Source organism: Mesorhizobium sp. WSM4822, from assembly GCF_055811155.1.
In genome coordinates, this window is the sequence record NZ_JBVVQM010000010.1 from 127,901 (window position 1) to 242,233 (window position 114,333).

102 protein-coding genes and 2 pseudogenes (1 of these 104 running past the window's edge) are annotated in these 114,333 nt (G+C 63.0%); 70 read left to right on the forward strand and 34 right to left on the reverse strand.

Annotation, left to right across the window (positions count from 1 at the left end):
* Positions 1-84: 84 nt before the first annotated feature.
* Genes AC0L3E_RS22750 through AC0L3E_RS22770 form a run of 5 tightly spaced genes read left to right on the forward strand, consistent with a single transcriptional unit; the run spans position 85 to position 4,029 of the window.
* Entirely contained in the window at positions 85-1,152 is a 1,068-nt protein-coding gene (locus AC0L3E_RS22750) for an ABC transporter permease (protein ID WP_473605664.1), read from the forward strand.
* Entirely contained in the window at positions 1,149-2,069 is a 921-nt protein-coding gene (gene nikC, locus AC0L3E_RS22755) for a nickel transporter permease (RefSeq protein ID WP_127397215.1), read from the forward strand. Before AC0L3E_RS22750 ends, nikC begins: the two co-directional genes overlap by 4 nt.
* Positions 2,066-2,899: an ABC transporter ATP-binding protein gene (locus AC0L3E_RS22760; RefSeq protein WP_473605666.1), complete on the forward strand. Its 834-nt coding sequence runs from the start codon at positions 2,066-2,068 to the stop codon at positions 2,897-2,899. The genes nikC and AC0L3E_RS22760 overlap by 4 nt, the downstream gene beginning before the upstream one ends.
* Positions 2,896-3,645 (forward strand): ABC transporter ATP-binding protein, encoded by a 750-nt coding sequence (locus AC0L3E_RS22765; protein ID WP_473605667.1) that lies wholly within the window; start codon positions 2,896-2,898, stop codon positions 3,643-3,645. Before AC0L3E_RS22760 ends, AC0L3E_RS22765 begins: the two co-directional genes overlap by 4 nt.
* Positions 3,646-3,690: 45 nt before the next feature.
* A complete protein-coding gene (locus tag AC0L3E_RS22770; RefSeq protein WP_127267901.1) occupies positions 3,691-4,029 on the forward strand; it encodes a hypothetical protein in 339 nt (112 codons plus the stop codon).
* A gap of 12 nt (positions 4,030-4,041) precedes the next feature.
* Here the strand turns inward: AC0L3E_RS22770 and AC0L3E_RS22775 are convergent, their stop codons facing one another.
* From AC0L3E_RS22775 to AC0L3E_RS22785, 3 genes are read right to left on the reverse strand one after another with little or no spacing between them, the layout of a single operon-like run.
* Positions 4,042-7,137, reverse strand: a complete 3,096-nt coding sequence (locus AC0L3E_RS22775) for an efflux RND transporter permease subunit (RefSeq protein WP_473605668.1) — start codon at positions 7,135-7,137, stop codon at positions 4,042-4,044.
* On the reverse strand, positions 7,134-8,213 hold the full coding sequence (locus tag AC0L3E_RS22780) for an efflux RND transporter periplasmic adaptor subunit (RefSeq protein ID WP_352580090.1): 1,080 nt from the start codon (positions 8,211-8,213) through the stop codon (positions 7,134-7,136). The genes AC0L3E_RS22775 and AC0L3E_RS22780 overlap by 4 nt, the downstream gene beginning before the upstream one ends.
* Positions 8,210-9,349 carry an efflux RND transporter periplasmic adaptor subunit gene (locus tag AC0L3E_RS22785; protein ID WP_128307742.1) on the reverse strand — a complete coding sequence of 380 codons (1,140 nt, stop codon included), beginning with the start codon at positions 9,347-9,349 and terminating at the stop codon, positions 8,210-8,212. Before AC0L3E_RS22785 ends, AC0L3E_RS22780 begins: the two co-directional genes overlap by 4 nt.
* A 248-nt stretch (positions 9,350-9,597) precedes the next feature.
* On the opposite strand from AC0L3E_RS22785, the gene AC0L3E_RS22790 reads away from it, so the two are divergent.
* On the forward strand, positions 9,598-10,875 hold the full coding sequence (locus AC0L3E_RS22790) for a 4-aminobutyrate--2-oxoglutarate transaminase (RefSeq protein ID WP_473605669.1): 1,278 nt from the start codon (positions 9,598-9,600) through the stop codon (positions 10,873-10,875).
* A gap of 118 nt (positions 10,876-10,993) precedes the next feature.
* Here AC0L3E_RS22790 and AC0L3E_RS22795 read toward each other — a convergent pair whose 3' ends face one another.
* Positions 10,994-12,247, reverse strand: a complete 1,254-nt coding sequence (locus tag AC0L3E_RS22795) for an NAD(P)/FAD-dependent oxidoreductase (protein WP_473605670.1) — start codon at positions 12,245-12,247, stop codon at positions 10,994-10,996.
* A gap of 433 nt (positions 12,248-12,680) precedes the next feature.
* On the opposite strand from AC0L3E_RS22795, the gene AC0L3E_RS22800 reads away from it, so the two are divergent.
* The 18 genes from AC0L3E_RS22800 to trmB all read left to right on the forward strand — a co-directional run bounded on the left by AC0L3E_RS22800 (position 12,681) and on the right by trmB (position 29,859).
* Positions 12,681-13,970 carry an imelysin family protein gene (locus tag AC0L3E_RS22800; protein WP_473605672.1) on the forward strand — a complete coding sequence of 430 codons (1,290 nt, stop codon included), beginning with the start codon at positions 12,681-12,683 and terminating at the stop codon, positions 13,968-13,970.
* Between the two features lie 113 nt (positions 13,971-14,083).
* Positions 14,084-14,395: a (2Fe-2S)-binding protein gene (locus AC0L3E_RS22805; RefSeq protein WP_023811421.1), complete on the forward strand. Its 312-nt coding sequence runs from the start codon at positions 14,084-14,086 to the stop codon at positions 14,393-14,395.
* Complete coding sequence (bfr, locus tag AC0L3E_RS22810) at positions 14,361-14,846, forward strand: bacterioferritin (RefSeq protein WP_013527914.1); 486 nt, start codon at positions 14,361-14,363, stop codon at positions 14,844-14,846. The genes AC0L3E_RS22805 and bfr overlap by 35 nt, the downstream gene beginning before the upstream one ends.
* Before the next feature lie 12 nt (positions 14,847-14,858).
* Positions 14,859-16,460 (forward strand): di-heme oxidoreductase family protein, encoded by a 1,602-nt coding sequence (locus AC0L3E_RS22815; protein WP_473605673.1) that lies wholly within the window; start codon positions 14,859-14,861, stop codon positions 16,458-16,460.
* A complete protein-coding gene (locus AC0L3E_RS22820; protein WP_128309470.1) occupies positions 16,460-17,539 on the forward strand; it encodes an imelysin family protein in 1,080 nt (359 codons plus the stop codon). Before AC0L3E_RS22815 ends, AC0L3E_RS22820 begins: the two co-directional genes overlap by 1 nt.
* A 1-nt stretch (position 17,540) precedes the next feature.
* Positions 17,541-18,647: a DUF1513 domain-containing protein gene (locus AC0L3E_RS22825; RefSeq protein WP_127395541.1), complete on the forward strand. Its 1,107-nt coding sequence runs from the start codon at positions 17,541-17,543 to the stop codon at positions 18,645-18,647.
* 95 nt (positions 18,648-18,742) lie between these two features.
* Positions 18,743-19,420, forward strand: coding sequence for a tRNA (adenosine(37)-N6)-threonylcarbamoyltransferase complex dimerization subunit type 1 TsaB (gene tsaB, locus AC0L3E_RS22830; RefSeq protein WP_128306965.1), 678 nt, complete (start codon positions 18,743-18,745; stop codon positions 19,418-19,420).
* Complete coding sequence (gene rimI, locus AC0L3E_RS22835; RefSeq protein WP_128306964.1) at positions 19,421-19,915, forward strand: ribosomal protein S18-alanine N-acetyltransferase; 495 nt, start codon at positions 19,421-19,423, stop codon at positions 19,913-19,915.
* A 21-nt stretch (positions 19,916-19,936) separates the two neighbouring features.
* On the forward strand, positions 19,937-20,737 hold the full coding sequence (gene olsA / locus AC0L3E_RS22840; RefSeq protein WP_127266949.1) for a lyso-ornithine lipid O-acyltransferase: 801 nt from the start codon (positions 19,937-19,939) through the stop codon (positions 20,735-20,737).
* A 74-nt stretch (positions 20,738-20,811) separates the two neighbouring features.
* Entirely contained in the window at positions 20,812-22,221 is a 1,410-nt protein-coding gene (gene miaB / locus AC0L3E_RS22845; protein WP_473605674.1) for a tRNA (N6-isopentenyl adenosine(37)-C2)-methylthiotransferase MiaB, read from the forward strand.
* Between the two features lie 83 nt (positions 22,222-22,304).
* The gene (locus AC0L3E_RS22850) at positions 22,305-23,297 is read left to right on the forward strand and encodes a PhoH family protein (protein ID WP_023758127.1); all 993 of its coding nucleotides are present in this window, start codon (positions 22,305-22,307) and stop codon (positions 23,295-23,297) included.
* A gap of 18 nt (positions 23,298-23,315) precedes the next feature.
* Complete coding sequence (gene ybeY, locus AC0L3E_RS22855) at positions 23,316-23,816, forward strand: rRNA maturation RNase YbeY (RefSeq protein WP_127395544.1); 501 nt, start codon at positions 23,316-23,318, stop codon at positions 23,814-23,816.
* 28 nt (positions 23,817-23,844) lie between these two features.
* A complete protein-coding gene (locus AC0L3E_RS22860) occupies positions 23,845-24,957 on the forward strand; it encodes a hemolysin family protein (protein WP_128306962.1) in 1,113 nt (370 codons plus the stop codon).
* Between the two features lie 16 nt (positions 24,958-24,973).
* Positions 24,974-25,444, forward strand: a complete 471-nt coding sequence (locus tag AC0L3E_RS22865) for a VOC family protein (RefSeq protein WP_473605675.1) — start codon at positions 24,974-24,976, stop codon at positions 25,442-25,444.
* 102 nt (positions 25,445-25,546) lie between these two features.
* Positions 25,547-27,139, forward strand: coding sequence for an apolipoprotein N-acyltransferase (lnt, locus tag AC0L3E_RS22870; RefSeq protein WP_127321193.1), 1,593 nt, complete (start codon positions 25,547-25,549; stop codon positions 27,137-27,139).
* Between the two features lie 140 nt (positions 27,140-27,279).
* Positions 27,280-27,699 (forward strand): helix-turn-helix domain-containing protein, encoded by a 420-nt coding sequence (locus AC0L3E_RS22875; RefSeq protein WP_013527901.1) that lies wholly within the window; start codon positions 27,280-27,282, stop codon positions 27,697-27,699.
* Positions 27,700-27,868: 169 nt separating this feature from the next.
* A complete protein-coding gene (metK, locus tag AC0L3E_RS22880; RefSeq protein ID WP_473605677.1) occupies positions 27,869-29,134 on the forward strand; it encodes a methionine adenosyltransferase in 1,266 nt (421 codons plus the stop codon).
* Positions 29,135-29,157: 23 nt separating this feature from the next.
* Positions 29,158-29,859, forward strand: coding sequence for a tRNA (guanine(46)-N(7))-methyltransferase TrmB (gene trmB / locus AC0L3E_RS22885; protein ID WP_127399232.1), 702 nt, complete (start codon positions 29,158-29,160; stop codon positions 29,857-29,859).
* A 66-nt stretch (positions 29,860-29,925) separates the two neighbouring features.
* On the opposite strand, the gene AC0L3E_RS22890 is transcribed toward trmB, so the two are convergent.
* A complete protein-coding gene (locus AC0L3E_RS22890) occupies positions 29,926-30,093 on the reverse strand; it encodes a hypothetical protein (RefSeq protein WP_013527898.1) in 168 nt (55 codons plus the stop codon).
* Between the two features lie 299 nt (positions 30,094-30,392).
* Between AC0L3E_RS22890 and rimP the strand changes: the two genes are divergently transcribed.
* The 11 genes and pseudogenes from rimP (at position 30,393) to AC0L3E_RS22945 (ending at position 42,655) form a co-directional block, all read left to right on the forward strand.
* A complete protein-coding gene (rimP, locus tag AC0L3E_RS22895; protein ID WP_127270712.1) occupies positions 30,393-31,037 on the forward strand; it encodes a ribosome maturation factor RimP in 645 nt (214 codons plus the stop codon).
* A 49-nt stretch (positions 31,038-31,086) separates the two neighbouring features.
* The gene (gene nusA, locus AC0L3E_RS22900; protein WP_013527896.1) at positions 31,087-32,682 is read left to right on the forward strand and encodes a transcription termination factor NusA; all 1,596 of its coding nucleotides are present in this window, start codon (positions 31,087-31,089) and stop codon (positions 32,680-32,682) included.
* Between the two features lie 38 nt (positions 32,683-32,720).
* A complete protein-coding gene (locus AC0L3E_RS22905) occupies positions 32,721-33,371 on the forward strand; it encodes an RNA-binding protein (protein ID WP_023811407.1) in 651 nt (216 codons plus the stop codon).
* Complete coding sequence (infB, locus tag AC0L3E_RS22910) at positions 33,368-35,938, forward strand: translation initiation factor IF-2 (RefSeq protein ID WP_127294040.1); 2,571 nt, start codon at positions 33,368-33,370, stop codon at positions 35,936-35,938. The genes AC0L3E_RS22905 and infB overlap by 4 nt, the downstream gene beginning before the upstream one ends.
* A 125-nt stretch (positions 35,939-36,063) precedes the next feature.
* A complete protein-coding gene (gene rbfA / locus AC0L3E_RS22915; protein WP_128363877.1) occupies positions 36,064-36,504 on the forward strand; it encodes a 30S ribosome-binding factor RbfA in 441 nt (146 codons plus the stop codon).
* Positions 36,504-37,173, forward strand: a pseudogene (gene truB, locus AC0L3E_RS22920) (tRNA pseudouridine(55) synthase TruB); the annotation flags it as partial. The gene rbfA and the pseudogene truB (AC0L3E_RS22920), both read left to right, overlap by 1 nt.
* Positions 37,174-37,274: 101 nt before the next feature.
* Positions 37,275-37,514, forward strand: a pseudogene (gene truB / locus AC0L3E_RS22925) (tRNA pseudouridine(55) synthase TruB); the annotation flags it as partial.
* 44 nt (positions 37,515-37,558) lie between these two features.
* The gene (gene corA / locus AC0L3E_RS22930; RefSeq protein WP_127270701.1) at positions 37,559-38,653 is read left to right on the forward strand and encodes a magnesium/cobalt transporter CorA; all 1,095 of its coding nucleotides are present in this window, start codon (positions 37,559-37,561) and stop codon (positions 38,651-38,653) included.
* A gap of 140 nt (positions 38,654-38,793) precedes the next feature.
* The gene (gene rpsO, locus AC0L3E_RS22935) at positions 38,794-39,105 is read left to right on the forward strand and encodes a 30S ribosomal protein S15 (RefSeq protein WP_269470859.1); all 312 of its coding nucleotides are present in this window, start codon (positions 38,794-38,796) and stop codon (positions 39,103-39,105) included.
* Positions 39,106-39,381: 276 nt separating this feature from the next.
* Positions 39,382-41,529, forward strand: a complete 2,148-nt coding sequence (gene pnp, locus AC0L3E_RS22940; protein WP_473605678.1) for a polyribonucleotide nucleotidyltransferase — start codon at positions 39,382-39,384, stop codon at positions 41,527-41,529.
* Between the two features lie 106 nt (positions 41,530-41,635).
* Entirely contained in the window at positions 41,636-42,655 is a 1,020-nt protein-coding gene (locus tag AC0L3E_RS22945; protein WP_128306957.1) for a class I SAM-dependent methyltransferase, read from the forward strand.
* Between the two features lie 15 nt (positions 42,656-42,670).
* On the opposite strand, the gene AC0L3E_RS22950 is transcribed toward AC0L3E_RS22945, so the two are convergent.
* From AC0L3E_RS22950 to fabA, 4 genes are all read right to left on the reverse strand, one after another.
* The gene (locus AC0L3E_RS22950) at positions 42,671-44,215 is read right to left on the reverse strand and encodes a putative bifunctional diguanylate cyclase/phosphodiesterase (protein ID WP_128306956.1); all 1,545 of its coding nucleotides are present in this window, start codon (positions 44,213-44,215) and stop codon (positions 42,671-42,673) included.
* A gap of 205 nt (positions 44,216-44,420) precedes the next feature.
* Positions 44,421-45,233 (reverse strand): enoyl-ACP reductase FabI, encoded by an 813-nt coding sequence (fabI, locus tag AC0L3E_RS22955; protein WP_127267921.1) that lies wholly within the window; start codon positions 45,231-45,233, stop codon positions 44,421-44,423.
* Positions 45,234-45,246: 13 nt separating this feature from the next.
* The gene (fabB, locus tag AC0L3E_RS22960; protein ID WP_127267922.1) at positions 45,247-46,467 is read right to left on the reverse strand and encodes a beta-ketoacyl-ACP synthase I; all 1,221 of its coding nucleotides are present in this window, start codon (positions 46,465-46,467) and stop codon (positions 45,247-45,249) included.
* Positions 46,468-46,517: 50 nt separating this feature from the next.
* The gene (gene fabA / locus AC0L3E_RS22965; RefSeq protein ID WP_013527885.1) at positions 46,518-47,033 is read right to left on the reverse strand and encodes a 3-hydroxyacyl-[acyl-carrier-protein] dehydratase FabA; all 516 of its coding nucleotides are present in this window, start codon (positions 47,031-47,033) and stop codon (positions 46,518-46,520) included.
* A 243-nt stretch (positions 47,034-47,276) separates the two neighbouring features.
* On the opposite strand from fabA, the gene irrA reads away from it, so the two are divergent.
* Entirely contained in the window at positions 47,277-47,708 is a 432-nt protein-coding gene (irrA, locus tag AC0L3E_RS22970) for an iron response transcriptional regulator IrrA (protein WP_024503471.1), read from the forward strand.
* A 19-nt stretch (positions 47,709-47,727) separates the two neighbouring features.
* Positions 47,728-47,892: a DUF4260 family protein gene (locus AC0L3E_RS22975; RefSeq protein WP_473605679.1), complete on the forward strand. Its 165-nt coding sequence runs from the start codon at positions 47,728-47,730 to the stop codon at positions 47,890-47,892.
* A 68-nt stretch (positions 47,893-47,960) separates the two neighbouring features.
* On the opposite strand, the gene AC0L3E_RS22980 is transcribed toward AC0L3E_RS22975, so the two are convergent.
* Entirely contained in the window at positions 47,961-48,521 is a 561-nt protein-coding gene (locus AC0L3E_RS22980; protein ID WP_128306955.1) for an SH3 domain-containing protein, read from the reverse strand.
* Positions 48,522-48,740: 219 nt separating this feature from the next.
* Between AC0L3E_RS22980 and AC0L3E_RS22985 the strand changes: the two genes are divergently transcribed.
* Entirely contained in the window at positions 48,741-49,742 is a 1,002-nt protein-coding gene (locus AC0L3E_RS22985) for a 2-hydroxyacid dehydrogenase (protein WP_023811391.1), read from the forward strand.
* A 33-nt stretch (positions 49,743-49,775) separates the two neighbouring features.
* Here AC0L3E_RS22985 and AC0L3E_RS22990 read toward each other — a convergent pair whose 3' ends face one another.
* From AC0L3E_RS22990 to AC0L3E_RS23030, 9 genes are all read right to left on the reverse strand, one after another.
* Complete coding sequence (locus tag AC0L3E_RS22990; protein ID WP_128306953.1) at positions 49,776-50,264, reverse strand: GNAT family N-acetyltransferase; 489 nt, start codon at positions 50,262-50,264, stop codon at positions 49,776-49,778.
* Positions 50,265-50,268: 4 nt separating this feature from the next.
* Positions 50,269-51,024, reverse strand: a complete 756-nt coding sequence (locus tag AC0L3E_RS22995) for a molybdopterin-synthase adenylyltransferase MoeB (protein ID WP_473605680.1) — start codon at positions 51,022-51,024, stop codon at positions 50,269-50,271.
* Between the two features lie 31 nt (positions 51,025-51,055).
* Complete coding sequence (gene recF, locus AC0L3E_RS23000) at positions 51,056-52,201, reverse strand: DNA replication/repair protein RecF (protein ID WP_128306951.1); 1,146 nt, start codon at positions 52,199-52,201, stop codon at positions 51,056-51,058.
* A gap of 205 nt (positions 52,202-52,406) precedes the next feature.
* A complete protein-coding gene (gene dnaN / locus AC0L3E_RS23005; RefSeq protein ID WP_023811387.1) occupies positions 52,407-53,525 on the reverse strand; it encodes a DNA polymerase III subunit beta in 1,119 nt (372 codons plus the stop codon).
* Positions 53,526-53,829: 304 nt separating this feature from the next.
* A complete protein-coding gene (dnaA, locus tag AC0L3E_RS23010) occupies positions 53,830-55,305 on the reverse strand; it encodes a chromosomal replication initiator protein DnaA (protein ID WP_245463546.1) in 1,476 nt (491 codons plus the stop codon).
* Between the two features lie 924 nt (positions 55,306-56,229).
* Positions 56,230-56,496, reverse strand: a complete 267-nt coding sequence (gene rpsT, locus AC0L3E_RS23015) for a 30S ribosomal protein S20 (protein ID WP_013533694.1) — start codon at positions 56,494-56,496, stop codon at positions 56,230-56,232.
* 182 nt (positions 56,497-56,678) lie between these two features.
* Positions 56,679-57,452, reverse strand: coding sequence for an enoyl-CoA hydratase (locus AC0L3E_RS23020; protein WP_128287819.1), 774 nt, complete (start codon positions 57,450-57,452; stop codon positions 56,679-56,681).
* Positions 57,453-57,584: 132 nt separating this feature from the next.
* Positions 57,585-58,475 (reverse strand): bifunctional DNA-formamidopyrimidine glycosylase/DNA-(apurinic or apyrimidinic site) lyase, encoded by an 891-nt coding sequence (gene mutM, locus AC0L3E_RS23025; RefSeq protein WP_127381306.1) that lies wholly within the window; start codon positions 58,473-58,475, stop codon positions 57,585-57,587.
* On the reverse strand, positions 58,468-59,709 hold the full coding sequence (locus AC0L3E_RS23030) for a phosphopentomutase (protein ID WP_292564403.1): 1,242 nt from the start codon (positions 59,707-59,709) through the stop codon (positions 58,468-58,470). The genes mutM and AC0L3E_RS23030 overlap by 8 nt, the downstream gene beginning before the upstream one ends.
* Positions 59,710-59,851: 142 nt before the next feature.
* Here AC0L3E_RS23030 and AC0L3E_RS23035 point away from each other — a divergent pair, with 142 nt between their 5' ends.
* On the forward strand, positions 59,852-60,772 hold the full coding sequence (locus AC0L3E_RS23035) for a phosphate/phosphite/phosphonate ABC transporter substrate-binding protein (protein WP_473605681.1): 921 nt from the start codon (positions 59,852-59,854) through the stop codon (positions 60,770-60,772).
* Positions 60,773-60,808: 36 nt separating this feature from the next.
* Here AC0L3E_RS23035 and AC0L3E_RS23040 read toward each other — a convergent pair whose 3' ends face one another.
* The 3 genes from AC0L3E_RS23040 to AC0L3E_RS23050 form a co-directional block, all read right to left on the reverse strand.
* Complete coding sequence (locus AC0L3E_RS23040) at positions 60,809-61,426, reverse strand: TadE/TadG family type IV pilus assembly protein (protein ID WP_473605717.1); 618 nt, start codon at positions 61,424-61,426, stop codon at positions 60,809-60,811.
* 38 nt (positions 61,427-61,464) lie between these two features.
* Positions 61,465-62,046 (reverse strand): TadE/TadG family type IV pilus assembly protein, encoded by a 582-nt coding sequence (locus tag AC0L3E_RS23045; protein WP_127295250.1) that lies wholly within the window; start codon positions 62,044-62,046, stop codon positions 61,465-61,467.
* 137 nt (positions 62,047-62,183) lie between these two features.
* A complete protein-coding gene (locus AC0L3E_RS23050) occupies positions 62,184-62,606 on the reverse strand; it encodes a pilus assembly protein N-terminal domain-containing protein (RefSeq protein ID WP_013533687.1) in 423 nt (140 codons plus the stop codon).
* Between the two features lie 332 nt (positions 62,607-62,938).
* On the opposite strand from AC0L3E_RS23050, the gene AC0L3E_RS23055 reads away from it, so the two are divergent.
* The 9 genes from AC0L3E_RS23055 to AC0L3E_RS23095 all read left to right on the forward strand — a co-directional run bounded on the left by AC0L3E_RS23055 (position 62,939) and on the right by AC0L3E_RS23095 (position 72,021).
* Positions 62,939-63,121, forward strand: coding sequence for a Flp family type IVb pilin (locus AC0L3E_RS23055; RefSeq protein ID WP_063171181.1), 183 nt, complete (start codon positions 62,939-62,941; stop codon positions 63,119-63,121).
* A 170-nt stretch (positions 63,122-63,291) separates the two neighbouring features.
* Entirely contained in the window at positions 63,292-63,810 is a 519-nt protein-coding gene (locus AC0L3E_RS23060; RefSeq protein ID WP_128306967.1) for an A24 family peptidase, read from the forward strand.
* 218 nt (positions 63,811-64,028) lie between these two features.
* A complete protein-coding gene (gene cpaB, locus AC0L3E_RS23065; protein WP_127295258.1) occupies positions 64,029-64,841 on the forward strand; it encodes a Flp pilus assembly protein CpaB in 813 nt (270 codons plus the stop codon).
* The gene (locus AC0L3E_RS23070; protein ID WP_127807955.1) at positions 64,838-66,358 is read left to right on the forward strand and encodes a type II and III secretion system protein family protein; all 1,521 of its coding nucleotides are present in this window, start codon (positions 64,838-64,840) and stop codon (positions 66,356-66,358) included. Before cpaB ends, AC0L3E_RS23070 begins: the two co-directional genes overlap by 4 nt.
* A 14-nt stretch (positions 66,359-66,372) precedes the next feature.
* Positions 66,373-67,086, forward strand: a complete 714-nt coding sequence (locus tag AC0L3E_RS23075; RefSeq protein WP_127807954.1) for a CpaD family pilus assembly protein — start codon at positions 66,373-66,375, stop codon at positions 67,084-67,086.
* Between the two features lie 38 nt (positions 67,087-67,124).
* Positions 67,125-68,414 carry a CpaE/TadZ family protein gene (locus tag AC0L3E_RS23080; RefSeq protein WP_127327690.1) on the forward strand — a complete coding sequence of 430 codons (1,290 nt, stop codon included), beginning with the start codon at positions 67,125-67,127 and terminating at the stop codon, positions 68,412-68,414.
* A 29-nt stretch (positions 68,415-68,443) separates the two neighbouring features.
* Entirely contained in the window at positions 68,444-69,946 is a 1,503-nt protein-coding gene (locus AC0L3E_RS23085; RefSeq protein WP_127270234.1) for a CpaF family protein, read from the forward strand.
* A gap of 29 nt (positions 69,947-69,975) precedes the next feature.
* Positions 69,976-70,989, forward strand: coding sequence for a type II secretion system F family protein (locus AC0L3E_RS23090; protein ID WP_128306947.1), 1,014 nt, complete (start codon positions 69,976-69,978; stop codon positions 70,987-70,989).
* A 9-nt stretch (positions 70,990-70,998) separates the two neighbouring features.
* Complete coding sequence (locus tag AC0L3E_RS23095; protein ID WP_127270238.1) at positions 70,999-72,021, forward strand: type II secretion system F family protein; 1,023 nt, start codon at positions 70,999-71,001, stop codon at positions 72,019-72,021.
* 84 nt (positions 72,022-72,105) lie between these two features.
* On the opposite strand, the gene AC0L3E_RS23100 is transcribed toward AC0L3E_RS23095, so the two are convergent.
* Entirely contained in the window at positions 72,106-72,927 is an 822-nt protein-coding gene (locus tag AC0L3E_RS23100; RefSeq protein ID WP_127269472.1) for a tetratricopeptide repeat protein, read from the reverse strand.
* Positions 72,928-73,043: 116 nt separating this feature from the next.
* On the opposite strand from AC0L3E_RS23100, the gene AC0L3E_RS23105 reads away from it, so the two are divergent.
* From AC0L3E_RS23105 to pdeM, 5 genes are all read left to right on the forward strand, one after another.
* On the forward strand, positions 73,044-74,408 hold the full coding sequence (locus AC0L3E_RS23105) for a leucyl aminopeptidase family protein (RefSeq protein WP_473605682.1): 1,365 nt from the start codon (positions 73,044-73,046) through the stop codon (positions 74,406-74,408).
* Between the two features lie 73 nt (positions 74,409-74,481).
* On the forward strand, positions 74,482-74,832 hold the full coding sequence (locus AC0L3E_RS23110; protein WP_013533675.1) for a MarR family winged helix-turn-helix transcriptional regulator: 351 nt from the start codon (positions 74,482-74,484) through the stop codon (positions 74,830-74,832).
* Positions 74,833-74,861: 29 nt separating this feature from the next.
* Positions 74,862-75,722, forward strand: a complete 861-nt coding sequence (locus AC0L3E_RS23115; RefSeq protein ID WP_164748718.1) for a C40 family peptidase — start codon at positions 74,862-74,864, stop codon at positions 75,720-75,722.
* A gap of 228 nt (positions 75,723-75,950) precedes the next feature.
* Positions 75,951-78,500: a ligase-associated DNA damage response DEXH box helicase gene (locus AC0L3E_RS23120; RefSeq protein ID WP_473605718.1), complete on the forward strand. Its 2,550-nt coding sequence runs from the start codon at positions 75,951-75,953 to the stop codon at positions 78,498-78,500.
* Complete coding sequence (pdeM, locus tag AC0L3E_RS23125) at positions 78,497-79,213, forward strand: ligase-associated DNA damage response endonuclease PdeM (RefSeq protein WP_127399107.1); 717 nt, start codon at positions 78,497-78,499, stop codon at positions 79,211-79,213. Before AC0L3E_RS23120 ends, pdeM begins: the two co-directional genes overlap by 4 nt.
* 5 nt (positions 79,214-79,218) lie before the next feature.
* Here the strand turns inward: pdeM and AC0L3E_RS23130 are convergent, their stop codons facing one another.
* The 3 genes from AC0L3E_RS23130 to AC0L3E_RS23140 are packed head-to-tail and all read right to left on the reverse strand — an operon-like array spanning position 79,219 to position 83,819.
* A complete protein-coding gene (locus AC0L3E_RS23130; RefSeq protein WP_127320860.1) occupies positions 79,219-80,154 on the reverse strand; it encodes a dimethyl sulfoxide reductase anchor subunit family protein in 936 nt (311 codons plus the stop codon).
* A 3-nt stretch (positions 80,155-80,157) separates the two neighbouring features.
* On the reverse strand, positions 80,158-80,892 hold the full coding sequence (locus AC0L3E_RS23135) for a 4Fe-4S dicluster domain-containing protein (RefSeq protein WP_473605683.1): 735 nt from the start codon (positions 80,890-80,892) through the stop codon (positions 80,158-80,160).
* Complete coding sequence (locus tag AC0L3E_RS23140) at positions 80,889-83,819, reverse strand: molybdopterin oxidoreductase family protein (protein ID WP_473605684.1); 2,931 nt, start codon at positions 83,817-83,819, stop codon at positions 80,889-80,891. The genes AC0L3E_RS23135 and AC0L3E_RS23140 overlap by 4 nt, the downstream gene beginning before the upstream one ends.
* A gap of 278 nt (positions 83,820-84,097) precedes the next feature.
* Between AC0L3E_RS23140 and AC0L3E_RS23145 the strand changes: the two genes are divergently transcribed.
* Positions 84,098-84,988, forward strand: a complete 891-nt coding sequence (locus AC0L3E_RS23145; RefSeq protein WP_128287806.1) for a LysR family transcriptional regulator — start codon at positions 84,098-84,100, stop codon at positions 84,986-84,988.
* A 143-nt stretch (positions 84,989-85,131) separates the two neighbouring features.
* On the opposite strand, the gene AC0L3E_RS23150 is transcribed toward AC0L3E_RS23145, so the two are convergent.
* The 4 genes from AC0L3E_RS23150 to AC0L3E_RS23165 form a co-directional block, all read right to left on the reverse strand.
* Positions 85,132-86,388 (reverse strand): Hsp70 family protein, encoded by a 1,257-nt coding sequence (locus tag AC0L3E_RS23150; protein ID WP_473605685.1) that lies wholly within the window; start codon positions 86,386-86,388, stop codon positions 85,132-85,134.
* 269 nt (positions 86,389-86,657) lie between these two features.
* Entirely contained in the window at positions 86,658-87,449 is a 792-nt protein-coding gene (locus AC0L3E_RS23155; RefSeq protein WP_473605686.1) for a TIGR02186 family protein, read from the reverse strand.
* On the reverse strand, positions 87,449-88,372 hold the full coding sequence (locus tag AC0L3E_RS23160; RefSeq protein ID WP_027039532.1) for a sulfite exporter TauE/SafE family protein: 924 nt from the start codon (positions 88,370-88,372) through the stop codon (positions 87,449-87,451). Before AC0L3E_RS23160 ends, AC0L3E_RS23155 begins: the two co-directional genes overlap by 1 nt.
* A 192-nt stretch (positions 88,373-88,564) precedes the next feature.
* A complete protein-coding gene (locus AC0L3E_RS23165) occupies positions 88,565-92,572 on the reverse strand; it encodes a peptidoglycan-binding protein (protein WP_473605687.1) in 4,008 nt (1,335 codons plus the stop codon).
* A gap of 454 nt (positions 92,573-93,026) precedes the next feature.
* Here AC0L3E_RS23165 and AC0L3E_RS23170 point away from each other — a divergent pair, with 454 nt between their 5' ends.
* The 8 genes from AC0L3E_RS23170 (at position 93,027) to AC0L3E_RS23205 (ending at position 102,615) form a co-directional block, all read left to right on the forward strand.
* Positions 93,027-93,485 carry a MerR family transcriptional regulator gene (locus AC0L3E_RS23170; RefSeq protein ID WP_127270399.1) on the forward strand — a complete coding sequence of 153 codons (459 nt, stop codon included), beginning with the start codon at positions 93,027-93,029 and terminating at the stop codon, positions 93,483-93,485.
* 307 nt (positions 93,486-93,792) lie between these two features.
* On the forward strand, positions 93,793-95,583 hold the full coding sequence (locus AC0L3E_RS23175; RefSeq protein ID WP_127270390.1) for an acyl-CoA dehydrogenase: 1,791 nt from the start codon (positions 93,793-93,795) through the stop codon (positions 95,581-95,583).
* A 121-nt stretch (positions 95,584-95,704) separates the two neighbouring features.
* On the forward strand, positions 95,705-96,874 hold the full coding sequence (locus AC0L3E_RS23180) for an acyl-CoA dehydrogenase family protein (RefSeq protein ID WP_127270389.1): 1,170 nt from the start codon (positions 95,705-95,707) through the stop codon (positions 96,872-96,874).
* Positions 96,875-96,907: 33 nt separating this feature from the next.
* Entirely contained in the window at positions 96,908-98,116 is a 1,209-nt protein-coding gene (locus tag AC0L3E_RS23185) for an acetyl-CoA C-acetyltransferase (protein WP_473605688.1), read from the forward strand.
* Positions 98,117-98,130: 14 nt separating this feature from the next.
* Positions 98,131-100,350: a 3-hydroxyacyl-CoA dehydrogenase NAD-binding domain-containing protein gene (locus tag AC0L3E_RS23190; protein WP_473605689.1), complete on the forward strand. Its 2,220-nt coding sequence runs from the start codon at positions 98,131-98,133 to the stop codon at positions 100,348-100,350.
* Positions 100,351-100,415: 65 nt separating this feature from the next.
* Positions 100,416-100,970, forward strand: coding sequence for a thioesterase family protein (locus AC0L3E_RS23195; RefSeq protein ID WP_473605690.1), 555 nt, complete (start codon positions 100,416-100,418; stop codon positions 100,968-100,970).
* A gap of 115 nt (positions 100,971-101,085) precedes the next feature.
* A complete protein-coding gene (locus AC0L3E_RS23200) occupies positions 101,086-101,754 on the forward strand; it encodes a S24 family peptidase (RefSeq protein WP_127268614.1) in 669 nt (222 codons plus the stop codon).
* Positions 101,755-101,763: 9 nt separating this feature from the next.
* Complete coding sequence (locus AC0L3E_RS23205) at positions 101,764-102,615, forward strand: thermonuclease family protein (protein WP_473605691.1); 852 nt, start codon at positions 101,764-101,766, stop codon at positions 102,613-102,615.
* Here AC0L3E_RS23205 and AC0L3E_RS23210 read toward each other — a convergent pair.
* Positions 102,581-104,227, reverse strand: a complete 1,647-nt coding sequence (locus tag AC0L3E_RS23210; protein WP_128308406.1) for a lysine--tRNA ligase — start codon at positions 104,225-104,227, stop codon at positions 102,581-102,583. The two genes, AC0L3E_RS23205 and AC0L3E_RS23210, sit on opposite strands and share 35 nt — an antisense overlap.
* A 162-nt stretch (positions 104,228-104,389) precedes the next feature.
* Between AC0L3E_RS23210 and AC0L3E_RS23215 the strand changes: the two genes are divergently transcribed.
* Positions 104,390-104,797 carry a tellurite resistance TerB family protein gene (locus AC0L3E_RS23215; RefSeq protein WP_013533653.1) on the forward strand — a complete coding sequence of 136 codons (408 nt, stop codon included), beginning with the start codon at positions 104,390-104,392 and terminating at the stop codon, positions 104,795-104,797.
* Positions 104,798-104,856: 59 nt separating this feature from the next.
* On the opposite strand, the gene AC0L3E_RS23220 is transcribed toward AC0L3E_RS23215, so the two are convergent.
* On the reverse strand, positions 104,857-105,705 hold the full coding sequence (locus AC0L3E_RS23220) for a transporter substrate-binding domain-containing protein (protein ID WP_128308407.1): 849 nt from the start codon (positions 105,703-105,705) through the stop codon (positions 104,857-104,859).
* A gap of 248 nt (positions 105,706-105,953) precedes the next feature.
* Here AC0L3E_RS23220 and AC0L3E_RS23225 point away from each other — a divergent pair, with 248 nt between their 5' ends.
* The 3 genes from AC0L3E_RS23225 to AC0L3E_RS23235 all read left to right on the forward strand — a co-directional run bounded on the left by AC0L3E_RS23225 (position 105,954) and on the right by AC0L3E_RS23235 (position 108,184).
* Complete coding sequence (locus AC0L3E_RS23225) at positions 105,954-106,685, forward strand: helix-turn-helix transcriptional regulator (RefSeq protein ID WP_128308408.1); 732 nt, start codon at positions 105,954-105,956, stop codon at positions 106,683-106,685.
* Between the two features lie 96 nt (positions 106,686-106,781).
* Positions 106,782-107,420, forward strand: a complete 639-nt coding sequence (locus AC0L3E_RS23230; RefSeq protein ID WP_013533650.1) for an acyl-homoserine-lactone synthase — start codon at positions 106,782-106,784, stop codon at positions 107,418-107,420.
* A gap of 14 nt (positions 107,421-107,434) precedes the next feature.
* Complete coding sequence (locus AC0L3E_RS23235; protein ID WP_013533649.1) at positions 107,435-108,184, forward strand: enoyl-CoA hydratase-related protein; 750 nt, start codon at positions 107,435-107,437, stop codon at positions 108,182-108,184.
* 53 nt (positions 108,185-108,237) lie between these two features.
* Here the strand turns inward: AC0L3E_RS23235 and ppk2 are convergent, their stop codons facing one another.
* Positions 108,238-109,146, reverse strand: a complete 909-nt coding sequence (gene ppk2, locus AC0L3E_RS23240; protein ID WP_128308409.1) for a polyphosphate kinase 2 — start codon at positions 109,144-109,146, stop codon at positions 108,238-108,240.
* A 222-nt stretch (positions 109,147-109,368) separates the two neighbouring features.
* Here ppk2 and AC0L3E_RS23245 point away from each other — a divergent pair, with 222 nt between their 5' ends.
* The 3 genes from AC0L3E_RS23245 to AC0L3E_RS23255 all read left to right on the forward strand — a co-directional run bounded on the left by AC0L3E_RS23245 (position 109,369) and on the right by AC0L3E_RS23255 (position 112,573).
* Positions 109,369-110,634 carry an ATP-binding protein gene (locus AC0L3E_RS23245; RefSeq protein ID WP_473605692.1) on the forward strand — a complete coding sequence of 422 codons (1,266 nt, stop codon included), beginning with the start codon at positions 109,369-109,371 and terminating at the stop codon, positions 110,632-110,634.
* A 113-nt stretch (positions 110,635-110,747) separates the two neighbouring features.
* Positions 110,748-111,473, forward strand: a complete 726-nt coding sequence (gene phoU, locus AC0L3E_RS23250; protein WP_127319336.1) for a phosphate signaling complex protein PhoU — start codon at positions 110,748-110,750, stop codon at positions 111,471-111,473.
* 89 nt (positions 111,474-111,562) lie between these two features.
* Complete coding sequence (locus AC0L3E_RS23255; RefSeq protein WP_127327671.1) at positions 111,563-112,573, forward strand: magnesium and cobalt transport protein CorA; 1,011 nt, start codon at positions 111,563-111,565, stop codon at positions 112,571-112,573.
* A 126-nt stretch (positions 112,574-112,699) separates the two neighbouring features.
* On the opposite strand, the gene AC0L3E_RS23260 is transcribed toward AC0L3E_RS23255, so the two are convergent.
* The gene (locus AC0L3E_RS23260; RefSeq protein ID WP_127267146.1) at positions 112,700-113,218 is read right to left on the reverse strand and encodes a GcrA family cell cycle regulator; all 519 of its coding nucleotides are present in this window, start codon (positions 113,216-113,218) and stop codon (positions 112,700-112,702) included.
* Positions 113,219-113,576: 358 nt separating this feature from the next.
* On the opposite strand from AC0L3E_RS23260, the gene AC0L3E_RS23265 reads away from it, so the two are divergent.
* A protein-coding gene (locus AC0L3E_RS23265) for an acetylornithine transaminase (RefSeq protein WP_473605693.1) crosses the window boundary here: on the forward strand, positions 113,577-114,333 show its 5' portion. Its footprint extends 443 nt past the window's final position; the window shows 757 of its 1,200 coding nt (coding positions 1-757); the start codon lies at positions 113,577-113,579; its stop codon lies off the right edge, out of view.

Consider the following 114,333-nt stretch of genomic DNA (forward strand, 5'->3'; position numbering starts at 1 on the left):
AATATTCCCCCGGCGCTCGGCCCTCGCTCCCAAACAATTTTGGGGGGGCGGTTGCAAAATTAATGGGCCCGGCGCACCGGGGTATTGAGCCGGTTTAAAACGCCGGGGGGGGGGGGGGGGGCCCCCCCCCGCGCCGTCGTTATTGCATCATCGCTTGGCCGTTTCCTGGTCATCGCGATCACGACTTATCTTGGTCTGCTCGCGGTCACCTTCTTCATCGGCCGCGTCATTCCGATCGACCCGGTGCTGGCGGTGCTCGGCGACCGGGCGCCGGCCAATGTCGTCGAGCGCACGCGCCGCGAGATGGGCCTCGATCTGCCGTTGATCGAGCAGTTCTACATCTATGTGAAAAATGCCCTGAACGGTAATTTCGGCGTCTCCGTGCTGACCACCAATCCGGTCATGACCGACATTCGCCGGGCGCTTCCGGCAACCACCGAACTGGCGACGCTCGGAACGCTGATCGGGGCGCTGTTCGGCGTGCCGCTCGGCGTGCTGGCGGCGGTCAAGCGCGGCAGTCTCATCGACCAGATCGTGCGCATCATCGGCCTGATCGGCTATTCCGTGCCGATCTTCTGGCTCGGCCTGCTGGCGCTGGTGCTGTTCTATGCCAAGCTGCAATGGGTTGCCTTCCCGGCGCGGCTCGACGTCGTCTACGAGTACACTTTTACGCCGATCACCGGCTTCTATCTCCTCGACTCCGCGATGCAGGGGCAGTGGGACGTGTTTTACGACGCCTTCCGCCACATCATCCTGCCGGCATCGCTGCTCGGCTACTTCTCGCTCGCCTATATCAGCCGCATGACGCGCTCGTTCATGCTCAACGAACTGTCCCAGGAATACATCGTCGCGGCACGCGCCAAGGGCCTGTCGGAAACCCGCATCATCTGGGGCCACGCGCTGCGCAATGCGGCGGTGCCGATGGTGACGGTGATCGCGCTCTCCTATGCCGGGCTGCTCGAAGGCTCGGTGCTCACCGAAACCGTGTTCTCGTGGCCGGGCATCGGCCTCTACATCACCAACTCGCTGCAGAACGCAGACATGAATGCGGTGCTCGGCGGCACCATCGTCATCGGCTCGGTGTTCATCGCCATCAATCTCCTCTCCGACCTGCTGTATCGGGTGCTCGATCCGAGGACGAAGTCCGCATGAGCGTCGAGACCATCCAGAGCCGTCGCGATTGGCTGCTCAGCGAGAGGCCGGCCTCGCGCATGCAGGCAAGGCTCGGTCGCGCCTATGTGGCGTGGCGGCGCTTTTCCGCCAACCGTCTGGCCTTTCTCGGCCTGCTCATCATCGTTGCCCTGCTGGTCGTTGCCGCCCTTGCCGGCGTGCTGGCACCTTATTCTCCGACGTTCGGCGACCTGAAGAACGCGCGCCTGCTGGCGCCGAGCGCCGAGCACTGGTTCGGCACCGATGATCTCGGCCGCGATATCCTGTCGCGCATCCTCTACGGCTCGCGCTGGACCCTTTATGTGGTCATCCTGGTCGCCATCATCGCGGCACCGATCGGCCTTCTGGTCGGCACGGTGGCCGGCTATGCCGGCGGCTGGACCGATGCCATCCTGATGCGCATCACGGACATCTTCCTCGCCTTTCCCAAGCTGATCCTGGCGCTGGCCTTTGTCGCAGCACTTGGCCCCGGCATCGAGAATGCGGTGCTGGCCATCGCCATCACCTCATGGCCGCCCTACGCCCGCATCGCGCGGGCAGAGACGCTGACGGTGCGCAATTCCGACTACATCAAGGCGGTGCAGCTGATGGGCGCCTCGCCCTTCCGCATCGTGCTGCGCCATATCATGCCGCTTTGCATTTCGTCCCTGATCGTCAGGGTGACGCTCGACATGGCCGGCATCATCCTGACCGCCGCCGGGCTCGGTTTCCTCGGCCTCGGCGCGCAACCGCCGCTGCCCGAATGGGGCACGATGATCGCGTCGGGCCGCCGCTTCGTGCTCGACCAGTGGTGGGTGGCCGGTGCGCCGGGCTTCGCCATCCTCATCGTCAGCCTCGGCTTCAACCTGCTCGGCGACGGCCTGCGCGACGCGCTCGATCCCCGTAGTGGTGACCAATGAGCGCGCTTCTCGACGTCGATGATCTGCGCGTCACTTTCCCGACCCGCACCGGGCTGATCGAGGCGGTGCGCGGCGTTTCCTTTTCGCTCGGCCGCGAAAGGCTCGGCATCGTCGGCGAGTCCGGCTCGGGAAAATCGCAGACCGGCCGCGCCATCATGGGCCTGACGCCGCCGCAGGCCCGGATATCGGCCAACAAGCTCGCCTTCGACGGCATCGACCTGCTCAGCGTCTCGCCGCGCGAACGTCGGAAGCTGCGCGGCAAACGCATCGCCATGATCCTGCAGGACCCGAAATATTCGCTCGACCCTGTCATGAGCATCGGCCGCCAGATCGTCGAGACGCTGCGCACCCATGAAAAGGTCGGCAAGGCCGAGGCACGCGACCGCGCATTGGCCATGCTGGAGGCGGTGCAGATCCGTGATCCCTCTCGCGTCTTCAACCTGCATCCGCATGAAGTTTCGGGCGGCATGGGCCAGCGCGCCATGATCGCCATGATGCTGATCGCCGGTCCGGAAATGATGATCGCCGACGAGCCGACCTCGGCGCTCGACGTCACCGTGCAGCTTGATGTGCTCGGCATTCTCGACCGGCTGGTCAGTGAGCGCGGCATGGGGCTGATCTTCATCTCGCACGATCTGCGCCTGGTCTCGTCCTTCTGCGACCGCGTCATCGTCATGTATGCCGGCAAGGTGGTAGAGCAGCTCAAGGCGTCCGAACTCGGCCATGCCCAGCATCCCTACACGCGCGGCTTGCTCAATTGCATGCCCAAGATCGGCGCCGACCGCCACCCGCTGCCGGTGCTCGACCGCAAGCCGGAGTGGGCGGCATGACTTCCGCGATTGCCGTCGACAGGCTGGAAGTGATCTTCGACCGTTTTCGCGCGCTGAAGGGTGTCAGCCTCGACGTGCAGCCGGGCGAATCCTTCGGCCTGGTCGGTGAATCCGGCTCCGGCAAATCGACGCTGCTGCGGGCCATCGCCGGTCTTGCGCCGGTCGCTTCGGGCGGCATCGTCGTCAACGGCAAGACGCTTGGGCCACGCCGCGACAAGGCCTTCTACCGCGAAGTGCAGATGGTCTTCCAGGATCCCTACGGCTCGCTGCACCCACGCCAGACCGTCGACCGTCTGCTGCAGGAGCCGCTTGCCATCCATGGCTTTGCCGACGGCGAAAAGCGCATCCAGCGGGCGCTCGACGAGGTCGGCCTCGGCAACGGTTTTCGGTTCCGCTATTCGCACCAGCTCTCCGGCGGCCAGCGCCAGCGCGTGGCGATTGCGCGTGCACTCATTCTCGAACCGTCGATCCTGCTGCTCGACGAGCCGACCTCGGCGCTCGATGCCTCGGTGCAGGCGGAAGTGCTCAACCTGTTGGAAGAGGTACGCAAGCGGCGCAAGCTGACCTTCCTGATGGTCAGCCACGACCTCGCCATCATCACCCATATGTGCGAACGGCTGATGGTGATGCAAAGCGGCGAGGCTGTGGAGAATCTGGCGGCGGCAGACCTTGTCGAACGCCGCGTAACCAAGGATTATACGCGCAATCTGCTGCGGGCCAGCGACGGGTTTGTGAGAACCGCCTGAATTCGTTTTCTCGTTTGCGTCGAACAACCATCTCGGGGAATTCCTATGGAGGAATGGAAGTTTGCGGATCCGCCCAATCTCGCAGTGTATTCGGACAAGAGCATATTTAAACGTGGCGACTGGATCGCATACGTTGTGCATGAAGATGACGACGACGACAGCTACAACGACGAAGGTGGCACTTGGCAATTCCACAACAGCGAACCCGGACCTGTGGATGACGGCGACATAATGCTGGTCGGCCTGCAAGAGGTGGTGAGGTGGGATCAAACTATCCTGGAGTTGGCCGATTTGCCTAAAGGTTGGCATGCTTGGCGCGCCTCGAAATCATCGCCATGGCGGCGTGCAAAGTCACGTCCCGTACCCTCTAACGACAACGAATGACCCGCCAAAGCCTTAAGTCTGGGCTTGCACCGGTTCGCCGCTCTCCACGGGTGGCTCTTCCTGGGCTTTCGGCTCCTTGATCCTGAACCACGTCACATAAAGCGCCGGCAGGAACAGCAACGTAATCGCCGTGCCGGCAATGATGCCGCCCATCATGGCATAGGCCATCGGCCCCCAGAACACTTCGCGTGCGATCGGGATCAGCGCCAGGCTGGCGGCGGCCGCCGTCAGCGCGATCGGGCGCATCCTGTGTTCCGTCGCTTCGATGACAGCGGCCCAGCGGTCCTTGCCTTCCCGGACGAGATCCTCGATCTGCACGATCAGGATGACCGAGTTGCGGATCAGGATGCCGATCAGCGCCAGCACGCCCAGGATGGCGACGAAGCCGAGCGGTGCTCCGCTCGGCACCAGGGCCGCCACCACGCCGATCAGGCCGAGCGGCGCCACGGCCACCACCAGGAACAGACGCTGAAAACTCTGCAACTGCACCATCAGGATCGTCGCCATGACGAACAGCATCAACGGCACGACGGCGGCGATCGGTCCCTGGCTTTTGGCGCTCTCCTCGACCGAGCCGGCGGTGGGGATCGAATAGCCCGGCGGCAGCTTGGCGGTGAAGGCATCGACCGACGGCTTCAACTCGTTGACGACGGTGGCCGGCAGCACGTCGCCGACCAGTCCGGCGCGCACGGTGATGGTCGGGATGCGGTCGCGTCGCCACACCGTTGGCTGCTCCAGATCGTAGCGGAAGTTGGCGACGGCCGCGAGCGGGATAGCCTCGCCGGTACTGGTCGGCAGCTGCATGTTCTGCAAGGTTTCGATCGAGCCGCGTTCGGACCCACGCGAGCGCGCCACGACATTGATCAGATAGGTGGCGTCGCGCACCTGCGTGATGGTGGCGCCGCCGACCGTACTGTTCAGCGCGCTGGCGATGTCGGAGGAGGTGATACCGAGCTGGCGTGCCTTGTCCTGCAGCACGTCGACCCTCAGCACACGCTGCGGCTCGTTCCAGTCGAAGGTCGGCGCGGCAAGTTTTGGATTGGCGGAGATGACACCGGCGAATTGCTGCGCCAGTTCGCGCACCGTCTGGATGTCGGGACCGCCGACGCGATATTGCACCGGGCGGCCGACCGGCGGTCCGAGTTCGAGCGGCTTGACGAAGGCGTCGGTGCCGACGAACTCCTCGCGCAGCAGTTTTTCAAGCGCCGGCTTGACCCGGTTGCGGGCCGCGATGCTTTTGGTGACGATGACGGTCTGGCCGAAATAGGGGTTGGCCGGCTGCACGTCATAGGCGAGCACGAAACGCACCGCGCCCTGGCCGATATAGGACGAAAAATGGTCGATGTCGGGATTGCCGACCAGCGCCCGCTGCTCGAACCGCTCCATCTGGTCGCGCGTGTCGGCGATCGAGGCATTCTGCGGCAGGTTCCAGTCGACGATCAGCTCCGGCCGGTCCGATGGCGGAAAGAACTGCTGCTGCACCAGCCCGAAGCCGGCGATCGAGCCGGCAAACAAAAGCACGGTGACGATGATGGTCAGCCAGTGATGGCGCACCGAGCCGACAAGCACGCGCCGGAAAAGCGAGGTGAAGCGGCCGGGCTGGTCGTGATGCTTGGTTTTCATCGTCGCCGGCAGGATGGTGACGCCGAGCAGTGGCGCAAACAGCACCGCAACGATCCATGACACCAGCAGCGAAACGGCGATGACCACGAACAGGGTGAAGGTATATTCGCCGGCGGCGCTGTTGTTGAGGCCGATCGGGATGAAGCCGGCGACCGTCACCAGCGTACCGGTCAGCATCGGAAAGGCGGTCGATGTGTAGACATAGGTCGCCGCCTTGCGCAGATTGTCGCCGACCTCCAGCCGCGCCACCATCATCTCGACCGCGATCATCGCGTCGTCGACCAGAAGCCCGAGCGAGATGATCAGCGCCCCCAGGGAAATACGCTGCAGCGAAATGCCGAGATAGGCCATGACCGTGAAGGTGATGGCCAGCACCAGCGGGATCGACAGCGCCACGACGAAGCCGGCGCGCATGCCGAGGCTGATGAACGACACGGCGAGCACGATGGCGACCGCCTCGAACAGCGCGCGCGTAAAGCCCGAGACGGCCTCCTCGACGATGACCGGCTGGTCGGCCACCAGATGCACGCCGACACCGACCGGCAGGTCGGCCAGCACCTTGTCCATCTCCTTGTGCAGCGCCTCGCCGAATTCGAGCAGGTTGGCGTTGGGTTTCATGCCGATGGCGAGCCCGATGGCGTCTTGGCCGTTGAAGCGGAACAGTGCCGTAGGCGGATCGACATAGCCGCGCGTGATCGTCGCCACGTCGCTGAGGCGGAAGAAACGGTCATCGACGCGCAGATTGATGGCGCGCAGGCTGTCCTCGGAGGTGAACTGCCCGCCGACACGCACGCTGATGCGCTCCGGCCCGGACTGGATGACGCCGGACGGCGTGATCGCGTTCTGCGCCTGCAGGCTCGCCACGATCGCTTGCTGGTTGAGGCCGAGGGCGGCGATCTGGCGGGTCGAGAATTCGAGATAGATCGCCTCGTCCTGGGCGCCGACCAGGTCGACCTTGCCGGCGTTGGGCACGGTCAGGATTTTTGTTCTGGCGTCCTCGACATAGTCGCGCAACTGGCGCGGCGTCAGCCCGTCCGATGTGAAGGCGTAGATGTTGCCATAGACGTCGCCGAAGCGGTCGTTGAAGAAGGGTCCCTGCACCCCCTGCGGAAACTGCGCCGCGATGTCGTTGACCATGTTGCGCACCTGAATCCAGTTCGGCACGACATCGCGTGCTTTGGTGGTGTCCTTCAGGTTGACGAAGATGACGGTCTGGCCGGCCGTGGTGACGGACTTGGTGTAGTCGAGGCTGTCGAGTTCCTCGAGTTTCTTCTCGATACGGTCGGTCACCTGCTGCACGGTTTCCCTGACCGAGGCGCCCGGCCAGTTGGCCTGGATGATCATCGTCTTGATGGTGAAATTGGGGTCTTCTTCACGGCCGAGATTGAGGTAGGAGAACACGCCAGCCACGACGAAGACCAGCATGAAATACCAGACCATGGAGCGGTGGTTGAGCGCCCAGTCGGAGAGATTGAAGCCTTTCATGAGGCCCCTCCCTCGGGCACTGTCACCTTCTGGCCTTCGCTCAGGCTGTGGACGCCCGCCGTGACAACACGCATGCCGGCCTCCAGCCCCTCGGCCACCGTGAAGGTGCCGCCATTCTTCGACGCGACCTTTATGTCGCGTGCGTTCACGCTGGATGTCTGCGGGTCGACGATCCACACTTTCGCGGAACCGTTCTTTTCGAACAGCGCCGACATGGGCAGTTCGATCGTCAGTGCCACCTTGGTCTCGCGGGTCGCCGTCACCGTCGAGCCGAGCCGGAAGGCCTGTGGCGGATCCGTGAGCGTCAGCTTGACGCGCCGCGTGCGGGTCGAGCCCTCGGATTGCGGTGCGATCTCGCGCAGCTTGGCCCCGGTCTGGATCGTCGGCAGCGACTGCAGGATCACCTGGAAGGGCGTGCCGGCCTCAAGATCACCGGTCAATTGATCGGGAATGTCGACCACCGCCTCGCGCAGGTCCGAACGCGCCACGGTGACGACGGTCTGGCCGGGCGAGACCGTCTGGCCAACTTCGGCGCCGACCGCGGTGACGACACCGTCGAAATCAGAGAACAGCCTGGCATAGCCGAGTTGTTCCTGCGATTTGGCAAGCGAAGCCTTGGCCCGCTCGACACCTGCCTCCGCAGCTTTGCGCGCCTGCTGCGCGGCATCGAAGACAGCTTGCGTGGCGTTGGCCGAGGCGAGCAACTGGCGCTGCCGTTCCTCGCTGGCGGCGGCGTTGGCGAGCTGCGCCTCGGCATTGGACAGTTCCGCCTTGGCCGCCTGGAGGCCCAACTCCAGTGCGGTCGGATCCAGTGCCGCTATCGTCGTGCCCTTGCTGACGATGTCGCCGACCTGGACGTCGCGCGAGACGACCCGGCCAAGCAGGCGGAAGGCCAGGTCGGCGCTGACCTGCGGTTCGACGGATCCGGCAAAACCGAAGATTTGCGTGGTGCGCGGCTCGATCACCATCGACAGCACCGGTCGGACGATCTCGGGCGGCTTTTCCTCCGACTTGGAGCAGGATGCCAGCGCGCCGAGCATGAGCACGCCGAGCAGGATGCGTGGCGTCCGGCTCATTGGCCCGCTCCCGATATCTCGATCGTCTGTCCAGGGCTGAGCAGCTGTCCTCCAGCGGTGACGACGCTCTGGCCCGCGTCCAGCCCCTTGGCGATCACGACCGTGCCCGAATTGAACGCCAGCACTTCGACTGGCGCCATCGTCACTGACTTGGTCGAGGGATCGACGATCCAGACCGCCGGCTTGCCGCCGCTGGACGTCAGCGCCTGCCAGGGCAGCAGGATCGCCTTCGCCGGCTTGGCGCTTACCGTGCCGATGACGGCTGCCCCAAGCGGCATGCCGGCGGGCGTGTCGGGAATGGCGATTTTGACCCGGATCGAGCCCGAAGCCGGGTCGACCGCAGGCGAGATTTCGCGGACCTTGCCCGTCGCCCTGACCTGCGGATCGGACAACAGCGTGATCGTCACCGCAGGCGATGCCGGTGTCTTGGCGATCAGCGTCTCCTGCACGTTGAACACGGCGTCGCGGTCACCGTCCTCGGCGACGGTGAAGACGGTTTGCGCGGCTTGCACCACTTGGCCGGTTTCGACTTGGCGGGCGGTGATCACGCCGGCGGCGCCGGCCTTGAGCTCGGTGAAGGACAGGTTTTGCTGGGCGTTGGAGAAAGCGCTCTGCGCGGCATCGACGCTGCCTTGTGCCACCTTCAGGGCCTGGTCCGCGGCGTCATAATCGCGCCTGGTGGTAAAACCCTGGGCGAGCAGCGTCTTCTGCCGTTCGAAGGCGGCGGCGGACTGGGTCAATTGCGCCTGCGCCGCGTCGAGATCGGCCTGCGCCGAGCGCAAATCGGATTCCTGCTCCTGCGGATCGATCCGGGCGAGCACCGTGCCTTGATCGACATGCTGGCCGACATCGACAAACCGTTCGGCGACGCGACCGCCGACCCGGAACGACAGATTGTTCAGCGTACGCGCCGCGATCACCCCGGTCAGCGAGGTTCTCGGCGCATAGTCGGCCATCGCCACGGTTTCGGTGCGCACCATGACCGGCAATTTCTTGTCCGCCGCCTCCTGCTTCTGGCAGCCGGTTAGCAGAAGAGCCGCCGTGCAAGCGAAAAGCACCGAGGCGATCGGACAAGAAAACAGGCAGGGGGTTTTGACCGACGGCCGCGAGACGGACGATGTCGCGTTCCTGCTCATGGACTCCCCCAGCCCCGTGGGCGGCTCGCGCGGATCGCGAGACCTCGCGGATATCTGGAGGATAGTCGATCCCCGGGAAAAGGAAACCGGTCTCGTACGTGTATCGGGCAACTGGCTAAGCGCCGGGATCCACCCGTCGCAGGCCCAATCGCCTGCCGGTGGTGCCGACTTGAGGAAAACGTGAAATAAGGTCAGAAGACGTCTCAACGGCATCAAACAGGACGGGCGCCGGCCCGGTGAGGGATACGATGAAGAATTCAGCCATTTCCGAACGCAAGAACCAATCGATTTCCCGCGGCGTCGGCATGACCACGCAGATCTATGCCGACCGGGCTGAAAATTCGGAAATTTGGGATGTCGAGGGGCGTCGCTATATCGATTTCTCGTCGGGCATCGCCGTCGTCAACACCGGGCATCGCCATCCCAGGGTGATCGAGGCGGTCAAGGCACAACTCGACCGCTTCACCCACACCTGCCACCAGGTGGTGCCCTATGAGAGCTATGTGCGCCTGGCCGAACGGCTGAACGGCATGCTGCCCGGCAAGTTCGAGAAGAAGACGATCTTCGTCACCACCGGGGCCGAGGCTGTCGAGAACGCCATCAAGATCGCCCGCAATGCCACCGGCCGTCAGGCGGTCATCGCCTTCGCCGGCGGCTTCCATGGCCGCACCTTCATGGGCATGGCGCTGACCGGCAAGGTCGTGCCCTACAAGGTCGGCTTCGGCGCCATGCCGGGCGACGTCTATCATGCGCCGTTCCCGGTGCCGCTGCACGGTGTCTCGGTCCCCGATTCGCTGGCGGCCCTCGACCGGTTGTTCAAGGCCGATGTCGATCCTGCCCGCGTTGCCGCCATCATCATCGAGCCGGTTCAGGGTGAGGGCGGTTTCTACGACGCGCCGCGTGACTTCCTGGTTGCGCTGCGCAAGCTTTGCGACCAGCACGGCATGCTGCTGATCGCCGACGAAGTGCAGACCGGCTTTGCCCGCACCGGCAAGATGTTTGCGATGGATCACCATGAGGTGGCCGCAGACATCACCACCATGGCCAAGAGCCTGGCCGGCGGTTTTCCCTTGGCCGCGGTCACCGGCCGCGCCGAAATCATGGATGCGCCCGGCCCCGGCGGGCTCGGCGGCACCTATGGCGGCAGCCCGATCGGTGTTGCCGCCGCGCACGCCGTGCTCGACGTGATCGAGGACGAAAACCTGTGCGACCGCGCCAACACGCTGGGCGCAAGGCTGAAGCAGCGGCTGCAGTCGATCCGTGACGACGTGCCCGAGATCGTCGACATCAGAGGCCTCGGCTTCATGAATGCGGTCGAGTTCAACGACGTCAAGAAGGGCCTGCCGTCGGCCGAGATCGCCAATGCGATCCGGTTGAAGGCGCTCGACAAGGGCCTGATCCTGCTGACCTGCGGTGTCTACGGCAACGTCATCCGCTTCCTGGCGCCGATCACCATCCAGGACGAGGTCATGAACGAAGCACTCGACATCCTGGAAAGCTCGATCCGCGAAGTCTGCGCCGCCTGAACTTCTACCCTCCCCTTGTGGGGAGGTCGGGCCGAAGGTCCGGGTGGGGGCTTGGCGCCCACCCCCACCCCGCTGCTTCGCAGCGACCCTCCCCACAAGGGGGAGGGTAAGCGGGGGGCTAGCCCGCAGCCCTTGCAGGCTCATCCTGCTGGAATGCGGCCAGCGCCGCCTTCAGACCGTCAGGTCCCTCAGCAACCAGCTGCGGCGTCGGCGAGAAGCCGGCGCCGAGCATCTTGCGGCCAAGCATGTGGTCGCCGGGACGGTTGACCGATTCGATACCGAGCAGCCGGTCGCCGGCATAGTGGTAGATCGAGAACTTGTTGTCGGGCAGGTCGCCCAGCACGACATGGCTGTCGCCGCCGGCGGTCAGGCCGACCATCTGCAATTTCATGTCGCCGATGTCGGACCAGAACCATGGCACCGCCGAATAGGCGTCGGCATGGCCCGATATCGTGCGCGCGGCAAGCCGCGCCTGGTCGGTGGCATTCTGCACCGATTCCAGCCGCACGTCGCCGCCGGTGAACCAGTGCCGGTAGGAGGCAGCATCGCCAATGGCGAGAATCTCCGGCATCGACGTGCGCATCTGATGATCGACGCGAATGCCGTTGGCGATGCTGAGGCCGGCCGCCTGCGCCAGTTCTAAATTCGGCACGGCACCAACGCCGACGATGAGCATGCGCGCCGGCAGCCTTTCGCCTGATGAGGTGATGGCGGCCGTGACATGACCGTTTTCGCCATCGAGCCTGGCGATCGAGGTGCCGGTGAGGATGCGCACGCCTGTCGCCTCCAGCCGTTGCCGGACGTGGCTCGCCACGACCGGCGCCACGGCGCGGCCGAGCAGCCGGTCCACCGCCTCGACCACTGTCACCGTGCGACCGGCGGCCCTCAACGTGGCTGCGATCTCCAACCCGATGAAACCGCCGCCGAGGATGACGACTTCGTCGCTTTGCGCGCTGAGGTCGCGGATCAGCCGCGCATCGGCCAGCGAGCGCAGCGACAGCACACCGGACAGGTCGGCACCGGGCAGCGGCAGCGTGCGCGGGCGCGAGCCTGTCGCCAGGATCAGGTGGCCAAAGGCCAGCGCACCACCGCCGGCAATATCCAAACTGCGGCGTCCGGCATCGATTCGATCGATCCTGACGCCAGGCCGGTAATCGATGGCGCTGCCGGTGTAAAAGGCCTCGCCGCGCAAGGGTTGCGGCTTGGCCTCTGCATCCTTGATGAAAGTCTTCGACAGCGGCGGTTTGTGATAGGGAAGTTCGTCCTCATCCCCGACGAGGATCACCGGCCCGTCATAGCCGTCTTCGCGCAGACTGGCGGCCGCTTGCACGCCCGCATGACCCGCGCCGACAATGACCACACCGTTCTTCATCGCATTCCAATCCCGCTTCTATCCTAGGATGTCTCGCCAAGTGGCAATTGTCTGGTGCCGCCGCAAGAGAGCTTTTGCGGGTCGCACCCGGAATGGCGGCTGTCAATCGTACAGTTCAGTGGCAAGACCGGTGCAGAAGATGCATAAAGTTGACAGTCGTAGTTTAGAATAATTCTAAACTGTTGTTTCAATTGACTTTTCCTACGGATTGTCATTGACATCCGACGATGTCGCAGCTTTATGGAGGCTCGCGCGTCAGCGCATCCCTTTAATGTCTGGGCCTTGAACCCTTTCGATTGGAGGCATTTTGGTGTCTTTCTTCCGCGAACCGCGCGATGGCGCGGCATCTCTTGCGCCCAATGGCCCACAGATGGCCTGGCGCCGGTTGTTGCGCGCGCCGTTTACAGAATTTCCGAGAAACTGGAGAGTGATTATGACAGCACGATATGGCAGCAGGCTTGCGGCGATCGGCGCCACTGCCCTGCTGACGGTGGCGGTATTCGTGTTGCCGGCAAAGGCGGAAACCGATGCAAAGGCGGTCATCAAGACCTATTCCGACATCGCACTCGCCAAATACGAGGATTCGTTGACCACCGCGCAGGCGCTCGACAAGGCGGTCGACGCGCTGCTCGCCGCGCCATCGGTGGAAACCCTCAACGCTGCCCGTGACGCCTGGAAGGCATCGCGCGTTCCCTACCAGCAGACCGAGGTCTACCGCTTCGGCAACAAGATCGTCGACGACTGGGAAGGCAAGGTGAATTCCTGGCCGCTGGATGAAGGTTTGATCGACTACGTCGCCAAGAGCTACGGCTCCGAATCGGACGCGAACGCGCTCTACACGGCCAATGTGATCGCCAACAAGGAGATCGAGATCAACGGCAAGAAGGTCGATGCATCGAAGCTTTCGCCGGAGTTCCTCTCCGGCACGCTGCAGGGAGCCGGCGGCATCGAGGCCAATGTCGCCACCGGCTACCACGCCATCGAATTCCTGCTCTGGGGCCAGGACCTGCATGGCACCGGCCCGGGTGCCGGCGAGCGCCCCTATACCGACTACGACCTCAAGAACTGCACCGGCGGCAATTGCGATCGCCGCGCCGAGTATCTGAAATCGGCCAGCGACCTTCTGGTTTCGGATATTCAGGAGATGGTCGGCAACTGGAAGGAAGACGGCGCCGCCCGCAAGGCTCTTGTCGATGGTGAGCCGAACACGGCGATCTCGACCATCTTCACCGGCATGGGCTCGCTGTCCTACGGCGAGCTGGCCGGCGAGCGCATGAAGCTCGGCCTGCTGCTGCATGATCCGGAAGAGGAGCACGATTGCTTCTCCGACAACACCTACAATTCGCATCTCTACGACGCCATCGGCATTCGCGCGGCCTATCATGCGAGCTACACGCGTCTCGACGGCACCGTCGTTTCGGGTCCCTCGGTGGCCGATATGGTGAAGGCGGCCGATCCGGCGATCGACAAGGAACTGTCCGACAAACTCGATGTTTCGGTCGCCAAGATGGAGGCGATCAAGGCGCGTGCACTGGCCGGCGAGGCCTATGACCAGCAGATCGCCGAGGGCAACGTTGAAGGCAACGCCACCGTGCAGGCGGCGATCGATGCGCTGATCGATCAGACCAAGTCGATTGAGCGTGCCGTCGGCTCCCTGAAGCTCAGCACCATCGCCTTCGAAGGGTCCGACAGCCTCGACGCGCCGGACAAGGTGTTCAAGTAAGGGCCGAAAGACAGGAGACTGATCCGGAGCCGGACAACCGGCTCTGGAACGGCCTCCGCTAGAAAATCAAGCCACACGGCGCGGGAGACGCCGTCAGCCAGCCGAGCAAGCCAATGCTGATTTGTCATTGCAATATCATCACCGAGAAGGAGATCGAGCAGACGATCGTCGGGCTGCTGGACCAGGATCCCTGGCAGCTGATCGTGCCGGCGAAGATCTATCATGCCATGCAAAAGCGCGGTCGCTGTTGCGGCTGCTTCCCAAATGTGGTGGAAACGATCATTCGGGTCACCGAAAATTACCACGCCCGCTCGGAGGCGAGCGGCGTGGATGTCGTTTCACACCTGGATCGCGTCAGAGGCCTGCGCGTCCAATACGGGAGCAGAATTCATGAAAGGCGATCCGCAGATCATCGAGCGGCTTAACGAGGCTCTTTTTCTGGAGCTTGGGGCCGTCAATCAGTACTGGGTGCATTTCCGTCTGCTTGAGGACTGGGGATACGCCAAGCTGGCAAAGAAGGAGCGGGCGGAATCGATCGAGGAGATGCACCATGCCGACAAGCTCGTCGCCCGTATCATCTTCCTCGAAGGCCATCCGAACCTGCAGTCCGTGGCGCCACTGCGCATCGGGCAGAACGTCAAGGAAGTGCTCGAATCCGATCTTGCCGGCGAATATGACGCACGTACCGCCTACAAGCGGTCGCGCGAAATCTGCAACGACGCCGGCGACTACGTGACGATGAAGCTGTTCGAGGAATTGCTCGCCGACGAGGAGGGTCACATCGACTTTCTCGAGACGCAGCTCGACCTGCTTGCCTCGATCGGCGAGGAAAAATACGGCCAGCTCAACGCCGCATCGGCGGACGAGGCGGAGTAAGGGCATGCGGGAATGCGGCGCCTGCTAGAATTCGTGCGCCGCTCGCGGCGGGCCAATGGCTCGCCGCTCCTTCGCAAGACGCCGGCCGGATTGGCGCGTCGGCGCTATGTCGTGCTCGTGTTGGCGCTTGCCTCTTCGGCGATGGCCGGTGATCTTCAGCCTGCCGGGCTCGCCACCACTCGCACCGACCTCAATGCGAAGGACCAGGCGCGCGTCATCGCCGTCACGAGGCCGACCGCGAATTTTTCCAGGCCAGAGCAGTTCGAACTGATGCAAGGTGGCGCCGGCACGTCCCGGAAGGACGTCAGCCGCGATTCCTTCTCGCAATCCTCGGCCAACATCACCTTCGAGGAAGAGGGCGACTTCAAGCTCGGCAATGCCCTTTTCCGCAAGAACTGGGTCTCGTCGCCATCCTCGACGCAGGCGTCGGACGGGCTCGGCCCGCTGTTCAACGAACGTGCCTGCCAGAACTGCCATCTGAAGGATGGCCGCGGCCGCCCGCCGCAAGGCGACGTCGGCACCACGTCGATGTTCCTGCGGCTGGCCCGTGACGCCAGCAGCGCGGAAGAGAAGGCGGCGCTTGCCGACCACGAGGTGCTCAACTTCCCCGACCCGGTCTACGGCAGGCAATTGCAGGAGCTCGCCGTACCCGGCCTGCCCGGTGAAGGCAGGATGCATGTCGACTACCAAGAACGTAAGGTAGAGCTGACGGACCGCACTGTGATCTCCTTGCGCAAGCCGAGCTATTCGGTTGACGGCCTTGGCTACGGGCCGCTTGACCCACGCACCACGCTGTCGCCGCGCCTGACCCCGCCGATGATCGGCTTGGGCCTGATCGAACAGATCGCGCCGGCTGATATTCTCGCCCACGCCGATCCGGACGACAGGGACCGCGACGGCATTTCCGGCAGGCCGAACATCGTGCGCGATAGCCTGAACGGAAAACTGACGCTTGGCCGTTTCGGCTGGAAGGCACAGACCGCGTCGATCCGCCAGCAGGCGGCGGACGCCTTTGCCGGCGACATCGGCATCTCGACGCCCGAAGAGCCGAAGCATTGGGGCGATTGCACTGCTGCGGAGGCAAAATGCCTCGACATGCCGAACGGCGTGCAGCAGCGTCTTGGCCCGGTCGAGGCGCCGCCGCCGGTGATGGATCTCGTCACCTTCTATTCGCAGAACCTGGCCGTGCCGTCGCGCCGCGACCTCGACCGGCCCGACGTGCTCGCGGGCAAAAAAACATTCTACGAGATCGGCTGCATTGCCTGCCACACGCCGAAATTCGTCACGCGCCGCGATACGCCCAACAAGGCGCAGGCCTTCCAGCTGATCTGGCCCTATTCCGACTTCCTGCTGCACGACATGGGGCCTGATCTGGCCGATGGCCAAGCCGTGGGAGATGCGACGGGCAATGAATGGCGCACGCCGCCGCTGTGGGGCATCGGCCTGACCGGGACGGTCAACGGCAATTCCTTCTTCCTGCATGACGGGCGCGCGCGCAGCCTGACCGAGGCGATCCTGTGGCATGGCGGCGAGGCGCAGAAAGCGCGCGACCGCTTTGCCGCCGCCAGTGCGACTGAGCGTGACGCGCTGCTCAAATTCCTGGAGTCACTGTGATGTTCAAGCGTTCTGCATTGTTTCTCGTTCTTCCGCTGGCCCTGCTGGGCGTTGTCCCTGCGTCTGCGGCGGTCAAAGCCTCCGATATCATCCAGCGCGCGATCGATGGCTTCGTCCGCCCGGCCTATGCCGGCCTGCACGAGCATGCGGAAGCCCTGACCGGATCCATGCGCGAGCTGTGCGTTACGCCCTCGCAAGGAGAACTCGATGCCGCACGCGCCGAATTCTCCGCCACCGTCTATGCCTGGTCGTCAGCCGAAATCATCGGCTTCGGACCGATCAAGGAGAACAACCGGCTGGAGCGCATGCTGTTCTGGCCGGATCGCAAGAGCATCGGCCTGAAACAGGTACAGGCGGCGCTGTCCGACAAGGATCCGACCGCGACCGATCCGGCACAACTGGCCGGCAAGAGCGTTGCCATGCAGGGGCTGGGCGCGCTCGAATTCGTTCTTTACGGCGACGGCGCCGATGCACTTGCCGGCAAGGATGATCCCTACCGCTGCGCATATGGCGCGGCGGTTGCCGGCAACATCGAAGCCATGGCCGGTGAGGTCAGCGCCGCCTGGAACAAGCCGGACGGCTTTGCAGCGCTTTGGGCCAATCCGGGGCCGCAGAACCCACTTTACCGCGACGGCAACGAAGCGGTGACGGAACTGGTCGGCGTCTTCATCAATGAGCTCGAAATGGTGCGCGACGTGCGCCTGAAAGGGTTTTTCGGCGGCAAGCCGGATGCGGACAAGCCGAAACAGGCAATCTACTGGCGCTCGCAAAACACCACCGCGTCACTGGCCGGCAATCTCTCCGGCATCGATACGCTGTTCCAGGCCTCGAAGCTGGGCGATGCCCTGCAGACCGATGCGCGCTGGATGGCCGAATCGATCCACATCCAGCTGGTCAACGGTGTCGCCACCGCCAAGGCGGTCGGCGGTCCAATCGACAAGGCGCTTGCCGATCCGGCGCTGCGTGACAAGCTCGATCATTTCGCGCTGATCACCTCCAGCCTCTCGGCCTTGATCGGCACCAGGTTGACCGCCGAATTCGGACTGACCGCAGGCTTCTCTTCGCTGGATGGGGACTGAATTGAAAACCCCTCTGATAGATCGCCGCGATTTCCTGAGAGCTGCAGGCGTTGGCTTCATGGCGACGATGACGCCCTCGGCCTGGGCAACCACGCTTGTGGCCGACGCCGTCTTCGCCACGGCTTTCGTCAAACGCGACGGCAGCTTTGGCGCTGCCGTCCTGTCCGAGGCCGGCAAGGTCCTGCATGCGATCGACCTGCCCGATCGCGGCCACGATGTCACCTTCGATCCCATATCGAAACGCTCGGTGGTCTTCGCGCGTCAGCCCGGCACCTTCGCCGTGGTTTTCGATCACTCGGGCCGTGACGCGCCGCTGACCATCGCCAGCATCGCCGGCCGGCATTTCTTCGGCCATGGCGTGTTCTCAGTCGACGGTGCGCTGCTCTATGCCACCGAAAACGACTTCGACAACGCCGCCGGCGTCGTCGGCGTCTACGATGCGCGGGCCAAATTCAGCCGTGTCGGCGAATTCCCGACCTATGGCATGGGTCCGCACGAGCTTCTGCTCCTGGGCGATGGCAGGACGATCGCGGTTGCCAATGGCGGCATCGAGACCCATCCGGATTACGGCCGCGCCGAGCTCAACATTGCAACCATGAAGCCGTCCTATGTGCTGATAGACCGCGTCACCGGCGATCTTATCGAGAAGCACGAATTGCCGGCCGCACTGCATCAGCTGTCGATCCGCCACATGGACACCGATCGGTCCGGAAGCGTCTGGTTCGGCTGCCAGTACAGGGGGCCGGGCACCGATCGACCGTTGCTGGTCGGTCGCGCCGCGCGCGGCAAGGAGCTGCAGTTGCTGGACATGCCGCAGGACGTTTTGTCCGGCTTCCGCAACTACATAGGCTCGGTAGCCGCCAATCGGGCTGCCGGAACTGTCGCCGTTTCCTCGCCGGAAGGCAACTCGCTCGTCGTGATCGATGCGGCCAGCGGCCGGGTCGTTGCGAACAGCGCATTGGTCGAGGTCTGCGGCGTGGCGCCCGATGGAACCGGCTTCATGGCCACCACCGGCGCCGGCGAGATCGTCGAGGGCAGCGGTGCGACACGCTCCGAACCGGACTATGTCTGGGACAACCACATGCTACGTATCGAACAGGCCGCATAGGCTACAAGCGAAGCCGCTTAACGAATTATGCACTATCCCCTTGCGGTGGCGGGCCGTGGCGGGCACAGGGAATTGTTTTTCGAACCGGTTGCCTCATGAAATTGCTTGCCATCGACTGTGCCGCCAACCTCTGCGCCGCTTGCGTCTATGACGTGGTGGCGAAGCGGGAGCTTGGCCGTTCGGTGCTCGATCTCGGCAAGGGCCATGCCGAGCAACTGATGGCGGTCATCGCCGAAGCGCTGGAGGCAAGCGCAACCGACTATGCAGGTCTTGGCGCCATCGCCGTCTCTGTCGGCCCGGGTTCCTTCACCGGTCTGCGCGTCGGCGTCTCGACCGCGCGTGGCCTGGCGCTGGCGCTGAAGATACCCGCAATCGGGGTGACGACGCTGGAGGCGCTGGCCGCCGAAGCGTCAGCGGCATTTCCCGGTCGCGCCGTGCTGGCGGCGCTCGATGCCGGCCGTGAAGAGATCCACGCGGCCTTCTACGATGAAATGTCAGTCTTGACTTACGGTCCGGCCGTGGCCACGCTGACTGACGTGGTGGCCATGGCGATGGAAGCGTCTCCGGTGCTTGCCGGCACCGCGGCAGCGCTCATCAGCGCATCGGCCGGGCGCGAATTCGATGTCGGCCCTCGGACAGCCACCGCCGACATTGTCACCTACGCCCGCCTGGCTGCCGCCAAGGGCGCGGGCGAACGGCCGAAACCACTCTATATGCGCGGCGCCGACGCCAAGCCGCAGGCCGGGTTCATTCTTTCAAGGCAAGAAAATTAGATGCGCATACCTTTTCTCCAACCACGCCGCCGGGACTATGCGCTCGAGCCGCTGAGGATCGCCGACAGTCCGGCGGTCTCACTGCTGCATCGCGAGGACTTTGTCCGCCCCTGGACCGATGGCGAATTCGCCGCTCTTCTCGAACAGGACACCGTGTTCGGCTATGCGGCGCGCGAAACCGGACAGGGCTCCAAGCCGCCCGTCGGCTTCGTGCTGGCGAGGCTCGCGGCAGGCGAGGGCGAGATCCTGACCGTCGCGGTGGCGCGATCGCATCGCCGGCAGGGATTGGGCTGGCAGTTGATGGACGCGGTGTTGCGCGAACTGCACGCGCAGCGCGCCGAAGCGCTATTCCTCGAGGTCGACGAGACCAATGTCGCGGCGATCGCGCTTTACCGTCGGCTGGGCTTCCGCGAGGTCGGCAAGCGGCCGAATTACTACAGATCGACCGAACACGGACCGACCGGCGCGCTTGTCATGCGCCGCGATCTTCGCTAGCGAGACGGCCGGGATGGGGCGATGATCAAGAAAATCAGGATTTTCCTGGCGCTGGGCCTCGTTGTCGCCGGTTCGTTGGTCCTCGTGCCGCTACAGATCTTGTCGATGAAGACTGGCTGGTGGCCGGAAACCTTCATCCTCAAGGTCTGGCACAGGCTGATCGTCAGGGCGCTCGGCATGCGCATCCATGTCAAGGGAGCGCTGTCCGACAAGCGCCCGCTGCTGGTTGCGTCCAATCACATCTCCTGGACCGACATCATGGTGCTCGGCTCTTTTGCCGACGTAAAGTTCATCGCCAGGGCGGATATGGAAGGCTGGCCGCTGATCGGCATGCTGTCGAAGCTGCAGCGCACCGTCTTCATCGAGCGCGAGCGCAAGCGTTCGTCGGGCGACCAGGCAAGCGAGATTGCCAGCCGCATGGCCAAGGGCGATGCGATGGTGCTGTTTGCCGAGGGCTCGACCGGCGACGGCAATATGGTCCTGCCGTTCAAGAGCACGCTGTTCGGCGCCGCCTCGATGGCGATTTCCGAAGGCGCGGCGGAACAGGTGTTCATCCAGCCGGTGGCGATCGCCTATACGCGTCTGCACGGCGTGCCGCTCGGCCGCCGGCATCGCCCGCTTGCCGCCTGGATCGGCGATGAGGATTTGATGCCGCATCTCAAGGTTCTGCTGGCGGAGGGCGCGCTCGACGTCGAGGTGCATTTCGGCGAGGCGATCGCCTTTTCCAAGGGTTCGAACCGCAAGGAGACGTCGAAACTGATGGAAAGCCAGGTGCGTGAGATGATGCAGGCGGCGCTTGCCGACCCGCGGCCGAGCCGGTAGCTCCGGCACGCTCTTGCTGGCGCGGGCCGAGAATCGTCTGTTTTTTGTCACGGAAAGGCGTTAGAAGCCGCCTTATGGACTTGAACACGATAGAAAGCGACGACATCGGCACTACGGCTGGACAGCCGGCGGTGCTTCCCGCGGCAGCGAGAAAAGTCTTCATCAAGACCTATGGCTGCCAGATGAATGTCTATGATTCACAGCGTATGGCCGATGCGCTGGCTGCCGACGGCTATTCCGCGACCGATGCCATTGGCGAGGCCGACCTGGTGCTGCTGAACACCTGTCATATCAGGGAGAAGGCGGCTGAAAAGGTCTATTCCGAGCTCGGCCGTATCCGCGATATGAAAGCCGAACGTGCCCTGGCCGGCCGTGAGATGCTGGTCGGCGTCGCCGGCTGCGTGGCGCAGGCCGAAGGCGCCGAGATCATCCGCCGTTCGCCGGCAGTCGACCTGGTCATCGGTCCGCAGACCTATCACCGGCTCCCGGACGTGCTGGCGCGGGTGCGCGGCGGCGAAAAGATCGTCGAGACCGATTACGCCATCGAAGACAAGTTCGAGCACCTGCCGCAGCCCAAGCGGGCCGAGGTCATCAAGCGCGGCGTCACCGCCTTCCTCACCGTGCAGGAAGGCTGCGACAAGTTCTGCACCTTCTGCGTTGTGCCCTATACAAGGGGCTCCGAGGTCTCCCGGCCGGTGGCGCAGATTGTCGCGGAGGCTGAGCGCCTGGCCGAAGCCAGCGTGCGCGAAGTGACGCTGCTCGGCCAGAACGTCAATGCCTGGCATGGCCAGGGCGGGAGCGGTCAGGAGTGGGGGCTTGGCCGCCTGCTGTTCAGGCTGGCCGAAATCCCCGGGCTGGCGCGTTTGCGCTACACCACCAGCCACCCGCGCGACATGGATGACGAACTGATAGCGGCCCATCGCGATCTGCCGGCATTGATGCCCTATCTGCATCTGCCGGTGCAATCCGGCTCCGACCGCATCCTCAAGGCGATGAATCGCCGGCACACGGCGAGGGATTATCTGGCGCTGCTCGACCGTATCCGTACCGCGCGGCCTGACATTGCGCTCTCCGGCGACTTCATCGTCGGCTTTCCCGGCGAGACCGAGGCGGATTTCGAGGCGACCATGGAGCTGGTGCGTCAGGTGAATTACGCCTCGGCCTTTTCGTTCAAATATTCGCCGCGCCCCGGCACGCCGGGCGCCGAAATGTCCGATCACGTGCCGGAAACGGTCAAGGACGAGCGCTTGCAGAGACTGCAGGCTCTGCTTGTGAAGCAGCAGCAGGATTTCGGTTTGAGCCTCGTCGGAAGCACCATCGACACGCTGATCGAGAAGCCCGGCCGTCAGGCCGGCCAGAAGGTTGGCCGCTCGCCTTGGCTGCAGCCGGTTATTGTTGATGAAAAGGCCGGCGAAATCGGTGACATTATCCAGGTGCGAATCACGAAGACGGGCTACAACAGCCTGTTCGCCGAATTGGCCTGAGGGTCTCGGCAGATGAGGAGAGACGGTTGAGCGCAGCAGAGCTGAAGAACCTGCCCCCGGTACCGGCATCTGGGGCTTCTGACATGGCGCACATCGTTCTGACTTTCGACAACAACAAGCTTGCCAGCGCCCTTTATGGTCAGTTCGACGAAAACCTCGCCAGGCTGGAGCAGAAGCTTGGCGTCGACATCCGCTCACGCGGCAACCAGCTGACCATCAAGGGTTCGGCGTCGGCCGCCGAGCAGGCGCGCCGCGCCCTGGACAACCTCTACGGCATTCTCCAGAAAGGCGTCGATATAGGCCAGTCCGACGTCGACGGCGCCGTGCGCATGGCGATCGCCGCCGACGATCAGCTGACCCTGCCGACGCTGGAGCGCAAGGGCAAGGTTTCCGCCGCCCAGATCGCCACCCGCAAGAAGACGATCTATGCCCGTTCACTCAACCAGGACGCCTATATGCGGGCGCTGGAACGGTCGGAACTGGTGTTCGGCATCGGCCCGGCCGGCACCGGCAAGACCTATCTGGCGGTGGCCCATGCGGCGATGCTGCTCGAGCGCGGCATGGTCGAGCGCATCATTCTCTCGCGGCCTGCGGTCGAGGCCGGCGAACGGCTGGGCTTCCTGCCCGGCGACATGAAGGAGAAGGTCGATCCCTATCTGCGGCCGCTCTATGACGCGCTCTACGACATGATGCCCGCCGACAAGGTCGAGCGCGCCATTGCCGCCGAAGTGATCGAGATCGCGCCGCTCGCCTTCATGCGCGGCCGCACGCTGGCGCATGCCGCCGTCATCCTCGACGAGGCGCAGAACACCACGCCGATGCAGATGAAGATGTTCCTGACGCGTCTGGGCGAAAATTCGCGCATGATCGTCACCGGCGATCCGACCCAGATCGACCTTCCTTCGAACACCAAATCGGGACTGGTCGAAGCCTTGCGGGTGCTGGACGGCGTGGCGGGCGCGGTCACCGTGCGCTTCAACGACGGCGATGTGGTCCGCCATCCGCTGGTGGCGGAAATCGTCAGGGCCTACGACCGGGACGCCAAGCTGGCGCGCGGCCTCGGCGCCGAGAATTGATGTTGACGATGCGGCTTCATGCCTGAGGACATAACATCCGGCGACGGGAATGTTCCCGTCGACATCGACATATCGGTTGAGGCGGGCAACTGGCCCGACGAGGCAAGCCTGACGCGGCTGGTCGATCGCGCCGTCAAGGCGGCTTTTGCCGAAACCGGCGTGGCGGGCCGTTCCGAACTCAGCCTCGTTTTTACCGACGACGCCCATATCCGGACGCTCAACGCCGGCTGGCGAGGCAAGGACAAACCGACCAACGTTTTGTCTTTCCCGGCTTTTCCGTTTGTGCAAGGCGGACCGTTGCCGCCGATGCTGGGCGACATCGTGCTCGCCGCCGAGACGGTCGCGCGTGAAGCGGCACTGGAAGACAAGCCTGTCGAGAACCATATCACCCATCTCGTCATCCACGGCCTGCTGCATTTGCTGGGTTACGATCACGAGACCGACACTGAAGCCGAGGCGATGGAAGCCGTCGAACGCGCGGCGCTTGCAAGGCTTGCCATTCCCGACCCCTACGCGTAACTACATCTGATCAATTGACCGGACGACGATGAACGACAAACCAGAAACTGCCGCCCGCCCCGACGCCGGCAGTGCGACCAAGGCTTCCGACACGTCGGAAGAGGGATCAAGTCCGAGTACCGTTACCTCTGGTGCTAACAGTACCTCTGCTGTTGCCGGTGCTGGCAGCGCTGCCAGCGAGACGTTGCCTGCCGGTCCCTCCCTGTTCGACCGCGTTCTGGGCCTCTTTCGGCAACGAAACGGAACCAGCCTGCGTGAGGAAATTGCCGGCGCGCTTGCCGAGACGACGAGCGATGCCGGCGCCTTCTCGCCCGGCGAACGCGCCATGCTCAACAACATCCTGCGGCTGCGCGAAGTGCGCGTCGAGGACGTCATGGTACCGCGCGCCGACATTCAGGGGGTCGAAATCACGACGACGCTCGGCGATCTCCTGGGCACTTTCGAACAATCCGGCCATTCCCGCATGCCGGTCTATTCCGAGACGCTCGATGATCCGCGCGGCATGGTCCATATCCGTGACGTGCTGGCCCACATCACCAAGATCGCGCGCGTCAAGAAGGGCCGCACGACCAGGAAAACCCCCGCTGCCACGGTTCTCGATCTTGCCCAGGTCGACCTCGCACGCACCATTGGCGACCTCAATCTGATCCGCCCGGTGCTGTTCGTGCCGCCGTCGATGCTTGCCTCCGACCTGATGGGCCGCATGCAGACGACGCGCACCCAGATGGCGCTGGTCATCGACGAATATGGCGGCACCGACGGCCTCGCCTCGCTGGAAGACATCGTCGAGATGGTGGTCGGCGACATCGAGGACGAGCATGACGACGACGAGCCGATGATCACCCAAAGCGGCGACGGCGTGTTCATCGTCGACGGCAAGGCCGAGATCGACGACGTCGCCAAGATGATCGGCGGGGATTTCGCCGCCGGTGAACATGGCGAATATGTCGACACGATCGGCGGCATGATCTTCAACACGCTTGGCCGTGTTCCGGCCCGCGGCGAGGTGGTGCAGGCCATACCCGGCTTCGAATTCCACGTCCTCGATGCCGATCCGCGCCGCGTCAAGCGCGTGCGCATCGTGCAGAGCCAGAAGGGTGAGCGCCGCCGGCGCGCCACCGCGCGCACCGAACAGGCGTGAGCGTCACGCTCGCCCGATGACTGTCGACGACCCGTTCAAGCATCCAAGTCTGGGGTCCGGTGTCTTCTACAAGGACCCTCGTGCCGCGCTGGACTGGCTTGAAGCAGCATTTGGCTTCGAGCGCAGCATGGTGGTCAGCGATGCCGAGGGAAAACTCGTCCATGCAGAGATGCGATTCGGCGACAGCTACATCATCGTCGATTCCGAATGGAGCGATTATGTCGCCAGCCCGGCTTCGGTCTCGGGCAGGAACATGCAGTCGATCTATGTCAGGCTGAAGGGCGGCCTGGATGCGCATTGCGAGCAGGCGCGGGCGACCGACGCTGAGATAATCCAGGAGCCGGCGGATCAGTTCTACGGCGAGCGCCAGTATCGTGCCCGCGACCCCGAGGGCCATGTCTGGACCTTCACGCAGACCATCCGTTCGGTTCCGCGCGAGGAGGCCGAGCGGCTGGGGGGCGTTCAAATCGAGGGTTGGCACCGGTAGGGCAGGGCCGGAGCTGTGCATCTCAGCCAGCCATCCGCCCGTTTGGAGCGCGGAGCGCAGCCTGTTAAATCTTGTGTCCTGATTCGCGACTCGGAAGTATGCATGGAGCGCCTCACCGGCCGGATAATTCTGCTTTGGGGTTGGCGGCGTGCGCTCGTGGCGTTTCTCGCGGGCGCTTTTGCCGTGCTTGGGCAGGCGCCTTACGATTTCTTCGCCGCCTGTTTCGTCTCGTTTCCGCTGCTGGTCTGGCTGCTCGACGGCGCCACCGGCGAAGCTTCCGGCAGCCTGTTCCGGCGTCTGCGGCCGGCTTTTGCCGTCGGTTGGTGGTTCGGTTTCGGCTATTTCCTCGCCGGCCTCTGGTGGATCGGCTCGGCGCTGCTGGTCGAGGCCGACAGTTTTGCCTGGGCGCTCCCCTTCGCCGTGGTCGGCATTCCTTTCATGCTCGCCTTTTTCTACGGCTTTGCTGCAATCGTAGCCCGGCTGCTGTGGAGCAACGACATTGGCCGCATCGCCGCCCTTGCCTTCGGCTTCGGGCTGGCGGAATGGCTGCGCGATTTCCTGTTCACCGGTTTTCCCTGGAATGCCGTCGGCTACGCGGCCATGCCCGTGCCGCTGCTGATGCAGAGCGTCTCGGTGACGGGCATGATCGGCATGAACGCGCTCGCCGTGTTCGTCTTCGCACTGCCGGCACTGCTGGCGGCACGTCGGCACCTGCGCCTCGGCGCGGCACTGTTTGTCATGCTCGCCGCCGCCCATGTCGGCTTCGGCTATGTCAGGCTTGGCGCTCCCGAACCGCCAGCTTCACGCAGCCTGGATGTCCGCATCGTTCAGCCGGCCGTGGACCTGTCGGAAAAATGGGATGCCTCGGTGCGCGACCGCATCTTCGCGGTCCTGATGGGGCTCTCGGCCAAGGCGCCGGACCCAGGCCATCAAAAGCCGCAGCTGATCCTGTGGCCCGAAACCTCGGTGCCTTTCCTCTTCACCGAGCGTCCGGACGCATTGACGGCGCTGGGAGACATGCTCGGATCCGGCCAGATGCTGATTGCCGGCGTCGTTCGCGAGGAAGGCGGTTCGGCCGCGAATGCCGACAGCCGTTACTACAACTCCGTGGTGGCGATCGACGACAAGGGTGAAATCGCTGACGCCGTCGACAAGGTTCACCTGGTGCCGTTCGGCGAATACCTGCCTTTCGCCGATCTGCTCCAGCGTTTCGGCATCGAGCAACTGGTTGCCGGGCCGATGAGTTTCGCGGCCGGCAATGAGCGGCACGCCATCACGCTGCCCGATGGCATCCGTGCGCTGCCATTTATCTGTTATGAGGTGATCTTTCCCGATCTTGTGGCAGTTGACGCTGCGTCAGCGCAGCTTATTGTGAACGTTACCAACGATGCGTGGTTCGGCGACACGCCGGGTCCGTATCAGCATTTCAGGCAGGCCCAGATCCGCGCGGTGGAAAATGGATTGCCATTGGTACGTGCTGCCAACAACGGCATCTCGGCCGTCGTCGATCCGCGTGGGCGCATCGTCGATGCGCTTGCGATCGACGCACGCGGCGCCATCGATGCCCACATACCGATTTCCGGACAGGCGCTCATATCTCCCGGCCAACGGCGCATTAACGGAATGCTGATCATGTTGCTGTTTGCCGTTGGGGCAGCGCTGTTGAACGTAAGGCAAAGGCTACGGGTGAATTGACAGCCAACACATTAGAAACTCATACTGTAAGTGCCTGAAAATTTCTCGAAGCCGGTGGATCGTTCTGTTGGGGCAGTTGCCTCCGGCTTTGTTTGGGCAAGAAAAAATAGAGAAAGCCGAAAAAATTCGGCGAGGAAAAAATGACAGAAGACAACAAGAAGAAACCGAATCCGATCGACATCCATGTTGGCAGTCGCATCCGGCTTCGCCGCAACATGCTGGGAATGAGCCAGGAAAAGCTGGGAGAAAACCTCGGCATCACATTTCAACAGATTCAGAAATATGAAAAGGGCACCAACCGCGTCGGCGCCAGCCGATTGCAGGCGATAGCGTCCATACTCGGCGTGCCGGTCGCCTTCTTTTTCGAGGATGCGCCCGGCCAGGAGCCCGTGGCGGGCCGTGGATTTGCCGAGGACGCGTCGATGGCTTTCGCTGTCGAGTTCTGCGGCAGCCCTGAAGGCCTTCAGCTCAACCGGGCCTTTGTCAAGATCGCTGATGCCAAGGTGCGCCGCAGGATTATAGACCTGGTCAAGTCCCTCTCCGCCGACGATCCCGACTGATCCTCAATCACGCCAGCACCGGCGGCGTCTTGCCGCTGGTGGCACAAGATAACTGCATCGACATTCATGCCAGAGCCGAAGCACCGCTTGACGAGCGGCGCTTCGCCCCGCTAACACGTGGCGCGCCAAAATCGGCAGCCTGCCGATCGTTTTTCAAGAGGGGACACCCGTGACGCGGCAGAACTACTTCTTTACCTCGGAATCCGTTGCCGAGGGCCATCCCGACAAAGTCTGTGATCGGATTTCCGACGAGATCGTCGATCTGGTGTATCGCGAAGCCAAGAAGACCGGCATGGACCCGTGGAAAGTCCGTGTCGCCTGCGAGACGCTGGCCACCACCAACCGTGTCGTCATCGCCGGCGAAGTGCGTGTTCCCGACACGCTGCTCAAGAGGGACAAGGCGGGCAATATTCTCAAGGATGCCGCTGGGCATTCGGTCGTCAATCCGGCCAAGTTCAAGTCGGTCGCCCGCAAGGCGATCCGCGAAATCGGCTACGAGCAGGCCGGCTTTCACTGGAAAACCGCGAAGATCGAGGTTCTGCTGCACGGCCAGTCGCCTGACATCGGCCAGGGCGTCGACAATGCCTCCGACCGTCAGGGCGAAGAGGGTGCCGGCGACCAGGGCATCATGTTCGGTTACGCCTGCCGCGAGACGCCGGATCTGATGCCGGCGCCGATCTACTACAGCCACAAGATCCTCGAACTGCTGGCTGCCGCCCGTCACGAAGGCAGCGGTGAAGCCGGCAAGCTCGGCCCGGACGCCAAGAGCCAGGTCACCGTTCGCTATGTCGACGGCAAGGCCGCCGAGGCGACGCAGATCGTGCTGTCCACGCAGCATCTCGATGCGAGCTGGGATTCGAAGAAGGTCCGCAAGGTCGTCGAACCCTATATCCGGGAAGCGCTGGGCGAGCTGAAGATCGCCGACAACTGCATGTGGTACATCAATCCGACCGGCAAGTTCGTCATCGGCGGGCCGGACGGCGATGCCGGGCTGACCGGCCGCAAGATCATCGTCGACACCTATGGTGGTGCCGCACCCCATGGAGGCGGTGCCTTCTCCGGCAAGGACACCACCAAGGTGGATCGCTCGGCGGCCTATGCGGCGCGCTACCTGGCCAAGAACGTCGTGGCGGCGAAGCTCGCCGACCGCTGCACCATCCAGCTTTCCTACGCCATCGGCGTTGCTCAGCCGCTGTCGGTCTATGTCGACTTGCACGGTACCGGCAAGGTCGACGAGGCAAAGCTCGAGGACGCGCTGCGCACGGTGATGGATCTGTCGCCGTCGGGCATCCGCCGTCACCTCGATCTCAACAAACCGATCTACGCCAAGACGTCGTCCTACGGCCATTTCGGCCGCAAGGCCGGCCGTGATGGGTCTTTCTCCTGGGAAAAGACCGATCTCGCCAAGGCGCTCAAGGACGCGGTCGCCGCCTGACAGCGGCGCCGCAAAGTCCCACCATGGATCCGAAGGACAGACCAAGCCGCGCGACCGAAGCCTTTTTCGGTCGCCGGCGCGGCAAAACCATGCGTCCGCAGCAGGCGGCCGCACTGGAAAGCGGCTTTGGCACATATCGGCTCGATCTGACGGCTGAACCGCCGGCTGATCTGCACGCTCTGTTTGAGACGGATGTCCGCGCGGTTCGCCTTGAGATTGGCTTCGGCGGTGGCGAGCATCTCCTGCATCGTGCGATCGAGGCGCCTTCGATCGGCTTTATCGGCGTCGAGCCCTTCGTCAACGGCATGGCCAAGATGATGATGGCGGTGCGCGAGAAACCACTCGCCAATCTGCGGGTCTATGACGACGACGCCACAAGGCTGCTCGACTGGCTGCCGCAAGCCTCGCTCGACGGCATCGATCTGCTCTATCCCGACCCTTGGCCGAAGAAGAAACACTGGAAGCGGCGCTTCGTCAGCCCGGTCAATCTCGAGCGGTTCGCGCGTGTGCTGAAGCCTGGTTCAAAATTCCGCTTCGCGTCCGACATCGACACCTATGTCAACTGGACCCTGCTGCATTGCCGCGCGCATGGCGCGTTCGCATGGCAGGCTTGCGAGGCGGCGGACTGGCACCTTTCCTATGAAGGTTGGCCGGGCACCCGTTATGAGGCCAAGGCCATTCGCGAGGGACGGCGGCCGGCCTATCTGACCTTCATTCGGAAATAGGCTCGCGGTCTTAGAGCAATTCCAGGAAAAGTGTGAAACGGTTTTCCGTCCGGAATTGCGTCAAAGCTAGAAGCGGCGGCCGATGCGATCGAAGGCGGCAGGCTCGACGCCGAGATTGCGCAGGTCGTCGGCGCGCGGCCTGCGACCGGCTTCCACGGCCCGTGAAGCGGCCACGGCGCTGCCGAATACGGTGAAGAAGTCGCCTATTGCAGAAAATATCTTGCGATTGCTCATGATCATGTCCTTTCGCGCACGTATGGCGCACGGCCACATTTGTGCAGCGCAACATAAATAGGCGCGTTTCAGCGCCGATCCCATGGGTGTCGCCGCATAGGCGCCATGCGCCCCATGCAACGCTGGCGTGGGCCGCCTCGATGGCGGCGTTGCCCGACCAGCACAGCGGGCTTGAAACACAGGCCGTCATCGTCTATATCAGCCTCAAATTCTTGGTCGGTATGACGAAGAGTGGGTCCACCCGGTCCCGCTCTTTTTTATTACCTGCCGATAACTTGGTAGAGAACGACAGGGCTTCAATGACTGCAACGGCAAGCGAGGGCGACGATCGCATCATCCGCGAAAGCGGCATCGATGCGCGCATCGCGCTGATCGTCCAGCCGGTTCTGCGCGGCATCGGCTTCCGCCTCGTGCGGGTGCATCTGTCGGGCCAGAACGGGCTGACGCTGCAGATCATGGCCGAACGCGAGGACGGCACCATGACCGTCGAGGATTGCGAAGAGGTCAGCCGCGCGGTGTCGCCGGCGCTCGACGTCGATGATCCGATCGAAAAGGCCTATCACCTCGAAGTCTCGTCGCCCGGCATCGACCGGCCACTGGTCCGTAAATCGGATTTCACGACCTGGACGGGTCATCTGGTGAAGATGGAAACATCGATGGTCGTCGCCGACCGCAAGCGCTTCAAGGGCAAGATCGCCGAAGCCGGCGAAGACGATGTGCTGATCGAGCGCGACAAGGCAGCCTATGGCGAGGAGCCGACGGTGCGTGTCCCCTACGATGCGATTGCCGACGTGCGCCTGATCCTGACCGACGATCTCATCCGCGATGCCCTGTCGAAGGACAACAGGGCGCGCAAGGAAGCCAAGAAGCGCCGCGGCGAACCGGACGACGACGAGTCGGGTGCGGAAGCGGACGCCACGGAAGACCACGAACAGGAACTATGATTGAGCTGCCGGGCGCAAAGGCCCGGCAAACAAGCTCCGGAGAAAAACGATGGTTGTAAGCGCCAACAGACTTGAATTGCTGCAGATCGCCGACGCGGTCGCGCGTGAAAAGTCGATCGACAAGTCGATCGTCATCGCCGCCATGGCCGATGCGATCCAGAAGGCGGCGCGCTCGCGTTACGGTCAGGAGACCAACATCCGCGCCGACATCAACCCGAACACCGGTGAGATGAAGCTGCAGCGGCTGATGGAAGTGGTCGAGAAGGTCGATGACTACGCCACGCAGATCGCCATTTCCTCGGCTCGCGAGCGCAATCCCGACGCCCAGCTCGGCGACTTCATCGCCGAACAGCTGCCGCCCATGGATTTCGGCCGCATCGCTGCCCAGTCGGCCAAGCAGGTCATCGTGCAGAAGGTCCGCGAGGCCGAACGCGACCGCCAGTATGACGAGTACAAGGACCGCATCGGCGAGATCGTCAACGGTACCGTCAAGCGCGTCGAATACGGCAACGTCATCGTCGATCTCGGCCGCGGCGAAGCGATCATCCGTCGCGATGAGCTGATCCCGCGTGAAAACTACAAATATGGCGACCGCGTCCGCGCCTATGTCTACGATGTGCGCCGCGAGCAGCGCGGCCCGCAGATCTTCCTGTCGCGTACCCATCCGCAGTTCATGGCCAAGCTGTTCACCATGGAAGTGCCGGAAATCTATGACGGCATCATCGAGATCAAATCGGTCGCCCGCGACCCAGGTTCGCGCGCCAAAATCGCCGTTATCTCGCGCGACAGCTCGATCGATCCGGTCGGCGCCTGCGTCGGCATGCGCGGTAGCCGCGTCCAGGCCGTCGTCGGCGAATTGCAGGGCGAGAAGATCGACATCATTCCGTGGTCGCCTTCGGCGGCGTCCTTTATCGTCAACGCGCTGCAGCCGGCGGAAGTCGCCAAGGTCGTGCTCGACGAGGATGCCGAGCGCATCGAAGTCGTGGTTCCCGACGACCAGCTGTCGCTGGCCATCGGCCGCCGCGGCCAGAACGTGCGTCTGGCTTCGCAGCTGACCGGTTGGGATATCGACATCCTCACCGAGGCCGAAGAATCCGAGCGTCGCCAGAAGGAATTCGTAGAGCGTTCGTCGCTGTTCATGGAAGCCCTCGACGTCGACGAGATGGTCGGCCAGGTGCTGGCCTCCGAAGGCTTCACCAGCGTCGAGGAAGTCGCGTATGTCGATTCCGGCGAGATCGCCTCGATCGACGGTTTCGACGAGGACACCGCTTCGGAAATCCAGACCCGCGCCCGCGAATATCTGGAGAAGATCGAGGCCGAGCACGATGACAAGCGCAAGGCGCTCGGTGTTTCGGACGAGTTGCGCGAAATCCCCGGCGTCACCACCGCCATGATGGTGACGCTTGGCGAGGACGGCGTGAAGACGATCGAGGATTTCGCCGGCTATGCCGCCGACGACCTGACCGGCTGGAAGGAACGCAAGGACGGCGAGACAAAGGTCTATCCGGGCGTGCTGGCCAATCATGGCGTGACCCGCGCGGACGCCGAACAGATGGTTCTGGCCGCCCGCCTCAAGGCCGGCTGGATCACCGAAGACGAGCTTGCAGCCGAAGAAGTCTCGGCTGACGAAGCCGTTGGTGCGTGAGGTGAAACCGCATCGCACCGAACCCGCCCCTGGACGAGATGAACGATCGCACCTGCATCGTTACGCGCAAACAAGCCGAACCGGATGACCTGATCCGGTTCGTCGTCGGCCCGGATTCGGCCGTCGTTCCCGACATCAAGAGAAATCTGCCCGGCCGCGGTTGCTGGGTGAGCGCCGACCGCCTACATATCGACAAGGCTGCGGCGAAGAACCTCTTTGCCCGCGCCTTCAAGGCACAGGTGGTCGTGCCGCCCGATCTTGGCGGCATGATCGACGGGCTGCTTTCCAGGCACGCTCTGGGCATGCTTGGTCTTGCCCGTAAGGCAGGCGCAATTTCGCTTGGTGCTACCAAGGTCGAAAGTGCTGTTCGCGGCGGATTGGCGCTTTTCGTGCTCCACGCGACCGAGGCGTCCGATGACGGCGTGCGCAAGATCAGCCAGGCGCGACGGGCGACAGTCCATCTCGGCGGGCCCGCCATCCTTGCCTACAAACTTTTCTCCGAGGCCGAGTTGAGCTTGGCATTGGGGGGTACAAATGTGATACATGCTGCCGTTCTCGCGGGAGACGCGGGCAGGGCGGTCCAGAAGCGCATGGTTGCGCTCGACCGGTATCGGGGCGGTTCCCCGGACGATCTGGCAATGCTTGCGGCTGTTGCTGACGAAGATGATGCCGCAGAGGATATGGAATGAGCGATACGAAATCGGGTGACGACAATACGCTGAGTGTGACGCCGAAGAAGACCTTGACGCTGAAGCGCCCCGGTATGGAACAGGGCACTGTGCGCCAGAACTTCTCGCACGGCCGCACCAAGCAGGTCGTCGTCGAAACCAAGAAGCGCAAGTTCTCGATGCCCGGCGACAAGCCGGAGCCTGTTGCCGCCCCCGTCTTCACACCGAAGCCGGCGGTCGTGGCCGCACCCGTCGTCGTGCCGGAAGCACCGAAGGCGCCACCACCGCCGCCGGCCCCGGTCGAACGCAGCGGCATGGTGCTGAACGAACTGTCGCGCAGTGAAATGGAAGCGCGCCGCAGGGCGCTCGAGGGCTCGAAGGTTCGCGAGGTCGAGGACCGCCAGCGCGCCGCCGAGGATGCCAAGCGTCGCGCTGAGGACGAAGAGCGCCGCAAGCGCGAACGCGATGAATCCGCACGCCGCCAGGCCGAGGAAGAGGCGCGGTTGCAGACCGAGGCCGAATCCCGCCGTCGGGCTGAGGAAGAGGCCCGTCGACGCGCGCCATTGGCTGCCGAACTGGCAACGGTCGATGACGAGGAAGTGGCCAAGCCGAAGCGTGTTGGTGCCGGCGCACCGGTGCGCCGTCCGGTCACGCCCGAAGTGGCGCGTCCGGCCAAGCCGACCAAGGCCGAGGAAGACCGCCGCCGCGGCAAGCTGACGCTGAATTCAGCATTGTCCGACGAAGACGCGCGAGCCCGTTCGCTGTCGTCGATGCGTCGCCGCCAGGAAAAATTCAAGCGCGCGATGCACAATGAGCCGCGCGAGAAAGTCATGCGCGAAGTGATCCTGCCAGAGACCATCACCATCCAGGAACTGGCGCAACGCATGTCCGAGCGCGCGGTCGACCTGGTCAAGTTCTTCATGAAGCAGGGCCAGATCCTGAAGCCGGGCGACGTCATCGACGCCGACACGGCCGAGCTGGTTGCTACCGAATTCGGCCACACGGTCCGCCGCGTCGCCGAGTCCGACATCGAGGAAGGCCTGTTCAACATCGCCGACAATGCCGAGGATCTGGTTTCGCGTCCGCCGGTCGTGACGATCATGGGTCACGTCGATCATGGCAAGACCTCGCTGCTCGACGCGATCCGCAACGCCAATGTCGTCTCCGGCGAAGCCGGCGGCATCACCCAGCATATCGGCGCCTACCAGGTCGAGAAGAACGGTCACAAGATCACCTTCATCGACACGCCCGGCCACGCCGCCTTCACGGCGATGCGTGCTCGTGGCGCCCAGGCGACCGACATTGCCATCCTGGTGGTTGCCGCCGACGACAGCGTCATGCCGCAGACGATCGAATCGATCAGCCATGCCAAGGCGGCCGGCGTTCCGATCATCGTAGCGATCAACAAGATCGACAAGCATGATGCCGATCCGCAGAAAGTGCGCTCCGAACTGCTGCGCCACGAGGTTTTCGTCGAATCCATGGGCGGTGAAGTTCTGGACGTCGAAGTGTCGGCGACCAAGGGCACCAACCTCGACAAGCTGCTCGAGGCGATCCTGCTGCAGGCCGAAATTCTCGACCTGAAGGCCAATCCGGATCGTACCGCCGAAGGCGTCGTCATTGAAGCCCAGCTCGACAAGGGCCGTGGCCCCGTCGCCACCGTGCTGGTGCAGACCGGCACGCTGATGCCGGGCGACATCCTCGTTGCCGGCAACGAATGGGGCCGGGTGCGTGCGCTGGTCAACGATCGTGGTGTGCAGATCAAGGAAGCGCCGCCGGCGATGCCGGTGGAAGTGCTTGGCTTGCAGGGCACACCGCAGGCCGGCGACCGCTTCGCCGTGGTCAACAACGAGGCCCGTGCCCGCGAGATCACCGAATACCGCCAGCGGCTGGCGCGTGAGAAGGCGGTTGCCAAGCATGCCGGCCAGCGCGGTTCGCTCGAGCAGATGATGTCGCAATTGCAGACAAGCGGGCTGAAGGAATTTCCGCTGGTCATCAAGGGCGACGTGCAGGGCTCGATCGAGGCGATCAACGCCGCACTCGACAAACTCGGCACCGACGAAGTGCGTGCGCGCATCGTCCATGCCGGCGCCGGCGCCATCACCGAAAGCGACGTGTCGCTGGCGGAGACTTCGGGTGCCGCGATCATCGGCTTCAACGTCCGCGCCAACGTCCAGGCGCGTGCCGCCGCAGCGGCGGCTGGCATCGAGATCCGCTACTACTCGATCATCTACAACCTCGTGGATGACGTGAAGGCGGCTCTGTCGGGCCTGCTGTCGCCGGAGCGTCGCGAGACCTTCATCGGCAACGCGCAGATCCTCGAGATCTTCGACATCACCAAGGTCGGCAAGATCGCCGGCTGCCGTGTCACCGAAGGCAAGGTCGAGCGTGGCGCGGGTGTGCGCCTGATCCGTGACAACGTCGTCATCCACGAAGGGACGCTGAAGACCCTGAAGCGCTTCAAGGACGAAGTTTCGGAAGTCCCCGGCGGCCAGGAGTGCGGCATGGCCTTCCAGAACTACGAAGACATGCGCGTCGGCGACGTCATCGAGTGCTTCCGCGTCGAGATGGTGACCCGGACACTCTGAGTTCGAGTGACTTGTCCATACCGGGCGGTGGCCGAAAGGCCGCCGCCCGAGGTCTATTGAGAACGACCCATATGAGACATGCGGCACGGTCCCATCCCGCGCCTCACGCTTCAGGATAGAGAAAAATGCCCCGTCCAACCACATCCAGCCCATCCCAGCGCATGCTGCGCGTCGCCGAACAGGTGCGCCATGCGCTGTCCGAAACCCTGCAGCGCGGCGAGATCATCGATCCGCTGATCGAGAACACCGTGGTGTCGGTCTCGGAAGTGCGCATGTCGCCCGATTTGAAGGTCGCTACCGCTTTCGTTTCGCCACTCGGCGCCAAGGATACCGATGCGGTGGTCGAGGCGCTGAACAAGCATGCGAAATTCATCCGTGGCCGTGTCTCCGGCGCGCTGCGGCAGATGAAATTCATGCCGGAGTTTCGCTTCAAGCTCGACACCTCCTTCGACAATTTCGCCAGGATCAACGACCTCTTGAAATCGCCGGAAGTGGCGCGCGATCTGGATCCTGAGGACCAGCAAAACGCGCACCAGGACAAAGACGACAACAAGGACACCGAATAGTGGCGCGCCGCGGCAAGAAGAAGGGCCGGCCGATCTCGGGCTGGCTGATCCTGGACAAGCCGGTCGGCATGGGCTCGACCGAAGCCGTCTCCAAGATCAAATGGCTGTTCCAGGCCGAAAAGGCCGGCCATGCCGGCACGCTCGACCCGCTGGCGTCCGGCATGCTGCCGATCGCGCTTGGCGAGGCCACCAAGACCGTTCCCTACGTGCAGGACGGCGCCAAGATCTATCGCTTCACCGTCGCATGGGGGCAGGAGCGCTCCACCGATGACCTCGAAGGTCCGGTGACGAAGGAGTCCGATCTGCGTCCGTCGGAAGCCGAGGTGCTCGCCCTGCTGCCGAAATACACCGGCGTCATCATGCAGACGCCGCCGCAATTCTCGGCCATCAAGATCGCCGGCGAGCGCGCCTATGATCTGGCCCGCGACGGTGCGACGGTCGACATACCCGCGCGAGAGATCGAGATCGGCCGTCTGGACGTTGTCGAGCATGGCGCCGACCACACTGTTTTCGAGGTCGAATGCGGCAAGGGCACCTATGTGCGCTCGCTGGCCCGCGACATGGGCCGCGACATGGGCTGTTTCGGCCATATCAGCGAATTGCGCCGGGTCGAGGTCGAACCGTTCACCTCGGAGGACTTCGTTACCATCGCCGAGTTGGAAGCTGCCCGTTTCGGCGTGGTGGAGGGAAACGCGGACGCGACTGATATCGCCGACGCTACGGTAGCCGCCGACACGGCAGAGGCTGCCGACAAGGTGGAAGTGCCAATCGACTTCGATGCCATCGATGCGCTCCTGGTCGACACATCGGCTGCCCTCGATTGCCTGCCGCAGATCGCCATCAGCGACGATGCGGCGACCAAGATCCGCCTTGGCAACCCAGTCATCATCCGCGGCCGCGATGCACCGGTGGAAGCCGAGGAAGCCTGCGCCACGGCGCGCGGCAAGCTGGTCGCCATCGGTGCCATCGAGCAAGGCATGTTCAAGCCCAAGCGGGTCTTTGCCGGGTGACGGCTCTCGTCTAACTTCAGTTCGACTTTACGCTCGAGGGGCACATGGCAAAGGCCGAAGCGGTGAACAAACGGGCGCCGGTGAAAACGCGCCGGCCGCCGGTCGGTGCGTCGCCTGGCACGCTGATCGCCGACCCCTCGGCGCGTCGCAGCGAACTCAGGCTGACGCTGATCTCGCCCGAAAAATTCAAGACCATCGAAAATGCCAGCATCGACGACCTCAACACCCATTGCGACAAATGGCCGGTCCTCTGGCTCGACTGCACCGGCCTCGCCAACATCCCGCTGATCGAGGAGATCGGCCGCATTTTCAGCCTGCATCCGCTGGCGCTGGAGGACGTCGTCAACACCGGCCAGCGGCCGAAGGTCGACTTCTTCGAGGACCATGCCTTCGTCGTCGTCAGGATGATCGACGACGTCACCTCGCATCGCTATGAGCAGATCGCCGTCTTCTTCGGCAGCAACTTCGTCGTCACCTTCCAGGAGCGGGAAGGCGATCCGTTCGATCCGGTGCGCAAGCGCATCGAAAGTTCGGCGCCCAACCGGCTGCGCGCCCGCGGCGCCGATTACCTCGCCTATGCGCTGATCGATGCCATCGTCGACAGCTACTTTCCGCCGATCGAGGCCGCCGGCGATACGGTCGACAGCATCGAGGACGAGATGCTGCATTCGCCGCACAAGCATCAGATGCGGCAGCTGCATGAATTGCGGCGCGACGCCAACGTGCTGAAAGGCGTGCTTTGGCCAATGCGCGATGCGCTGGCGACGCTGATTCGCAACGACGTGCCCTACGTGAAGGCCGAGACCAAGATCTTCCTCAACGACACGCTCGACCATGCGCTGCGGCTGATCGAACTGGTCGAAACCCAGCGCGACATGCTGACCGGCCTGATCGAGATGCACCTGTCGCTGAGCCAGGCGCGCACCAACGACGTCATCAGCTATCTCACCATCGTATCGGTCATCTTCATGCCGCTCACCTTCCTGGTCGGCATCTGGGGCATGAATTTCGACCCGGAGTCTTCGCCCTGGAACATGCCGGAACTGAAGGCCTATTATGGCTATCCCTTGTCGCTGCTGTTCATGGCGCTTGTCGCGTTCGGGCTGATCGCCTTCTTCAAATGGAAGAAATGGCTTTGACAAGGATAAACCTGCCATTTTGGGCCTGAAAAGCCGGCTGGTGAATTGGGCTGGTGTTTTCCGGGGAATTGCACTATATGCGCCGCAGCATAGCGCTGTGACGCTTTGCTTGCACCGGCCCCTGCTGGACGACATCCCGGCTGAGGGCGACCCGTTTCCTCAAACAGATAAGGAAAAACACGATGTCGATTACTGCCGAGCGCAAACAGGAATTGATGGGTGAATTCGCAACCGCCAAGGGCGATACCGGGTCTCCGGAAGTCCAGGTGGCCATCCTTTCCGAGCGCATCAAGAACCTGACCGACCATTTCAAGGACCACAAGAAGGATAACCATTCCCGCCGTGGTCTGCTTGCTCTCGTCTCTCAGCGCCGCAGCCTGCTTGATTATCTCAAGCGCAAGGACGACGCGCGCTACCAGACGTTGATCGAGAAGCTCGGTCTGCGCCGTTGACGAATTGACCGGCGGGCTTTCGAAGGAGAGCCCGCCGGTCGCGCATTCTGCCAGTCGCATCGACTGGCCAGACCCGGTTTCGATCGTGCAGAGGGCACTCGAAACCGCCCATGGACGGTCATGGGGCAGGATTGCAGGACGCTCGCGCGCGCAGTGCGCCGAAATCACCCGAGCTTCCCGTTGTCTTGCCCGTGGCTGCCCGAGAAAGGAAGCCAGGGAAAGGGCATCCGCGCACCGTGAAACGGCGCGGCCCTTTCCTCATATTAAGGACAAGACATGTTCAATCACCACAAAGTGGAAATCGAATGGGGCGGCCGTCCGCTCATCCTCGAAACCGGCAAGATCGCACGCCAGGCTGACGGCGCGGTGCTCGCCACCTACGGCGAGACCAAGGTTCTCGCCACCGTTGTTTCGATGAAGGAGCCGAAGCCCGGCCTCGATTTCTTCCCGCTGACCGTCAACTACCAGGAAAAGACTTACGCCGCCGGCAAGATCCCGGGTGGCTATTTCAAGCGTGAAGGCCGTCCGAGCGAGAAGGAAACGCTGGTTTCCCGTCTCATCGACCGCCCGATCCGCCCGCTCTTCGCCTCCGGCTACAAGAACGACACGCAGATCGTCGTCACCGTCGTCCAGCATGACCTCGAGAACGATCCCGACATCCTGTCGATCGTGGCCACCTCGGCTGCCCTGACGCTCTCGGGCGTGCCCTTCATGGGCCCGATCGGCGGCGCCCGCGTTGGCTATATCAACGGCGAATACGTGCTCAACCCGCATGTCGACGAGATGCAGGAATCGAAGCTCGACCTGATCGTCGCCGGCACCACCGACGCCGTGCTGATGGTTGAGTCCGAGGCCAAGGAATTGGGCGAAGAGCTGATGCTCGGCGCCGTCATGTTCGGCCACAAGGGCTTCCAGCCGGTCATCGACGCCATCATCAAGCTGGCCGAAGTCGCCGCCAAGGAGCCGCGCGACTTCACCGCGCCGGACTATTCCGCGCTTGAAGCCGAGATGCTGAAGATCGTCGGCGACGAACTCAGCAATGCCTACAAGAACGTCGACAAGCAGAAGCGCTACGCCGCCGTCGACGCCGTCAAGGCGAAGGTCAAGGCAGCGTTTGCCCCGGCAGAAGGCGAAGACGCCAAGTACACTTCCGAGCAGATCGGTTCGGTATTCAAGGAACTCCAGGCCAAGGTCGTGCGCTGGAACATCCTCGACACCGGCTCGCGCATCGATGGCCGTGACCTCAAGACGGTCCGCAAGATCGTTTCCGAAGTCGGCGTCCTGCCGCGCACCCACGGTTCGGCGCTGTTCACCCGCGGCGAGACCCAGGCGCTGGTCGTTGCAACGCTCGGCACCGGCGAGGACGAGCAGTATGTCGATTCGCTGACCGGCATGTACAAGGAGAAGTTCCTTCTTCACTACAACTTCCCTCCCTACTCCGTCGGAGAGACCGGCCGCATGGGTTCGCCGGGCCGTCGCGAAATCGGCCATGGCAAGCTCGCCTGGCGCGCCATTCGCCCGATGCTGCCGAGTGCCGACCAGTTCCCCTACACTCTGCGCGTCGTCTCGGAGATCACCGAGTCCAACGGTTCGTCGTCGATGGCCACCGTCTGCGGCACCTCGCTGGCGCTGATGGATGCCGGCGTGCCGCTGGCAAAGCCGGTCGCCGGTATCGCCATGGGCCTGATCAAGGAAGGCGAGCGTTTCGCCGTTCTGTCCGACATCCTTGGTGATGAGGATCACCTCGGCGACATGGACTTCAAGGTCGCCGGCACCGCGAACGGCATCACCTCGCTGCAGATGGATATCAAGATCGAAGGCATCACCGAGGAGATCATGAAGATCGCGCTGGACCAGGCCAAGGATGGCCGCCAGCACATCCTCGGCGAAATGGCGCATGCTCTGACCGGCGCGCGTTCGGAACTGGGTGAGTTCGCACCGCGCATCGAAGTGATGCACATCCCGACCGACAAGATCCGTGACGTGATCGGCTCGGGCGGCAAGGTGATCCGCGAGATCGTCGAAAAGACCGGCGCCAAGATCAACATCGAGGACGACGGCACGGTCAAGATCGCTTCGTCCAACGCCAAGGAGATCGAGGCGGCGAAGAAGTGGATCCACACCATCGTCGCCGAGCCGGAAGTCGGCGAGATCTACGAAGGCACGGTCGTCAAGACCGCCGACTTCGGCGCTTTCGTCAACTTCTTCGGTCCGCGTGACGGCCTCGTCCACATCTCGCAGCTTGCCAACGATCGGGTCGCCAAGACCTCGGACGTGGTCAAGGAAGGCGACAAGGTCTGGGTCAAGCTGATGGGATTCGACGAGCGCGGCAAGGTCCGCCTGTCGATGAAGGTCGTCGACCAGGCCACCGGCAAGGAACTCGCCCGCGACAAGAAGAGCGAAGGCGAAGAAAACGCCGCCTGAACGTCTTGAGTTCATGAATTGAAGCGGGCGCGGCTTATGTCGCGCCCGTTTTCATTTCAGCCCCGGTTTTCACTTTCAAATCGCCCAGACAAGTCGAGATCGAACAATGTCCGCCGAGCCGTTGAAGACGCTTTTCCATCCCTTCGAGGCCGAGGCTGTTTCTTTGCCGGGAAAGGGCACGCGCGCCCTGTTTCTCGGCGCTGAGCCGGGTTTTCGCCTGCCTGAAGGCTTCGAGGCGACGCTTCACCTCGTGCAGGGCTTCCGGCCGCATTTTAGCGCGCTGCAGGCGTCTGGCTGCGTCGTCACCGCGCAAGTGGAAGGCGATGGCTTCGATATGGCACTTGTGCTTGCCGGCCGGCATCGGGGTCTGAACGAAGTGCGCCTCGCGGAGGCGCTTGAGCGTGTGGCGCCGGGCGGCCTGGTCGTCATTGCCGGCGGCAAGGACGATGGCATTGCCAGCCTGCGCAAGCGGGTCGGCGAACTTGTGCCGCTGGAGGGCCATCTGCCGAAATATCACGGCATCGCCTTCTGGTTACGCCGTCCCGCCGACCTCGCCGCCGCGGAAGAACTGCGCGCCGCCAATCCCGCTCTGCTGGTTGAAAACCGGTTCCGCACCGCGCCCGGCATGTTTTCCTTCGACCGGATCGATACCGGCTCGAAATTGCTGGTCGAGAACCTGCCCAATGATCTGCGTGGCAACATTGCCGATTTCTGCGCCGGCTGGGGGTATCTGGCTGCCGAGATCGCCGTCCGCTCACCGGGCATTTCAGCGCTCGACCTCTATGAGGCCGATTTCGCCTCGCTCGAAGCCGCAAAGCTCCATCTGGCAGGGGTCGGCCAGTCGATCGCCAGGAATTTCTTCTGGATCGATCTGCTGAAGGAACCGGTCGAGAAGCGCTACGACGCGATCGCCATGAACCCGCCCTTTCACCGCAGCCGGGCGGCCGAGCCGGAGATCGGCGCCGGCATGATCCGCGCGGCGGCCAAGGCCTTGAAACCAGGTGGGCGGCTGTTCATGGTCGCCAACCGCCAGCTTCCCTATGAGCCGATCCTGGCGGCCGCTTTTTCGAGCCATGCCGAACTCGCCCGCGACGGCATGTTCAAGGTGCTTGTCGCTCGTCGTTGATACAATGCACCGCGTTCAATGCAGATTGGCGACGCGTCGGACCTCATCGGTGACATGCACGTCGCCGACCCTGATCTTGAGGGGGGCCGGCCTGCCGTACAGGTAGCCTTGCACCACCTCGCAGCCGGCTGCCCTGAGCAGCGTCGCCTGGCTTTCGGTCTCGACGCCTTCGGCAATGATGCTGACGCCGAGCGCGCGCGACAGCCCGACGATGGTCGAGACGACCGCACCCGAGCTGGAATCGGTGTCGAGGCGGCTGACGAAGGACCGGTCGATCTTCAGCTTGCCGAACGAGAAATCGATCAGGTAGCTCAAATTGGAATAGCCGGTGCCGAAATCGTCGACGGCGACCGAGATGCCCATATCCGCAAGCTCCTTCAGGATGGCGGCGGCGCGGTCGCGGTCCTGCATCATCGCTGTCTCGGTCACTTCCAGCTCCAGCCGCGACGGCTTGATGCCAGTGCTCGTCATGGCGTCGCGCACGATACCGACGAAGTCCTTGGTCATGAACTGCACGGGCGAGATGTTGACGGCGACGAAGCAATCGTCGGGCAGATGCCGGGCGTCGCTGCAGGCTTTGCGCAGCACCCATTCGCCGATCGGGCCGATCATGCCGGTTTCCTCGGCGATCGGAATGAACTCCATAGGCGGGATCATGCCGCGTTCCGGATGCCGCCAGCGGATAAGCGCTTCATACCCGACGATGCGGCCGGTCGGGAGATCGAGCTGCGGCTGGTAATGAAGGTCGAAGTCACCACGTTCGAAGGCTATGTGCAGTTCGGATTCGATCCATTGGCGATGGTCGGCGACCCTGCCCATTTCGGCATGGAAGACCGACCAGTTGCCGACGCCGCTGGCGCGCGCGTTCTGCAGCGCCAGATTGGAGCGGCGCAGGATGAGGACCGGATCGACGCCGTCCTTTGGCATCGCCACGATGCCGACCGACAGGCTGACCGATTGCAGGTGCGTACCGAGATCATAGGGCTCCATCATCTCGTCGATGAGCCTCTCTATGGTGCTTTCCAAGGACCCCGAGACTTGATTGTCGGGCAGCAGGATCGCGAATTCACCGGCGCCGATGCGTCCGATCAGCGCGCGCGGTGGCACGCACGTCTTCAAGCGCTTGGTGAAGGCGCGGATCAACTCGTCGCCCTGGCTGTAGCCGATGGCGTCGTTGATCTGCTTGAAGCGGTCGATGTCGATATCGATGAGGAACATCGGCTCGCCGGTCCGGCTGGTCGCGCATGCCGCCTCGGCAATCTTGCCGACCATCGCCGGGCGTGCCACCAGGCCGGTCAGCTTGTCGAAATGGGTTTCCGTGAAGACGAAATCCGCCGATTCATCGACGCCGGCGAAGAAGGACATCGCGGCGACCGACGCCGCCAGTGCGCAAAGAGCGGCCATCACCGAGACCATCATGTCCGCGGAGATGCCGGCAAAACCATCGCCGAGACCGAGCTTCAGGCCCCAGAGCCCGAGGACGAAACTGCCGAGACCCGAACTCGCTATGGTGAGCAGTCGGAACACCGGTGTTCGCTTCGGGTTGCTGACGGCGAGCATTGAAAGTTCCCCTGAGTACGGGGCTTTCTAGCGGATATCTCCTTAAAATGAGTTTCCGCGAATGAATCCAATTTTATTGGACCGAAAGTATTTCTTGAGCGGATCAACGCGCCTGGCGCTGAAACGGATTCAACTGGCGCGCTTAAGCTTCGTGTCTTCAAATGTCGCCATTTTAAAACCGCCGCGCATCTTTGGGCGGCAGGCGTTAGTCTCGTGCGCCGTCGGTCTGCTTCAATTCGTCGAGCGTCGGCATGGAAACGATGTGATAGCCGGAATCGACATAGTGGATTTCGCCGGTAACCCCGGAAGACAGATCCGACAACAGATAAAGTGCCGAGCCACCGACCTCGTCGATGGTCACCGTGCGGCGCAGCGGCGAGTTTCGCTGCTGGTAGGAGAACATGTGGCGCGCATCGGAAATACCGGCGCCGGCGAGCGTGCGCACCGGTCCAGCCGATATGGCGTTCACCCTGATGGCGCGCGGACCGTAGTCGTTCGCAAGATACCGGACACTCGCCTCCAGCCCTGCCTTGGCGACGCCCATGACATTGTAGTTCGGCATGACGCGGACCGACCCCGCATAGGTCAGCGTGATCATCGATCCGCCGTCCTTCATCAAGGTGGCCGCATGGCGGGCGACCTCGGTGAAGGAGTAGCAGGAGATCACCATGGTGCGGACGAAATTGTCCCGGCTGGTGTCGGCGTAGAGGCCTTTCAGCTCGTTCTTGTCGGAAAAGCCAATGGCGTGGACGACGAAATCCAGCCCGCCCCATTCCTTGCCCAGAGTCTCGAACGTGGCCGCGACAGAGGCGCTGTCCTCGACGTCGCACGGCACGACCAGCGAGGCGCCGAGCTTGTCGGCCAGCGGCCTGACCCGGCGTCCGAAGGCATCACCCTGATAGGTGAAGGCGAGTTCCGCGCCATGTTCGGATAATTTCCGGGCGATGCCCCAGGCGATCGAATGATCGTTGGCGACACCCATGACAAGCCCGCGCTTGCCCTTCATCAATCCGTCCATGGCCGGCAAATCCTTATGCGGAATAGCGCTGGAAAACGAGCGTGGCGTTGGTGCCGCCGAAGCCGAACGAATTGGACAAGACAGTGTCGATCCTGGCGTCGTCGATGCGCTTTCGCACGATCGGCATGCCCTCGAATTCGGGGTCGAGGGTCTCGATATGGGCGCTTTCGCCGATGAAGCCGCCCTGCATCATCAGGATCGAATAGATGGATTCCTGCACGCCGGCCGCGCCCAGCGAATGGCCGGTCAGCGACTTCGTCGAGGTGATATACGGCATCTCTGGGCCGAACACCTCGCGGATCGCTCCCATTTCCTTGGAATCTCCCACCGGCGTCGAGGTACCATGGGTGTTGATGTAGTCGACCGGTGTGGAAACCGTGGCCAGCGCCTGGCGCATGCAGCGGACTGCGCCCTCGCCTGAAGGGGCAACCATGTCGTGACCATCCGACGTCGCGCCATAGCCAACGATCTCGGCATAGATTTTCGCGCCGCGCGCTTTGGCATGCTCAAGCTCTTCCAGCACCAGCACCCCGGCGCCGCCGGCGATGACGAAGCCGTCGCGATTGGCGTCATAGGCGCGGGAAGCGGTCGATGCGTTGTCGTTGAATTTCGACGACATGGCGCCCATGGCGTCGAACAGGTCCGACATCGTCCAGTCGAGATCCTCGTGGCCGCCGGCAAAGATGATGTCCTGCTTGCCCCACTGGATCAATTCATAGCCATTGCCGATGCAATGCGCCGAGGTCGAACAGGCCGACGAGATCGAGTAGTTGACGCCGTGGATCTTGAACCAGGTGGCAAGCGTCGCCGATGCGGTCGACGACATTGCCTTCGGCACCGCGAACGGACCGATGCGCTTGGGACTGCCGTTCTTCAGCGTCGTTTCGGCAGCTTCGACGATGGTGCGGGTGGATGGTCCGCCCGATCCCATGACGATGCCGGTGCGCTCATTGGTGATGTCGCTCTCGCCGAGGCCCGCATCCGCGATCGCCTGATCCATGGCGACATGGTTCCAGGCAGCCCCCTGGCTCAGGAAGCGCATCGCACGGCGGTCGATCATGGCCGATGGATCGAGCGTCGGCGCTCCCCAGACCTGGCAGCGGAAGCCGTGTTCGGCGAAGGAATCGGAGAAGCTGATGCCGGATCTGGCGTCATGCAGAGAGGTCTGCACCTCGTTGGCATTGTTGCCGATCGACGACACAATGCCGATGCCTGTGACTACGACACGTCTCATTCGCAACTCCTTCCAGGGGTGCTGGCCAGAGAGCTGGCCAGGGATGCCGGTCAGCCAACCGCCGACTGCTTGGACAGACCGACTTTCAAATCCGTTGCCGCGTATATGGGTTCGCCATCCGCCTTCAGCCAGCCATCGGCGATGCCGAGCACCAGCCGGCCCCGCATCACGCGCTTGAAGTCGATGCCATATTCGACCTTCTTCACCGAGGGCGTGACCATGCCCTTGAATTTCACTTCACCGGTCGACAGCGCCATCCCCTTGCCGGGTTCGCCCAGCCAGCCAAGATAGAAGCCCGTCAATTGCCACATGGCGTCGAGGCCGAGGCACCCCGGCATGATCGGATTGCCGATGAAATGGCAGGCAAAGAACCACAGGTCCGGCTTGATGTCGAACTCCGCGCGGATGAAACCCTTCTCGAAGGCGCCGCCCGTCTCGCTGATCTCGGTGATGCGGTCGAACATCAGCATCGGCGGATAGGGAAGCTGGGCGTTGCCCGGTCCGAACAGTTCGCCGCGGGCGCAGGCCAGCAATTCGTCGTACTCGTAGCTGGATTTACCCGCCATCAATCTCATCCCCATATCGTTCCGGGCTATCGGGTGCCCTTGTCGTTGGTTTCCTAACACAATCTGTTTCAGGCCGGAAACCGGCGTTTGCGCTTAGCCTGCTCGTCTGCCTGGGTCAATGCGCGCTATTGATCGCATTCGGACGACAGAATATATGTCCTGAGAGGTCCGGTTTCGGCAGACGTTCATTTTTTTGCCATTCTGGGCGTGTCTTGGGGCGGAACTGTGGGGTTCGACGAGAAGATGGACCTGGACGGCCGGAAGGAAAATGTCGCTGTGGACAAGCGGGTCCGTGAAGCTGGCCTGAGGCCGACGCGTCAGCGCATTGCGCTGGCCGATCTGCTTTTCGCCAAGGGCGACCGGCATCTGTCGGCCGAGGAACTGCACGAGGAGGCGGTTGCCGCCGGCGTGCCGGTGTCGCTGGCCACCGTCTACAATGCCCTTCACCAGTTTACCCAGGCGGGACTTTTGCGCATCCTCGCCGTGGAGGGCGCGAAAACCTATTTCGACACCAACACCTCCGACCACCACCATTTCTACATCGAAGGCGAAAACCGCATATTCGACATCGACAGTGGTCCGGTGACGGTCGCCAACCTGCCGGAGCCGCCGGAAGGGATGGAGATCGCCAATGTCGATATCGTGGTAAGGCTGCGCCCCAAACGCCGCGAATGACCGGCGAGGCCCCCTTACCGTGCCCGTGCTGTTGTTGCTCAGCGGGCACATGTGGGGCAATGCGGCCGCGATGGCGGTTGCGCTGATCTGGATCGCGCACATCGCCATCGACCGTGCGCTGGCCTATGGCCTGAAGCTGCCAACCGGCTTTCAGGACACCCATCTCGGCCGTATCGGGCGCTAGGCTGACCTGAATTTCAACACACCCAAACCGGGCCGTGAAGGATCGGGGTTAAGATTCTGGGTCAAGAATCAGTCCTTGACCCGTTCGCCGGGATAGGCGCCCCAGACGATCGACTGGGCAAGCCAGCCTGTGTGGCCATCGAATGTCATTTCGCACCACTGGCCGTCGCAGGATTTGATCGTGCCCATGACGCCCGGCTCGACCATCGCGACCACCCTTGCGTCCTTGTTGGGGCTGTTGAGAAGATTGATCTGGGCACCCTTGCCGCGCTGCCACGGGGCAACGATTGCAGTGCGCCGGCCGGAAAGCAGCGACTGGTTGATCCAGCCTTCCGAACCATCGGCATCGCGCACGCGGCGCCATGTGTCGAATTCCTGGATGATCTCCATCGGCAGGCCGGCCTTCATATACATCCAGTCGACCGAGTAGTTGGCCCCGGGACCGACGCGCGAGTTGACACGGCCGGATTTCAGGCTGACGAAGCGCGGCAGCGGCAGGCCACTCGGACCAAGCGTGACGACGCCCTGGGCAGGTGCTGCGGCACTCTGCGCGGCCACAAGCGGAGAATAAAGCAGAGCGCCGAGAAATGCTGCGCTGAGGGTCAGGCGAAGCGACGCGAAACCAGACACTTTCATTCCTTTCGGCGCTTGCCCATCGGCCTCGGCGCCCCTTTTTCTTTGTCTTCGGCGGCACCGCTTGTTACAGGGAGTAATCGGCACCGCGACCGGCTTTCAGTTTCGCCGGTCTTGGTTAAAGAGGTCTCAACGAGATCGGGTTAGAAGCAATTCCAGCAAAAGTGTGATGCGGTTTTGCGTTCGGAATTGCGGCAAGTACTCGGGAGGGAAACAATGGCAGGCAAAAAGAAGCCTCTCGTCGTCATCACGCGAAAGCTGCCCGACCCGGTCGAGACCCGCATGCGCGAGTTGTTCGACGCAAGGCTGAATGTCGAGGACCGGCCGATGACGCAGCCGGAACTGGTCGCGGCAGTCAAGGAGGCCGACGTGCTGGTGCCGACGGTAACCGACCAGATCGACGCCGCACTGATCGCCCAGGCAGGCGACAACCTCAAGCTGATCGCCAATTTCGGCAATGGCGTCGACAAGATCGATGTCGCGGCCGCGGCCAAGAGGGGCATCACCGTCACCAACACGCCGAATGTCCTGACCGAAGACACCGCCGACATGACCATGGCGCTGATGCTGGCGGTGCCGCGGCGGCTGGCGGAAGGTGCCAATGTGCTCACCGGTGACAAGAAATGGGCTGGCTGGTCGCCGACCTGGATGCTGGGCCGGCGCATCTGGGGCAAGCGGCTCGGCATTGTCGGCATGGGGCGAATCGGCACCGCCGTCGCCAGACGGGCCAAGGCCTTCGGCCTGTCGATCCACTACCACAACCGCCACCGCGTGCTGCCGGCCGTAGAGGACGGGCTGGAGGCGACCTATTGGGAAAGCCTGGACCAGATGCTGGCCCGCATGGATATCATCTCGGTCAACTGTCCCTCGACGCCGGCAACCTTCCATCTGCTTTCGGCGCGGCGGCTGGCGCTGCTGCAGCCCACCGCCTATGTCGTCAACACCGCGCGCGGCGACATCATCGACGAGGAAGCGCTGGTCAAGCTGATCCAGGACGGCAAGATCGCCGGGGCCGGCCTCGACGTCTACGAGCATGAGCCGGCTTTGAACAGCAAGCTGCTGAAGCTCGCCGCCAAGAACAAGGTCGTGCTTTTGCCGCATATGGGCTCGGCGACGCTCGAGGGCCGCATCGATATGGGCGAGAAGGTCATCATCAATATCCGTGCCTTCGTCGACGGCCACCGCCCGCCGGATCGGGTGCTGCCGCTCAGGACCTGACGCTGTCGCGGCCCACAAACCGTAAGATAAACCTTACGAGATAGCTTTGCGCATGGTGATCGAGGTCGGCCTGGCATAGCCCTCATGCGCCGTCCGTTCAGTTTCGCGAAAGCCGAGGCGAGCAAAGGCCTCATGATTCCCGGTCAGCTCGATCCGCGTCTGAAGCGCGACGGCGGCCTTGCCGCGGCTACGGGCAAGGTCTTCGACTGCCTGCATCAGCCGCCGGCCAATGCCTTGTCCCTGGCGGTCCGGCGCGACCGCGAACTTGCCGACATAAAGGTCCGCCGCCCTCTCAAGGGCAAAGACGCAGCCGACGATCCTGTCGCCCTGCACCGCCACGAAGCCGGTCTCCAGCCGCGCCTTGTCGCTCAGGGTGTCGGCGGTCAGATGGTGGGCCGAGGAGGGCGGGTCGACAACGCTGTCCATCGAAGCGAAAGCGCGCATGATCAATGCGAGCACATCGTCCCAACGGTCGAAATCGGTCGGGATCCGCGTGATGGAGACAGCTTCGTTCCGGTCCAAGAATTCAGCTTCTCTTGTAGCGGATGGTGTCGAAGCGCGCTGCCAGCGCATCATAGAGCAGCAGCCGGCCGACCAGCGGCTCGCCAATGCCGGTGATCAGCTTGATCGCCTCCATGGCCTGCAGCGTGCCGACGACGCCGGTCAGCGCGCCAAGCACGCCGGCTTCGGCGCAGGACGGCACCAGGCCCGGAGGCGGCGCCTCGGGAAACAGATCGCGATAGCTTGGGTTGGGCTTGCCGTCCTTGGCGTCTTCGAATGGCTTCAGCACCGTCACCGAACCATCGAAGCGTCCGACGGCGGCATGCACCAGCGGCTTGCCTTCGCTCGCGCAGGCATCGGCCACGGCATAGCGCGTTTCGAAATTGTCGGAACCGTCGACGACGATGTCATAGCGGGCGACGAGGGCGGGCGCATTGTCCGTGGTCAGCCGGAACGTATGCGGTTCGACTGTGGTGTTGGGATTGATGCGAGCGATTGCCGCCTTGGCGCTATCGGTCTTCAGCAGGCCGACAGTGTCGGTACCGTGAATGACCTGGCGCTGCAGGTTGGACAGCGAAACGGTGTCGTCATCGACCACGCCGAGTGTGCCGACGCCGGCGGCGGCAAGATATTCAAGCACCGGCGCGCCCAGTCCGCCAGCGCCGATGACCAGCACCCGGGCCTGTTTCAGCCTTTGCTGGCCGGCGCCGCCGATCTCCGGCAGCACGATGTGGCGGGCATAGCGTTCGATCTCGTCTGCGGTCAGGGCGGCAGTGGTCATTGCCTGATCATACAGGGACGGAAAAACCTTGTCAGGGGCCTTCGGTTGGCCCAACCGTCCCATGGTCGACAGTCAGGAATTGCGCGCGTCCCTGGAGACTGGAAAACAGCGCAGCATCGGTTCCTGTCATGAACGCCTGGCAGTTCAGTTCCTCCAGGATGGAGAACAGCGCCGCGCGCCGCCGGCTGTCGAGATGCGCGGCGATCTCGTCGAGCAGCAGGATCGGCGTCATGCCCGACATTTCGCCGGTCAGCCTTGCGTGCGACAGCACGATGCCGACCAGCAGTGCCTTCTGCTCGCCGGTCGAGCAGAGTTCGGCCGGCATCGCCTTGGGGCGGTGTCGAACCACCAGATCCGAACGGTGCGGGCCGTCGAGGGTGCGCCCGGCGGCGCGATCGCGCTCACGGCCCTCGGCAAGCGTCCGACGGAAGCGTTCCTCGACATCGACCGCCGGCGCGGCGGCGATTTCGGCTTCCAGATCGCCCGAAAGGCCGATATCGGCCCGCGGAAATGGTCCCGTGTCGGGCAGCCTGTCGATCATGGTGGCGAGCAGCCGCACCATTTCGGCCCGCGCCGCGGCTATCGCCACACCGGTTTCGGCCATCTGCGTCTCGATAGCGTCGAACCAGCGGTCGTCCCGGGAGTTTTCGGTAAGCAGCCGGTTACGACCGCGCATAGCCTTCTCGTAGTCGATCGCACGTTGCCCGTGCCCGGGATCGATCGCCAGCACGAGCCGATCGAGAAATCGCCGGCGATCCGCGGCCGGTCCGGTGAACAACGCGTCCATGGCTGGCGTCAGCCACACCACGCGCAGCCATTCCAGCATGTCCTCGGCCGAGCGCGCCGACGCTCCGTTGATGCGCACCCGCCTGCCGCCTTCGCCGGCGGTGTCGCCGCCGGAAATGCCTGTTCCGATCTCGACCTGGCCGTCAGGTCCGTCGAGCCGGGCATGCAATGCAAAGCCGCCGTCGCCGCCGTCGCGTGCGACATCCACGTAAGGGGCGCGGCGCAAACCACGCCCCGGTGTCAAAAGGGAGATTGCTTCGAGGAGATTGGTCTTGCCGGCGCCGTTGTCGCCGGAAAAAACCACGGCACCTGGCGCCAGATCGATCGTCAGCGCCGCGTAGTTTCGGAAATTGGTAAGTGTAAGCTTACTTATGTGGTTCTGTGCCGGCAACCGCTATCCGCCTATAGAGCGTTCCATCGTTTCACGGAAACGCAAAACCAATCTATCTCTTTGTTTTAACGCAATTCCCAAGGGAAAGCGCTATGCGCTTTTCCCGGGAAAACCGCTTCACACTTTTCCTGGAATTGCTCTAGAAGTTGCCGTAAATATCGCGCTTGCCGGTCCACAACAGGACCGAAGTGCTGACACCGCGCCGCTACACCCGCATCGGCATCAGCACATAGAGTGCGGTCTCGTCGGCCATGTCGTGGATCAGCGTCGGCGAGCCGGCGTCGGCCAGCATGAACTTGGCTTCCGTGCCGGTCAGTTGCGCGGCAACGTCGAGCAGGTACTTGGCGTTGAAGCCGATCTCGATCGGATCGGATGAATAGTCGGCGGACAGCTCTTCGGTGGCGCTGCCTGAATCGGGATTGTTGACCGCAAGCGTCACCTGACCCTCGCTGATCGACAGCTTCACCGCGCGGCCGCGTTCGGAAGAGATGGTCGAGACGCGATCGACAGCGGCGGCAAAACTCTGGCGGTCGATGATCAGCTTCTTGTCGTTGCCGGTCGGAATGACCCGCTGATAGTCGGGGAAGGTGCCGTCGATCAGCTTCGAGGTCAAAACCACGCTGCCGATCGTGAAGCGGATCTTGGTGTCCGACAGTTCGGTGGTGACCGCGACATCCGGATCGTCGACGAGCTTCTGCAGCTCGCTCACCGTCTTGCGCGGAATGATGATGCCCGGCATGCCTTCGGAACCCGCTGGCGCATCGATCTCGGCGCGCGCCAGGCGGTGGCCGTCGGTCGCTACCGAGCGCAGCTTCAACTTGCCGCCGACCTCATGCGTGTGCAGATAGATGCCGTTCAGGTAATAACGCGTCTCCTCGGTGGAGATGGCGAATTGGGTCTTCTCGATCAGGCCTTTCAGGGCAACCGAGTCGAGACGGAAGATATGCGAGAACGATCCGGCCGAGAGCTCCGGGAAGTCGGATTGCGGCAGGCACTGAAGGCGGAAGCTCGAGCGGCCGGACGTCACCGTCATGGCGTTGCCGTCCTCGTCCGTCTTCAGCATCACCTCGGCGCCATCGGCAAGCTTGCGCACGATGTCGTAGAGCAGATGTGCCGGGACTGTCGTCGCCCCGCCGCGCTCCACCTTGGCGGGTGTCGCTTCGGTCACCTCGAGGTCGAGATCGGTCGCCTTCATTTCAAGGCTGGCGCCTTCGGCGCTGAGCAGCACGTTGGACAGGATCGGTATGGTGTTTCGCCGCTCGACCACACGATGGACGTGGTTGAGCGACTTCAGGAGATTTGACCGTTCCAGGATAACACGCATGACGAAACAGGCTCGCTTGAATGAATGACGGGTCACCAGTGAGCGGCGTCCCGCGAAAGGTCTGAACAGGCTCAGAATCTGCGTAAACTGACAGGAAAAAACCAGCAAACGCAAGCCCGCGCCAACGGTTCAGGCCGGCTACGCGGGCTTTCTGGGGATAACGCGCCCGAAGTCCGCGAGCCAGTGTCGTAAAACCGAAATCCAGATCGCTTCCAGGCGGCGCCACGAGCCCGATCCAGGCCCAGCGCCGCACTGGCAAGCCATTGAATTCCGGTATTGTTCCGGCTCAGCCATCCCCGGAGGATCAGGCCTGGTCGTTGATCAACCGCCTCAGAAGCTCAAGTTCCTGCGCCAGCGTGTTGTCGTTGCCGGAAAGGTCCTCGATTTTGCGCACGGCATGCAGCACCGTGGTGTGATCGCGGCCGCCGAAACGCCGTCCGATCTCGGGTAGCGAGCGCGGCGTCATCACCTTCGACAGGTACATGGCGACCTGCCGCGGCTTGACGATGGTGCGCGTGCGCCGGTTGGACAGCAATTCGGTCTTCGACACATTGTAGTGACGCGCCACGATGCGCTGGATGTCCTCGATACGGACACGCTTCGGCTCGCCGGTGCGATAGATGTGGCCGAGGATTTCGTCGATCCGGTCGATGGTGATCTGCGGCTCGAAGGATTGACGGAACAAAAGCTGATTGAAGGCGCCTTCCAACTCGCGTCCGCTGCCGGTCACGGTGCGGGCGACGTGATTGAGGATCTCCTCCGAAATGTCGAGCGATGCGTCGTCCCCCCTGGCCGTGGCAAGGCGCAATTTGAGCATGCCGAGGCGCATGGCAAAATCGGGCGCCGACATTTCAAGCGCGACACCGCCATTGAGGCGCGAACGGACCCGCGGTTCGAGCGATTCCAGTTCCGATGGCGGCCGGTCGGCGGCGACGACGACCTGCTTGGCGCTGTCGAGCAGCATGTTGATGAGGTGGCAGAATTCATGCTGGATCGACTTGCCCTGCAGAAACTGCATGTCGTCGATGATGAGCAGGTCGATGTCGCGCAGCTGTTCCTTGAGCGTCAGCGCGTTGTTGTCGCGGATCGCGGTGGCAAAGCGCCACATGAAATACTCGGCCGTGAGATAGACGACGCGCGACTTGGGGTTCTGCTTCAGCGATTCCGCAGCGATGGCCTGCAGCAAATGTGTCTTGCCGAGCCCGACGGTTGCGTGAAGGAAAAGCGGATTGAAGCGCACTGCGCTCGATTGCGATTCCGCTACCGCCTTGGCGGCGGCGAAGGCCACCCGGTTCGACGGTCCCTCGATGAAGGACCCGAACGTGTAGCGCGGATCGAGCGGCGACCCCAGCACGTTGTGGCGAAATTCGCTCTCGATCGGTGTGCCCGGACGCGGAGCCGGTGCGCGCTCCACCCGGCTGGGGCTGACTGTGCCGGCGGCAAGTGCCGTCTGCGTCTGCCGTGTCATCTTGCTGCGTGCTGGCGTTACCTCTGGCTCGGCCTGGCTGCGTCCCTGACGGGTTGCCGTGCGCACGACGATGTCGATCTTGAGGAGATCGGCATCCTCCTGCTTCCACAGCTCGGAAATGAGGTCGAGATAGTGGCCGTTGATCCATGAGCGTAGGAAGGCGGTAGGCACGGAGATGCGGACGATGCCCTTGGAAGCCTCGGCGACCTTCATGCGGCCAAACCAGCTCGAATAGACTTCGGTTCCCAGGCGCGCCTTCAACTGGGTCTTGACCCGGTCGAATTTCTGTTCCGCGTCGCTGGACACCGCCATGTCGTTTGCTCCGATCAAAGTTCCAGGAAATGGGAGGTCGCCCGTAAGTTCCCTTTCAATGCCGCTCTGCATGATCTTTTCCTTGTCCTTCCGTACCTGTTTTCCACCGGGGATGCGCCTCCTGCATCCGGTTCCGGCGACCTAAGTCTTTGCTACGATGTCCGCTGCCGCCGCCGGCAGATGAACGTCGCCCATTATCCGCGGGAACCGGTGCCGGCCCATGGAAGCCAGTCCGCGTTGGGATGTCAGGGCAATACAACACCGTCCGGCGAAAAGAGCGCCGGCGCGCCGTCTACCTGCCATGTCTAGTTACGCCAGTCCCCTACCGTATCGAAAAAGACAAACCAAAGCCGTCCGCGGACTTGATCCGCGTTGCAAATCCCGCCAATTTAAGCTGGCCGATTCAGGCTTGGGTTAAGAGCCAGAGCCCGTCCCTTTCGATAGATCGACACTACCGAAATCGCTGTGGATAGGGCAAGGCCACGTCTAACGGATTTTTAAGGAATCTGGTTAGTGGAGGCGGGTTCGAGTGGCGTGCCGCGACGGCACATTTTAACAAAGCCATTGTGATTCAAACCCTTTTCCGGCGAATATGAAAAACCGGGCGCTGACAGAAATATTCTGAAATAATTCGCTTGACAGCGACTTCTCCCCGATCGGGCCGGTCCGGTGTGGACAAGCTGTGGATCACCATCTGTAAGTCACTGAAAGATATAAGCTATTTCTGACAGTTAAGAATCTTTAGGTCGGCCGTTTCAAGCATGCCGATCACCAGCAGGCATGCATATGCCGGCAAACTATTCCTAATTGTGAAATGCCGCATAAGACGCCGTTTCCGGACATTCTTTTTAAGTGCTTGCCGGCAAACGAAAAAACCCGGCACAAACGGCCGGGTTCGAAGAACGTCAGTCTAGGCAAGTAATGTCAGGCCGACAGTACCTTGACCCGCTGAGCCAGTCGCGACACCTTGCGGGACGCCGTGTTCTTGTGGATCACGCCCTTGGTCGCGGCACGCATCAATTCCGGCTCCGCGATCTTGAAGGCAGCCTGTGCGGCAGCCTTGTCACCGGAGGCAAGCGCCTCTTCGACCTGGCGGATATAGGTGCGGACGCGCGAGCGGCGGTTCTTGTTGATCGCTGCGCGGCGGACGATCTTGCGCGTTGCCTTTTTGGCCGAGGATGTATTGGCCATGATGCCTCTCTTCTGATCTGGTCGGCGCATGCGGGATGCCGCAGGGCGCAAAAAACAAACGGGCAGCCACGGGGCCGCCTCGGTTGGTGCGGCTTATAGTTCAGCTTTTCCGGCGCGTCAACGCTGCCCGGCCTTCTTTTTGGCGGCCAGCAGCCATCTTCTTCGCAGCAAAGGGATTGGCGTCAGCGGTTGGTGAAATTCGGCTTCCGCTTCTCGGCAAAGGCCGCCATGCCTTCCTTCTGATCATCCAGTGCAAACAGCGAGTGAAACAGCCGGCGCTCGAACCGCAATCCCTCGGCAAGCGTCGTCTCGAAGGCGCGGTTGACAGCCTCCTTCGCCATCATCACCGATGGTAGCGAGAAAGCGGCGATCTTGGCCGCGGCCTTCAGCGCCTCCTCGACAAGCTCGCCGGCAGGCACCACCCGCGACACCAGGCCAGAACGCTCGGCTTCGGCGGCATCCATCATCCGCCCGGTCAGGCACATGTCCATCGCTTTCGACTTGCCGACGAAGCGGGTCAGCCTTTGTGACCCGCCCATGCCTGGAATGACGCCGAGGGTGATCTCGGGCTGGCCGAATTTGGCCGTGTCGGCGGCGATAATGAAATCGCACATCATCGCCAACTCGCAGCCGCCGCCGAGTGCATAGCCCGCCACTGCCGCGATAATAGGCTTTCGCGCCCGCGTCAGTTCCTCCCAGCCGACGAAGAAGTCTTGGGCGTAGGCGTCCGCGTAGGAGATGGACTGCATCTCCTTGATATCGGCGCCGGCGGCGAAAGCCTTTTCGGAACCGGTGATGACCATGGCACCGATACCTGGATCGGCGCTGAACCCATTCACGGCTGCCACCACTTCGGTCAGAATCTGCGAATTCAGCGCGTTGAGCGCCTGCGGCCTGTTCAGCGTGATCAGCCCGACCTTGCCGCGCGTCTCGGTGATGATCGTCTCATAGGCCATGGCTGCTTCTCCTTGCTCACGCTCGCCTAGAGCGGTTCATCGTTTCTCGGAAACGCAGAACCGCTCCATCTCTCTGTCTTGACGCAATTCCGAACGGGAAACCGTTCCCACTTTTCCTGGAACTACTCTGACTCATCGCTGACATGTCCGGCAATAAAAGGTCGATCGGCCGCTCTGCACGACACGTTCGATGTGGCCGCCGCAGCCGGGTTTGGAACAGGCCTCTCCCTCGCGGTCGTAGACGGCGAAGGCGTGCTGGAAATAGCCCAGCGACCCATCGGTCTGCATATAGTCCCGCAGTGAGGACCCGCCGGCTGCGATCGCATCCGATATCACCGAACGAATGGCTTGCGCGAGGTGTTCGCTTTGGGCCTGGGCTTTCTTTCCGGGCCTGGCGATCGTGCCCGCCTCACGCAGCGGCGACAGGCCGGCGCGCCACAACGCCTCCGACACATAGATGTTGCCGAGCCCGGCGATCAGCCTCTGGTCGAGAAGCGCTGCCTTCAGCGGTGATCGCCGCCCCTTCATCAATGAGGCGAGCAGCGCACCGTCCAATGTGTTGCCGGTTGGCTCGACGCCAAGTCCAGCCAGCATCGGATGAACGTCCGGCAGCCCTTCCGCAAACAACATGAAGCCGAAGCGGCGCGGATCATTGAAGATCACGCGGGACCGGGCACCGGCCGGAGACACGACATGGAAGACGACGTGGTCGTGATTGGAGCTCTTCGAGCGGTCGTGCCGGAAGATGCCGGGCATGTCGCTGCCATCGGCCGTCTCGATGCGGAATGAGCCCGACATGCCGAGATGGCAGATCAGCACGGGCCCGCCTTCCAGGTCCATCGTCAGATACTTGGCCCGGCGGCCGAGTGCCGTGATCGTCTTGCCGGTCAGCCGCTGCGCGAATTTCTCGGGAAATGGAAAGCGCAGATCCGGTCGGCGCGCCTCGACGCGGGCGATGGTGGCGCCTTCCAGAACCGGCTGCAGTCCGCGCCGGACGGTTTCGACCTCCGGCAATTCAGGCATGACCGCCGATCGCCGTATAGAAAGAAGTGCCGTAGCGGCCGGGCGCCATCCCGAGATGCTCGGCCACGGTCTCGCCAATGTCGGCGAATGTCGTTCTCAGTCCGATGTCGCCGCCCTTGAGACCCGGTCCAGTGCCGATCACCGGAATGCGCTCGCGCGTGTGATCGGTCCCGCCCCAGGTCGGGTCGTTGCCGTGGTCGGCCGTCAGGATGAGAAGATCGCCCTGCCGCAGCCTCGCAAATGCCTCCGGCAGCCGCAGGTCGAAGGCCTCGAGCGCGGCAGCATAGCCTGCGACATCGCGGCGGTGACCGAATTCGGTGTCGAAGTCGACGAAATTGGCGAAGACGAGGTCACCGTCGCCGGCATCATCCATCGCACCCAGCGCCTCGTCGAACATCGCCATGTTGCCTGCCGCCTTGCGCACTTGCGAAATTCCGCGATGGGCGAAGATGTCGCCGATCTTGCCGACGGCGATGACACGGCTGCCACGTGCCGTCAGCCGGTCGAGCAGGGTCGGTTCCGGCGGGGGCACGGCGTAATCATGACGGTTGTATGTCCGCTCGAAAGTGGCGGTGGTTTCGCCGACGAACGGCCGCGCGATCACCCGTCCGATCCTCAGCGGGTCAACCAGCCTGCGCACCACCTGGCAGAATTCATAAAGCCGGTCGAGGCCGAAATGGACTTCATGCGCGGCGATTTGCAGGACCGAGTCGACCGACGTGTAGCAGATCGGCTTGCCGGTCCGGATGTGCTCCTCGCCGAAGCGCTCGATGATCTCGGTGCCCGGCGCATGGCAATTGCCGAGAATGCCCGGCACCTTGCCTTCGCGAATGATCGCCTCGGTCAGTTCGGCCGGAAAGGCCGGAACCGTATCCGGGAAATAGCCCCAGTCGAGGCGCACCGGCAGGCCGGCGATTTCCCAATGACCGGATGGTGTATCCTTGCCGCTCGAAACCTCCTGTGCGGCGCCGTGAAAGGCAGTTGGGAGCAGATCCGCCCCGCTGTTGGCAAACCCCAGTCCCGTCGCGGTTTCGGCGGCCTTGCCAAGCCCGAGCGACGCCATGTGAGGGACAAACAGCGGTCCACTGCGAAGCCCTTCGCGATCCGCACGGCCCTCCGCACAGGCCTCTGCGATGTGCGCGAATGTGTTGGCGCCGGCGTCACCGTAGCGGTCGGCGTCGGCCGCGCCGCCGATGCCGAAGGAATCCAGAACGAAGAGGAAAGCGCGCGCCATCGAGTTGTTGCCAGTTTGACCGACCAGACATAGGGTTCCGCGACTTCATTGGCAATTCGGAAACCAAACGGCAACGGCTTGGCGTGATAGTCCAGTGCACGGGATGGGCATGGATCGAGGACAACAGGCTGTGGTTCCTGTCATGAGGGTTGCGTTAAAGACATATGCCGCTCTCATGCTGGCGCTCGTCGGGCTCTGGTCCAACCCGGCGCATGCCGACTGGCGCGATGATATCGGCACGTTTCGTATCGGCATCGTTGCCGAACCAGGCGCCGGCAACGCCGTTCCGGGGCTGGCTGTGTTGACCGACGCCTACACCAAGGCCTTGGGCATGCAGGTCGAGTTTGTCGTTGCCCGCAACTATGCCGCGCTGATCGAGGCGCAGGCCGATGCCCGGATCGAATATGCGATCTATTCGGCCACCGCCTATGCAACGGCCTCGCAGCGCTGCTTATGTATCGAGCCGCTTGTCGCTCCGGTCGATTCAGACGGCGCGATCGGCATCCGCTCCGTTCTGCTGACGCGGGACGGCAAGCTGCCCGACCTTGCGGCGATGGACCGCCATCGTATCGCCATGGCGCCTTCTGACAGCGTCGGCGGTTCTCTCCTGCCATTGGCGGCGTTGGCGGCGGAGGGCCGCAAGATCGCGGAAGATGCACAGTTTTTGGTCCATGCCGATTCGGCCGCGGCGGCCGAGACGATGCTGGTCGACGGCAAGGCCGATGGCCTGTTCGGCTGGGTGACGGCCGCTGCCGACGGCCCGCGAGAACCGTCGGGCACGCAGGCCAGGCTGGAGGCGGCAGGGCTCTCGGTGACGGCGCTTCGGATTGTATGGACGTCGGGCCTGTTGAGATACGGCCCCCATGCGGTCCGCAGCGATCTCGACCCGGAAGCCAAGCGCAGGCTTGCCGTGTTCCTCACCAACCTCAAGTCGACGACGCCCGATATCTACGATCTCCTGGAATCGAGACATTCCGGCGGCTTCGCTCGCGTGGCGCCAAAAGATTACGAGATGGCCGCTGCTATCGTGCGCTTCGTTTCGGACCGTGAGCCGCAGCAGTAGCTGGAGCGGCCCTGCGCAGCGCCTGGCTGCCTCTGTTCAACAGTCGCTGCAAGGGATCGCCACGCTTCTGCGGGGGCGCAGATAATAGGTTTCGCCCATGGTTATGTTGCTGAAAGCCGAGGTCAGTCCAAGCTTCTGTTGACTGCTCGCGCTCCACGCGATGACCGGCGTATAGCCGAGCTTGCTTTCGACGCGGATGAGAAAAGTGTTGGCGACCTTGAGCGACGCCGGGACCGTTGTCTCGGTAGTGGCGGCGGCGCCGGGGCTGGCTACGCCGGCGACCAATTTGCGTGACCACACCACCAGTGCCCTCGTCGCATCGGCCGAGACCTGGATTGCCGTGATGGTGATGGTCGGGTTTGAGCGGTTGTAAGGCTGAAGTGTGACGCTGCCGATCTGCATGATGGCGTCGACGTCCGCCTTGAGGACGCTTGTCTGCTGGGTGACGAGATCGGCCACCATGCTGCCGATACGGCTGACCTTCTTGCTGGTCTCGATGGCTTGCGACGCTTCCATTGTGAGGAAATACATGATCAGCAGAATTGGCATGATCAAAGCAAATTCAACCGCCGCGATGCCGCGCCGATCGGACCAGAATCGACTTGCTTTCCGCCAAACTCCCGTAATCATAAGATGTGCCCCCGCACGCATCATGCCCATTGCCCTTTTCTTATACCGCTCGTGCATTCCGCTCAGTTGTCGAACGGCTCGTTCTGCCAGGTCACCGATGCGAAATGCAGGGTCTTGTTGCCGCCCATCGACTGCGCCAGCAGATCGGTCATGATCGGCCACTTGTAGAAGACCCGAAGCATGTTCCTCGACTCCGCCGCCCCCGCTGTCACTGAGAAGGATTGGGTCGCGGTGCCTTTCGTCAGTACGACATCGCCGTTCTGGATCTTGAAGCCAGCCGTGGCCGCATCGGCGAACGATGTATATTGGCGAAGATCCACCAGCAGTTGATTGGGACAATCCTGGGAGACGATGATCTGCAGTTTCGTGCAGATCATGTCCCGCAAATTGGTTCCGGCAACGTCAGCCGCCCTCAACTGGCCGGTGCGCAGCTTGCGCGCGACATCGTCGGTGACGTTGGCCATCACCTCCTGGCCGGCAAACGAGATGCAGCTTTCCAGAATGGCAAAGACAAGCAGCGCAAAGGGGACCGAAAGGATCGCGAATTCGATTGCCGTGGCGCCGCGCCGGTCACGAAGGAAGCGGGCGAAAAACCTTGGGCGTCTCACTTTGTGGTCGCCTGCGCGGCCGAATTCCTTGCTCATGTCCGATCCTGCCGATCTCTATGCGGTCTCGGAAGGAGCATTAGCGCAAACCGATTGAGGTCCGGTTTGGATGATCGTTAAAGTCGGCGCAGGCCTCTTAACCAGACAATAACCGGAACGGCAGTCGGCAACGCCACCTATCGGCTGACGCTCATCTCCGCTTCCGAAGACTTCTCCGCCTCGCTCTTGTATGAGCTTTCGCAATAGGGTGTGCACGACATCGTCTGGATTTCGGCGCGCCGATAGATGCGCACTGACGAGGCGGCTTGCCGCACCACGGTAACCTGCTCGTCGACGATGGGGCTGCCGTCCGTATCGAGCACGACCAGATTGGTGACCCCGAAGCCTTTGCCGGTGAGCACGATCGTCGAAGCGTCCTGCACCGAAGCGTCGGCGATTGCCGGGTTGCCGACCACGATGGTGTCTGCGGGACGCGACAGTTTGACGATCTTGGCCTGGTTCATCGTGACCTCGATGCCGGCGCCGGCCATGGCGGGCGCGACGAAGCTCGAGACGGCAAGAAGCGCGGCAATCAGGATTGACGATCTCGGCTGGGCCATTGAGGCGCTCCACGCAGGCGGACTGATCAACGGAACATGAACGAGATTGGTGAACCAACGGTTAAGCATGCGATGTTGCCAATCGTGCAATGGCCGCCAAGGGCGCCCGCGACGCGCGGTCCGGTCGGGTCGCAAGCCTACCAAATCCGGTCTGGAAGGCTCAGCGATACATTAGCCCGAGGTTAACCACGCAATATGTTCGAACCGGGAAAGGAATCGGTAAGGCTGTTTCTTAAGCCGATCGAAAGAGCTTCTCCCTAGATTGGCAGCATCCGATCAACCATCACAGAAGTTGACGGAAGTGCTGTAACACGTGGAGTAGGAGCTCTCGAATGTCTAATCTCATCGCACGTTTTGTGAAGGACGAATCCGGCGCGACCGCGATCGAATATGGTCTGATCGCCGCTCTCATCGCGCTCGCCATCATCACTGGCGCCGGCACGCTCGGCAATGCGCTGAACGCCAAGTTCACCAACATCGGCAGCACCCTGAACGGCACGCCGAGCGGCAGCTGATCGGCTTATCGCCGAGCATTTAGATTGCGTTCTGGAAAAGGGCCGCCGCGTGGCGGCCCTTTTTCTATGCCGCTGGCGATATAGGTCGTCTTTCGTTCCTAGCCTCATCAATCGTTAATCGAACATGCTTAGATTGAGCCCCATGAAATCGGACAATAGGCGTGGCGCCGATGCTTGAAGCCCTGATCTTCGTCGTTTTTCCGTTCTGCATGCTGTTTGCCGCGATCTCCGACATGCTGTCGATGACGATCGCCAATCGCGTGCCGGTGCTGCTTGTCGCCGTTTTTGCGCTGGTCGCGCCCCTGACAGGCATGGACTGGGCGGCCTATGGCGGACATTTCGCCGCCGGCGCCCTGGTCCTGGCCGTGACGTTCGGCCTGTTTGCGATGGGCGGCATGGGCGGCGGCGACGCCAAGCTTCTGGCCGCCACCGCGATGTGGATGGGCCTCAATGTCAATCTCGTGGAGTATCTTGTCGCCTCGACAATCATCGGCGGCCTGCTGACGCTGGCGATCATCCTCTACCGGAAGTCGCTGCTTGCGGCCGTTACCGGCCAAAATCCGTTTCTGCGCCATTTCGCCGACGAGGCAAAAGGTGTTCCCTACGGTGTTGCGCTCGGCCTTGGCGGCTTGCTGACCTATCCGGATTCGCCCTTGATGGCATGGGCGCTTGCCAGGCTGGCGGCCTGAGCGCGATCTTATTTTATTTTATTGTCAGTCAGCAGTGCCGAAACCCCGTTCTGAACAGGGCTGGCCCGCCCATTTTGGCCGGTCAGGCCACATTCCGGCTAATTTATGTAAACCTTAAATTAATCACGATCGTAAGCATTACATTAACCTTGTTTTGACGATTGCCGCTGCAAAGTCCGGCTTGGCTACGTGGTTTGCCAGGGCAAGGGTTCGGACAAATGCCAGCATCGCGATTGATAATTCTGAGCGTGGCGGTGGCCGCGGCGGGTGGCGCTGGCTATGTCGCGAAGAACATGGTGGCACCGCCGCCCCAGATCGTCGTCGATTCCGGCCCCCAGGCCCCGGCGGTGGCCCTCCAGGATGTGCTTGTGCTTTCAGGCGACGTTCCGATGGGCAGCCCGATCCAAAACAACATCGCCTGGCAATCCTGGCCCGCCGACGGCGTCAACGCGAATTTCATCACCCGCACCGCCGAGCCCGAGGCACTGGACAAGCTGAAGAGTTCCGTTGCCCGTGTGGCGATGTATGCCGGAGAACCGCTGCGGCGGTCCAAGCTGATCGGCGAGGGCCAGAGCTTCATGTCGTCGATCCTGCCTTCCGGTATGCGGGCGGTCGCCACGGCCATCTCGGCCGATACGTCGGCCGGCGGCTTCATTCTTCCCAACGATTTCGTCGACGTCATCATGACCCGCAGGGCCGATGCTGCCAGCGGCGCCGCCGGCTTCAACACCGAGACCATCCTCAAGAACATCCGCGTCCTGGCCATCGATCAGACCATTCAGGAGGACGAGGAAGGCAAGAAGACCAGGGTGGGTCAGACCGCCACGCTGGAACTGACGCCCAAGCAGGCGGAGATCATCACTGTCGCCCAGCAGATGGCGGATCGCCTGACCCTGGCGCTGCGGGCGGTCGCGGACACGCAGGAAAAAAATCTGGGTGAGGCCGACTATCTCGTTTCCGGCAATGGCCGCAGAGGAACGGTGAGGCTGATCAAGTCGGGCGAAGTTTCCGAAGTGGGAGCAAGGAAATGAGGCTAGGTGGCAAACTGCCGGCAATTGTAGCCGCGGCATTCGGCCTGCTGCTCGTCGGATCGAATTTGCAAGGCAGCGTCGTCGAGGCAAAGAACGCGCAGGTCACGGCATCGACGGCCACTCAGCGCGTCAAGCTCGGCCTCAACAAGTCGGTGGTCATCGACCTGCCGAGCGATGCCTACGACATTCTCGTCGCCAACCCGGCGGTTGCCGATGCTGTGACCCGCACCGCGCGGCGCATCTATCTGTTCGGCAAGGCGGTCGGCGAGACGAACATATTTGTCTTCGGCCCGAATGGCGAGCAGATCGTCAGTCTGGACCTTGCCGTCGAACGCGACGTTGCCGGCCTTGAGGATTATATCAGGCGCTTCCTGCCGACGTCGGCCGTCAAGGTGGAACTGCTGAACGATAACGTCGTTCTCACAGGAACCGTGGATACCCCGCTGGATGCCAAGCGTGCCGAACAGTTGGCAAACATGTTCGTGTCGGGTGGTGAGGCAACGACGGGACAATATTCGCAGACCGCGGCCGGCGGTTCGGCCCAGAGCGGTGTCGACATCAACAATCCGGACCAGGAGCGCCGCACCAGCCAGATCGTCAACCTGATCCAGATCATTGGCGATGACCAGGTGACGCTGAAGGTGACGGTCGCCGAAGTCAGCCGCTCGGTGATGAAGCAGCTCGGCGTCAACATGGTTGGCAGCGGCGGCAGCAACGGCATTAGTTACGGCGCAATCAGCGACAACTTCACGGGTCTCGGCAAACAGCTGTCGAATTCCGGCTTTCAAATCGGCGCTTCAGGACTGCAGGCTTATGTGAACGCCATGGAGCAGTCCGGGGTGATGAAGACCTTGGCCGAGCCGACCTTGACGGCTGTGTCGGGCGAGAAGGCAACCTTCAAAGTCGGCGGTGAATACAATATGGTCACGGGTGTCTCGGCAAATGTATCGCAAGACAACCAGACCGGCCTGAAGACCTACAGCGTCGAAAAGATCGAGTACGGCATCGGCCTGGAATTCCAGCCGGTTGTGTTGTCTCCCGGCCGCATAAGTTTGAAAGTCAGGACGTCGGTTTCCGAGCCGACAACCGAGGGATCCGTATCGTTCTCCTCAGGCGTGACGAGTCCCGGAATGAATGCCCTGTCGCTGCGCAAGCGCCTTGCCGACACAACGGTGGAATTGCCATCCGGTGGCTCCATGATGATCGCCGGCCTGGTTCGCGACGACGTCAGGCAAGCCGTCAACGGATTGCCTGGACTGACAAAGATCCCGGTGCTTGGCGCGCTCTTCCGTAGCAGGGATTTCGTGCGAAACGAGACCGAGCTCGTCATCATCATCACGCCCTATCTGGTGAAGCCGGTGGCGCGCAACGACCTCGCCAAGCCGGACGACAATTTCAACGCCGCCAGCGATGGCGCCGGCATGTTCCTTGGCCGCGTCAATCGCGTCTACGGCACCATGCAGACCGACAAGCCCAATGGCCGCTACCACGGCGTTGTCGGCTTCATCTACAAGTAAGCGGGGAAGCGGACATGTCTCAGTCAGCATTGAAGGCAAGCACCATCGCCGCAACGACCCGGCGAGCCGTTCCTGTCCTGGCGGTTGCGGTGGCGGCGCTGCTCGCCGGCTGCGCCCAGCGCGACAGCATCACGGTCGGCGCCATTCCGGACGATTACCGCACCAACCATCCGATCGTCATCGCCGAGAAGAATCAGAAGATCGACCTGCCTGTCGGCGCCGGTGACCGCGGCATGACCGGCTCCCAGCGCGATACGCTTCTTGGCTTCCTGGATGGCTATGACAGAAGTGCCGCCCCGACGCTGACGATCCAGGTCCCGAGCGGATCGGCCAACGAGGTTGCCGCGACCACGGCGGCCCGCGATTTCGCCCGGCTGGCGGTTGCCAGCGGCATCAAGCGCAATCGGATTGTCGTGACCTCCTATCAGTCCGCCTCCGCCGAAGCCTCTGCCCCGATTCGCGTTGCTTATATCTCGGTGAAAGCCCAGACCGATAAGTGCGGCCGCTGGCCCGAAGATCTTATGGAGACATCGGAAAACAAGCACTATGCCGACTTCGGCTGCTCCTATCAGAACAATCTTGCCGCCCAGATGGCCAATCCGGCCGACCTGCTCGGCCCGCGTAAATCTGCCAATATTGATCCGGCAAATCGTAGCCAAGCCATCGATGTTTACCAAAAGAGAGGCATTTCGGAAGAGTTCCTCGGCAATTCGGAAGTGACGTACTGAGCCGCCTATCTCGGATAGAACAGGCCACGGGAAAGAGCATGACGATGAGCAACCTTGCCTACGACGCCCCGGTGGACGGCAGCGATACCTCGCAGCAGGACATCGCCGCGATGCAGGCGTTGCGGCCGATCCCGCGCATCTCGATCCAGGCATTCTGCGAGACCGAGGGTGTTGCCAACCCGGTCGAGCGCGCCGGCGAGGACCGCCGCATGACGAAGGCGCATCTCAAGGTCCATATGGGCGGCGTTCCCACCGCCATCGAATTCTACCAATCGGCGCCGACGCCCAACCTGATCCTGCTGGAATCGCGCAGCGAGCCCAAGCAATTGCTGGAACAACTCGCCCAGCTCTCGGAATATTGCGATCCGACGTCGAAGGTGGTGGTGATCGGCCACTACAATGATGTCGGCCTCTACCGCGAGCTCATCCGCAACGGCATTTCCGAATATGTGATCGCTCCGGTCTCGATGGCCGACATCGTCAGCGTGGTGTCGTCGATTTTCATCGATCCGGAAGCCGAGCCGCTCGGCCGCTCGATCGCCTTTGTCGGCGCCAAGGGCGGTGTCGGCTCCTCGACGATCGCCCACAATGTGGCTTGGGCGATGTCCTCCCTGTTCAAATCCGAAGTGGTCGTCGCCGATCTCGATCTGGCTTTCGGCACCGCCAACATCAATTTCGACCAGGATCCGGCGCAAGGCATCGCCGAGGCGGTGTTTTCACCGGAACGCATCGATGAAGTCTATCTCGACCGGCTGCTGACCCAGTGCGCCGAGCATCTGTCGCTGCTCGCCGCGCCTTCGACGCTCGAACGGGTCTATGATTTCGATCCCGAGGCCTTCGCGCAGCTTATCGACACCGCCCAGCGCAGCGTGCCGCTTCTGGTGCTCGACGTCCCGCATGCCTGGACGGGCTGGACCAAGAACACCCTGGTCAAGGCCGACGAGATCGTCATCACCGCGACACCGGAACTCGCCAATCTGCGCAACACCAAGAATCTCGTCGATATGCTCAAGCGGCTTCGTCCCAATGATCCGCCGCCCAAGCTGATCATCAACCAGGCCGGCGTGCCGAAGCGCCCGGAGATTTCGCCGTCCGATTTCGCCGAGCCGCTCGGCCTGTCGCCGATGTCGGTCATTGCGTTTGATCCGTTGCTGTTCGGCAATGCCGCCAACAACGGACGCATGCTTGGCGAAATGGATGCCAAGAACCCGGTCGTCGCGATGATCAACGAAATGGCGCATGTGCTGACCGGGCGCAGCGAAATCAAGATCAAGAAGAAGGCCGGGCTCGGCAGCCTGCTCGGCAAGCTCTCGCGCAACAAGAAGTGACGCTTCAGCAGTGGAATCGGTAGTCGATCATGTTTGGTAAAAGAGGCAGCGACGACGGCAACCGGTTCACGCCGGAATTTCGCCAGCCAGCACCGGCGCCTGTTGCGCCGCCGGCTGCAAGTTCCATGGACACAGCGGTTCTGACCCGGCCCACGGCGGCGCCAAGCGCGCCTGTCGCGCCGCCGGCGCGCCGTGCGGTCGAGGCACCGCCATTGGCGCCTGAGCCGAAGCGGGCACAGCGCGAAAAGAGCGAAACTTATTACGACACCAAGAGCCAGGTCTTCTCCGCGCTCATCGACACCATCGATCTGTCGCAGCTTTCCAAGCTTGACCCTGAAAGCGCGCGCGAGGAAATCCGCGACATCGTCAACGACATCATCGCGATCAAGAACTTCGCAATGACGATCGCCGAGCAGGAAGAGCTGCTCGAGGACATCTGCAACGACGTGCTCGGCTATGGGCCGCTCGAGCCGCTGCTCGCCCGCGACGACATCGCCGACATCATGGTCAACGGCTCCAGGAACGTCTACATCGAAGTCAACGGCAAGGTCGAACAGACCGGTATCCGCTTTCGTGACAATCAGCAGCTCCTCAACATCTGCCAGCGTATCGTCAGCCAGGTTGGCCGCCGCGTCGACGAATCCAGCCCGATCTGCGACGCGCGCCTTCCCGACGGCTCCCGCGTCAACGTCATCGCGCCGCCACTCTCCATCGATGGCGCCACGCTCACCATCCGCAAATTCAAGAAGGACAAGCTGACGCTCGATCAGCTGGTCAAGTTCGGCGCCATCTCGCCGCAGGGCGCCGAAGTTCTCAAGATCATCAGTCGTGTTCGCTGCAACATCGTGATCTCGGGCGGCACCGGTTCGGGCAAGACGACGCTGCTCAATTGCCTGACCAACTATATCGACCGCGAGGAGCGCGTCATCACCTGCGAAGACTCGGCCGAGCTGCAATTGCAGCAGCCGCATGTGGTGCGCCTCGAAACCCGCCCGCCCAATCTGGAGGGCGAGGGTGAGGTGACGATGCGCGACCTGGTCAAGAACTGTCTGCGCATGCGGCCAGAGCGCATCATCGTCGGCGAAGTGCGCGGACCCGAGGTGTTCGATCTTCTGCAGGCGATGAACACCGGCCATGACGGCTCGATGGGCACGATCCACTCGAACAGCCCGCGCGAATGCCTCAACCGTATCGAATCCATGATTGCCATGGGCGGCTATTCGCTGCCGCAGAAGACAGTGCGCGAAATCGTCGTCGGTTCCATCGACGTGATCATCCAGGCGGCGCGCCTGCGCGACGGATCGCGCCGCATCACCCACATCACCGAGGTGATCGGGATGGAAGGCGACGTCATCATCACGCAGGATATCGTCCTTTACAACATCAAGGGCGAGGACGCCAACGGCCGGCTGTTGGGTGAGCACGTATCGACCGGCATCGGCCGTCCGCATTTCTGGGAGCGCGCACGCTATTACGGCGAGGAGCAGCGTCTCGCCATTGCGCTCGAGGCGATGGAGAAACGCGCTGACTGACGCATGCTGGGGTGTAAGGGTTCGGGCCAATGTTTGGAATTGACGGCACAGTACTGGCGTTTGTCGTGCTCGCCGGCTTCAGCGCCGGCGCCGTCGCTTATGCATTTCTGTTCACCCGGATCAGCAACGAAAAACAGGTCGGCAAGCGGCTCGAAACGATCAGGACCGCCGAGACGGATCGCTCCGTCGTCAAAGCCTCGCGCGACCGCGTGGCGGAAGCCGTCAAGCGGCGCAAATCGGTTCAGGATTCTCTTAACGAACTCGACGCCAAGCAGAAAACCAAGGACAGCCGCGTCAAGAAACCCCCGCTGAAAGCCCAGCTTCGTCAGGCCGGCCTCAAGACCACCATCGAGCGTTTCTATATATACTCCGCCGTATGCGGCATCGTTTTGACGATTGTCGCCTTTGTGGCCGGAGCCCCGCTGATCGCCTTGCCGGGCGTAATGTTGGCCGGGGGGCTGGGCCTGCCGCGCTGGTTCGTCACGTTTCGTCGCGCCCGCCGGGTCAAGGCATTTCTCAACGAATTTCCAAACGCGCTCGACATCATCGTGCGCGCGGTCAAATCCGGCCTGCCGCTGAACGACGCCGTGCGCCTGATCGCCAACGAATCGCCCGAACCCGTGAAGACCGAGTTTCGCCGTATCGTCGATTCACAGCAGATGGGCCTCTCTATCCCCGACGCGACCTTGCGCATGCCTGAAACCATGCCTTGCACCGAGGCAAGCTTCTTCGGCATCGTTATCCAGATACAGTCGCAGGCCGGCGGCAATCTCTCCGAGGCGCTGGGCAATCTTTCGCGCGTGCTTCGCGATCGCAAGAAGATGAAAGCCAAGGTCGCGGCGCTGTCGATGGAAGCGAAGGCGTCCGCCGCGATCATCGGCGCGCTGCCCTTCATCGTCGCCTTTCTCGTCTACCTGTCGAGCCCGGCCTACCTGATGCCGCTCTTCAACACCAGTGTCGGAAACCTGATCCTTGGTTGCTCTGCGGTCTGGATGTCGATCGGCATCCTGGTGATGCGCAAGATGATGAACTTCGAAGTCTAGGATGCTGGCATGACCGAGCAAGTCATCAAGACCCTGACGGATCCGAGCTTCCTGATCGCGATGCTGGTCGCGATAGCGGTGTTTGCGACCGTCTTCACCTTGCTTCCGGCGTTTGGCGGAAACCAGCTCAAATCACGCATGAAATCCGTTGCGCTGGAACGCGACGAACTGCGTGCGCAACAGCGCGCCCGGCTTGCGGTCGAGGCCGACCGCCGTCGCAAGGGCTTGCGCGAGGAACAGTCGGTCGGCATGCGCAACATTGTCGACCGGCTGGATCTGAGACGCGCGCTCGCCGATGAAGGCACCTTGCAGAAACTCAAGGTGGCCGGCTTTCGTGGACAGAATCCGCTGACGCGGTTTCTTTTCTTCCGTCTCGTACTTCCTTTCGTCGGTTTCGCGCTGGCCGCAATCTACATCTTCGCGCTCGGAGGACTGCCCGACAAGCCATTGGTCATCAGGCTGTTCGTCTGCGTCCTCGTTGCTTACGGCGGCTTCTACGCGCCAGTCATCTACGTCAACAACCGCGCCACCAAGCGCAAGCAGTCGATCCAGATGGCATGGCCGGATGGGCTCGATCTGATGCTGATCTGCGTCGAATCGGGCATGTCGGTGGAAGCGGCACTGCGCAAGGTCGCCGACGAGATCGGCGCGCAATCGGTGGCGCTGGCGGAAGAGTTCATCCTCACCAACGCCGAGCTTTCCTATCTGCCGGAGCGCAAGCAGGCCTACGAGAACCTGGCAAGCCGCACCGGGCTGGATTCGGTCAAGTCGGTGTCGCAGGCGCTCGTCCAGGCCGAGCGTTACGGCACGCCGGTGGCGCATGCACTGCGCGTGCTTGCCGCCGAAAGCCGCGACATGCGCATGAATGCGGCCGAGAAGAAGGCCGCCGCCCTGCCGCCAAAGCTCACAGTGCCGATGATCCTGTTTTTCCTGCCGGTGCTCTTCGCCATCATCCTGGGTCCCGCCGGCATTCAGGTCAGCCAGCGCGGTATCTTCGGCGATCATCCGGCGCCGGCAACAAACGCCCAGTAGCGGCAAGGCAAATTCCTGCATTCCCTCAAACGAAGAAGCCGCGCATGCAGCGCGGCTTCTTCGTTGGGCATCGGGATTGTGGTCTCAGTTGGTCGCGGATTTCGGCTTGTCCTGGTCCTTGAGCTGGCTCCAGGCATTCTGCTGGGCCAGCATCTGCCTGAGATAGGCGACGTTTGCCTGCGCCTGTTCGGGCGAGAGCTCCTGCGAGGCGATCTTCTCGGCCTCGTCGAACCGGCCTTGCAGGCCGACGACCAGTGCCAGGTTCTGGCGGACGCGGCTGTCCGCATTCGGCTGCTGCGCGGCCGAGCGCATATAGGTTTCGGCGGTGCGCAGGTCACCTTCCAGCACATACGACATGCCAAGATTGGAGAGCACGGAAGGCTCGTTCGGCTTAAGGTCGAGCGCCTTGCGGTAAAGCTGGCGCGCATCGTCCTTCTGGCCGGTCTGGTCGAGGATGGCCGCTTCGGCCGACACCAGCTTCCAGTCGGGATATTCCGGTGTTTGAGCGCGGCGCACGGCGTCGAGCGCCGCCTCGAACTGGCCATTGGCGGCCAGCGCCTTGCCATAGGAGGCAAGCACGTCACGATCCTTGGGCAAAGCGATGGCGAGTTTGCGCATCACAGCCAGCGACTGGTCGGCGTCGCCATCCATCTGCAACGCCGCCGCATAGTTCGTCGCCATCCGCTTGTCGTTGGGGTTCTTCGCGTAGGATTGGCCAAGTGCACCGGTGGCATTGTGCAGTTCGCCGGCCGACATGCTTTCAAGCGGTTTGCCGCTGGTGCGTGCGATAGAGCCGGTGGAGAGCTTGTCGGTTCCGCAGCCGGCGACGCCGGCCGCCAGCGCCAGCACAAGGGCCGTGGTGATGAGCCGTTTTCCCCTGGCATTGATCCTGCGGTTGGTCGGCATGGCCACCTAAGCCTCCATTCGTGCGCGGCCATTGCGTGGCCGTCTTCCCTCCCGCAGAAATATTCTGTTAACCCTAACGGACGGTTAAGAACGGCGACTCACACGGAGAACATCGCATGCCTGTCGAACTCGTCGGGAAGACATTGCCGGGCGCGCTGCCGGTCCATCTGGTCGCCAGGGACGGTCTGGACGCGGCCGGCCTTGCGCCGGTCGCTGTCGCCTGGGCCAGGGCCAACGGCTTTTCCGGCGAGGCAGGCAGGACGCTGGTCGTGCCCGGCGAAAACGGGGCGCTCGGCGGCGCCTTGTTCGGTATCGGCGATGGGGAAGGCGCGCTCGCCTTTGGCGCGCTGTCGAAAGCCTTGCCGGAAGGCGACTGGCATTTCGCCTCGGCCCCTGTCGAGCCGGACCTCGCGGCGATCGCGCTGGTGCTCGGCGGCTATGTCTTCACCCGTTACGGCAAGAAGCCAGGCAAGGCGCTGCGCTTCGGTCTGCCGGCAGGCGTCGATGGCGGGCGCGTAGGCCGCATCGCCGATGGCGTCTTCCTGACACGCGATCTGGTCAACACGCCGACCAGCGATATGGGTCCAGAAGATTTGGAGCAGGCGGTGCGGACCCTGGCCGCCAGGCACAAGGCCGAAGTCTCGGTGGTCAAGGGTGACGATCTCCTCGACCGGAATTTCCCGATGATCCATGCTGTCGGCCGTGCGTCGGCCGGCGCGCCGCGCCTGATCGATATGCGATGGGGGCAGCAAGGGGCGCCGAAGGTGACCCTGGTCGGCAAGGGCGTCTGCTTCGACACGGGCGGTCTCGACATCAAGCCATCGTCCGGCATGCTGCTGATGAAAAAGGACATGGGCGGTGCTGCCAATGTCCTTGGCCTCGCCTCGATGATCATGGCTGCCGGGCTGAATGTGCGGCTGCGCGTGCTCATTCCCGCGGTTGAGAATTCGATTGCCGGCAACGCCTTCCGGCCCGGAGATGTGCTTGCGAGCCGCAAGGGCATCACTGTCGAGATCGGCAATACGGATGCCGAGGGGCGGCTGGTGCTGGCCGATGCGCTGGCGCTGGCCGACGAGGAGGAGCCGCAGCTTCTGGTCGACATGGCGACGCTGACCGGGGCTGCCCGCGTCGCGCTCGGCCCCGATCTGCCGCCGTTCTACACAAGTGACGAAGCGCTGGCATCCGATCTTGCGGCGGCTTCCGTCGCGGCCGAGGACCCTCTGTGGCGCATGCCGCTGTGGCGGCCCTACGATGCAAAACTGTCGTCGAAAATCGCCGACATCAACAATGTCACATCAGACGGTTTCGCCGGCTCGATCACGGCGGCGCTGTTCCTGAAACGCTTCGTCGAAAAGACCGAGGGCTGGGCGCATTTCGACATCTTCGCCTGGAACCCGGCCGATCGTCCGCATGGCCCCGCCGGCGGCGAGGCACAAGGCATCCGCGCCCTAGAGCGGATCATCGCGAAACGCTACGGCTGACGGTTGCAGGCGGAGCCGGCAAAATTGCCTCGACTGAAACGGAACCGAAACAATTTGCCGTCATGCTGGCGCGATGTCGATTGCTATGCGCCCGAGCCAGGCCTTGCGACTGTGGCAGCAAGTGATGCTGTCACAGGTGCGCGACGACGCGCCCGATCTGACCATGCGCCAGACGGCGATCCTGTTCACCATCTATCTCGACCCGCCACCGCACACCGTGCGCGGGCTCGCCGCGCGCCTCAATGTCACCAAGCCGGTGATCACCCGCGCGCTCGACACGATGGGCGCTTTGAAACTCGTTTCGCGTCACCGCGATGAACTCGACAAGCGCAATGTGCTGATCAGGCGCACGGTCGAGGGCGCGCTCTTTGTCGAGCGCTTCGGCGATGGTATCATCGCCAAGGCGCTCGAACTGCCGATGTGAGCGCATTACCTTTCAACAGAGTGTTCGATTTGACTGCCAGGGATGCCCGCCTTCACGCTTTTCGCTCCGATCTCGCCGATGCAAGGCTGAAGGGCGAGGTCACCGCCGAGCGCTTCGTCGCCGGCCGGCCGGCGCGGGTCACCGCGTCAGTGGCCGATATGCGCAAGGCGCCGCGGCCGGACGCCGGCGTCAACACGCAAGCGCTGTTCGGCGACGATGTCCTGGTCTTCGATGTCGCTGAGGGCTGGGCCTGGGTCCAGGCCGAACGCGACGGCTATGTCGGCTACGTCGCCGACACGATGCTGGGCAAACGGGACCATGCGCCGACGCACATCGTCTGCGTGCCGCGCACCTTCCTCTACCCCGGGCCGGATCTGCGCTTTCCGATCGCCGGACAATTGTCGATGGGATCGACGGTGACGGTGACGGAGGCCGCCGAGACGCGCGGTACGCACTATGCGGTCCTGCCTTCCGGCGAGGCGTTGATCGCAAGCCACCTGCGGCCGCTCAGTGAAGCTGCCTCCGACTATGTCGCGGTTGCCGAGGCGTTTCTCGGCACGCCCTATCTCTGGGGCGGCACTTCCGGTTTCGGCATCGACTGTTCGGGCCTTGTGCAATTGGCGATGCGCATGGCCGGCAAAGACGTGCTGCGCGATTCCGACATGCAGGCGGCGACACTTGGCGAGCCGCTCGAACCGGGACCTGATTTCTCCGGGTTGCGACGCGGCGATCTGGTGTTCTGGAAGGGCCATGTCGCCGTCATGACCGACGCCGACACGATGATCCACGCCAACGGCCACACCATGCTGGTGTCGCGCGAAGGGCTGAAGGACGCCGTCGCCCGCATCGGATATCTTTACGGCGGTCCGACCGGGTTCAGGAGGCCGTAGTGCAGTTTCTTCCTTCTCCCCTTGTGGGAGAAGGTGTCGCCGAAGGCGACGGATGAGGGGTGTTCCAGGGAAGGCTAACGTCTCACTCCGCTGGAACACCCCTCATCCGTCTCGGCGCTGCGCGCCGATCCACCTTCTCCCACAAGGGGAGAAGGGAAGAGGGTGTCTCGATCACCTTTTGTTCCGATTTTCCTTGGCGTTCGTGTGCCGTCGCGCTACCTCTGGCGGGTGACAGAGCAGCCGCGCCTTGCCGAACAGAATGCCGCCGTGGCCCTGCCCGAACCATTCCTCAGATGGTTTGGCGAGAAAGGCTGGTCGCCGCGCGCCCATCAGATTGAACTTCTTTCTAAAGCTCAGGCCGGTCAGTCGGTCCTGCTGATTGCGCCGACCGGTGCCGGCAAGACGCTGGCCGGATTCCTGCCTTCGCTGACCGAACTGGCCAACCGGCCCAAGAGAAAGCCGGGCCAGGCGCGTCGCGGTATCCACACGCTCTACATCTCGCCGCTGAAGGCGCTGGCCGTCGATATCGAGCGCAATCTCGGCAGGCCGGTGGAGGAAATCGGCCTGCCCGTCACCATCGAGACGCGCACCGGCGACACTCCTGCCCACAAGCGCCAGCGCCAGAAGCTGGTGCCGCCCGACATCCTGCTGACCACGCCCGAGCAATTGGCGCTGCTGATTGCGGCAGGCGATGCAAGACGCTTCTTCGAGGATCTGCGCTACGTCGTGCTCGACGAGTTGCACTCGCTGGTGACGTCGAAACGCGGGCATCTGCTGGCGCTCGGCCTGGCGCGGCTGCGCAGCTTTGTCCCCGGCCTGCAGACGATCGGCCTGTCAGCGACGGTGGCCGAACCGGACGAGTTGCGGCGCTGGCTGGTCAGCCAGAATCCGCCCAAGGGTTCGACCGGCAGTGACATGGCCGAACTGATCGTCGTCACCGGGGGAGCGAAACCGGAGATTTCCATCCTCGATTCCGAAGAGCGCGTGCCTTGGGCCGGGCATTCGGCGCGCTACGCCACGCCGGAAATCTATCGCGAGATCAAGCGCCACAAGACGACCCTGCTGTTCGTCAACACGCGCAGCCAGGCGGAGCTGCTGTTCCAGGAATTGTGGCGGGTCAACGAGGATACGTTGCCGATCGCGCTGCATCACGGCTCGCTCGACGTCGCCCAGCGCCGGCGCGTCGAAAAGGCGATGGGGGAAAACGCGTTGCGTGCCATCGTCGCCACCTCGACGCTCGACCTCGGCATCGACTGGGGCGATGTCGATCTGGTCGTGCATGTCGGGGCGCCAAAGGGGGCGAGCCGGCTGGCGCAGCGCATCGGCCGCGCCAACCACCGCATGGACGAGCCATCCAAGGCGATCCTCATCCCGGCCAATCGCTTCGAGGTGCTGGAATGCCGGGCCGCCCTCGACGCCAACTATCTCGGCGCGCAGGACACGCCTCCCTTGATCGATGGCGGGCTCGATGTGCTGGCCCAGCATGTGCTCGGCTGCGCCTGCGGCGCGCCATTCCGTGCCGATGACCTGTTCGAGGAAGTGCGAACGGCTGCGCCCTATGTCAGCCTCGACCGGACGACATTCGACCGCGTCATCGATTTCGTCGCCACCGGCGGCTATGCGCTCAAGAATTACGAGCGCTATGCCCGCATACGCCTGAACAAGGATGGGTTCTGGCGGGTGTCCAATCCTCGTATCGCCCAGCAATACCGGCTGAATGTCGGCACCATCATCGAGGTGCCGGCGCTTAACGTGCGCTATGTGCAAGCGGGCAGCAAGGGCGCGGCGTCGCGCGGCGGCAGGGTTCTCGGCAAGATCGAGGAGGCCTTCCTCGAAACGCTAACGCATGGCGACACCTTCATGTTCGCCGGCAAGGTTCTCCGCTTCGAAGGCATCCGCGAGAATGAATGCTTCGTCTCGAACGCGCCCGGCAGCGATGCCAAGGTGCCTTACTATGGTGGCGGCAAGTTCCCGCTTTCGACCTATCTCGCCGAACAGGTCCGCATCATGCTGGACGACCCGCAGCGATGGAAGAAGCTGCCCGAGCAGGTCGCCGACTGGCTGCGATTCCAGGCCGACAAATCGGTGCTGCCCAAACGCGATGACCTGCTGATCGAGACCTTTCCACGAGGCAACCGCCATTATCTGGTGGCTTATCCGTTCGAGGGCAGGCTGGCGCATCAGACGCTCGGCATGCTGCTCACCCGCCGTCTCGACAGGGCAGGAGCCAGGCCGCTCGGCTTTGTCGCCACCGACTATGCGCTGGCGATATGGTCATTGGGCGACATGGGCGCGATGTTCAAAGCCAAGAAGCCTTCGCTTGGCGCTCTTTTCGACCAGGATATGCTGGGCGATGACCTCGAAGCCTGGCTGGCCGACAGCTGGCTTCTCAAACGCACCTTCCGCAATTGCGCGCTGATTTCGGGGTTGATCGAGAAACGCCATCCGGGCCAGGAAAAGAGTGGTCGCCAGGTCACGGTCTCGACCGACCTGATCTATGACGTGCTGCGCAGCCATGAACCGGACCACATCCTGCTTCAGGCCACACGCGCCGACGCAGCGACCGGCCTGCTCGATGTCAGCAGACTTGCCGACATGCTCTCGCGCATCCAGGGTCGAATCGTGCATAAGGCACTAGAACAGATATCGCCGCTCGCCGTGCCGATCATGCTCGAGATCGGCAAGATGCCGGTTCATGGCGAAGCCGATGAAACGCTTTTGATGGATGCGGCGACTTTGGTCGAGGAGGCCATGGGGCCGGAAATGGCTGAGGAATGAATTTTTCGCTGGCGCGCACATCGCTGATTGCCGAGGCCGACCTTGTCGGCATATCCGGCGAGCGCGCCGTCTGCGACCCGCGCGGCGTGCTTTATTTTCCGGATCTGCGGCTTCTGGCCGTGTCCGACCTGCATCTGGAAAAGGGTTCGTCGCTGGCACGCCGCGGCACGCTGATCCCGCCCTACGACACCGGCGCGACCCTGCTGCGGCTTCAGGCCGTGATATCAGACTACCAGCCGTCGATCGTCATCAGCCTGGGCGACAGCTTTCACGATGGCGGCGGCGCCCAGCGTATGCATGCAAGCTTCCGCGAACGGCTGGAAGCGCTGATATCAGGCCGAGACTGGTTCTGGGTCGCCGGCAACCATGACCCGGAAGCGCCAGCCGATCTGCCCGGCGAAACGGTGCGTGAACTTGCTATAGGCTCGCTGCTGTTCCGGCATGAGCCGTCGAAGCAGCGTGTCGAAGGCGAAATAGCGGGCCATCTGCATCCCTGCGCCCGCATAGTCCAGCAGGGACGCTCGGTGAGGCGGCGCTGCTTTGCCGGCGACGGCGGCCGCATGATCATGCCGGCCTTCGGCGCCTATACCGGTTCGCTTAACGTGCTCGACCGCGCCTATGCCGGGCTGTTCCGGCTGGACACGCTGATGGCTTATATGCTGGGCGCCCAACGCATCTTTGCCATTTCCGGCTCGATGCTGCGGCCGGGCTAACAGCCTTACCTGCCATAGTAGAGCGTAACCGTGTGCTTTGCCTCGGCGAAGAACAGCCAACGTTCGACCAGCATGCCGGCGAACTGGATTGCAGCAGCAAGTACCGACAGCAACGCTGCCAGCGGCCATGGCAGGGCGAACACAATGGCGAGCAGCCCCAAGGGCAACGCGAAGGCCAGAAGCTGCGTGATCTGGCGCAGCCGTGCGCCGTGCTTGCGCGCGATGCGAAAGCCCATTTCCTTGAGCAGATAATTTTCCTCGGTATGCGGCCATTCCAGCGACCGCACCGTGCCCCCCGCCAGCCCGGTCGCGGTGTTGGCGGTTGTCGAGATTTCCAGCCTGTCATTGTAGCGCCAGGTCGCCACTTTCCAGCTCCAGCCGAACAAGGTCAGCAGCAGGCAAGCCGCCAGCTGCACCTTCGAACCCAGCGCAAAGCCCTGCAGCAGCGCGTTCAGCAGCACGCTGCCGGTCATCGTCGAGAAGATGAGGTAGCCGGGCAGGGTGAAGTGGCTGTGCCATTGGGCGATCGGCTTCAGCGACGCATAGATCATGCCGGTGGTGCAGACGGTGACGACCGCGCCGATGGCAGCCAGAAATCCGGCGATGCCGACCCAGCCATCGATGCGGCCGAGAAACACCCAGCCGATGCCGAACAGCCCCGCCGGAATGAAGGTTATGACCGAGGCGACGCCTTCACGCGACAGCCATGAACTGCGCCATTGCGAGAACGCCCGCCAGGCGCGTTCGGGACGGCCGAGGTGACCCGTTGAAGACAACAACCCGGCCACGATGAGACCGAGTGCTAGGCCCATGCCGACAAGGCCCAGCCAGAAATCAGGCGGGATGATCTGGAAGCCTCCGAACATGCCCAGCAGCGCCAGCAGGCCGTAGCCGGCCCCGGTGGCGGTGGTGAAGAAGACGACGGAGAAGGCTGGATGCATGGGTCAGTTCGAAAGCATGCGGTCGACCCAGCCGAGGAAACCGCCTTCGGCCCGCACCGGTTCCAATGCCGGCGCGGCCACCGATGCGGCCCGCTTGCTGTGGGCGCGCGGCGGCAGATATTTGTTGGTTGGGCGATAGCCGAGCTCAGGCATCAGGTCGACGCCGCCACGCTCCGCCACCAGTTGCGAGACAGCCGACAGGGGATCGCCTAGGTCGCCGAAATGCCGGGCGCTGGTCGGGCAAGCGGCGACGCAGGCCGGCACGCGGTCTTCCTCGGCCAGATTGTCATTGTAGATGCGGTCGACGCACAGCGTGCACTTCTTCATCACCCCGACATCGGTGTCGAATTCGCGTGCACCGTAAGGGCAGGCCCAGCTGCACAATTTGCAGCCGATGCACTTGTCCTCGTCGATCAGCACGATGCCGTCCGAAGCCCGCTTGTAGGAGGCGCCGGTCGGGCAGACGGTGACGCAGGCCGGCGTCTCGCAATGCAGGCAGGAGCGCGGGAAGTTCACCGTCCGTCCGCCCATCTCGGTGGTGTGCTCGTAAGCGTGCACGCGGTTGAACCAGACGCCGTCGACATGGCCGCCATAGGGGTCGATGTCGGTCAGCGGCGCCATGTTGCCGCCGGTGTTCCATTCCTTGCAGGCGGTGACACAGGCCTGGCAGCCGACGCAGGTATCGAGATCGATGACGAGGCCGAGCTTCTTGCCGCTTTGACTTGGCAGACAGGTCATTTTGCCGCCTCTCTTGCCCGGCGGAATTCAGCGCCGAAAGTCAGCCTGTCGGGCGAGGGTTCGAAATGCGGCGGCTGCTGGAAACGTTCGAACTGCGGCTCGGTGAAGCCGGCTTCTTCCGCTGCGCATTTGACGATGCGCACGCGTAAATCGAACCATGCCGCCTGGCCGGTCACAGGATCGGAGTTCGAATAGCGTTTGCCCTGAGCGTCGGCCGAGGTCTGGTCGCCGATGATGTGGTTGAGCAGGAAGCCGCGGTTGGATTCCGCCGCATCGTCCTTCAGCCCCCAGCTGCCGCGCCTTTTGCCGATGGCGTTCCAGGTCCAGACCGTGCTTTCGTTCACCCCGTCGATCAGCTTGATCTGCCCCTTCACTTTGCCGTTGATGCTCTCGATCCACACCCAGTCGTCATCGACCAGGCCGAGGCCAGCTGCCGTCCGGCGATGCACGAACAGCCGATTCTGGCTGGTGATCTGCCGCAGCCACGCATTCTGCGATCCCCAGGAATGGTACATATGCATCGGCCGCTGCGTCAGCGCATGCAGCGGGTATTTTTCGAGGTCGACGACCGCTTCCTCGAAGGGCATGTGCCAGAACGGCAGCGGGTCCATGTAGGTCTCGATGCGCTGGCGGTCACCCTTTGGTGGCAAGACAGGGCCATGCCCACGCGCGGCAAGGCGGAAGCGCTGCAGCGGCTCGGAGTAGAGCTGGAAGACGATCGGCTCAGCCTTGGGAATAAAACCCATCTGCACCGCGAAATCGAGATAGGAGCGGTTGGCCATCTTGTAGTAGCGCTGGTCGTCCGCGAAATCGTGGTGCCAGAAGCCGCCATTGTCGATGTAGCGCTGCAGCTGGTCCGGGTTGGCCTCGCCCCTGCCGGTCGAGGTCCCGTCCTTGCCGCGCCAGCCGGCGAGCGGGCCGATGCCTGATGTGCGCTCATGGTTGACGATGTAGTCGGCGTAGTCGGCATATTTGGCCGAGCCATCGCCGTTGATGAAACCGGGCAGGCCGAGCCGCGCGCCGAGTTCGATCAGCACCGACTGGAACGGCCGGACGTCGCGATCAGGTTCGACGACGGGATGGCGGATGGCGTCGCCCGGTCCGTCGGCATGGCTGATCGGCCGGTCGAGCAGGCTGATGCAGTCATGCCGCTCAAGATAGGTGGTGTCGGGCAGCACGAGGTCGGCGAACGGCACGGTCTCGGAATAATAGGCATCGGAATAGATGATGAAGGGGATCTTGTAGTTGCCTGCATCGTCATGGTCGGTCAGCATGGCAATGGTCTCGACGGTGTTCATCGAGGAATTCCACGCCATGTTCGACATATACATCATCAGTGTATCGATCGGGTACGGGTCGCCGGCCCAGGCATTGCGGATGACGGTGTGCATCAGGCCATGCGCCGCCAGCGGTGCGTCCCAGGAATAGGCCTTGTCGATGCGAAGCGGCGTGCCGGCCTCATCGACCAGCAAATCGTCCGGCCCACAGACGAAACCGAGTGGCATGCCGTCAAGCGGCGTCATCGGCTTGACGGTCTTGCCGGCCGGCTTGGGACCGGGCGGAGCGGAGCGGGGGTAGGGCGGCTTGAAACGGAAACCGCCGGGAACATCCACCGTGCCCAGCAACACCTGGAGGAGATGGATGGCGCGGCAGGTGTGGAAGCCGTTCGAATGGGCCGAGATGCCGCGCATGGCGTGCATCGAGACAGGGCGCCCTTTGATGGTCTCGTGCCGGCGCCCGGCCCAGTCGGTCCAGGCGATCGGCAGTTCGATCGTCTGTTCGAAGGCGACATGCGCAAGTTCGGCGGCGATCCTGCGGATCGTATCGGCGGCAATGCCGCAGCGCTCGGCGACCGCGTCCGGCGCATAGCTCTCATCGAGGTAGCGGTCGGCGATGAGCTGGAACACCGGGACGCAGCGGCGCCCGCCGACCGTGAAGCTGCCCGTCAGTGCCGGCTTCGCACTGGCATCGGTGGCGCTGACCGGTGTCTTCGCCACCCTGTCCCAGGCCAGCGGATTTCCGTCGGCGTCGCGCACGAACAGCCCGTCATCGGCGGCACCCGGCTCCTGCACGACGAGAACATGGGCATTGGTGTAGCGCAGCAGATAGTCGAGATCGACGCGGCCCGCCTTGAGCAATTCGTGGATGAGGGCGAACACGAACAGCCCATCGGTGCCGGGCCGAATGCCGATCCAGTCGTCTGCAATGGCATTGTAGCCGGTGCGGCACGGGTTGATCGAGACGACCTTGGCGCCGCGCGCCTTGAGTTTGCCGAGGCCGATCTTGATCGGGTTGGAATCGTGATCCTCGGCGACCCCGAACAGCATGAAATACCGGGTGTTGTCCCAGTCGGGCTCACCGAACTCCCAGAACGAACCGCCGATCGTATAGAGACCACCGGCCGCCATGTTGACCGAACAGAAGCCGCCATGGGCGGCAAAGTTCGGCGTGCCAAACTGGCTCGCCCACCAGCCGGTCAAGGATTGGGATTGATCGCGGCCGGTGAAGAAGCCCAGCTTCCTGGGGTCGGTCCGGCGGATGGCCGAGAGCCGTTCCGTCGCGATCGAAAACGCCTCTTCCCACTCGATCTCGCGGAACTCGCCGGAGCCGCGCGGCCCGCTGCGCAGCAATGGCTTCTTCAGCCTTGCCGGGCTGTAGTGCTGCATGATGCCGGAGCTGCCCTTGCCGCAGATCACGCCGCGATTGACCGGATGGTCCTTGTTGCCGTTGATGTAGCGGACCTTGCCATCCTTGATGTGCACGTCGATGCCGCAGCGGCAGGCGCACATGTAGCAGGTCGTCTTGGCGATGCTGTCGGAAACATCAGGCGAGGTGTCGACGCCGTCGCCTTCGTCAGGCGCCCGCGTGTCGGCAAGCGGGCGTTGCGATGGTGCCGAATTCGCGCCGCGCGGCGGTCCCTGCATCATGATCCGGTGGCGCCTGTACGGCCCATCGATTTGGCCCGCGTCTTCGGTCCGGGGCCGCGCATGTAATGCTCTTCCGGGTGGTAGCGATCACCGGCCAGCCGCCGTCTTATGCCGCGGGTCCAATGCGCAAGCAGGGATCTGAACCGCCCGATCATTCTGCTCTCTGCGATCTCTCGGCGAATTTTTTCTAACTTCACGAGGAAACTTAGAATAAAGGTATCGATCCGTCTAATCAGTTGTTCTTGTAAATTCGATCGATATTGGTTCTTAATACAGACATGACCCTGGACCAGTTGCGCATTTTCGTCGCCGTCGCCGAGCGCGGCCATATGACCAAGGCGGCGGAATTGCTGGGCATTTCGCAGTCGGCCGCATCGGCCGCCATCCGGGCGCTTGAAGAACAGCACGGCGTCCATCTGTTCAACCGCGTCGGCCGCAACATCGAGCTTGCCCAGACCGGCCACCGGTTCCTGCCGGAGGCCAAGGCCGTGCTCGAGCGGGCCGCCGCCGCGCGCAATGTACTGGAGCATGTCTCGCAGACCGTCACCGGCAGCCTCTCGATCGCCGCCAGCCAGACTATCGCCAGCTACTGGCTGCCGCGCCGGCTGGCTTCCTTCCACGAAGCCTATCCGGCCGTCAGGCTGAGCGTCTCCATCGGCAACACCAGGCAGGTCGAGGCCAATGTCCTCGATGGCGCGGCGGATCTCGGCCTGGTGGAGGGGCGCACCGAGTCGGACATATTGCGCCGCACCAAGGTCGACGTCGACAGGCTGATCCTGGTGGTTGCCAGCGCGCATCCGGAGATCCCCGAAGTCGCGCCCGGCCGCCCTGACATCAAGGGCCTGCGCTGGATCATCCGTGAGGGTGGTTCCGGCACGCGCGAGGTGCTGGAGGATCTGGCGCGCCACGAAGGGATTTCGCTCGCCGACCTCCAGATATTCCTGGTGCTGCCGAGCAATGAAGCTATTCGCCAGGCCGTCGAGGCGGGGGCCGGCGCCACCATCATTTCCGAACTTGTCGTGGCACGCGCCGTGGCCGAAGGCAGTCTGAGGTCGGTGCCGCTCCAACTGCCGAAACGCGACTTCGCCATGATCACCCATCGCGATCGCCAGGCAAGCTTGGCCCAGATGGCGCTCAAGGCGCATCTGGGTACGTCGGATCAACGGTGAGGGTTCGCTGAGATTCAGGTCAGGCCGAGTCGAAAATGGCTGATGCCGAGAACCGGAGCGGAGCGTACTTAAAGTACGTGAGCACCGGAAGCGCAGGTATCAGCCATTTGCAGGCCGGCATCACCTAATATCAATGGACCCGGTCAGCCGAATTTTCGCTGCGCATCCAGCGCCAGGCCAAGTCCGACCGAGCCGAACATGTCGCCCTCGATGACGGATGCCTGCGGCACCAGCGACAGGATTTCTCGCCTTGCCAGCGGGATCGCAGTCGATCCGCCGGTCAGGAATACCGCGGTGATGTCGGATGGCTTCACCTCAGCGTCCCGGATGGTCTGCGCCACCGTCGCTGTGACCCGCTCGATGTCCCTGGCAATCGTGGCATCCAGCCCGTTGCGCGTGATTTCGGCGGCGAACTCCGCACCCGGCAGCTTCACCACGACCTCCGCGGATGACCTGTCGGTCAGCTCTATCTTGGCTTTTTCGACAAGTGCGGCCAGCGCGTGTCCAAAGCGGTGTTCGACGATGTGGATGAAACGGTCGACCAGGTCGGCGCGCTCGGCCTCGTAGCGGATCTGGCGCAGATGCGTCATCGCCTTGGCGGTGTAGACCAGGTTGATGCGCTGCCATGTCGCGAGGTCGATGAAGTAACTTGCCGGCAGATTGCGCTTGCCGTCCTTGGTCGGCGTCAAATAGCCGAGTTGCGGCATCACATGGGCGATGCTCAGCAGCCGGTCGAAATCCGTACCACCGATATGGACGCCCCGGCTGGCCAGGATGTCGTCCTTGCGGTCGAGCGAACGGGAGCGCTGCGGCGAGACGCGCACGATCGAGAAATCCGACGTGCCGCCGCCCATATCGATGATCAGCGCCAGTTCCTCGCGTGTCACCTTCTGTTCGTAGTCGAGCGCCGCCGCGATCGGCTCGAACTGGAAAGCGATGTGCTTGAAGCCCTGGGCACGGGCGGCGTTCTCGAGTTCGCTTTGCGCCTTCGCGTCGGCCTCGGCATCGTCGTCGACGAATTGCACCGGCCGGCCAAGAACGACGGTCTCGACCGTATCGCCGGCATCTGCTTCCAGCCTCATCTTGAGATGTCCGAGGAACATGCCGACGATCTCCATGAAGCCGATCGACCGCGATTTGATCCGGGTCTTTTCATGGGCCAGCGAACTGCCGAGAACGCTCTTCAGCGAACGCATCAGCCGGCCTTCGATGCTGTCGGTGTAGTTGGCGATGGCGTGACGGCCAAAGCAGGTGCGGTTGTCCTCGAAGTTGAAGAACACGGCACTGGGCAGTGTCACCTGGCCGTCCTCCAGGGCGACGAGGCGCGGCTGCCCGTTGCGGACCACGCCAACAGTGGAGTTCGAAGTGCCGAAGTCGATGCCGCCGAAGGCTGGTCGCATGACAAGTTCCTGTATTTGTCGTCGGCGAGCCGACAGGCGCCGAGAAATAGCGCGCTGCCCGGGGACGGGCTGCTCTGCCGAACCGAATTGTTTGTGTCTGCCATTTGGCTGGGGAGCGCGGTCTACCGCATGCCCCGGCAAAGGGAAACCACTTTTCGGGAAAAGTTCTGAAGTGCGTCGCGTTTGAGTGGATTCACGCGACGCACTTCAGGTCTTGATTCGATGCATGTCGCTCGCCCAAAACCGGGGCCACTTTTGGGCGACATGCATTAATCCCGCCGGAAGATCAGCCTTCCGAGCCAGCCGGTCAGCATGGCCAGCGATATCGCGAAGACGCCGTAGAGGAACGAATAATTGTGGGCGACACGAAAGATCGACTGTTCGAAACCGGATTTGCGGATTTCGAGCTGGGCCGAGCTTTCCTTGATGAACAGGCCGCTCTTGAACAGGAACGCGCGGGCTTTATGGGTTCCAACTGGCACATTTGGCGCCAGCCTCACTGTGGCGCGGAACAGGTTCTGCGACAGGAATTGCACGCCGCCGACATTCTCGCTGTAGAGGCCGGTCGCCGACTTGCGCTCCCGCAGTGCGGCCGTGAATTCCTCGATCGTCGCCGGGCTGTCGCCGGCATCGGCGGGCTGCATGTAGAGGTTGGAGGCGCCGAGCGACAGCTGCCTGTAGCTGTTGGGTTCAGTGATGTCCTGCAGCGGCCGCGTCGTCGCCACCGAATAGGAGACCGGCACGTTCTCGAAGGTCTCGGAATCCAGATTGACCCAGACGCCTAGCACCCTGTCCTTGCGGCGCACCACCACCGGTTTGGGCGGACCTTCGAGCACGACGATGACGTCGTAGCGGCCTTGGCGCGCGACAAGTGGATCCGGGTTTTCCAGCGAACCGAAAATGGTCAGGTCGGCCCCGGAAAAGCCGGCGGTGATCGAGACATTATCGGTGGAGAGACCGATCTGGATGCCTTCGGTCAGCGGGACCTGTGCCTTCGCCGGCACGGCGGCCGCAAGCAGCGTCAGGAGAATGGCGGTTGCGAATGTGTTGCGAGCCTTCATCAGTTGAGGCCCGCGGCAGACAGCGAATAAAGGTTGGGCGGGGTGACGAAAAGATCGATCGCCAATCGTATCGCCACCGCCAGCACCAGCAGCGCCAGCAAGGCCCTGAGTTGCTCGCCGCGCAGCCGCTGGCCTGCCTTGGCGCCGTACTGCGCACCGGCGACGCCGCCCGCCATCAGCAGGAAGGCCAGCACGACGTCGACCGTCTGGTTGGTGGTGGCGTGGACCAGCGTCGTATAGGCGGAGGTGAAGATGATCTGGAACAGCGAGGTGCCGATGACGACGTTGGTCGGCACTTTCAGCAGATAGATCAGTGCCGGCACCATGATGAAGCCGCCGCCGACGCCCATGATCGACGACAGGAAGCCGATGCCGGCGCCAAGGCCAAGGACGGGGATGACGCTGACGAACAGTTTTGAGGCCCTGAACCGCATCTTCAGCGGCAAGCGGTGGATCCAGTTGTGCTGGCCGGATTTCTTCAGCACCGGTGCCGCACCGCTGCGCGTGGCGCGCAGCGCATTGACGCTTTCGACCAGCATCAGCCCGCCGACGGTGCCGAGCAGCACGACGTAGAGCAGCGAGATGAACAGGTCGAGTTGGCCGAGGCGGCGCAGGAAGGCGAAGACGAAGATGCCGCCGGTGGAACCGACAATGCCGCCGGCCAGCAACACCCCGCCGAGCTTGAAGTCGAGCGTCCCTCGCTTCATGTGCGAAAGGACGCCGGAGACGGAGGAGGCGATGACCTGGTTGGCGCCCGTGGCGACCGCGATCGCCGGGGGTATGTTGTAGAAGATCAGCAGCGGCGTGATGAGGAAGCCACCGCCGACGCCGAACATGCCCGACAGGAAACCCACCGCCGCGCCCATGGCCAGCAGGACGAAGATATTGACGGAAATTTCCGCGATCGGGAGATAGATGCCCACCCGTCAGTCTCGATCAGTTCTGCCTGTCGGCGAATGCAACCGTTGCGGGCATCTTGGCCCGACAAGCCAATTCGTTCTTGCGCCGGAGGTGCTGCGAAGTCAAACCGCGCTACGCCACCGAAACAAAAAACATCTCAATCAGTTAACAGGCGAATGTGTGGCAAGGGCGTCGTGGAAACGACGCCTCTGCCGTTATTTGCGCGCCAGCAGTGCCTTGACCAGTTTTTCATCGACTTCGCCGGTCGCCGGCATCTTGTTGTCGGTCTGGAAAGCCATGATCGCGGTCTTCGTCTTCTGGCCCATCTTGCCGTCGGCGCCGCCGGCGTCATAGCCGTTCTTGTTGAGAATGCGCTGGATGTTCTGGACGGCCTTCTTCATGTCGATGCTGGCTGTCGTCTGCGGCGCGCCGTCCTGCCAGGACTCGGGAATGTCGGCCGAATTGGCCGCTGCATCCAGCGGCTTGGCCTTCCACAGCTCAGTCGCGGCGCGGGCGCGTTCGAGCTGCTCGGGCCGCAGCGCATTGGCGATCTCGTCACGCTTGGCAGCGGCATCCTTGTCGCCGGTCTTGGCGACGAGCGCGAACCATTTGTAGGATTCCTCGAGGTTCTGCTTCATGCCGACGCCCTTGGCGGCGAGGATGCCGAGATTGAACTGGCTGTCCTTGACGCCGACATCGGCCGCTGCCTGGAACCAGTGCGCGGCCGATTCATTGTCGGTCACGCCGTCTGCCGCCATGGCGAACAGGACGGCCAGATTGTGCATGCCGCTGGCGTTGCCCTGTGCTGCGGAAAGCTGGTACCAGGTCTTCGCCTTCTTGATGTCGCGCGCGACGCCGATGCCCTTTTCGTAGAAGTTTCCGATGCGGTATTCGGCCGGCGCGAAGCCGAGTTCCGCCGATTTCTCGTACCATTTGGCGGCTGCCGCCATGTCTTCCTTGCCGCCGCGTGACTCAGCATAGCGCGAGCCGATTTCGAACAGCGCCTTGGCGTCGCCGCTGGCGGCGGCATCGCGCAAGGCGGCCGGGCCGGCGTCAGCGGGAATGTCGAACTTCGTCGTCATCGCCGGCGAGGCGTCCGCTGGCGGGACCGCGCCCGTGGTGTCCTTGGCGGCGGTCGGCTCAGTCGCCATAGGCTGGGCGTCGGTGTCGGCGGCTTCCGCGGCGACCGGAACGGTCGAGGCCGGCGCAGCCGAGGCTGTCGTCCCGGACATCGCCGGGTTCGCATCGGCCGATGTAATCGAGGCGACGGGCGCGGGAACCCGCTCTGCGGTCGGCGCGGCATCCATCGGCGGCTCGGCGCCTGGCGGCGTGGCAATCATGCTTTGCGCGGCCATGTCGTCCTTGGTTGCCGGTGCGGACGGCTCGGCCTGCCTGACGGTGTGGTCAGGCGCACTTTCCACTGCCGCGGGCTGCGCGTCCATCTTAGGTTGGCCGGCGGGATCGAGCGAGGCGGTCTGCACCGGCTGCGAGGCGACGATCGGCGCAACATCGTTGCTCGCCACCTGGGCCGGATCGGCGAAGAAGGCCTTGCCCAGTTGCAGGGCGCCCAGTGCCAGCAGGATCGCGGTTGTCCCCATCAGGATCGGTTTGCGCCGTGCCTTGAGCAGGTCGCCGATCCGCAGTGCCTTCACCGGTCCGGTCACCGTCGACTGGCGCTTCAGCGCATCGGCCTCGGCGGCCGCGGCCTGGGCCGCCCGCCGGGCAGCGGCGATGAAATCCGACTTCGCGGCGTCGGTGTCGCTGGGCTTGGCAGGCTGGCCGCGCTCGTCGCGCACGCGCTTCATGATGGCGTTGAGGTCAGGTGCGCCGGAACCGGGCTCCAGCGGCCGGTTGGCCATTTTCGGATCGAGCGGTTCGTCGAGATCGACGCTCGGGATCGGGGCAGTCGGCGCAGAGCCGGCCAGTGGCGGGATGTCCGCCTCCTTCTTGCCCTTGAAGGCGCGGGCCAGTCCGCCGAACATCGACCTGCGGCCGCCCGCCTGTTCGTTCTTCTCGACAATTGTGTCGGAGCCGAGAGCAGCCATGGCCGCAGCCGCTGCGGCTTCGGCCGGCGTGCGCGTTCCCATACCCAGGCCGCCCAGATCGCTACGAGCACCCGGCTCGTTGCGCAGGATGGCGGCGGCACGGCCACCGAGATCGGCCAAGTCCCCAGTCAATGGCAGGGGCTGATCGATATCCATCGATGGCGCGTCTACGGCCATCTTGGGTCGCCGCACGCCGCGCCAGTTGCTCGGCTCGACCGGTGCCGCGTCCAGCAATTCGCTCATCGCCTCGACCGGCTCGCCGGGTTCGAGCGAGCCCAGCCGGTCGACGATCTTGAGCAACGTGTCGTGGATGGCCTCGAACGTTCTCGAATTGCGCTCGTCGGAGCGCCGCGTCAGGGTTTCAAGCGTCTTCAAATCCTGGGCGAGGCCGGAAACAGCGGTCGTATTGGCGCTCGAACCGGCAAGTGATTGCACCGCGTTCTCGGCGGCTTCGCGCGCTGCGCCAAGGATGGAATCGCGGGTTCCTGCGAGCGACTTTTCAATTTCGTTGAGACGCGGGCTGATGTCCTCGAATTCCGGCAGCGGGGTGCTGGGCCTGGAAAGATGGGCGGACAGGCCGGCAACCTGTGCTTCCAGGCTGCGGATCAGCGCCGGATCGATGCCGGCCACCTGCGCGGCCGACGCATCCAGCCGGCTTGAAATGTCTTCGAGCCGGCTCTCCAGGCCGCGGATTGCGGCTTCGCCCGCGGGATCGGGTACACGCGTTTCCATACGCTTGGCGAGCGCCGTAAAGCGGGCATCGATGGCGTCCATGATGCCGGCGCTGTCGATCTGCGGCATGCGCTGGTCCAGCCTGTCGGCAACCTCATCCAGCCTGCGTTCGAGATCGCGGAACAGCATGTTGCCCTGTTCGATGGCGTCACCCTGGCGGCGTTCCATCATGCTCGACAGCACGTCGAAGCGCTGCTCCAGCCCATGGAAGATGTAGTCGGCGTCAGGCATGGCTGGTGCCTGGTCGATCTTGTCGGCGATGAGTGCGATCTGCTTGGCCAGGCGCTCCATCGCCTGCTCCGGCAGATTGGCGCGGCCGGCGAGTTCGTCGACCCGGCCCGACAGCGTGCTCAACCGGTCCATGACCGCGTTGCCCGGACGATCCTGCGCCACTTCCTCGATCTGGCTGGCAAGTGAGTCGATCCGCCTCTCGATGCGCTCGAAAGCCTCGTGGTCGAATGAATTGGCTTGCGCGGCGACCGTGGATGCGACGATGGCGCGGGAAATCTCGTCCAGCCGCTCGTCGATCATGCCAAGCGTGTCGCTGCCGCGATTGTCCTGCTGGCTGGCGAAATGGTCGACAGCACCGGCAAGCGTGCGCACTTTCTCCTCCAGCGAGCGCAGCGACAACGATTCCGGCAAATTGTTGACGGCATTGCTGATCTGTTCCAGCCGGGCGGTCAGAGCAGACAGGCCCGGGTCGTCCGAGCGCTTGCGCTGGTCGGCGTCGACGCGGTCTTCGAACGCCGTCCACCGGCGATCGAAATCGTCCCAGCGGCGGTCGACCTTCTGCACGCTCTCTTCGCGTGCCAGCGTTTCGAGTGCGGCTTTGACCTGTTCGAGTTCGAGCCGCAGCATGTTGACGCTTCTGTCGTCGCTCTTCTCGGCCAGTGTCTGGATGGCGCCCGAAAGCCGCTCGAACTCAAGGCCGAGTTCAGCACTGCCCTTGGCCGAAGCACCGGGCCTTGCCCCTGACTGGAAAGCCCGCTCGATGTCCTTGCGCAGCGCTTCGAATTCCCGCTGCAGGCCTGCGGTCATCTGGTGGCGCAATTCCTCGCGCATGCCGCGCAATTCGCCGGCGATCTTGCCGACCATGGCAACGCCGTCCTCCTGGCCGCGCACGCGATCAATGTCGCGGGCAATGGCCTGGTAGTTCTGCTCGAAAGCGGCGGCTCCCTGAATCGGGCTTTTCGGTCGCGACGCGGGCTGCGGGTCCTCGTACCAGCGCTGCTGGCCAGCGGGCCGGGCCGCGGGATAGCGCGCATCGGCGCCATATTGGCGTGGATCGGGTTGGCGGAGTTCGGGACGTGCCACCGGATCCTCGCGCGTCCGCTCCAGCCGCTGCTCCAGTGTCTCCAGCGACTGGTTCAACTGCTCGAGCGTGGTCTGCGGCCTGCGCTGCCTGCCGGCATTGAGTGTGTCGAGATAGGACCGCTTGCTGTTCATCGGTGCGTCCGTCTTTCAGAATGGCTGGCTCGCGGCCAGTTCCCCCAGGTCCCTATCGGAACGAAGGCGACCGGCGGCGATGCCGCGGCGGAAGACGAGCTTCCCAGGCTCTCGCCCGCGCTCCGAAAAACCGTGAAAAATTCGATACAGGATAAACACGGGTAGCCGACGCGCCCACATTTCCCCCAACGTGGTAAACAACGCGTTAACCAAACTTAAGAAATGAAAGGATGCCGGCTGCCGGCCTGACGGTGCGGCATAAAGGGCGGCGCGCAGAACGCCCTTGCGTCATCATGCGGCAATCGGTATAGAATTGACGTAAACGTAAAAGGCGCATTGAGCGCATGTTTGCGATTTGTTTGTTGAAACCACGACTGGAAGCAGGCCCCCGCTTCCAGTCAGGCGACGCACGGTCCGAGACCGCGACGCCACCAGACGGGGAAAGCCAGTGACCATGAAGCTTATCTCGGCCGGCGAGACCGCGGCCAATACCAATATATCTGCCGAAACCGGCGAGGACCTCGTCCGCATCGGCGAGATGGCGAAAAAGTATGGAGTGACGCTGCGCACGCTGCGTTTCTACGAAGACAAAGGCCTGCTCAACCCGCAGCGTGACGGGTCGACCCGTCTCTACACGCGCCGCGACAAGGCCCGCCTAAAGCTGATCCTGCTCGGCCGCAAGGTCGGGTTCTCGCTGCGTGACGTCAAGCAGATGATGGATCTCTACGATCCGACCGGTTCAAACACCAAGCAGCTCAAGCTCGCGCTGGACAAATCGGAAAAGCAGCTTGCCCGCCTGCAGAAGCAAAGGGCGCTGATCGACGACGCCATCAACGAGCTGAGCGGCTCGATGTCGGCGGTGCGCCAGATGCTGAGCGAGCGTTCGGCGCCGCAGGCGAGCGCCGCCAGCTAAAACAAATCCGTTCGGATTTGCGGCAGACCAAGTCGTCTGCTGATTGTCTGAGTTCTGTCGAGCCGCGTGGCCTGCCACGCGGCTTTTCGTTGTCCTGGCCCACTCTCATGGCCTTTCGGCGCTGGCTTGCGCAACGTCGCGCCGCTACGCTCATTGCTCCAGTGGGCGGGGAATCTTGTCGCATCGAAAAAATTGACGTTTACGCAAACGTCAATTTTTGCTATCCCGCTCCTAAATATGGGTCCGCATGCCGCCCCTGGCTTGTCTTCGGGGCATTCGGACCGGGTTTGCAGGGTGGAGAAAAAGCATGCCGACATACAGGGCTCCGGTCCAGGATACGCTGTTCGTGCTCAACGAGGTTCTGGGTTATCAGCGTTATTCGAACCTTCCCGGATTTGCCGACGCCACGCCCGATGTGCTCGAGGCGATCCTGGCCGAAGGCGCCAAGCTCGCCGAAAACGTCATGCATCCGCTGAACCGTGTCGGCGACATGGAAGGCTGTGTGCGTCACGACGATGGCTCGGTGACCACGCCGAAAGGCTTCAAGGAGGCGTTCGACCAGTATCGCGAAGGCGGCTGGATGGGGTTGGCCGCACCCGTCGAGTTCGGCGGCCAGGGCCTGCCCTATGCCGTGCATACCGCCGTCGCCGAATATATGGTCTCGGCCAATATGTCCTTGATGATGTATCCGGGCCTGACGCAAGGCGCGATCGCCGCGATCATCACCCACGGCACCGACGAGCAGAAGTCAACATGGTTGCCGAGGATGATCGAGGGTGCCTGGACCGGCACCATGAACCTGACCGAGCCGCATTGCGGCACGGATCTGGGCCTGTTGCGGACCAAGGCGGTGCCGAACGGCGATGGCACCTATAAAATTTCAGGCCAGAAGATCTTCATCTCGGCCGGCGAACACGACATGTCGGACAACATCGTCCATCTGGTACTGGCCCGCATCGAGGGTGCGCCGGAAGGCGTCAAGGGCATCTCTCTGTTCATCGTGCCGAAGCTCAAGCTCGACGCATCGGGCAATCCGGGCACCAGGAACACCGTCTCCTGCGGCTCGATCGAGGAGAAGATGGGCATCCATGGCAATTCGACCTGCGTCATGAACTATGACGAGGCTGAGGGCACGCTGCTCGGCGAGGCCAATGGCGGCCTGAAGGCGATGTTCACGATGATGAACGAGGCGCGCCTTGGTGTGGGCCTGCAGGGGCTGTCGCTGTCGGAGATCGCCTATCAGAACGCTGTCGGCTACGCCAAGGACCGTTTGCAGGGCCGCTCATTGTCGGGGCCGAAGGCGCCGGACAAGAAGGCCGACCCGATCATCGTCCATCCCGATATCCGCCGCAGCCTGATGACCATGAAGGCCTTCAACGAGGCCGGCCGCGCGCTGGCGCTGTGGACGGCGATCAAGTCCGACATTGCCCACCGCTCCGGCGACGACAAGGACCGCCAGGCCGCCGACGATTACACCGGCCTGATGACACCGGTGGTCAAGGGCGTGCTCACGGACAAGGGCTTCGACCACGCCGTCATGGCGCAGCAGGTGTTCGGCGGTCACGGTTATATCGAAGAGCACGGCATGAGCCAGTTCGTGCGCGATGCCCGCATCGCCATGATCTATGAAGGCGCCAACGGCATCCAGGCGCTCGACCTCGTCGGCCGCAAACTCGGCCTGAATGGCGGCCGCGCCGTGCAGGCCTTCTTCAAGGAAGTCGGTGAGTTCTGCGAGGAGAACCGCTCCGACGAGAAGATGGCGCCATTCACCAAGGCGCTGAAGAAAGGTCTCAACGATTTGCAGGCCGCCACCATGTGGCTGGTGCAGAACGGCATGGCCAAGCCCGACAATGCCGGTGCCGCCTCGACCGACTACATGCATCTCTTCGGCTTGGTCGCTCTGGGCTATATGTGGGCGCAGATGGCCAAGGTGGCACTTGGCAAGACGGACGCCAATGGCGCGCAATCTTTTTACGACAACAAGGTCGTGACGGGGCGCTTCTTCATGGAGCGGATCATGCCGGAGACGTCGGCGCATCTCGCCCGCATTTCGAGCGGCGCCGACACATTGATGGCACTGCCGGCGGAAGCGTTCTAAAGATGATCGGCGTCCTCCTCCCCCTTGAGGGGAGGGTGGCCCGAAGGGTCGGGAGGGGTCGCTGCGGCAGTGCGCCGGCCTCAGTTTCGATGATGCATGTCGGGAGGAGTATCATACCAGCATGACCAACCCAGCTGAAATCCTTGGCCTTCCGAAGCCCGCTTGGGCGGCGGACGAGGTCGGCATGCTCTACGACATGGCGCATCGCTTCATGTCGGAGGAGATCGCGCCGCGCTACGACGAGTTCGAGAAGAACGAGATGGTCGATCGTGAGAGCTGGCTGAAGGCAGGTTCCGCCGGCCTGCTCTGCGCCTCTATGCCGGAGGAATATGGCGGCTCCGGCGGCACCTTCGCGCATGAGAGCGCCATCATCGAGGCCATCGGCCATGTCGGCGTCGACGGTTTCGGCATCGGCCTGCACAATTCGATCGTCGCCCCTTACATCCTCCACTATGGCTCCGAGGAGCAGAAGAAGAAATGGCTGCCGAAACTGGCGACCGGGGAGCTGATCGGCGCCATCGCCATGACCGAGCCGGGCGCCGGCTCCGACCTGCAGGGCGTCAAGACGCGGGCGCAGAAGGATGGCAATCAGTACAAGATCAACGGCTCCAAGACCTTCATCACCAACGGCCAGCTTGCGAACTTCATCATCGTCGTCACCAAGACCGATCCGGAGAAGGGTGCCAAGGGCACCTCGCTGATCGTCGTCGAGACCGACGAGGTCGAAGGTTTTCAGCGCGGCCGTAACCTCGACAAGATCGGGCTCAAGGCCAACGACACGTCGGAGCTGTTCTTCAACGACATGCGCGTGCCGACCTCCAACCTGCTCGGCCATGAGGAAGGGCAGGGCTTCGTCCAGCTGATGCAGCAATTGCCGCAGGAGCGGCTGCAGATCGGCACCGGCGCCATTGCCATGATCGAGCGGGCGCTGGCGCTGACCATTGATTATGTCAAGGAACGCAAGGCGTTCGGCAAGGCGATCATCGATTTCCAGAACACCCAGTTCAAGCTGGCCGAACTCAAGACCGAGGCCACCGTCGGCCGCGTCTTCTACAATGATTGCGTCACCCGCCACATCGCCGGCGGCCTCGATCCTGTGACCGCGTCGATGGCCAAGTACTGGCTCAGCGACCTGCAGGGAAAAGTCGTCGACGAATGCCTTCAACTGCATGGCGGCTATGGCTACATGAATGAATACCCGATCGCCCGCATGTTCCGCGACGCCCGCGTCCAGCGCATCTACGGCGGCACCAACGAGATCATGAAATTGCTGATCGGCCGCTCTCTCTGAGAGCGGCATCAGGCAAACCCAAGGAGCAAGCAAATGGCTGAAGCTTATGTCTATGACGCCGTGCGCACACCGCGCGGCAAGGGCAAGAAGGACGGATCGCTGCACGAGGTGCCGGCGGTGCGGCTTGCCGCCAAGACGCTTGAGGCGCTGCGCGATCGCAATGGGCTCGACACCGGCACTGTCGATGACATCATCTTCGGCTGCGTCGATCCGGTCGGCGAAGCCGGTTCGGTCATTCCGCGCGCCGCCGCCTTCGAGGCCGGCTACGACACCAAGGCGCCCGGCATGCAGATCTCACGCTTCTGCGCTTCCGGGCTCGACGCCATCAATTTCGGCGCCGCCAAGATCGCCCAGGGCGCCGATGAGATCGTCATTGCCGGCGGCGTCGAATCGATGTCGCGTGTCGGCATGGGCGCCTCCGGCGGTGCCTGGTTCATGGATCCGTCCGTAGGCCTGCCCGGCTGGTTCGTGCCGCAAGGCATCTCGGCCGACCTGATCGCCACCAAATACGGCTTCAGCAGAGACGACGTCGACGCCTATGCGGTCGAGAGCCAGAAGCGCGCCGCCAAATCCTGGGCCGATGGCCGGTTCAAGAACTCCGTCATCCCGATCAAGGACCAGAACGGCCTGACCATCCTCGACCATGACGAACATATGCGCCCGTCGACCGACATGCAGTCGCTGGCCTCGCTCAACCCGTCCTTCGTCATGCCAGGCGAAATGGGCGGCTTCGATGCCGTCGCCGTGCAGAAGCATCCCGAGGTGGAAGAGGTCAATCACGTCCATCATGCCGGCAATTCGTCCGGCATCGTCGACGGCGCCGCCGCCGTGCTGCTCGGTTCGAAGAAAGCCGGCAAGGCGATGGGGCTGAAGCCGCGCGCGCGCATTCGTACCTTCGCCAACATCGGCTCCGAGCCGGTGCTGATGCTGACCGGCCCCGTCGACGTCACCGAGAAGCTGTTGAAGCGCGCCAAGATGAAGCTCTCGGACATCGACCTGTTCGAGCTCAACGAAGCCTTCGCTTCGGTGGTGCTGCGCTACATGCAGGCGTTCGACATCGATCACGACAGGATCAACGTCAATGGCGGCGCTATCGCCATGGGTCATCCGCTCGGCGCCACCGGCGCGATGATCTTCGGCACCGTGCTGGACGAACTCGAGCGCCGCAATCTCAACACCGCTCTGGTGACGCTGTGCATCGGCGCCGGCATGGGAACCGCAACCATCATCGAACGCGTCTGACGGGGAGAGAAACGATGAGCTACACCAATTTCACCCTCGACATCGACGCCGACGGCATTGCGCTGGTCACCTGGGACATGCCTGGCCGCTCGATGAACGTCTTCACCGAAGAGGCGATGCGGGAATTGAACGCCATTGTCGACAAGGTGGCTGGTGACGCCGCCATCAAGGGCGCCGTGATCACCTCCGGCAAGGACACCTTCTCCGGCGGTGCCGACATTACCCTGTTGCAGAAGATGCTGACGACCTTCGCCGCGGAAAAGGGCAAGGACGCCGAAAGGGCGACCAAGGCGCTGTTCGACAATGCCGGCATGATGACCGGCCTGTTCCGCAAGCTGGAAACTTGCGGAAAGCCGTGGGTGTCGGCGATCAACGGCACCTGCATGGGCGGCGCCTTCGAATTGTCGCTCGCCTGCCACGGCCGTGTCGCCGCCGATAGCGACAAGGTGAAGATGGCACTTCCCGAGGTGAAGATCGGCATCTTCCCGGGCGCCGGCGGCACCCAGCGCGTGCCGCGGCTGACCGATCAGCAGCAGGCGCTGCAGATGCTGACCTCGGGCCAGACACTGTCGCCGCAGAAGGCCAAGTCTATGGGCCTGATCCATGAGATCGCCGAGCCGGCCAGGCTCGTCGAGACCGCCAAGGCGATGATCAGGAATGGCCTGAAGCCGGTCGCTCCTTGGGACGAGAAAGGTTTCAAGCTGCCCGGCGGCCAGATCTATTCGCCCGCCGGCTTCAATCTGTGGCCGCCGGCCATCGCCATCCTGCGTCGCGAGACTTACGGCAACTATCCGGCCGCCGCCGCGATCCTCAAATGCGTCTATGAAGGCCTGCTGGTGCCGTTCGACACCGGTTTGCGCATCGAGCAGCGCTATTTCACCGAGATCATGCAGACCAGGGAAGCGGCGGCGATGATCCGCTCGTTGTTTGTGTCGCTGCAGGAACTGAACAAGGGCGCCCGCCGCCCGGCCGGCGTGCCCGAAACCAAGTTCAAGAAGGTCGGCATTCTCGGCGCCGGCTTCATGGGCGCCGGCATCGCCTATGTCACTGCCAAGGCCGGCATCCCGGTGGTGCTGCTCGACCGTGATCTGGAGTCGGCGACCAAGGGCAAGGCGCATTCCGATAGCCTGATCTCGGATCAGGTCAAGAAGGGCCGCGCCAAGCCGGAGGACAAGGACAAACTGCTGTCGCTGATCACGCCGACGGCGGACTATGCCGACCTTGCCGGCTGCGATCTGGTGGTCGAGGCCGTTTTCGAGGATTCGAGCGTGAAGAAGAGCGCCACCGAACAGGCGGAAGCCGTGCTGAAGCCATCGGCGATCTTCGCGTCGAACACCTCGACCATTCCGATCACCGGCCTGGCGAAGAATTCTGCGCGGCCGAAGAATTTCATCGGCATCCATTTCTTCTCGCCGGTCGACAAGATGATGCTGGTCGAGATCATTTTGGGCAAGAAGACCGGCGACAAGGCGCTGGCCACCGCGATCGACTTCGTTCGCGCCATCAAGAAGACGCCGATCGTCGTCAACGACACGCGCGGCTTCTACGTCAATCGCTGCGTGCTGCGCTACATGTCGGAAGCCTACAAGATGCTGATCGAGGGCGTTCCCGCGCCGATGATCGAGAACGCGGCGAAGGCTGCCGGCATGCCGGTCGGCCCCCTGGCGCTAACCGACGAGACGGCCATCGACCTTGCCCAGAAGATCATGAAGCAGACCATCAGGGATCTGGGCGACAAGGCGGTCGATCCGAAGCAGATGGCGCTGATCGACACCATGGTCGACGATCACGGCCGCTTCGGCCGCAAGAATGGCAAGGGTTTTTACGATTACCCGGCAAAGCCAGCCAAGAAGAAACTGTGGCCGGGCCTTTGGGAGCTCTATCCGCAGCTTGCACCCGAGAAGGTCGATTATGAGGAACTGCAGCTGCGGCTGCTGGTCACCATCGCGCTGGAAGCGGCGCGGGTGATGGAAGAAGGCATCGTCACCGACCCGCGCGAGGCCGATGTCGGCTCGATCCTCGCTTTCGGCTTCGCGCCCTACACCGGCGGTGCGCTGTCCTACATCGACGGCATCGGCGCCAAGGCGTTCGTCAAGATCGCCAAGAACCTGCAGAAGAAATACGGCGCCGAGTTCAAGGCACCCAAGCTGCTGCTCGACATGGCCGAGAAGGGCGAGACCTTCTACCAGCGCTTCGATCCCTATGCGAAAGGCGACGTGAAGCAGGCAGCCTGACGCATGGGCAAAATCAAGCGTCTTGCAGCGACCTTCGCGCGTCCAAGAGGACATGGGGCGCTGTAATGTATGTCTGGGCGCGCATGGTGCGCATGATGGCCACGGCACGCAGCCGTGGCCCCTATGCGATGGGCGGCGAAGGCCGGCTGGCTTTCCGCTGCCTGCCGACCGACATCGATTTCAACATCCATCTCAACAATGCGCGCTACATGATGCTGGCCGATCTCGGCCGCATCGACCTGTTTGTTCGTGCAGGCCTCATCACGCTGGCAAGGAAGAATGGCTGGGCGCCGATGATGGGCGGACTGCAAGCGGTCTATGCACGCGAGATCAGGCTGTGGCGCCGCTTCGAAGTGGTGTCCTCGATCGAGACCTGGGAAGGCACCCAGGTTGTAGGCAAGCACCGCTTCGACCTCGACAATGGCGAGACGGCCGCGTTGATCCTGACGACAGCCGGCGTCTACGATCGCAAGGCTCGCAACTTTCTTGAGATTGGCGAGGTCGTTGCGGCACTTGGTCGTGCCGTGAACCCGCGGCCACCGACGCAAACGGAGCGGATTTTCATGACATCGCACCAGGGTCTGCGCAGCTTGGCCAAGGGTGTCGGTCGATCCCGGTAGTCGGACTTTCCGCGATCGACGGAAACGTTTGCAACCACTCCACGACTGGTGGACAAAACGACATTCCAAGACTAGAAGGGAAAGGTATTTTTTCCTGCACCGAAGGAGAGCGAGCATGCTCTCGCACGACCGAGTCTGGGCTGCCATCGATGCTCTTGCCAAGCGTTATTCGCTATCGGCCTCGGGTTTGGCCAAGCGTGCGGGGCTCGATTCCACTGCCTTCAACAAGTCGAAGCGTTTGTCGTCGGATGGCCGACCACGCTGGCCCTCGACCGAATCTCTGGCCAAGATCATCGAGGCGACGGGCGCCTCACTCGACGAATTCACCGGTCTGATCGAAGGCCGGCCCGGGATCAGCAATGGTGCTTCGACCAGCCATGCCGCTTCGGTCGCCCGCAGAAGCTCCGTGCCGTTGCTCGGCTTTGCCCAAGCCGGCGCCGGCGGCTTCTTCGACGATGCCGGCTTTCCAGTCGGGCAGGGTTGGGATCTGATCGAACTGCCGGCGCAATCGACCGAGAGTTCCTACGCGCTGCAGGTGCAAGGCGATTCCATGCTGCCGCTCTACCGCAATGGCGACGTCCTCATCGTCGAACCGGGCGCCGTCACCCGCAAGGGCGATCGCGTCGTCGTCAAGACCACATCAGGCGAGGTGATGGCCAAGGTGCTCGAGCGCCAGACCGTCAAGTCCATTGCGCTGGTCTCGCTCAATCCCGATCATCCCGACCGCGATATTCCCATGCGCGATGTCGAATGGGTGGCGCGGATTGTCTGGGCAAGCCAATAGGTCCGGCTGGTGCGGCTTCTCCATCATGCGCTGGCGGTTCTGATGGTCCCTGTGATGGCGGCCATGGTCGTCACTGGCGGTCGCACGTTGAAAGGGAGTGAAAGCGTCATCACGGTGGACCAGCTTGATCCGGGCGCCGATACGATGGCGCAGCAGGCTGCCGGGACGGTGCCGCAGGAGCCGGCCACATCGGCCATAGCAGCCCCGCAGCCGCCAAAGCCGGCGCCGCATTCAAGGGCGATCGATCCCGAAATCGTCGCGCCGCCGGAACTGCCCGCCGACGGGCTTGAACGGGTCGAGCCGCGCGAGCCGTTGAGCAAACTCGCGCTGGCTGTGCCGCCCAAGCCGAAAATGCCCGACGACTGGAACGGCACAAAGCTGTTCCAGCCGGTTGCGCCGGCCGCCGGCCTGATCGAGGCGAAGGGCTACTCGGTCGCGGTTTCCGGCATCGACATCGTCAGGCAGGACGAGACCTGTAGCGAGGACGGCAAAACCTGGCCATGCGGCGTCCGTGCGCGGACGGCGTTCCGCGCCTTCCTGCGCGGCCGCGCGGTGGTCTGCACGGTGCCGCCGCAGGGCGGCCGCGACCTGATCGCCGCCGAATGCCGGATCGGCAATCAGGATATCGGCCAATGGCTGGTCGAAAATGGCTGGGCGCGCGCCGCCAAGGGCGGACCATATGTCGAGGCTGGCGACAAGGCACGCACGGCGAAGAAGGGCATTTTCGGATCGGCGCCCGATCTGTCCGGCATGCCGGCGATGCCGGCCGCGCCACGCCCGGCCCCTCAGGCGCCGGGTTCGATCCTGGAAGAGGTCGACGGCGTGCTCAAGCCAGCTGACCAGCCAGCGCCCGCTCAATGAGCGCACGTGTCTCGGCAACGCCGTAGAGCGCTGCGAACGAGCCGAAGCGGGGGCCGCGCTCCTGGCCGATCAGCACCTGATAGATCATCTGGAAGAAGGCGCCCGATACGCCGGGGCCGCCTTCCGGGCTCTGCTTGGAATGATCCTGATAGCGCTCGATCCTGCGCGCGACGTTGAGCGAGGCGTTCTGGATCGCTTCGCCGTTGGCGTCGGCCGGCAGCGCCCCAAGCGCTTCGTCGAGGGCTGCCAGCGCCTCGCGCTCGACCTCGTCGGCAGGCCGGAAGGTCTTCGTCGGCTTCACGAAATCGTCGAAATAGCGGATCGCATGGCCGACCAGCCGGTCGAGCTCGGGATGCGTCTTTGGCGTCACGCCTTGCGTATGACGTGAAATGAACCCCCACAGCACATCCTTGTTCTGCGCGTTGGAGGCGCTGACCAGATTGAGCAGCAGCGAGAACGGCACCGGCATGTCGATCGCGGGCGGGTTGCCGTCATGCATATGCCAGACCGGGTTGCCCAGCCGTTCCTTCCAGTCCTGCCGGGGATAGGCGGCGAGGAACGTATAGTATTCGTCCACGGCCCGCGGGATGACGTCGAAATACAGCTTCTTGGCCTGCCGCGGCCGCTGGTACATGTAGAGCCCGAGGCTTTCGGTCGGCGCATAGGTCAGCCACTCGTCGATGGTCAGCCCGTTGCCTTTCGACTTCGAAATCTTCTGGCCGTTCTCGTCGAGGAACAGTTCGTAGACGAAATGCTCCGGCGCCCGTCCGCCCAGAATGTTGCAGATGCGGTCGTAGACTACCGCATTGGTCTGGTGGTCCTTGCCGAACATTTCGAAATCGACGCCAAGGGCTGCCCAGCGCATGCCGAAATCCGGCTTCCACTGCAGCTTCACGCGGCCGCCGGTGATCGAAAGCGTGGTCTCGGTGCCCTCGTCGTCGAAGGTGATGGTGCCGGCCTTGGCGTCGACATGCTTCATCGGCACGTAAAGCACGCGGCCGCTCTTTGGCGAGATCGGCAGGAACGGGCTGTAGGTCGCCTGCCGCTCGGGTCCGAGCGTCGGCAGCATCACCGCCATGATCTGCTCATAGCGTTCGGCGGCGCGCTTGAGCATCGCATCGAAACGGCCGGACTTGTAGTATTGCGTCGCGCTGGCGAACTCGTAGTCGAAGCCGAACGTGTCGAGGAAGCGGCAAAGCATCGCGTTGTTGTGGTCGGCGAAGCTCGCATAGTCGCCGCCGAAGGGGTTGGGGACCGACGACAGCGGCTTGTGCAGATGAGGCTCGAGTGCGGCGCGGTCCGGCACGCTGTCGGGTATCTTGCGCATGCCGTCCATATCGTCGGAAAAGCACAGCAACTTGGTCGCGACCTTATCCTGCGTCAGGACGCGGAAAGCATGGCGCACCATCGACGTCCGCGCCACTTCGCCGAACGTGCCGATATGCGGCAGGCCGGACGGCCCGTAGCCGGTCTCGAACAGGATTGTTTGCGGGAAGTCGGCGCCTTTGTAGCGCTCGATGATCTTTTTGGCCTCTTCGAAGGGCCACGCCTTGCTTTCGGTCGCGGCCGCCAACAGTTCGGGGTTGAGATCGATGATGTTTGATCCCGCCATGTCACAGTTTCCAAATCATTTGCCGGCCCGAAGGCGGGCCGCGGCAAGGTTTTCAACCGGTCTCTAGGCGTGCAGCGCCGGAGCGTCAACGCGTGCGGCGCTTTTTCCTTGCGGTGCAGAACGGGCGTTCCTAACTTCGAGGCCCGGTTCAAGGAGAAAAAATTGCCGACACCTCATGAAGCCCTGATCTATCTGATGGTCATCACCTCGGCCTCCGACCGCGACATGACCGATGTCGAACTGGCGCGGATCGGCGAGGTCGTCCGCTCCTGGCCGGTGTTCGAGGACTTCAACCACGACAGGCTGGTCGGCGTTGCCCAGGACTGCCAGAAGCGCCTGCACGAAAAGGACGGGCTGGAGGGCGTGCTGGCTGAAGTCGCCGAGGTCTTGCCTGAGCGGCTGCGCGACACCGCCTATGCCGCCGCCTTCGAGGTTGCCGCCGTCGACCTCGAAATGCGCATGGAAGAGGTGCGGGTGCTGCAGCTGATCCGGCGTCAGCTCGATCTCGACACGCTGACGGTTGCTGCCATCGGCCGCGCGGCCAAGGCGCGGCTGCGCACGCTGACCTGAGTTCTTGGCCGGGCGCTGTTGAGGTTCAGGTCAGGCCGGCAAAGCCGACCGGAACCGGATCAGAAAAAGCTGACCGGGAAATAGCGCAGATAAAATTCGGCGAACGTGCCTTTCATCGAAATCTCCTGCAGCGCGTAATCGATCGCGGCGGCCAGCGCCGGATTGTCCGCTTTGGTGGCGATGGCCATGCCCGATCCCAGATATTCAGGCGCCAGATAGGGCCCGCCGGCAAAGCGGCAGCAGCCCGCCGCGTCCGAGCCGCCCAGCCAGAAGGCCAGGCGCATGCCGTCGCCGAAGGCGGCGTCGACCTTGCCGGCCTTGAGATCGGCATAGAGGTCCTCCGGCCTGTCGAAAGGGACGACCTGAACCGTGTTGAAATAGTCGCGCAGCATGCGTTCATGCGCCGAGCCTGATATCACGCCGACACGCTTGCCGTGCAATTTGTCAAAGATGGGCTCGGTCAGCGCCTTGCCTTTCGGCATGACGAAGCGCGCTGGAAACTGCAGATAGGAGCGTGAGAAGGCGTAGGTCGCGCGCGATTCCGGTGTTGCGGCGATGCCGGCGATGATCGCCTCGCCTTCGCCTTTCCGCAGTGCGCCTTCCAGCTCGGCCCAGGGCAGGGCCTGGATCTGGCATTTTTCGACAATGCCAAGCTCGGCGCAGATGGCGCGTGCCAGATCGATATGGAAGCCGGACAGCTTTCCCGCGCCGTCAAGGAAGTTGAAGGGCGGGAAGTCCGTGGTGGTCAGGAACCTCAGCCGGGGCAGCGTCGAAAGGTCTGGCTTGGGCAGCCGCTCCTTGGCATCCCACAGCACCGGAACCTGAGGCGCCGCGGCGCGCGCGCCGTCGGCGAACGACAGCAAGCCGATCAGCATCGCAAGGGCGAAGGACCTCCACCGGAACGCCAAGATAAAACTCCGCCACAGTCGTGCTCGCACCGGTTTTGGTACGAAAATGGTACAGGCACAATGGTTTTTGATTTCAACCCGCCGATTTCAGGATATGATTTAGCCGGTTTGCAAATCAGCTTCGGCCGCCTCGGTGAGGGAAGCCACAAAATAAGTATGCGATTTGCAATCCGTGGTCGGTGGCGAAGTGTAAATCAGGCACGCATCATTGGCCGCAATGCACGAGGCAACATGGGGTTGATGTTGCGATGGGTCAGTTCGATCGCACGCTGGAATACATAGACCAACTGCAGCACGCCGCAACGGCGGCGGCGGTCTGTGAAAGGCTGCTGGGCATAACATCGGATTTCGGCCTCACCGCGCTGATGGCGGGAACCGTACCGCAGCCAGGCACGCCGGCCGGCCAGCAAAAGCAGCATGTGCTTCTCTGCGATTGGCCGGGCGAATGGCTGGAGCGCTATGTCGCGCGCAACTATGTCGATCATGACCCGGTCGTCAGCCATATGAAACAGTTGCAGGCGCCCTTCCAGTGGCACGAGGCGTCGCAGGGCATCCGCATAGACAAGAGCAGCGGCGAGGTGATGGGCGATGCCGGCGCCTTCAAACTGCGTGATGGATTGGCCTTTCCGTTGATCACGCTTGACGGCCAGATCGTCATGGTGTCGCTCGGCGGCGAGGCTGTCGAATTGTCCGCCGCCGAATTTGGCCAGGTGTCGCTGGTCTCGACCTACGCGGTTGGCCGCGCCATGCAGCTCCACACCATGGCGAACAACACCATCGATCATATCGTGCTGACGCCGCGCGAGCGCGAATGCCTGCAATGGGCCGCCGTCGGCAAGTCCGAATGGGAGATTTCGCAAATCCTCGGCATTTCCGAACACACCTCGGAGAAACATCTTCTTAACGCCAAAAGCAAACTAGGTGCCGTCAACAGGGTGCAGGCCGTCGCGGAAGCGATACGGCGCGGCTACATTAGTTAGGTCGGCCGTGCCGACCTGGAATTTTTGCCTACGCGATCACGCAATTTTCTCATCAAAGCACGGCCGTATCTTCCTCTGAACGCAGGAGACGGCGGAATGCTTTTTTCCCTTACAACCCAGGAATTGATGGAACGTCCCGACCTTTGGGAGGCCGTCCATCGTTTGCGCTACAAGATATTCGTCGAAGAGATGGGGTGGGATGACCTCAGGCGGCCCGACGGGCTCGAACTTGACCAGTTCGACCACGACGAGGCGGTCCATCAGATCGTCATCAGAGGCGGTGAAGTGGCGGGTTATCAGAGGATGTTGCCGACGACGCGGCCACATCTGCTGACCGAGGTCTTGACCGATCTTTCCGAAGGAACGCCGCCATCGGGTCCAAACATCTGGGAATTGACCCGCTACGCGGTGGCTCCCGGTTTTCGTGATGGCCGTCGTGGCGTTTCGACCGTCGGCACCGAACTGATTGCCGGTTTCGTCGAGTGGGGGCTGAAGCGCGGCGTCGACAAGGTGATCATCGAGTTCGAGCCGATGTGGGTGCTGCGCGCCTTGCAGCTGCATTTCCTGGCGACCCCGCTGGGCTATCAGCGCACCTATGGCAACCAGCAGGTCGTCGCCACCTTGCTGACCTTCAACGAACACACACTCGATGTGGTGCGGTCGCGCCGCAATCATTTTGCTCCCGTGTTGGCCAGGGGATATCCCGACATGCTCGGGCAAAGGCGTGCGTCATGAGATCGGAGACAGCCATGAGCACACACCCGCAACCTGAACTTCGCAACCACACGCTGGTCGTCACCGTGTCGTCGAGCGACGGCCGGCCGGTGCTGGACAGGAGAGCCTATGAAAGCCTGGCAAGGACCTTCCATGAAGCCGCCGACAATGAGGAGGTTCGCGTCGTCGTGCTGCGCGGCCTGGCAGGCTGTTTCTGTCTTGGCGGCGACTTCTCCGAATTCCTCGACGCCACCAAGCACCAGAAACTGATCGCCGCCGTCACCGACCTGTTCCGCACGCTGGCGACGTTTCCAAAGCCCATCCTTGCCTGCGTTGACGGCGATGCCGTCGGTGTCGGCTGCACCATCCTGTTCCACTGCGACATGGTGATCGCGTCCGATGAGAGCACGTTCAGGGTGCCGTTCGTCGATTTCGGCCTGGTGCCGGATGCGGCGACCAGCATCCTGGCGCCGCAGAAGCTCGGCTACGCCGGTGCCTTCCGCTTCTTCTGCCTCGGCGACACGCTTCGCGCCGAGGACGCCAGGGCGCTCGGCCTCGTCGCCGAGATCGTGCCGGGCGGCACCGTCGAGGAAGCGGCGCTCGGCCGGGCGAGACAGCTTGTCAAGAAGCCGGTCGCCGCCCTGCTGCAGACGCGCGGCCTGCTGAAAGGGAACACCGAGGCCCTCTGCGACCGCATCGATCAGGAGATTTCGCTTTTCCAGCAGGCGCTGCAGGACGACACCACGCTGCGGCGATTGCAACGCATCGCCCGGCTCGCGGCCTGAGCGAAAGCCTCAAGGAACGCGCCGCGCGGCCAAGGCCGCGCGGCGCGGAAGCGTCAATCCTGCTTGCCGAGGAATGACGGCCCTTCGCCGATGATCTTCTTGTCTTCCTTGCCGATGATTTCGAGATCGCGCCCCTCATAGGGCAGAGACGACAGGATGCGCCGCATGATCGCCAGCCGCGCGCGCCGCTTGTCATTGGCCCGTACGATGATCCACGGCGCGAATTCCTTGTGGGTGCGCTCGAACATGGTGTCGCGCACCTTGGTGTAGTCGTCCCACTTGGTGATGCCTGCAACGTCGATGGGCGAAAACTTCCAGCTCTTCAGCGGGCTGTAGCGACGGTCATGGAAGCGCTCGAGCTGCGTTTCCCGGCCGATGTTCAGCCAGAATTTGAAGAAGTGGATGCCCTCGTTGGAGATCATCCGCTCGAAATGCGGCGTCTCCTCAAGAAACTGCTCGTGCTGCTGCGGGGTGCAGAAACCCATCACCGGCTCGACACCGGCGCGGTTGTACCAGGAACGGTCGAAGGTGACGAATTCGCCTGAAGCCGGGAAGTGGTCGACATAGCGCTGGTAGTACCATTGCCCAAGCTCGGTCGGGGTCGGCTTGGTCAGCGCCACGTTGCGTGCCGTGCGCGGATTGAGGTACTGGCGCACCACGAAAATCGTGCCGCCCTTGCCTGCAGCATCGCGACCCTCGAACAGCGCCATCACCCGTTTGCCGGTCGACTGCAGCCAGGCCTGCGCCTTGACCAGCTCGATCTGCAGCTTCTCGAGCATCTCGTCATACTCGTCGCTTTTCATCTTCTTGTCGTAGGGATAGCCGCCAGCGGTCAGCTTGTTGTCCTCGACCCAGTCGGGAAGCACGGGATTTTCGATGTCGAACTCCCTCTCCTTGCCGCCGATCCTGATCTTCAGCGGCCCCGCAGTTGGCGCGGCGGGACTTTCTTTGGCTTTTTTCATCGAGACGAACCCTTTCCAGCTTCCGGACTCATGCTATGGGGAGCCACTATAGCGTCGCGCGTCCGTTTGGATGCGCAAAGGACGCTGTAGCACTTTTAATTTGCGCATGATCCTTTCCGAAAATCGATCCCGATTTTCGGGGTCATGCGGCAAGCGGTCTAGTGGAAGTTTTCCGCCACCGTGCGACCGGGTGCGAAGACATGGGGGCAGGTCCACGAGCGAATGGCTGACCTGGACACAGAGCAGAGAGGCATGACGCAAACCATGGCCGCACGGCTGTGGAATAGCCGCTGGCTGCTTGCGGCCGGCTTCGTTGCGGTTCTCGCTGTTTATGCCTTGGCCGGGATTTCAGCCTATGTCGTCCCCGCGGCGCTGCTGTTGCTGCTTGCAGCGGCAATACTGCCGACCGCCGGCGCGCGCCAATCCACCGGCAGCGGCGCTGCCATCGAGGCCATCGGCCTGCAGCGGCTCTCGGGTGAATATCTGGCCGCCGCCGTCGCCGATCCGCTGATCATCTTCGACCGGACCGCCACCATCGTCCATGCCAACGCCGCCGCCTTCGCCGCCTTCGGCGGCATCGCGCCAGGCATGTCGCTGTCGTTGAAATTCCGGGCGCCGGAGATGCAAACCCTGCTGGATGGAGTACTATCTGGTGATATCGCCTCCGATGTCGTCGACTACATGGAGAAACTGCCGGTCGAACGGGCCTACCGGGTGAGTGTGTCCTCGGTCGGTCACGCCACCGATCTCTATGTGCTGGTGTTCAAGGACCAGAGCGAAGCACGCCGGATCGACCGCATGCGCGCCGATTTCATTGCCAATGCCAGCCATGAACTGCGCACGCCGCTCGCCTCAATCGCCGGCTTTATCGAAACGCTGCGCGGGCCAGCCCGCAACGACGCGGCGGCGCGCGACCAGTTTCTGCAGATCATGCAGAGCCAGACCGGCCGCATGGCGCGTCTGATCGACGATTTGTTGTCGCTGTCGCGGCTCGAGATGAAACCCTATCTGAAGCCGGGAACCGAGGTGGATCTGCGGCAGACAGTCGACAGCGTCATCGACTCGCTCGGACCGCTGGCCAGCGAAAACGCCGTCGCCATCGAGCGGCACTACGCCGATGGGCCGCTTCATGTGCCTGGCGATCGCGATGAGCTTTTCCAGGTTTTCGAGAACCTCCTGGAAAACGCCTGCAAATACGGGCAGTCGGGTGGGCGGGTGGTTGTATCCATAGCCCATAGCGATGCCGGATCAGAGCCGGGCATCGACGTGACGATCAGGGACTTTGGCCCTGGCATTCCCGAGGAGCACATTCCGCGCATTACCGAGCGCTTCTACCGCGTCGACGTCGAGACCAGCCGGACCCAGAAGGGTACCGGCCTCGGCCTGTCGATCGTCAAGCATATACTGACGCGCCACAACGCCCGGCTTTCGATCAAGTCCGAAGTCGGCAACGGCGCGGCATTCTCGGTTCATTTGCCGACTCACTGATATCGCCCTAATTCAAAGGGACTGTTTCTTTTTTCTGTCATCCGGCTAGCGTATCAGCGGGGATTCGAGGAAACGACTCAAAATCAAAACACCCCGTGGGAAGGCATTTTGCCATGCAGTCCGTGCACATCGTCAGCGCTTATGACGAGGAGTTGAAATATCTGTCGAAGCGCATCGCCGCGATGGGAGGTCATGCCGAGCGCATGGTCGAGCAGGCGGTTACCGCTCTCGTCAATGCCGACCCAGGCCTCGCCCAGAAGGTCATCCGCGACGATACCGTACTGGACGAGGGCCAGCGCGAAATCGACGACAAGGCCATCATCATCATTGCCAAGCGTCAGCCGATGGCGGCGGATTTGCGCGAGATCGTCGGGACCATTCGCATCTCCGCCGACCTCGAGCGGGTTGGCGATCTCGCCAAGAACGTTGCCAAGCGGGTGGTCGCCGTCACCGATGGACGCCAGCCGACCAGCCTGTTCCGCGGCCTCGAGGCTCTGTCCACCCTGGCGTTGACCCAGCTGAAGGAAGTGCTCGACGTCTACGCGTCTCGCGCGGTGGAGAAAATCGGCTTCGTGCGCGATCGTGACGACCAGATCGACGCCATGTACACATCGCTGTTTCGCGAATTGCTGACCTACATGATGGAAGATCCGCGCAACATCACGCCCTGCACGCATCTGCTGTTTTGTGCCAAGAACATCGAGCGTATCGGTGATCACGCCACCAACATCGCCGAGACGATCTATTACATCGTCACCGGCGATCAGTTGCCGGCTGAGCGGCCCAAGGGTGACAAGACCGACAAAATCAGTCTTTCCGAGACGCAGCCGGTGAAGTGAACGCGCCTCTCGAACCGTCACCCGATTTACAGTAAGCTTTCCGGGCTTTGCCTCTATCCTCGCCCGTGGATTTGCTCCGGGAGGTCGTGATGGAAAATGCTCGGAACCTGACCCCGGCGCCTGGGCCGATATCGGGCATTATCGCTTGCGGCGTCTACACGGCGGGGCGCCGCATCGCCGACATTCCCATCGAGGAAGCCGGCGAATGGGCAAAGAAATCCGGTCATGTCGTGTGGATCGGCCTTTTGGAGCCCGACCGCAACCTGCTGCTGCGCGTCCAGGCGCAGTTCCACCTGCATGAGCTGGCGATAGAGGATGCCGAGCACCCGCACCAGCGGCCGAAGATCGAACAATATGGCGACGCCTTGTTCATCGTCGCCCGCACCGCGCAGTTGATCGACGGTCGGGTCACCTTCGGCGAGACCCATTTGTTTGTCGGCTCAGGCTACATCGTCAGCGTCAGGCACGGTCCCTCGACGTCCTATGCCGCCGTTCGTCAGCACTGGGAAAGCTGCCCGCACTCGCTGGCCAAGGGTGAGGATTTCGTCCTCTATGCCATTCTCGATTTCATCGTCGACAATTACATGCCGGTGCTCGAGCAGATCGAGGACGAAGTCGAGGCGATCGAGGACAAGGTTCTGCTGAAGCCAATGACCGCTCCCGACATCGAACGGCTCTATATGCTGCGCCGCGATCTCCTGCGCCTGCGCAATGCCGCGCTTCCGCTGGTCGAAGTCTGCCGACGGCTGACCAGCGCCGAGCTGCCGCAGATACATACCGCCATGCACCCGCTGTTCCGCGACGTGACCGACCACATCCGCACCGTCCAGGAGAAGATCGACAGCCTGCGCGAAGTGCTGGCGTTCGCTTTCGAGGCCAGCCTCCTGGTCGGCCAGAGTCAGGAAACGGCGAACACCAAGAAACTCGCCTCCTGGGCCGCGATCCTGGCGGTGCCCACGGCGCTCGCCGGCATCTACGGCATGAACTTCGACAGTATGCCGGAACTGAAGATGGAATACGGCTATCCGGTGGTGCTGGGCGCTATCGCGCTCATCTGCACGTTTCTCTACTGGCGGTTCAGGAAGAACGGGTGGCTGTGAGAATAGGCAGTAGGCAGTAGGCAGTAGGCAGTAGGCAGTAGGCAGTAGGCAGTAGGCAGTAGGCAGTAGGCAGTAGGCAGTAGGCGAAGAGGTTCAGAGCATATTGCCCTACTGCCTAATCCCTAACTACCGACTCCGCCGCCGCTCCGATGCCGGCTGGAACGCCACGCGGGCGTGATATTTGCAGTAGGGTCCGGTTTCGGCGGCTTCGTTGCCGCAGAAATGGAAGTCCTCTGAAAGCGGGTCACCGTTCGGCCATTTGCAGGTTCGCTCGGTCAGCTCAACCAGTTGCAGATGCCGCGAGATCGGCAGCACGACATTCTCAACCGGGCGGATGTAATGGCGTGCCACGGGTTCGGCGTCGAACTGCGTCTGCAAGGCGGTCGCGCCGATCGATGTCGTGACATGGCGTGCCGTGGTTGCAGCGCGTGATACCGATTTCTGGACGGTTGATCCTTGCGCTGCCTTCTTCTGGCGTGCCGGTGTGGCGGTCGAGCGTCCGCGGCCCGACAGTTTCAGCCGATGCACCTTCCCGATGACCGCGTTGCGGCTGACCCCTCCAAGCTGCGCAGCAATCTGGCTTGCGCTCAGACCCTCCGACCACAGTTTTCTCAAGAGTTCTACCCGCTCGTCAGTCCAGTTCATGAGACCGCGCTCCTCTAAGCGTGCGGCAATCGGAATCCTTCTCCCGACCCGGCAACATTTGCCGGGGCAGACACCACATATATCTGGTGATTAGGTCCGCCGCACGAAATCTAGTTATTTCTCAACTACAACTACTCTATGCGCTGACTCGGTGACAAGAGTCCCAAGTGCAACACGAATCGGTTTTTTCGGTTTTCCCCAACTTGCCCGGTCGCTGATGAGCCGGCGTCCCGTCGGAGGGCTTGCCGCGCGCCACTACGCGACGTTTTCGTTGACTTCATGGCCGAAAAACGGGATAAGCCGCACAGGCCGCCGCTTTGGCGGCTTTTTTGATTTTCCGGTACCGGAGACGCATATAATGAGCGGTTCGGCGCTTTACGAGACCTTTGCTCGCGCACCCCTGGCCTTCGACCACGGGGAAGGCACCTGGCTGGTTACCGACAAGGGCGAGCGATATCTCGATTTCGCCGGCGGCATCGCCGTCAATTCGCTGGGCCACAGCCATCCGCATCTGGTCGCCGCACTCACCGAGCAGGCCGCCAAGCTCTGGCATGTTTCCAACCTCTATGAGATTCCGGGGCAGAGCCGGCTTGGCGAGCGGCTGGCCGACGCCACCTTCGCCGACAAGGTGTTCTTCACCAATTCCGGCGCCGAGGCGCTGGAATGCGCGATCAAGACGGCGCGGCGCTACCATTTCGTCAAAGGAAATCCCGAGCGCTTCCGCGTCATCACCTTTGAGGGCGCCTTCCATGGCCGCACGCTGGCGACCATCGCGGCTGGCGGCCAGTACAAATATCTCGAAGGCTTCGGCCCCAAGGTCGAAGGTTTCGATCAGGTTGGCTTCGACGATATCGACGCCGCCGAAAAGGCGATCACGCCGGAGACGGCCGCCATCCTGATCGAGCCGGTGCAGGGCGAGGGCGGTATCCGCCCGGTGCCGACGCAGTCGCTGAAGCGGCTCAGGCAATTGTGCGAACAGCACGGCCTGCTGTTGATCTACGACGAGGTCCAGTGCGGCATCGGCCGCACCGGCAAGCTGTTCGCGCATGAATGGTCAGGTGTCACGCCAGACATCATGGCGATCGCCAAGGGTATTGGCGGCGGCTTCCCGATGG

What these genes read in the sequence shown, in the direction of transcription:
- nikC (WP_127397215.1), top strand. Translation starts at nt 1,149, where the DNA reads ATGAGCGTCGAGACCATCCAGAGCCGTCGCGATTGGCTGCTCAGCGAG.
- AC0L3E_RS22760 (WP_473605666.1), top strand. Translation starts at nt 2,066, where the DNA reads ATGAGCGCGCTTCTCGACGTCGATGATCTGCGCGTCACTTTCCCGACC.
- AC0L3E_RS22765 (WP_473605667.1), top strand. Translation starts at nt 2,896, where the DNA reads ATGACTTCCGCGATTGCCGTCGACAGGCTGGAAGTGATCTTCGACCGT.
- AC0L3E_RS22770 (WP_127267901.1), top strand. Translation starts at nt 3,691, where the DNA reads ATGGAGGAATGGAAGTTTGCGGATCCGCCCAATCTCGCAGTGTATTCG.
- AC0L3E_RS22775 (WP_473605668.1), bottom strand. Translation starts at nt 7,137, where the DNA reads ATGAAAGGCTTCAATCTCTCCGACTGGGCGCTCAACCACCGCTCCATG.
- AC0L3E_RS22780 (WP_352580090.1), bottom strand. Translation starts at nt 8,213, where the DNA reads ATGAGCCGGACGCCACGCATCCTGCTCGGCGTGCTCATGCTCGGCGCG.
- AC0L3E_RS22785 (WP_128307742.1), bottom strand. Translation starts at nt 9,349, where the DNA reads ATGAGCAGGAACGCGACATCGTCCGTCTCGCGGCCGTCGGTCAAAACC.
- AC0L3E_RS22790 (WP_473605669.1), top strand. Translation starts at nt 9,598, where the DNA reads ATGAAGAATTCAGCCATTTCCGAACGCAAGAACCAATCGATTTCCCGC.
- AC0L3E_RS22795 (WP_473605670.1), bottom strand. Translation starts at nt 12,247, where the DNA reads ATGAAGAACGGTGTGGTCATTGTCGGCGCGGGTCATGCGGGCGTGCAA.
- AC0L3E_RS22800 (WP_473605672.1), top strand. Translation starts at nt 12,681, where the DNA reads ATGACAGCACGATATGGCAGCAGGCTTGCGGCGATCGGCGCCACTGCC.
- AC0L3E_RS22805 (WP_023811421.1), top strand. Translation starts at nt 14,084, where the DNA reads ATGCTGATTTGTCATTGCAATATCATCACCGAGAAGGAGATCGAGCAG.
- bfr (WP_013527914.1), top strand. Translation starts at nt 14,361, where the DNA reads ATGAAAGGCGATCCGCAGATCATCGAGCGGCTTAACGAGGCTCTTTTT.
- AC0L3E_RS22815 (WP_473605673.1), top strand. Translation starts at nt 14,859, where the DNA reads ATGCGGCGCCTGCTAGAATTCGTGCGCCGCTCGCGGCGGGCCAATGGC.
- AC0L3E_RS22820 (WP_128309470.1), top strand. Translation starts at nt 16,460, where the DNA reads ATGTTCAAGCGTTCTGCATTGTTTCTCGTTCTTCCGCTGGCCCTGCTG.
- tsaB (WP_128306965.1), top strand. Translation starts at nt 18,743, where the DNA reads ATGAAATTGCTTGCCATCGACTGTGCCGCCAACCTCTGCGCCGCTTGC.
- rimI (WP_128306964.1), top strand. Translation starts at nt 19,421, where the DNA reads ATGCGCATACCTTTTCTCCAACCACGCCGCCGGGACTATGCGCTCGAG.
- olsA (WP_127266949.1), top strand. Translation starts at nt 19,937, where the DNA reads ATGATCAAGAAAATCAGGATTTTCCTGGCGCTGGGCCTCGTTGTCGCC.
- miaB (WP_473605674.1), top strand. Translation starts at nt 20,812, where the DNA reads ATGGACTTGAACACGATAGAAAGCGACGACATCGGCACTACGGCTGGA.
- AC0L3E_RS22850 (WP_023758127.1), top strand. Translation starts at nt 22,305, where the DNA reads ATGGCGCACATCGTTCTGACTTTCGACAACAACAAGCTTGCCAGCGCC.
- ybeY (WP_127395544.1), top strand. Translation starts at nt 23,316, where the DNA reads ATGCCTGAGGACATAACATCCGGCGACGGGAATGTTCCCGTCGACATC.
- AC0L3E_RS22860 (WP_128306962.1), top strand. Translation starts at nt 23,845, where the DNA reads ATGAACGACAAACCAGAAACTGCCGCCCGCCCCGACGCCGGCAGTGCG.
- AC0L3E_RS22865 (WP_473605675.1), top strand. Translation starts at nt 24,974, where the DNA reads ATGACTGTCGACGACCCGTTCAAGCATCCAAGTCTGGGGTCCGGTGTC.
- lnt (WP_127321193.1), top strand. Translation starts at nt 25,547, where the DNA reads ATGGAGCGCCTCACCGGCCGGATAATTCTGCTTTGGGGTTGGCGGCGT.
- AC0L3E_RS22875 (WP_013527901.1), top strand. Translation starts at nt 27,280, where the DNA reads ATGACAGAAGACAACAAGAAGAAACCGAATCCGATCGACATCCATGTT.
- trmB (WP_127399232.1), top strand. Translation starts at nt 29,158, where the DNA reads ATGGATCCGAAGGACAGACCAAGCCGCGCGACCGAAGCCTTTTTCGGT.
- AC0L3E_RS22890 (WP_013527898.1), bottom strand. Translation starts at nt 30,093, where the DNA reads ATGAGCAATCGCAAGATATTTTCTGCAATAGGCGACTTCTTCACCGTA.
- rimP (WP_127270712.1), top strand. Translation starts at nt 30,393, where the DNA reads ATGACTGCAACGGCAAGCGAGGGCGACGATCGCATCATCCGCGAAAGC.
- nusA (WP_013527896.1), top strand. Translation starts at nt 31,087, where the DNA reads ATGGTTGTAAGCGCCAACAGACTTGAATTGCTGCAGATCGCCGACGCG.
- AC0L3E_RS22905 (WP_023811407.1), top strand. Translation starts at nt 32,721, where the DNA reads ATGAACGATCGCACCTGCATCGTTACGCGCAAACAAGCCGAACCGGAT.
- infB (WP_127294040.1), top strand. Translation starts at nt 33,368, where the DNA reads ATGAGCGATACGAAATCGGGTGACGACAATACGCTGAGTGTGACGCCG.
- rbfA (WP_128363877.1), top strand. Translation starts at nt 36,064, where the DNA reads ATGCCCCGTCCAACCACATCCAGCCCATCCCAGCGCATGCTGCGCGTC.
- corA (WP_127270701.1), top strand. Translation starts at nt 37,559, where the DNA reads ATGGCAAAGGCCGAAGCGGTGAACAAACGGGCGCCGGTGAAAACGCGC.
- pnp (WP_473605678.1), top strand. Translation starts at nt 39,382, where the DNA reads ATGTTCAATCACCACAAAGTGGAAATCGAATGGGGCGGCCGTCCGCTC.
- AC0L3E_RS22945 (WP_128306957.1), top strand. Translation starts at nt 41,636, where the DNA reads ATGTCCGCCGAGCCGTTGAAGACGCTTTTCCATCCCTTCGAGGCCGAG.
- AC0L3E_RS22950 (WP_128306956.1), bottom strand. Translation starts at nt 44,215, where the DNA reads ATGCTCGCCGTCAGCAACCCGAAGCGAACACCGGTGTTCCGACTGCTC.
- fabI (WP_127267921.1), bottom strand. Translation starts at nt 45,233, where the DNA reads ATGGACGGATTGATGAAGGGCAAGCGCGGGCTTGTCATGGGTGTCGCC.
- fabB (WP_127267922.1), bottom strand. Translation starts at nt 46,467, where the DNA reads ATGAGACGTGTCGTAGTCACAGGCATCGGCATTGTGTCGTCGATCGGC.
- fabA (WP_013527885.1), bottom strand. Translation starts at nt 47,033, where the DNA reads ATGGCGGGTAAATCCAGCTACGAGTACGACGAATTGCTGGCCTGCGCC.
- irrA (WP_024503471.1), top strand. Translation starts at nt 47,277, where the DNA reads ATGGACCTGGACGGCCGGAAGGAAAATGTCGCTGTGGACAAGCGGGTC.
- AC0L3E_RS22985 (WP_023811391.1), top strand. Translation starts at nt 48,741, where the DNA reads ATGGCAGGCAAAAAGAAGCCTCTCGTCGTCATCACGCGAAAGCTGCCC.
- AC0L3E_RS22995 (WP_473605680.1), bottom strand. Translation starts at nt 51,024, where the DNA reads ATGACCACTGCCGCCCTGACCGCAGACGAGATCGAACGCTATGCCCGC.
- dnaN (WP_023811387.1), bottom strand. Translation starts at nt 53,525, where the DNA reads ATGCGTGTTATCCTGGAACGGTCAAATCTCCTGAAGTCGCTCAACCAC.
- dnaA (WP_245463546.1), bottom strand. Translation starts at nt 55,305, where the DNA reads ATGGCGGTGTCCAGCGACGCGGAACAGAAATTCGACCGGGTCAAGACC.
- rpsT (WP_013533694.1), bottom strand. Translation starts at nt 56,496, where the DNA reads ATGGCCAATACATCCTCGGCCAAAAAGGCAACGCGCAAGATCGTCCGC.
- AC0L3E_RS23020 (WP_128287819.1), bottom strand. Translation starts at nt 57,452, where the DNA reads ATGGCCTATGAGACGATCATCACCGAGACGCGCGGCAAGGTCGGGCTG.
- mutM (WP_127381306.1), bottom strand. Translation starts at nt 58,475, where the DNA reads ATGCCTGAATTGCCGGAGGTCGAAACCGTCCGGCGCGGACTGCAGCCG.
- AC0L3E_RS23030 (WP_292564403.1), bottom strand. Translation starts at nt 59,709, where the DNA reads ATGGCGCGCGCTTTCCTCTTCGTTCTGGATTCCTTCGGCATCGGCGGC.
- AC0L3E_RS23035 (WP_473605681.1), top strand. Translation starts at nt 59,852, where the DNA reads ATGAGGGTTGCGTTAAAGACATATGCCGCTCTCATGCTGGCGCTCGTC.
- AC0L3E_RS23040 (WP_473605717.1), bottom strand. Translation starts at nt 61,426, where the DNA reads ATGATGCGTGCGGGGGCACATCTTATGATTACGGGAGTTTGGCGGAAA.
- AC0L3E_RS23045 (WP_127295250.1), bottom strand. Translation starts at nt 62,046, where the DNA reads ATGAGCAAGGAATTCGGCCGCGCAGGCGACCACAAAGTGAGACGCCCA.
- AC0L3E_RS23050 (WP_013533687.1), bottom strand. Translation starts at nt 62,606, where the DNA reads ATGGCCCAGCCGAGATCGTCAATCCTGATTGCCGCGCTTCTTGCCGTC.
- AC0L3E_RS23055 (WP_063171181.1), top strand. Translation starts at nt 62,939, where the DNA reads ATGTCTAATCTCATCGCACGTTTTGTGAAGGACGAATCCGGCGCGACC.
- AC0L3E_RS23060 (WP_128306967.1), top strand. Translation starts at nt 63,292, where the DNA reads ATGCTTGAAGCCCTGATCTTCGTCGTTTTTCCGTTCTGCATGCTGTTT.
- cpaB (WP_127295258.1), top strand. Translation starts at nt 64,029, where the DNA reads ATGCCAGCATCGCGATTGATAATTCTGAGCGTGGCGGTGGCCGCGGCG.
- AC0L3E_RS23070 (WP_127807955.1), top strand. Translation starts at nt 64,838, where the DNA reads ATGAGGCTAGGTGGCAAACTGCCGGCAATTGTAGCCGCGGCATTCGGC.
- AC0L3E_RS23075 (WP_127807954.1), top strand. Translation starts at nt 66,373, where the DNA reads ATGTCTCAGTCAGCATTGAAGGCAAGCACCATCGCCGCAACGACCCGG.
- AC0L3E_RS23080 (WP_127327690.1), top strand. Translation starts at nt 67,125, where the DNA reads ATGACGATGAGCAACCTTGCCTACGACGCCCCGGTGGACGGCAGCGAT.
- AC0L3E_RS23085 (WP_127270234.1), top strand. Translation starts at nt 68,444, where the DNA reads ATGTTTGGTAAAAGAGGCAGCGACGACGGCAACCGGTTCACGCCGGAA.
- AC0L3E_RS23090 (WP_128306947.1), top strand. Translation starts at nt 69,976, where the DNA reads ATGTTTGGAATTGACGGCACAGTACTGGCGTTTGTCGTGCTCGCCGGC.
- AC0L3E_RS23095 (WP_127270238.1), top strand. Translation starts at nt 70,999, where the DNA reads ATGACCGAGCAAGTCATCAAGACCCTGACGGATCCGAGCTTCCTGATC.
- AC0L3E_RS23100 (WP_127269472.1), bottom strand. Translation starts at nt 72,927, where the DNA reads ATGCCGACCAACCGCAGGATCAATGCCAGGGGAAAACGGCTCATCACC.
- AC0L3E_RS23105 (WP_473605682.1), top strand. Translation starts at nt 73,044, where the DNA reads ATGCCTGTCGAACTCGTCGGGAAGACATTGCCGGGCGCGCTGCCGGTC.
- AC0L3E_RS23110 (WP_013533675.1), top strand. Translation starts at nt 74,482, where the DNA reads ATGTCGATTGCTATGCGCCCGAGCCAGGCCTTGCGACTGTGGCAGCAA.
- pdeM (WP_127399107.1), top strand. Translation starts at nt 78,497, where the DNA reads ATGAATTTTTCGCTGGCGCGCACATCGCTGATTGCCGAGGCCGACCTT.
- AC0L3E_RS23130 (WP_127320860.1), bottom strand. Translation starts at nt 80,154, where the DNA reads ATGCATCCAGCCTTCTCCGTCGTCTTCTTCACCACCGCCACCGGGGCC.
- AC0L3E_RS23135 (WP_473605683.1), bottom strand. Translation starts at nt 80,892, where the DNA reads ATGACCTGTCTGCCAAGTCAAAGCGGCAAGAAGCTCGGCCTCGTCATC.
- AC0L3E_RS23140 (WP_473605684.1), bottom strand. Translation starts at nt 83,819, where the DNA reads ATGATGCAGGGACCGCCGCGCGGCGCGAATTCGGCACCATCGCAACGC.
- AC0L3E_RS23145 (WP_128287806.1), top strand. Translation starts at nt 84,098, where the DNA reads ATGACCCTGGACCAGTTGCGCATTTTCGTCGCCGTCGCCGAGCGCGGC.
- AC0L3E_RS23150 (WP_473605685.1), bottom strand. Translation starts at nt 86,388, where the DNA reads ATGCGACCAGCCTTCGGCGGCATCGACTTCGGCACTTCGAACTCCACT.
- AC0L3E_RS23155 (WP_473605686.1), bottom strand. Translation starts at nt 87,449, where the DNA reads ATGAAGGCTCGCAACACATTCGCAACCGCCATTCTCCTGACGCTGCTT.
- AC0L3E_RS23165 (WP_473605687.1), bottom strand. Translation starts at nt 92,572, where the DNA reads ATGAACAGCAAGCGGTCCTATCTCGACACACTCAATGCCGGCAGGCAG.
- AC0L3E_RS23170 (WP_127270399.1), top strand. Translation starts at nt 93,027, where the DNA reads ATGAAGCTTATCTCGGCCGGCGAGACCGCGGCCAATACCAATATATCT.
- AC0L3E_RS23175 (WP_127270390.1), top strand. Translation starts at nt 93,793, where the DNA reads ATGCCGACATACAGGGCTCCGGTCCAGGATACGCTGTTCGTGCTCAAC.
- AC0L3E_RS23180 (WP_127270389.1), top strand. Translation starts at nt 95,705, where the DNA reads ATGACCAACCCAGCTGAAATCCTTGGCCTTCCGAAGCCCGCTTGGGCG.
- AC0L3E_RS23185 (WP_473605688.1), top strand. Translation starts at nt 96,908, where the DNA reads ATGGCTGAAGCTTATGTCTATGACGCCGTGCGCACACCGCGCGGCAAG.
- AC0L3E_RS23190 (WP_473605689.1), top strand. Translation starts at nt 98,131, where the DNA reads ATGAGCTACACCAATTTCACCCTCGACATCGACGCCGACGGCATTGCG.
- AC0L3E_RS23195 (WP_473605690.1), top strand. Translation starts at nt 100,416, where the DNA reads ATGTATGTCTGGGCGCGCATGGTGCGCATGATGGCCACGGCACGCAGC.
- AC0L3E_RS23200 (WP_127268614.1), top strand. Translation starts at nt 101,086, where the DNA reads ATGCTCTCGCACGACCGAGTCTGGGCTGCCATCGATGCTCTTGCCAAG.
- AC0L3E_RS23210 (WP_128308406.1), bottom strand. Translation starts at nt 104,227, where the DNA reads ATGGCGGGATCAAACATCATCGATCTCAACCCCGAACTGTTGGCGGCC.
- AC0L3E_RS23225 (WP_128308408.1), top strand. Translation starts at nt 105,954, where the DNA reads ATGGGTCAGTTCGATCGCACGCTGGAATACATAGACCAACTGCAGCAC.
- AC0L3E_RS23230 (WP_013533650.1), top strand. Translation starts at nt 106,782, where the DNA reads ATGCTTTTTTCCCTTACAACCCAGGAATTGATGGAACGTCCCGACCTT.
- AC0L3E_RS23235 (WP_013533649.1), top strand. Translation starts at nt 107,435, where the DNA reads ATGAGCACACACCCGCAACCTGAACTTCGCAACCACACGCTGGTCGTC.
- ppk2 (WP_128308409.1), bottom strand. Translation starts at nt 109,146, where the DNA reads ATGAAAAAAGCCAAAGAAAGTCCCGCCGCGCCAACTGCGGGGCCGCTG.
- AC0L3E_RS23245 (WP_473605692.1), top strand. Translation starts at nt 109,369, where the DNA reads ATGGCTGACCTGGACACAGAGCAGAGAGGCATGACGCAAACCATGGCC.
- phoU (WP_127319336.1), top strand. Translation starts at nt 110,748, where the DNA reads ATGCAGTCCGTGCACATCGTCAGCGCTTATGACGAGGAGTTGAAATAT.
- AC0L3E_RS23255 (WP_127327671.1), top strand. Translation starts at nt 111,563, where the DNA reads ATGGAAAATGCTCGGAACCTGACCCCGGCGCCTGGGCCGATATCGGGC.
- AC0L3E_RS23260 (WP_127267146.1), bottom strand. Translation starts at nt 113,218, where the DNA reads ATGAACTGGACTGACGAGCGGGTAGAACTCTTGAGAAAACTGTGGTCG.